Origin of the sequence: Paenibacillus sp. Pae15, assembly GCF_024519685.1 — a bacterium.
GTDB classification, from domain to species: Bacteria; Bacillota; Bacilli; order Paenibacillales; family NBRC-103111; genus Paenibacillus_G; species Paenibacillus_G naphthalenovorans.
Window position 1 is genome coordinate 57,672 of sequence record NZ_JALJRM010000009.1, and the last position, 115,343, is coordinate 173,014.

General features: G+C 49.1%; 113 protein-coding genes, 3 tRNA genes and 1 riboswitch (2 of these 117 cut by a window edge). Of the genes, 10 read left to right on the forward strand and 106 right to left on the reverse strand.

The genetic code is table 11. From position 1 onward, the window contains the following. The 3 genes from argB to argC all read right to left on the reverse strand — a co-directional run. Positions 1-447 carry the 5' portion of an acetylglutamate kinase gene (argB, locus tag NR121_RS09775; RefSeq protein ID WP_062410121.1) on the reverse strand. The gene continues 345 nt to the left of window position 1, outside the view, so the window shows 447 of its 792 coding nt (coding positions 1-447); the start codon lies at positions 445-447; its stop codon lies off the left edge, out of view. Positions 448-535: 88 nt separating this feature from the next. Continuing rightward, entirely contained in the window at positions 536-1,768 is a 1,233-nt protein-coding gene (gene argJ / locus NR121_RS09780; protein WP_054817656.1) for a bifunctional glutamate N-acetyltransferase/amino-acid acetyltransferase ArgJ, read from the reverse strand. Positions 1,769-1,794: 26 nt separating this feature from the next. Further along, positions 1,795-2,844: an N-acetyl-gamma-glutamyl-phosphate reductase gene (gene argC / locus NR121_RS09785; RefSeq protein ID WP_054817657.1), complete on the reverse strand. Its 1,050-nt coding sequence runs from the start codon at positions 2,842-2,844 to the stop codon at positions 1,795-1,797. A gap of 289 nt (positions 2,845-3,133) precedes the next feature. Here argC and NR121_RS09790 point away from each other — a divergent pair, with 289 nt between their 5' ends. The 3 genes from NR121_RS09790 (at position 3,134) to fdhD (ending at position 6,818) form a co-directional block, all read left to right on the forward strand. Next, positions 3,134-3,496, forward strand: a complete 363-nt coding sequence (locus NR121_RS09790; RefSeq protein WP_054817658.1) for a Na-translocating system protein MpsC family protein — start codon at positions 3,134-3,136, stop codon at positions 3,494-3,496. Between the two features lie 182 nt (positions 3,497-3,678). Further along, entirely contained in the window at positions 3,679-6,030 is a 2,352-nt protein-coding gene (locus NR121_RS09795) for an FdhF/YdeP family oxidoreductase (RefSeq protein ID WP_062410124.1), read from the forward strand. Continuing rightward, positions 6,027-6,818: a formate dehydrogenase accessory sulfurtransferase FdhD gene (fdhD, locus tag NR121_RS09800; protein WP_054817659.1), complete on the forward strand. Its 792-nt coding sequence runs from the start codon at positions 6,027-6,029 to the stop codon at positions 6,816-6,818. The genes NR121_RS09795 and fdhD overlap by 4 nt, the downstream gene beginning before the upstream one ends. A gap of 92 nt (positions 6,819-6,910) precedes the next feature. On the opposite strand, the gene NR121_RS09805 is transcribed toward fdhD, so the two are convergent. The 47 genes from NR121_RS09805 to mreB form a co-directional block, all read right to left on the reverse strand. Beyond that, positions 6,911-7,852, reverse strand: coding sequence for a YitT family protein (locus tag NR121_RS09805; protein WP_375162521.1), 942 nt, complete (start codon positions 7,850-7,852; stop codon positions 6,911-6,913). A 164-nt stretch (positions 7,853-8,016) separates the two neighbouring features. Further along, a protein-coding gene (gene prfB / locus NR121_RS09810) for a peptide chain release factor 2 (RefSeq protein WP_174351637.1) occupies positions 8,017-9,136 on the reverse strand; the annotation gives its coding sequence in 2 pieces (ribosomal slippage) (positions 8,017-9,063 and positions 9,065-9,136; 1,119 coding nt in all). Positions 9,137-9,226: 90 nt separating this feature from the next. Beyond that, the gene (secA, locus tag NR121_RS09815) at positions 9,227-11,740 is read right to left on the reverse strand and encodes a preprotein translocase subunit SecA (RefSeq protein ID WP_062410126.1); all 2,514 of its coding nucleotides are present in this window, start codon (positions 11,738-11,740) and stop codon (positions 9,227-9,229) included. A 188-nt stretch (positions 11,741-11,928) separates the two neighbouring features. Further along, a complete protein-coding gene (hpf, locus tag NR121_RS09820; RefSeq protein WP_074729023.1) occupies positions 11,929-12,483 on the reverse strand; it encodes a ribosome hibernation-promoting factor, HPF/YfiA family in 555 nt (184 codons plus the stop codon). A gap of 210 nt (positions 12,484-12,693) precedes the next feature. Further along, positions 12,694-12,891 carry a cold shock domain-containing protein gene (locus NR121_RS09825; RefSeq protein ID WP_062410128.1) on the reverse strand — a complete coding sequence of 66 codons (198 nt, stop codon included), beginning with the start codon at positions 12,889-12,891 and terminating at the stop codon, positions 12,694-12,696. 498 nt (positions 12,892-13,389) lie between these two features. Beyond that, positions 13,390-13,725, reverse strand: a complete 336-nt coding sequence (gene fliT / locus NR121_RS09830; RefSeq protein ID WP_054817661.1) for a flagellar protein FliT — start codon at positions 13,723-13,725, stop codon at positions 13,390-13,392. Continuing rightward, the gene (gene fliS, locus NR121_RS09835) at positions 13,718-14,119 is read right to left on the reverse strand and encodes a flagellar export chaperone FliS (RefSeq protein ID WP_054817662.1); all 402 of its coding nucleotides are present in this window, start codon (positions 14,117-14,119) and stop codon (positions 13,718-13,720) included. Before fliS ends, fliT begins: the two co-directional genes overlap by 8 nt. Positions 14,120-14,136: 17 nt before the next feature. Continuing rightward, entirely contained in the window at positions 14,137-15,705 is a 1,569-nt protein-coding gene (gene fliD, locus NR121_RS09840; protein ID WP_256831143.1) for a flagellar filament capping protein FliD, read from the reverse strand. 23 nt (positions 15,706-15,728) lie between these two features. Next, positions 15,729-16,112, reverse strand: a complete 384-nt coding sequence (locus tag NR121_RS09845; RefSeq protein ID WP_235594181.1) for a flagellar protein FlaG — start codon at positions 16,110-16,112, stop codon at positions 15,729-15,731. Between the two features lie 83 nt (positions 16,113-16,195). After that, positions 16,196-17,308, reverse strand: coding sequence for a DegT/DnrJ/EryC1/StrS family aminotransferase (locus NR121_RS09850; protein ID WP_054817712.1), 1,113 nt, complete (start codon positions 17,306-17,308; stop codon positions 16,196-16,198). Between the two features lie 17 nt (positions 17,309-17,325). Beyond that, positions 17,326-17,913 carry an acyltransferase gene (locus NR121_RS09855; protein WP_062410133.1) on the reverse strand — a complete coding sequence of 196 codons (588 nt, stop codon included), beginning with the start codon at positions 17,911-17,913 and terminating at the stop codon, positions 17,326-17,328. Then, positions 17,906-18,865, reverse strand: a complete 960-nt coding sequence (locus NR121_RS09860; protein WP_256831144.1) for a Gfo/Idh/MocA family protein — start codon at positions 18,863-18,865, stop codon at positions 17,906-17,908. The genes NR121_RS09855 and NR121_RS09860 overlap by 8 nt, the downstream gene beginning before the upstream one ends. Positions 18,866-18,905: 40 nt before the next feature. After that, on the reverse strand, positions 18,906-20,198 hold the full coding sequence (locus NR121_RS09865) for a nucleotide sugar dehydrogenase (RefSeq protein ID WP_054817713.1): 1,293 nt from the start codon (positions 20,196-20,198) through the stop codon (positions 18,906-18,908). A 142-nt stretch (positions 20,199-20,340) separates the two neighbouring features. After that, the gene (locus tag NR121_RS09870) at positions 20,341-22,671 is read right to left on the reverse strand and encodes a glycosyltransferase (protein ID WP_171005990.1); all 2,331 of its coding nucleotides are present in this window, start codon (positions 22,669-22,671) and stop codon (positions 20,341-20,343) included. 13 nt (positions 22,672-22,684) lie between these two features. Further along, the gene (locus NR121_RS09875) at positions 22,685-24,607 is read right to left on the reverse strand and encodes a tetratricopeptide repeat-containing glycosyltransferase family 2 protein (RefSeq protein WP_137670891.1); all 1,923 of its coding nucleotides are present in this window, start codon (positions 24,605-24,607) and stop codon (positions 22,685-22,687) included. Further along, on the reverse strand, positions 24,600-24,938 hold the full coding sequence (locus tag NR121_RS09880) for a hypothetical protein (protein ID WP_062410137.1): 339 nt from the start codon (positions 24,936-24,938) through the stop codon (positions 24,600-24,602). Before NR121_RS09880 ends, NR121_RS09875 begins: the two co-directional genes overlap by 8 nt. Positions 24,939-25,021: 83 nt before the next feature. Next, a complete protein-coding gene (locus NR121_RS09885) occupies positions 25,022-26,155 on the reverse strand; it encodes a flagellin N-terminal helical domain-containing protein (protein ID WP_054817671.1) in 1,134 nt (377 codons plus the stop codon). Between the two features lie 210 nt (positions 26,156-26,365). After that, complete coding sequence (gene csrA, locus NR121_RS09890) at positions 26,366-26,617, reverse strand: carbon storage regulator CsrA (RefSeq protein ID WP_074729011.1); 252 nt, start codon at positions 26,615-26,617, stop codon at positions 26,366-26,368. Further along, positions 26,611-27,081: a flagellar assembly protein FliW gene (gene fliW, locus NR121_RS09895; protein WP_062410140.1), complete on the reverse strand. Its 471-nt coding sequence runs from the start codon at positions 27,079-27,081 to the stop codon at positions 26,611-26,613. The genes csrA and fliW overlap by 7 nt, the downstream gene beginning before the upstream one ends. Positions 27,082-27,179: 98 nt before the next feature. After that, positions 27,180-27,749 (reverse strand): DUF6470 family protein, encoded by a 570-nt coding sequence (locus NR121_RS09900; protein WP_054817673.1) that lies wholly within the window; start codon positions 27,747-27,749, stop codon positions 27,180-27,182. Positions 27,750-27,765: 16 nt separating this feature from the next. Continuing rightward, positions 27,766-28,662 carry a flagellar hook-associated protein FlgL gene (flgL, locus tag NR121_RS09905; RefSeq protein WP_062410141.1) on the reverse strand — a complete coding sequence of 299 codons (897 nt, stop codon included), beginning with the start codon at positions 28,660-28,662 and terminating at the stop codon, positions 27,766-27,768. A 22-nt stretch (positions 28,663-28,684) separates the two neighbouring features. After that, positions 28,685-30,235 (reverse strand): flagellar hook-associated protein FlgK, encoded by a 1,551-nt coding sequence (flgK, locus tag NR121_RS09910; protein WP_054817674.1) that lies wholly within the window; start codon positions 30,233-30,235, stop codon positions 28,685-28,687. 17 nt (positions 30,236-30,252) lie between these two features. Beyond that, positions 30,253-30,756 carry a flagellar protein FlgN gene (locus tag NR121_RS09915; RefSeq protein WP_062410142.1) on the reverse strand — a complete coding sequence of 168 codons (504 nt, stop codon included), beginning with the start codon at positions 30,754-30,756 and terminating at the stop codon, positions 30,253-30,255. A gap of 15 nt (positions 30,757-30,771) precedes the next feature. After that, on the reverse strand, positions 30,772-31,041 hold the full coding sequence (gene flgM / locus NR121_RS09920; protein WP_074730204.1) for a flagellar biosynthesis anti-sigma factor FlgM: 270 nt from the start codon (positions 31,039-31,041) through the stop codon (positions 30,772-30,774). A gap of 92 nt (positions 31,042-31,133) precedes the next feature. Next, on the reverse strand, positions 31,134-31,565 hold the full coding sequence (locus tag NR121_RS09925) for a hypothetical protein (RefSeq protein ID WP_054817675.1): 432 nt from the start codon (positions 31,563-31,565) through the stop codon (positions 31,134-31,136). Between the two features lie 103 nt (positions 31,566-31,668). Next, positions 31,669-32,436, reverse strand: a complete 768-nt coding sequence (locus tag NR121_RS09930; protein ID WP_256831145.1) for a ComFC family protein — start codon at positions 32,434-32,436, stop codon at positions 31,669-31,671. A gap of 13 nt (positions 32,437-32,449) precedes the next feature. Beyond that, a complete protein-coding gene (locus NR121_RS09935) occupies positions 32,450-34,351 on the reverse strand; it encodes an ATP-dependent helicase ComFA (RefSeq protein WP_256831146.1) in 1,902 nt (633 codons plus the stop codon). 26 nt (positions 34,352-34,377) lie between these two features. Beyond that, on the reverse strand, positions 34,378-34,776 hold the full coding sequence (locus tag NR121_RS09940) for a hypothetical protein (RefSeq protein WP_054817677.1): 399 nt from the start codon (positions 34,774-34,776) through the stop codon (positions 34,378-34,380). A 92-nt stretch (positions 34,777-34,868) separates the two neighbouring features. Then, complete coding sequence (locus NR121_RS09945; protein WP_062410145.1) at positions 34,869-35,591, reverse strand: response regulator; 723 nt, start codon at positions 35,589-35,591, stop codon at positions 34,869-34,871. A gap of 4 nt (positions 35,592-35,595) precedes the next feature. Next, positions 35,596-36,750 carry a sensor histidine kinase gene (locus NR121_RS09950; protein ID WP_054817678.1) on the reverse strand — a complete coding sequence of 385 codons (1,155 nt, stop codon included), beginning with the start codon at positions 36,748-36,750 and terminating at the stop codon, positions 35,596-35,598. 88 nt (positions 36,751-36,838) lie between these two features. Next, positions 36,839-39,466: a stalk domain-containing protein gene (locus NR121_RS09955; RefSeq protein ID WP_256831147.1), complete on the reverse strand. Its 2,628-nt coding sequence runs from the start codon at positions 39,464-39,466 to the stop codon at positions 36,839-36,841. 157 nt (positions 39,467-39,623) lie between these two features. Then, a complete protein-coding gene (gene metK / locus NR121_RS09960; protein ID WP_137670886.1) occupies positions 39,624-40,829 on the reverse strand; it encodes a methionine adenosyltransferase in 1,206 nt (401 codons plus the stop codon). Positions 40,830-41,013: 184 nt separating this feature from the next. Further along, on the reverse strand, positions 41,014-41,286 hold the full coding sequence (locus NR121_RS09965) for an alpha/beta-type small acid-soluble spore protein (protein ID WP_074728956.1): 273 nt from the start codon (positions 41,284-41,286) through the stop codon (positions 41,014-41,016). Between the two features lie 88 nt (positions 41,287-41,374). Beyond that, the gene (locus NR121_RS09970) at positions 41,375-41,968 is read right to left on the reverse strand and encodes a hypothetical protein (RefSeq protein ID WP_235594183.1); all 594 of its coding nucleotides are present in this window, start codon (positions 41,966-41,968) and stop codon (positions 41,375-41,377) included. Between the two features lie 79 nt (positions 41,969-42,047). After that, positions 42,048-45,209, reverse strand: coding sequence for an S-layer homology domain-containing protein (locus NR121_RS09975; protein ID WP_083351319.1), 3,162 nt, complete (start codon positions 45,207-45,209; stop codon positions 42,048-42,050). 528 nt (positions 45,210-45,737) lie between these two features. Further along, positions 45,738-49,499: an S-layer homology domain-containing protein gene (locus NR121_RS09980; RefSeq protein ID WP_235594370.1), complete on the reverse strand. Its 3,762-nt coding sequence runs from the start codon at positions 49,497-49,499 to the stop codon at positions 45,738-45,740. Between the two features lie 248 nt (positions 49,500-49,747). Beyond that, the gene (locus tag NR121_RS09985; RefSeq protein ID WP_054817686.1) at positions 49,748-50,866 is read right to left on the reverse strand and encodes a glycosyltransferase family 4 protein; all 1,119 of its coding nucleotides are present in this window, start codon (positions 50,864-50,866) and stop codon (positions 49,748-49,750) included. Between the two features lie 128 nt (positions 50,867-50,994). Next, a complete protein-coding gene (locus tag NR121_RS09990; protein WP_082661030.1) occupies positions 50,995-51,693 on the reverse strand; it encodes a WecB/TagA/CpsF family glycosyltransferase in 699 nt (232 codons plus the stop codon). A gap of 41 nt (positions 51,694-51,734) precedes the next feature. Continuing rightward, positions 51,735-52,859, reverse strand: a complete 1,125-nt coding sequence (gene csaB, locus NR121_RS09995) for a polysaccharide pyruvyl transferase CsaB (protein ID WP_062410153.1) — start codon at positions 52,857-52,859, stop codon at positions 51,735-51,737. Then, on the reverse strand, positions 52,835-54,874 hold the full coding sequence (locus tag NR121_RS10000) for a DUF5693 family protein (protein WP_256831148.1): 2,040 nt from the start codon (positions 54,872-54,874) through the stop codon (positions 52,835-52,837). Before NR121_RS10000 ends, csaB begins: the two co-directional genes overlap by 25 nt. A 33-nt stretch (positions 54,875-54,907) precedes the next feature. Beyond that, positions 54,908-56,614, reverse strand: a complete 1,707-nt coding sequence (locus NR121_RS10005) for a phospho-sugar mutase (RefSeq protein WP_256831149.1) — start codon at positions 56,612-56,614, stop codon at positions 54,908-54,910. A 54-nt stretch (positions 56,615-56,668) separates the two neighbouring features. Continuing rightward, complete coding sequence (gene fabZ, locus NR121_RS10010; RefSeq protein ID WP_062410156.1) at positions 56,669-57,100, reverse strand: 3-hydroxyacyl-ACP dehydratase FabZ; 432 nt, start codon at positions 57,098-57,100, stop codon at positions 56,669-56,671. A 157-nt stretch (positions 57,101-57,257) separates the two neighbouring features. Then, positions 57,258-57,782 (reverse strand): CDP-alcohol phosphatidyltransferase family protein, encoded by a 525-nt coding sequence (locus NR121_RS10015; protein WP_062411089.1) that lies wholly within the window; start codon positions 57,780-57,782, stop codon positions 57,258-57,260. A 129-nt stretch (positions 57,783-57,911) separates the two neighbouring features. Further along, on the reverse strand, positions 57,912-58,067 hold the full coding sequence (locus tag NR121_RS25310) for a DNA-directed RNA polymerase subunit beta (protein ID WP_367888801.1): 156 nt from the start codon (positions 58,065-58,067) through the stop codon (positions 57,912-57,914). Between the two features lie 91 nt (positions 58,068-58,158). Further along, positions 58,159-59,034, reverse strand: coding sequence for a flagellar hook-basal body protein (locus NR121_RS10020; protein WP_074728965.1), 876 nt, complete (start codon positions 59,032-59,034; stop codon positions 58,159-58,161). A gap of 10 nt (positions 59,035-59,044) precedes the next feature. Further along, positions 59,045-59,944: a flagellar hook-basal body protein gene (locus NR121_RS10025; protein WP_062410158.1), complete on the reverse strand. Its 900-nt coding sequence runs from the start codon at positions 59,942-59,944 to the stop codon at positions 59,045-59,047. Positions 59,945-59,972: 28 nt separating this feature from the next. Next, positions 59,973-60,974 carry a rod shape-determining protein gene (gene mreB / locus NR121_RS10030; RefSeq protein ID WP_054817689.1) on the reverse strand — a complete coding sequence of 334 codons (1,002 nt, stop codon included), beginning with the start codon at positions 60,972-60,974 and terminating at the stop codon, positions 59,973-59,975. 81 nt (positions 60,975-61,055) lie between these two features. On the opposite strand from mreB, the gene NR121_RS10035 reads away from it, so the two are divergent. After that, positions 61,056-61,259 carry a hypothetical protein gene (locus NR121_RS10035; RefSeq protein WP_256831150.1) on the forward strand — a complete coding sequence of 68 codons (204 nt, stop codon included), beginning with the start codon at positions 61,056-61,058 and terminating at the stop codon, positions 61,257-61,259. Between the two features lie 21 nt (positions 61,260-61,280). Here the strand turns inward: NR121_RS10035 and spoIIID are convergent, their stop codons facing one another. The 41 genes from spoIIID to NR121_RS10240 form a co-directional block, all read right to left on the reverse strand. Continuing rightward, entirely contained in the window at positions 61,281-61,568 is a 288-nt protein-coding gene (gene spoIIID, locus NR121_RS10040) for a sporulation transcriptional regulator SpoIIID (protein ID WP_036682840.1), read from the reverse strand. A 207-nt stretch (positions 61,569-61,775) separates the two neighbouring features. Next, positions 61,776-62,507 carry a M23 family metallopeptidase gene (locus tag NR121_RS10045; protein ID WP_054817691.1) on the reverse strand — a complete coding sequence of 244 codons (732 nt, stop codon included), beginning with the start codon at positions 62,505-62,507 and terminating at the stop codon, positions 61,776-61,778. A gap of 67 nt (positions 62,508-62,574) precedes the next feature. Beyond that, positions 62,575-63,636 (reverse strand): stage II sporulation protein D, encoded by a 1,062-nt coding sequence (gene spoIID / locus NR121_RS10050; protein ID WP_137670880.1) that lies wholly within the window; start codon positions 63,634-63,636, stop codon positions 62,575-62,577. A 154-nt stretch (positions 63,637-63,790) separates the two neighbouring features. Further along, the gene (gene murA, locus NR121_RS10055; protein WP_062411090.1) at positions 63,791-65,116 is read right to left on the reverse strand and encodes a UDP-N-acetylglucosamine 1-carboxyvinyltransferase; all 1,326 of its coding nucleotides are present in this window, start codon (positions 65,114-65,116) and stop codon (positions 63,791-63,793) included. A 146-nt stretch (positions 65,117-65,262) separates the two neighbouring features. After that, positions 65,263-65,514 carry a DUF1146 family protein gene (locus NR121_RS10060; RefSeq protein WP_054817692.1) on the reverse strand — a complete coding sequence of 84 codons (252 nt, stop codon included), beginning with the start codon at positions 65,512-65,514 and terminating at the stop codon, positions 65,263-65,265. Between the two features lie 143 nt (positions 65,515-65,657). Continuing rightward, entirely contained in the window at positions 65,658-68,186 is a 2,529-nt protein-coding gene (locus tag NR121_RS10065) for a S8 family serine peptidase (protein ID WP_256831152.1), read from the reverse strand. Positions 68,187-68,366: 180 nt separating this feature from the next. Further along, complete coding sequence (locus tag NR121_RS10070; RefSeq protein WP_256831153.1) at positions 68,367-69,881, reverse strand: NADH-quinone oxidoreductase subunit N; 1,515 nt, start codon at positions 69,879-69,881, stop codon at positions 68,367-68,369. Positions 69,882-69,885: 4 nt separating this feature from the next. Continuing rightward, positions 69,886-71,514 carry a complex I subunit 4 family protein gene (locus NR121_RS10075; protein WP_137670878.1) on the reverse strand — a complete coding sequence of 543 codons (1,629 nt, stop codon included), beginning with the start codon at positions 71,512-71,514 and terminating at the stop codon, positions 69,886-69,888. Continuing rightward, positions 71,504-73,393 carry an NADH-quinone oxidoreductase subunit L gene (gene nuoL / locus NR121_RS10080; protein ID WP_074728974.1) on the reverse strand — a complete coding sequence of 630 codons (1,890 nt, stop codon included), beginning with the start codon at positions 73,391-73,393 and terminating at the stop codon, positions 71,504-71,506. The genes NR121_RS10075 and nuoL overlap by 11 nt, the downstream gene beginning before the upstream one ends. A gap of 80 nt (positions 73,394-73,473) precedes the next feature. Further along, positions 73,474-73,791, reverse strand: coding sequence for an NADH-quinone oxidoreductase subunit NuoK (nuoK, locus tag NR121_RS10085; protein ID WP_054817693.1), 318 nt, complete (start codon positions 73,789-73,791; stop codon positions 73,474-73,476). Between the two features lie 4 nt (positions 73,792-73,795). Further along, complete coding sequence (locus NR121_RS10090) at positions 73,796-74,320, reverse strand: NADH-quinone oxidoreductase subunit J (protein ID WP_062410164.1); 525 nt, start codon at positions 74,318-74,320, stop codon at positions 73,796-73,798. Between the two features lies 1 nt (position 74,321). Further along, a complete protein-coding gene (nuoI, locus tag NR121_RS10095; protein WP_074728976.1) occupies positions 74,322-74,765 on the reverse strand; it encodes an NADH-quinone oxidoreductase subunit NuoI in 444 nt (147 codons plus the stop codon). A gap of 44 nt (positions 74,766-74,809) precedes the next feature. Further along, positions 74,810-75,817 carry an NADH-quinone oxidoreductase subunit NuoH gene (nuoH, locus tag NR121_RS10100; RefSeq protein ID WP_074728978.1) on the reverse strand — a complete coding sequence of 336 codons (1,008 nt, stop codon included), beginning with the start codon at positions 75,815-75,817 and terminating at the stop codon, positions 74,810-74,812. After that, positions 75,817-76,920, reverse strand: a complete 1,104-nt coding sequence (locus NR121_RS10105) for an NADH-quinone oxidoreductase subunit D (RefSeq protein ID WP_054817695.1) — start codon at positions 76,918-76,920, stop codon at positions 75,817-75,819. The genes nuoH and NR121_RS10105 overlap by 1 nt, the downstream gene beginning before the upstream one ends. A gap of 6 nt (positions 76,921-76,926) precedes the next feature. Next, positions 76,927-77,799, reverse strand: coding sequence for an NADH-quinone oxidoreductase subunit C (locus NR121_RS10110; RefSeq protein ID WP_256831154.1), 873 nt, complete (start codon positions 77,797-77,799; stop codon positions 76,927-76,929). Beyond that, positions 77,796-78,314: a NuoB/complex I 20 kDa subunit family protein gene (locus tag NR121_RS10115; protein WP_062410168.1), complete on the reverse strand. Its 519-nt coding sequence runs from the start codon at positions 78,312-78,314 to the stop codon at positions 77,796-77,798. The genes NR121_RS10110 and NR121_RS10115 overlap by 4 nt, the downstream gene beginning before the upstream one ends. After that, entirely contained in the window at positions 78,299-78,664 is a 366-nt protein-coding gene (locus tag NR121_RS10120) for an NADH-quinone oxidoreductase subunit A (RefSeq protein WP_054817698.1), read from the reverse strand. The genes NR121_RS10115 and NR121_RS10120 overlap by 16 nt, the downstream gene beginning before the upstream one ends. A 281-nt stretch (positions 78,665-78,945) precedes the next feature. Then, positions 78,946-79,353 (reverse strand): F0F1 ATP synthase subunit epsilon, encoded by a 408-nt coding sequence (locus NR121_RS10125; protein WP_054817699.1) that lies wholly within the window; start codon positions 79,351-79,353, stop codon positions 78,946-78,948. Between the two features lie 101 nt (positions 79,354-79,454). Next, on the reverse strand, positions 79,455-80,861 hold the full coding sequence (atpD, locus tag NR121_RS10130; RefSeq protein WP_062410169.1) for a F0F1 ATP synthase subunit beta: 1,407 nt from the start codon (positions 80,859-80,861) through the stop codon (positions 79,455-79,457). Between the two features lie 57 nt (positions 80,862-80,918). Further along, on the reverse strand, positions 80,919-81,776 hold the full coding sequence (gene atpG, locus NR121_RS10135) for an ATP synthase F1 subunit gamma (RefSeq protein ID WP_054817700.1): 858 nt from the start codon (positions 81,774-81,776) through the stop codon (positions 80,919-80,921). 118 nt (positions 81,777-81,894) lie between these two features. Beyond that, entirely contained in the window at positions 81,895-83,409 is a 1,515-nt protein-coding gene (gene atpA / locus NR121_RS10140) for a F0F1 ATP synthase subunit alpha (protein WP_062410170.1), read from the reverse strand. A gap of 16 nt (positions 83,410-83,425) precedes the next feature. Then, entirely contained in the window at positions 83,426-83,977 is a 552-nt protein-coding gene (locus NR121_RS10145) for a F0F1 ATP synthase subunit delta (RefSeq protein ID WP_054817701.1), read from the reverse strand. Then, complete coding sequence (gene atpF / locus NR121_RS10150) at positions 83,974-84,459, reverse strand: F0F1 ATP synthase subunit B (RefSeq protein WP_054817702.1); 486 nt, start codon at positions 84,457-84,459, stop codon at positions 83,974-83,976. The genes NR121_RS10145 and atpF overlap by 4 nt, the downstream gene beginning before the upstream one ends. A 113-nt stretch (positions 84,460-84,572) precedes the next feature. Next, positions 84,573-84,794, reverse strand: a complete 222-nt coding sequence (gene atpE / locus NR121_RS10155; protein ID WP_054817703.1) for a F0F1 ATP synthase subunit C — start codon at positions 84,792-84,794, stop codon at positions 84,573-84,575. A 97-nt stretch (positions 84,795-84,891) separates the two neighbouring features. Further along, the gene (gene atpB, locus NR121_RS10160; RefSeq protein ID WP_054817704.1) at positions 84,892-85,653 is read right to left on the reverse strand and encodes a F0F1 ATP synthase subunit A; all 762 of its coding nucleotides are present in this window, start codon (positions 85,651-85,653) and stop codon (positions 84,892-84,894) included. Between the two features lie 39 nt (positions 85,654-85,692). After that, entirely contained in the window at positions 85,693-86,064 is a 372-nt protein-coding gene (locus NR121_RS10165) for an ATP synthase subunit I (protein ID WP_054817705.1), read from the reverse strand. Continuing rightward, positions 86,057-86,293 carry an AtpZ/AtpI family protein gene (locus NR121_RS10170; protein ID WP_054817706.1) on the reverse strand — a complete coding sequence of 79 codons (237 nt, stop codon included), beginning with the start codon at positions 86,291-86,293 and terminating at the stop codon, positions 86,057-86,059. Before NR121_RS10170 ends, NR121_RS10165 begins: the two co-directional genes overlap by 8 nt. Before the next feature lie 173 nt (positions 86,294-86,466). Beyond that, entirely contained in the window at positions 86,467-87,609 is a 1,143-nt protein-coding gene (gene wecB / locus NR121_RS10175; RefSeq protein WP_256831155.1) for a non-hydrolyzing UDP-N-acetylglucosamine 2-epimerase, read from the reverse strand. A 38-nt stretch (positions 87,610-87,647) separates the two neighbouring features. Next, positions 87,648-88,277: a uracil phosphoribosyltransferase gene (gene upp, locus NR121_RS10180; RefSeq protein WP_054817707.1), complete on the reverse strand. Its 630-nt coding sequence runs from the start codon at positions 88,275-88,277 to the stop codon at positions 87,648-87,650. 434 nt (positions 88,278-88,711) lie between these two features. Next, positions 88,712-89,959, reverse strand: coding sequence for a serine hydroxymethyltransferase (locus NR121_RS10185; RefSeq protein ID WP_062410172.1), 1,248 nt, complete (start codon positions 89,957-89,959; stop codon positions 88,712-88,714). A gap of 59 nt (positions 89,960-90,018) precedes the next feature. Further along, positions 90,019-90,600 (reverse strand): TIGR01440 family protein, encoded by a 582-nt coding sequence (locus tag NR121_RS10190; protein ID WP_054817708.1) that lies wholly within the window; start codon positions 90,598-90,600, stop codon positions 90,019-90,021. A 17-nt stretch (positions 90,601-90,617) separates the two neighbouring features. After that, on the reverse strand, positions 90,618-91,076 hold the full coding sequence (gene rpiB, locus NR121_RS10195) for a ribose 5-phosphate isomerase B (protein WP_054817709.1): 459 nt from the start codon (positions 91,074-91,076) through the stop codon (positions 90,618-90,620). A 97-nt stretch (positions 91,077-91,173) separates the two neighbouring features. Further along, a riboswitch (ZMP/ZTP riboswitch) is annotated at positions 91,174-91,254 on the reverse strand. An 86-nt stretch (positions 91,255-91,340) separates the two neighbouring features. Next, entirely contained in the window at positions 91,341-91,925 is a 585-nt protein-coding gene (locus NR121_RS10200) for a low molecular weight protein arginine phosphatase (protein ID WP_062411093.1), read from the reverse strand. Between the two features lie 88 nt (positions 91,926-92,013). Next, the gene (locus NR121_RS10205) at positions 92,014-92,577 is read right to left on the reverse strand and encodes a manganese efflux pump MntP (RefSeq protein ID WP_054817710.1); all 564 of its coding nucleotides are present in this window, start codon (positions 92,575-92,577) and stop codon (positions 92,014-92,016) included. A 104-nt stretch (positions 92,578-92,681) separates the two neighbouring features. Next, the gene (locus NR121_RS10210) at positions 92,682-93,755 is read right to left on the reverse strand and encodes an L-threonylcarbamoyladenylate synthase (RefSeq protein ID WP_256831156.1); all 1,074 of its coding nucleotides are present in this window, start codon (positions 93,753-93,755) and stop codon (positions 92,682-92,684) included. Between the two features lie 53 nt (positions 93,756-93,808). After that, the gene (spoIIR, locus tag NR121_RS10215; protein ID WP_062410176.1) at positions 93,809-94,594 is read right to left on the reverse strand and encodes a stage II sporulation protein R; all 786 of its coding nucleotides are present in this window, start codon (positions 94,592-94,594) and stop codon (positions 93,809-93,811) included. 84 nt (positions 94,595-94,678) lie between these two features. Next, positions 94,679-95,563 (reverse strand): peptide chain release factor N(5)-glutamine methyltransferase, encoded by an 885-nt coding sequence (gene prmC / locus NR121_RS10220; RefSeq protein ID WP_306274439.1) that lies wholly within the window; start codon positions 95,561-95,563, stop codon positions 94,679-94,681. A gap of 10 nt (positions 95,564-95,573) precedes the next feature. Next, positions 95,574-96,653 carry a peptide chain release factor 1 gene (gene prfA / locus NR121_RS10225; RefSeq protein ID WP_062410178.1) on the reverse strand — a complete coding sequence of 360 codons (1,080 nt, stop codon included), beginning with the start codon at positions 96,651-96,653 and terminating at the stop codon, positions 95,574-95,576. 49 nt (positions 96,654-96,702) lie between these two features. Next, complete coding sequence (gene ychF, locus NR121_RS10230) at positions 96,703-97,803, reverse strand: redox-regulated ATPase YchF (protein ID WP_062410179.1); 1,101 nt, start codon at positions 97,801-97,803, stop codon at positions 96,703-96,705. A gap of 159 nt (positions 97,804-97,962) precedes the next feature. After that, a complete protein-coding gene (locus tag NR121_RS10235) occupies positions 97,963-98,679 on the reverse strand; it encodes a peptidoglycan recognition protein family protein (protein WP_256831158.1) in 717 nt (238 codons plus the stop codon). Between the two features lie 80 nt (positions 98,680-98,759). Beyond that, the gene (locus NR121_RS10240; RefSeq protein ID WP_054819858.1) at positions 98,760-99,464 is read right to left on the reverse strand and encodes a flagellar brake protein; all 705 of its coding nucleotides are present in this window, start codon (positions 99,462-99,464) and stop codon (positions 98,760-98,762) included. 396 nt (positions 99,465-99,860) lie between these two features. Here NR121_RS10240 and tadA point away from each other — a divergent pair, with 396 nt between their 5' ends. Both tadA and NR121_RS10250 read left to right on the forward strand, forming a co-directional pair. Beyond that, positions 99,861-100,328, forward strand: coding sequence for a tRNA adenosine(34) deaminase TadA (gene tadA, locus NR121_RS10245; protein WP_256380571.1), 468 nt, complete (start codon positions 99,861-99,863; stop codon positions 100,326-100,328). Positions 100,329-100,491: 163 nt separating this feature from the next. Beyond that, a tRNA-Pro gene (locus NR121_RS10250) sits at positions 100,492-100,565 on the forward strand. 180 nt (positions 100,566-100,745) lie between these two features. On the opposite strand, the gene NR121_RS10255 is transcribed toward NR121_RS10250, so the two are convergent. Genes NR121_RS10255 through NR121_RS10270 form a run of 4 tightly spaced genes read right to left on the reverse strand, consistent with a single transcriptional unit; the run spans position 100,746 to position 103,606 of the window. After that, entirely contained in the window at positions 100,746-101,390 is a 645-nt protein-coding gene (locus NR121_RS10255) for a LiaF transmembrane domain-containing protein (RefSeq protein ID WP_054819857.1), read from the reverse strand. Continuing rightward, entirely contained in the window at positions 101,387-102,553 is a 1,167-nt protein-coding gene (locus NR121_RS10260) for a hypothetical protein (RefSeq protein ID WP_062410181.1), read from the reverse strand. The genes NR121_RS10255 and NR121_RS10260 overlap by 4 nt, the downstream gene beginning before the upstream one ends. Next, a complete protein-coding gene (locus NR121_RS10265; protein ID WP_054819856.1) occupies positions 102,540-103,058 on the reverse strand; it encodes an anti-sigma factor family protein in 519 nt (172 codons plus the stop codon). Before NR121_RS10265 ends, NR121_RS10260 begins: the two co-directional genes overlap by 14 nt. Continuing rightward, a complete protein-coding gene (locus NR121_RS10270) occupies positions 103,055-103,606 on the reverse strand; it encodes an RNA polymerase sigma factor (protein ID WP_375162522.1) in 552 nt (183 codons plus the stop codon). Before NR121_RS10270 ends, NR121_RS10265 begins: the two co-directional genes overlap by 4 nt. A 121-nt stretch (positions 103,607-103,727) precedes the next feature. Between NR121_RS10270 and NR121_RS10275 the strand changes: the two genes are divergently transcribed. After that, a tRNA-Arg gene (locus NR121_RS10275) sits at positions 103,728-103,803 on the forward strand. Between the two features lie 104 nt (positions 103,804-103,907). Further along, positions 103,908-104,066, forward strand: coding sequence for a hypothetical protein (locus NR121_RS10280; protein ID WP_160327400.1), 159 nt, complete (start codon positions 103,908-103,910; stop codon positions 104,064-104,066). 57 nt (positions 104,067-104,123) lie between these two features. Here the strand turns inward: NR121_RS10280 and map are convergent, their stop codons facing one another. Continuing rightward, positions 104,124-104,876, reverse strand: coding sequence for a type I methionyl aminopeptidase (map, locus tag NR121_RS10285; protein WP_062410183.1), 753 nt, complete (start codon positions 104,874-104,876; stop codon positions 104,124-104,126). A 128-nt stretch (positions 104,877-105,004) separates the two neighbouring features. On the opposite strand from map, the gene helD reads away from it, so the two are divergent. Further along, positions 105,005-107,374, forward strand: coding sequence for an RNA polymerase recycling motor HelD (gene helD, locus NR121_RS10290; RefSeq protein WP_256831161.1), 2,370 nt, complete (start codon positions 105,005-105,007; stop codon positions 107,372-107,374). Positions 107,375-107,445: 71 nt separating this feature from the next. After that, positions 107,446-107,634, forward strand: a complete 189-nt coding sequence (locus NR121_RS10295; protein ID WP_054819855.1) for a hypothetical protein — start codon at positions 107,446-107,448, stop codon at positions 107,632-107,634. Between the two features lie 139 nt (positions 107,635-107,773). Here NR121_RS10295 and NR121_RS10300 read toward each other — a convergent pair whose 3' ends face one another. From NR121_RS10300 to guaB, 10 genes are all read right to left on the reverse strand, one after another. Next, positions 107,774-108,511: a stalk domain-containing protein gene (locus tag NR121_RS10300; protein WP_256831162.1), complete on the reverse strand. Its 738-nt coding sequence runs from the start codon at positions 108,509-108,511 to the stop codon at positions 107,774-107,776. 465 nt (positions 108,512-108,976) lie between these two features. After that, positions 108,977-109,120 carry a small acid-soluble spore protein P gene (locus tag NR121_RS10305; protein WP_054819852.1) on the reverse strand — a complete coding sequence of 48 codons (144 nt, stop codon included), beginning with the start codon at positions 109,118-109,120 and terminating at the stop codon, positions 108,977-108,979. Between the two features lie 25 nt (positions 109,121-109,145). After that, positions 109,146-109,328: a hypothetical protein gene (locus tag NR121_RS10310; protein WP_054819851.1), complete on the reverse strand. Its 183-nt coding sequence runs from the start codon at positions 109,326-109,328 to the stop codon at positions 109,146-109,148. A gap of 18 nt (positions 109,329-109,346) precedes the next feature. Then, complete coding sequence (locus tag NR121_RS10315) at positions 109,347-109,694, reverse strand: hypothetical protein (protein WP_054819850.1); 348 nt, start codon at positions 109,692-109,694, stop codon at positions 109,347-109,349. Between the two features lie 256 nt (positions 109,695-109,950). Continuing rightward, positions 109,951-110,040: transfer RNA gene (locus NR121_RS10320), tRNA-Ser, on the reverse strand. Positions 110,041-110,087: 47 nt separating this feature from the next. Continuing rightward, complete coding sequence (gene serS, locus NR121_RS10325) at positions 110,088-111,371, reverse strand: serine--tRNA ligase (protein WP_054819849.1); 1,284 nt, start codon at positions 111,369-111,371, stop codon at positions 110,088-110,090. A gap of 11 nt (positions 111,372-111,382) precedes the next feature. Next, a complete protein-coding gene (gene pdxT / locus NR121_RS10330) occupies positions 111,383-111,955 on the reverse strand; it encodes a pyridoxal 5'-phosphate synthase glutaminase subunit PdxT (RefSeq protein WP_074729000.1) in 573 nt (190 codons plus the stop codon). Between the two features lie 35 nt (positions 111,956-111,990). Beyond that, a complete protein-coding gene (pdxS, locus tag NR121_RS10335; RefSeq protein ID WP_062410187.1) occupies positions 111,991-112,872 on the reverse strand; it encodes a pyridoxal 5'-phosphate synthase lyase subunit PdxS in 882 nt (293 codons plus the stop codon). A gap of 120 nt (positions 112,873-112,992) precedes the next feature. Further along, entirely contained in the window at positions 112,993-114,288 is a 1,296-nt protein-coding gene (locus NR121_RS10340; RefSeq protein WP_375162520.1) for a D-alanyl-D-alanine carboxypeptidase family protein, read from the reverse strand. 130 nt (positions 114,289-114,418) lie between these two features. After that, positions 114,419-115,343 carry the 3' portion of an IMP dehydrogenase gene (gene guaB / locus NR121_RS10345; protein ID WP_062410189.1) on the reverse strand. 533 nt of this gene lie beyond the right edge of the window, so 925 of the gene's 1,458 nt are visible here — the last part of the coding sequence; the start codon falls outside the window, past its right edge; it ends in the stop codon at positions 114,419-114,421.

Genomic DNA, 115,343 nt, shown 5'->3' on the forward strand with positions numbered 1-115,343 from the left:
AATACCTACAGGCGCGATGACCGGTATATAACCCATGTCCACGATACCCTGTACGAGCTCAGCGTTCACATGCGTTACATCGCCGACAAGCCCGACCTCATCAGCGTTGGCCACTGGCGCCGCTTGAATCAGGTGGCCGTCGACTCCGGAGAGGCCGAGCGCTTTGGCTCCGGAGCGCTGGATTTTGCGGACAATCTCTTTGTTAATTTGTCCCGCAAGCACCATTTCGACTACATCCAGCACGGCTTCGTTCGTCCGGCGCAGGCCGTTCACGAACTCGGTCTCAATGCCGAGCTTTCCCAGCGTGTCCGATATGGCCGGACCTCCGCCATGGACGATGACCGGAATCAGGCCTTCCTCCTGCAGCCTTTTCAAATCCTCAAAAAAAACATCCGGCAGCGCCGCCAGCGTACTGCCGCCGCATTTCATTACAAAACAATTGCTCATCCGAACCGTTTCCCCTTTTTGATCGGCCGTGCCCTTTCCCGTTCCAGTCCAGGCCGCAAAAATACTCTTTTATTTGTATATGTACGCACTATGTCCTATAAGCTGCGTTGATCCTTACATAATCATACGTCAAATCGCAGCCCCAGCCGGTGGCGGTATGGTTACCCATGTTCAGATTCACATGGATTTGCACGAACTCGCCCTTCAGATATTCGGCCGCCCGTTCCTCATCGAATTTCACCGGACGCGACTGCGTCAGCACGACAATGTCGCCAAGGCGGATGTCTACCGTCTCCGTTTGCACCGGATGCCCCGCACGGCCGACGGCCGCAATAATGCGTCCCCAGTTCGCATCGGCGCCGAAGCAGGCGGATTTCACCAAACTCGAGCCGATCACGGTTTTGACGATGGCGCGCGCCGCTTCCCGGGATGCCGCGCCGCTCACCGTTACCTCGATCAGCTTGGTCGCGCCTTCGCCGTCGCGAGCGATCGCTTTGGCCAAATATTCACCGACATAGTGGAAGGCTGCCGCAAACGCCGGCCAGTCTTTATGCTCCGGTGTCAGGCTCTCTCCGCCCGCAAGGCCGCTTGCCATGACAACGACCATATCGTTCGTGCTCGTATCGCCGTCCACTGTAATCATATTGAAAGTGGAATCCGTAACCTCGTTCAGCAGCTTTTGCAGGTGTGCGCTATCGATGTTCGCATCCGTCGTCATGAACCCGAGCATCGTTGCCATGTTCGGATGAATCATGCCCGAGCCCTTCGCCGCGCCGGCGATATGGACCGTACGGCCGTCCACGGTCAGGCTGACACAAATCTCCTTTTTCACCAGATCCGTCGTAAGAATCGCCTGGCAGAAATCGTCCCCGCCGTCAGCCTTCACCTCGCCCGGCAGCCTCTCGATCCCACTTAGCACCTTGGGCATCGGCAGCAGCTCGCCGATCACGCCTGTAGACGTGACGCCGACCAGATGCTCGGCGACGCCGAACGCCTTGGCGCCCGCCGTTCGCATGGCACGGGCATCGTCTTCTCCCTGCTGACCGGTGCATGCGTTCGCGTTCCCGCTGTTCACGAGCATCACCTGCAGGGTACCTCCTTGCGCAATGCTCTCTTGAGTCACGCGCAACGGCGCCGCCTGAAATTGGTTCAGCGTATACACGCCTGCAGCCTGCGCCGGCACCTCGCACACGATGGCGCCAAGATCGTGGCGCTCCGTCTTTTTCAGACCGCAGTGCAGTCCGCCTGCCCGAAATCCTTTCGGTGTCGTTACGGACCCTTCCGATAAGATCACGAACGAATCCTTGCCTAACATAGCCATCCTTCTCCTCACCGTTCCTTAGCGCGTTATGGATACACCGGGGTGAATGCAAGACCCGTCGCTTCATCCCAGCCCATCATCAAATTCAAGTTTTGGACCGCCTGCCCGGCCGCGCCCTTTACAACATTATCTATAACGGATATAATCGTCAAACGACCCGTCCGCGGATCAAGGGACAAGCCGATATCGCAATAATTGGAGCCCCATACTTCTTTCGTGGCCGGATACTTGCCTTTGTCACGAATACGGACGAATCTGCGTCCCTCGTAGTATTTGCGGTAAAGATCGAATATCTCGTCCTCGCTGCGGCGTTCTTTCAGGTTTACATAAATGGTCGACAGGATTCCCCTTGTCATCGGAACAAGGTGAGTCGTAAATGTCATGACGATCTCTTCACCGGCCAGACGGCTCAGCGTCTGCTCAATCTCCGGCGTATGCTGATGCTTATTTACTTTGTAGGCAAGAAAATTCTCATTAATTTCCGAATAATGAACCGTCAGACTGAGCCCGCGGCCCGCTCCCGACACGCCCGATTTCGCATCCGCAATGACGGATTTCGGATCCATCCAACCGCTCGCTGCAATCGGAGCCAGCCCCAGCAGCGTGGCGGTCGGGTAACAGCCGGGGTTCGAAATAAACTCAGCCCCCCGTATCTCATCGGCGAAGACCTCGGCCAATCCGTAAACCGCCTTTGCGATATAAGCGGGATCCGCAGCCTTGTGTTTGTACCAGGCTTCGTAATCCCTGCCGGATTTCAGACGAAAATCACCGGAGATATCGATCACTTTCAACCCCGCATCGATAAGCTTCGGCGACAGCTCCGTACTTACGCCATGCGGCGTCGCCAGAAAAACAACATCCGCCTTCTCCCGGATCAAATCGACATCCACGGCATCCAGCTTATCGGTCAGGATTTGATTCAAATGCGGATATCCGTCCGCGATCGACGCCCCGGCGTTGGAAGACGAGATCACCGAAGTGATGGCCACATGCGGATGCGCCAGCAAAAGCCGGATGAGCTCTACCCCCCCGTAGCCCGTCGAACCGACGATGGCCGCTCTTAATTTCGTAGACATGGTTCCGTTCCCTCCACATAAAAACTATGTATTATTATACATTCGAAAGTATAATAATTCAATGCGTTTCCTCTTATATATATGGCCTGTTCATGATGATTTCCGCACCAAATCCAGCCTTTCGGGCAACTGACGTTATTCCCCCTTCTCATCGTAACCCACCCAGGCGGCTCAATCAAGAGCAACGTCTCCGTTTGAGTCGAAATGGCCTTTTTTATCTTGAAACAGCTATCCGTGCATGCTAAAATAGATTTGGAGAAAACGTTGCCACAAAACGGAGCTGTTCGGAATGAATAAAACAGAAGCCGAATTCAGTAATTTGGTGAAGGCGTTTCGTAAACGCCATATAGGAAAGGGACCTCGTGAGATTCGCACCACTTTCTGCAAAAACTGGGCGATCTGCGAAATGGAAGGGCATCTGTCCCCCGTAGAGAAATTTATTGCTTCCGCAAGCGACGGCAAGCATGCGCTTCGTACAGCCCGGACCGAAATGATCAAGGAAATGTACCGGACCAACCGTCCTGTCGAAATGGAAGAGCTTCTTGGGGCACAGTTCCTCGATTTGTTTCTGGATATTGATTTGGATAAAGATGTAGGCATGAGCATTTTTGTATTCGATCAGGATATTCAAAAGAAATTTTGCTCCTCATAAGAATATACACACTAAAATACATGTGCCGTTGGCACTTGGCAGCGAACCTGCTCAAGACTAACCGCCGCAACAGATTCAATCCTTTATTCCGACTAACGGACTTGAGGAAACCGAATCTTTGCGGCTTTTTTCATTCCATCAAATTTCCCAAAAATAAAATTCATACAAGGTGGTCATTATTCATGGGTAAAACAAAACATTCAGGGCGCATCAGCCTCCCCAGTCGTCCGGACCCGAAGCTGTGGGTCAGCAAAATGCCGTTCGGTCTCAATCGGATCAAACCCCGGCATATTCGTGACACATTAAAAGTTGTTTGGGATAATCGCGACCAGCTTCCATACGCTTACCGTATTCTGACTCAGGGCGTTTGCGACGGCTGCGCGCTGGGAGTGTCCGGTTTGAGAGATCAGACGCTGGAAGGACCTCATTTGTGTACGACGCGTTTGAACGTGCTCCGGCTCAACACCATGCCGGCCATTCCCGAAAAAATTCTGCATTCGGATATCGAAGAGCTCCGTAAGCTGAACAGCACGGAACTTCGTAAATTGGGCCGTATTCCCTATCCTTTAATCCGCCGCTCCGGAGAGAGCCGTTTCAGCCGTTTGTCATGGGATGAAGCACTCGACACGATTGCCGGCAAAATCCGCAGCATCGATCCCAAGCAGCTGGCTTTTTACTTGACGGCCCGCGGAATTACCAATGAATCCTATTATGTCGCTGCGAAAGTGGCCCGGTTCTTAGGGACGAATCATATCGACAACGCCTCCCGGATCTGCCACTCGCCGTCCAAAACCGCTCTGAAGCGTTCGGTCGGTATCGGGGCGTCCAGCTGCAACTACAAAGATTGGATCGGTACGGATGTGCTGGTGTTCTGGGGCAGCGTAGCCGCAAACAACCAGCCGGTATCCACCAAGTATATGTATGCCGCCAAACGGAAAGGGACCAAGATCATTGCGATCAACCCTTACCATGAGCCTTCTATGGATCAATATTGGATTCCGTCTGTTGCAGAATCCGCGCTATTCGGTACGAAAATTACGGACGATTTCTATCAGGTGAACATCGGCGGGGACATTGCCTTCATGAACGGCGTAATGAAGCATTGGTTCGAAATGGAAGAAGCTGCTCCCGGATCGGCCGTAAACCTGGATTTCGTCCGTGAGCACACGAACGGCTATGAAGAGCTGCGTGCCCATGTCATGAAACAGGATTGGGCGCTGCTCGAACAATCGTCCGGACTCTCGCGCGAAAGAATGCGTGAATTCGCCGTATTGCTCGCTCAAGCGAAGTCGGCTGTCTTCGTCTGGAGCATGGGGCTGACTCAGCACCGCTTCGGTACGGACAACATCTCGCAAGTGGCTAATCTCGCGCTGCTTAGGGGGTTCCTCGGCCGCGAACACTGCGGACTCATGCCCATCCGCGGACACAGCGGCGTACAGGGCTCCGGCGAGATGGGAGCAGACCCGTTCAGCTTACCCGGCGGAGAGTTTAAAGGCGCCGACATTGCAAGAATCGAAAAGGTATGGGGCTTTAAGCTGCCCGAGTGGCAGGGGGACATCGTTGGAGTCACGCTCGAGAACGCGCTGCTCCCCGATGATCACGAACGGAAGCTGAAAACATTCTACACTTCCGGCGGCAACTTCCTGGAGACGATGCCTGACCCTGACTTCGTGGAACGCTGCTTGCAAAACGTAGAGCTGCGGGTACACCAAGATATTATGCTGAACACGTCTACACTGGTGGATGCCAAAGAAACGGTCATCGTCCTGCCTGCTATGACCCGCTATGAGCAGCCGGGCGGCGGAACGTCCACGTCAACTGAACGCATGGTGTACTTTTCGCCTGAAATTGACGGGCCCCGTATGCCGGAAGCCCGTTCGGAATGGGAGATTTATGTCGACTTGGCTTCGCGTGTAAAGCCTGAGCAGGCGCATTTGATCCAGTTTAAAGACGCTGCTGCCGTCCGTGCGGAAATTGCAAAGGCTGCGCCAAATTACGACGGCATTCAGCACCTGAGCAAACGTGGTGACGTGTTCCAATGGGGTGGAGCATGGCTTTGTGAAGACGGAATCTGCCCTACGCCGGACGGACGGGGGAATCTGATCCCTATTGAGCTTCCTGAGCTGCGCAAGCCGGAAGGCCATTATTTTGCTACGACCAGACGAGGCAAGCAGTTCAACTCTATGGTGTACAGTGAAACCGACCCGTTCAACGGGGCGGACCGTTACGACGTCCTGATGAATGCGGAGGACGGCAAAGCACAGCAGCTGCAAGAGGGCGACGCCATTGTCGTTTATAATAAATATGGCGTATTCCATGGCCGGGCCAAATGGGCTGAGGTCAAATCCGGCAATATCGAGGTTCATTGGCCGGAAGGAAATGTCATCATTCCCAAAGGAGTCTATGAACCGCACGCGGGGATTCCGGAATACAACACCACTGTTATCGTGGAAAAGGCTGAAACGTACCATGCCCATAAAGATACAAAATATGTGGAACGCAGAATCGACGAATTGGAGCTGGTAAGCGAATGACCGCCGTGGATGTCTCGGTTTCGACCCGAACGGTATGGCGTTATGACGGGCAGCAGCTTAGCGAGCAGGAAGATCCTATTGCCAAGGAAACGCCGTTAACCATCCGGTTGGATGGCGAAGAATTCGCCACCATCGTATGCACCCCTTCGGATATAGAGGACATGGTTTTCGGATTTTTAGCCTCCGAAGGAGTGATCCGGGAAGCGAACGAGGTTACCCGCCTGCAGCTCAATACGAGCCGGGGATTCGCCGATGTTACACTGCTCTATCCCGAGCGCGGGAAAGTGATGGATCATTCCAAGCGCGTGATCGGATCATGCTGCGGCAAAAGCCGCCAGTTCTACCTGCGCAGTGATGTGCGGACGGCCAAAACGGTGATGACCCGTTCGCGCATTACACCCGACGAATGCCTCAAGCTGATTCGCCAATTGCAAGAAGGCTCCGATGTTTTCCGCCAAACGGGCGGGGTGCACAATGCGGCGCTCTGCTCCAGAGAGAAGCTGCTCGTTACCCGGACCGATATCGGCCGCCACAATGCGCTTGACAAGGTGTACGGGCACTGCCTGAGGGAGCGTGTGTCCATGAAGGATACCGCCGTCGCCTTCAGCGGCCGGGTAAGCTCGGAAGTGCTGCTCAAGACAGCCAAGATGGGCGTTGGCATTCTGCTTTCCAAATCGGCGCCCACCGATCTGGCGCTGGAGCTTGCCGACGACCTGGGCATTACCGTTATAGGGTTTATAAGAGGAAATACATTTAATGTATATTCGCATCCGGAGCGTTTGGAATAAGAAAACCGCTAACGGCCTATTCGTGGATGAGCGAGGTATTCAGTTTTGAACATTTAGACTTCTTTATCAAAAAACAGGAGGAACCGGTCCTTTTATGGGCTGGTTCCTCCTGTTCCGTTTAGCTTAAACCCTTCTCCGAACACTTCGTTCGTATCGCTCAGAATAACGAAAGCGCCGGGGTCAATCCTGCGCACCAACTCTTTGAGCCGGCTCACTTCCGTCTGCCCTACGACAACCATCAATACCGTCTTTTCCTCTCCTGTATAGCCGCCGGTAGCTTGCAGCTTCGTAAGTCCCCTGTCGAGCTCATAGAGAATAGCCTTCTGCAGCGCTTGCTCCGACTTCGAGATAATAAAAGCCACTTTAGAGTAGCTTAAACCTACCTGCACCACATTGATGGTCTTGCTCGTCACAAAAAGTCCGATCAGCGCATACATGGCCTTCTCCGGTGAAATCAGCAGACCCGCTGTTCCAATCACCAGCCCATCCAGCAGCGCAATGCATAAGCCCAGACCAATACCTGTATACTTATGCAAGATTTGTGCCGCCAGATCCAAACCGCCGGTCGATCCCCTGCCCCGGAAAACCAGCCCGAGTCCAATCCCTATGAGTACCCCGCCATAAATACTGGCGAGCAGCATATTGTCGGTCAGCGGCGGCAGATTACGTGTAAGGAAAACGAGCAGCGGCAGCAAAACCGAACCGAGGGCCGTTTTCACGCCGAATTGCTTCCCCAGCAGCACTGTACCGGCCAGAAACAAAGGAATATTCAGCGCCCATTGTGTAATCGCCGGCTCGATCCCTAACATGCTGTTGACAATAATGCTGATGCCCGATACCCCGCCAGACGCCACCTGATTCGGATTCAAAAATACATTAAAGCTGACCGCTATGATCACCGATCCGAGCAAAAGCAGCGCATATTCCATTAAACGGTGGCTCCATGTGCTTTGTGAACGTCTGCTGCCCCCCCGCCGGCGGCGGGAGCCGTATTTACTCATTCTAGTCAATGCAGTCTCACTCTGATTTGTCATGGCATCCTGCACCCGTCATACCCCCTGCCCTATGCAAAAAAATCCTACACTTCACCCGCGGCCTCCCCTGATAGCTCACCGGCTCCATATAGAGGCCGAGGGAAACCAGGAGGATTTGTGCGTTTCTAGTGTAGGATGAGCTTGGACACTCCGCTTTATGTTTCTCAGCTTTCTTTTTCCGGCTTCGTAATCTGCTGGCGCAGGTAAGCATCTATAAACATATCGAGCTCACCATCCATCACGGCATTCACGTTCCCGGTTTCCGCCTGCGTCCTGTGGTCCTTCACCATGCTGTACGGATGGAATACGTACGAACGGATCTGGCTCCCCCAGGCGATATCGGATACCTCTCCGCGGATTTCCGCCAGCTGCTTCTGCTGCTCTTCAATTTTCTTCTCGTACAGCTTCGACCGGAGCATCTTCATCGCGCGCTCCCGGTTCTTGATTTGCGAGCGCTCCGTTTGACAGCTAACCACGACGCCGGTCGGAAGGTGCGTAATCCGCACAGCCGAGTCGGTCGTATTGATGTGCTGTCCGCCGGCGCCGCTGGAACGGTACGTGTCCACCTTAAGATCCTCGGTTCGGATCTCGACCTCCACGTCATCATCGATTTCGGGCATAACATCGCACGAAACAAACGACGTGTGCCTGCGTCCGGATGCATCGAACGGCGAGATGCGCACCAGCCGGTGAACGCCTTTTTCCGCCTTCAAATAACCGTAGGCATTATAACCCTTAATCAGCAGCGTTACACTCTTCACACCGGCCTCGTCGCCCGGCAAATAGTCGAGCACCTCGACTTTGAAGTCTCTCTTCTCCGCCCAGCGGCGGTACATGCGAAGCAGCATCTCGGCCCAATCCTGCGACTCCGTGCCGCCCGCACCCGGATGCAGCTCCAGAATGGCATTCAGCCGGTCATACGGCTGGCTTAGGAGCAGCTGCAGCTCAAAGTCCTCGAGCTTCTTAACGAGAGCGGCAATCCCCTTTTCAATGTCCTCGGCCATGCTCTCATCTTTCTCTTCCTGCATCAGCTCCACCAGCACTTCGAGATCCTCGTACTCCGAAGCCAACGCTTGAAACTGATCCACCACGCTTTTAACTCCGTTCGCTTCGGCAATCAACTTCTGCGCACGCTCGTTGTCGTCCCAGAAATCGGGCGCCGACATTTTTTCCTCGTAATCCGCCACTTGCTCCAGCTTGAGATCTAAGTCAAAGAGACCCCCTAAGCTCAGCCAATCGCTTGGCCGTTTCTTGTAAATCGCGCTTCACATCTGCTTCTAACATGTCAAAACACCTCTGTCCGTAGTTTTAGCAGAAAAAGAGACCGGAGCGATTCCCCCGACCTCCTTTTCCGACGTCTTGTTCTCTTTATTTTTAAACTCCGTGGCACTGCTTGTATTTTTTGCCGCTGCCGCATGGGCACAAATCATTACGGCCAATCTTGTCTTCGTTCACGACAGGCTTCTTCGGCGCGGGCGCTCCATCGCTGCTATTGGTGGCGATCTCATGTTCCTCGGCCACGGCTTCACGCACGAGATTGGTCTCTACATGGGCCTTCATAATGTAAGTAGCCACTTCCTCCTGGATGCTCTGGATCATCTCCTGGAACATCTCATAGCCCTCGAATTGATATTCGCGTAAAGGATCCGTACCGCCGTACGCACGAAGATGAATCCCTTGGCGAAGCTGGTCCATCGCATCAATATGATCCATCCACTTGCTGTCGACCGCACGAAGCACCACAACCTTCTCAAATTCACGAATGAATTCTTCGCCGATCTGCTTCTCGCGCTCTTCATACAGTCTTCTCAAGAGATCCTTCATGTACTCGATGATCTCTTCTTTTTCTTTACCCCACAGCTCTTCGGCCGTCAGCTGACCTTCATGCAGGAACGTTCCGTTGGCGTAATCGACAATCGCCTGCAGGTCCCAATCCTCCGGTACCTGATCATCGGAGCAGTGGGCTTCAACGATGCGGTCGATGACCGGCATCATCATCCCGAGCACGATATCACGGATATTTTCGGATTCGATCACTTCGCGGCGCTGCTTGTAAATGATTTCCCGCTGCTGGTTCATCACGTCGTCGTACTGAAGAACGATCTTCCGTACATCAAAGTTGTTGCCTTCCACACGCTTCTGTGCGGATTCGATGGCTTTGGTAATCAGCTTGCTTTCAATCGGTTGGTCTTCCTCAAAGCCCAGGCGATCCATCATGCCCATAATGTTCTCCGCACCGAAACGGCGCATCAGGTCATCTTCCAGCGACAAGTAAAACTGGGAAGACCCCGGATCCCCCTGGCGTCCGGCACGTCCGCGCAGCTGGTTATCGATCCGTCGGCTTTCGTGGCGCTCCGTACCTATAATATGCAGGCCTCCGATTTCGGCTACACCTTCTCCCAGCATAATGTCGGTTCCGCGTCCCGCCATGTTGGTGGCGATCGTTACCGCGCCAGGCTGGCCCGCACGGGAGACAATTTCCGCCTCCTCGGCATGGTATTTTGCATTCAGAACCTGATGCTTCACGCCTTTTTTCTTCAGCATTTCGGACAGCCGCTCGGAGTTCTCAATCGATACCGTACCGACCAGCACCGGCTGGTTCTTCTTATGGCGCTCTACGATCTCATTCACTACGGCACGAAACTTGCTGCCTATCGACTTATATACAACGTCCGGCAAATCTTGACGGATCATCGGTTTGTTGGTCGGAACGACAATAACGTCCAGCCCGTATATTTTCTTCAGCTCTTCTTCCTCTGTCTTGGCCGTACCCGTCATCCCCGACAGCTTGCGGTACATCCGGAAGTAGTTCTGCAGCGTAATGGTCGCCAGCGTCATCGACTCGTTCTGTACTTGCAGCTTCTCCTTCGCTTCAATCGCCTGGTGAAGCCCTTCGCTGTAGCGACGGCCCGTCATCAACCGTCCGGTAAATTCATCGACAATGACGATCTCGCCGTCATTCACGACGTAATCTACGTCGCGGCGCATAATTGCGTGTGCTTTCAATGCCTGTTGGATATGATGGTTGAGCGTCACATGCTCATGATCGAATAAGTTCTCAATGCCGAACGCTTTTTCCGCTTTCTCCACCCCGGCCTCCGTCAACGTAACCGAGCGCAGCTTCACATCAATCACATAGTCTTCTTCTTCCTTCAGACCCCTTACAAAATTATCCGCTGTCAAATACATGGCGGTCGATTTGGCAGCTTGTCCGGAAATAATCAGCGGTGTACGGGCCTCATCGACCAAAATAGAATCGACCTCGTCGATGACCGCATAATAAAGCGGTCTTTGCACCATCTGTTCTTTATATACGACCATGTTGTCGCGCAAATAGTCGAATCCGAACTCGTTGTTCGTACCGTACGTAATATCGCAAGCATAGGCTTGCTGTTTCTCCGCATGCCCCAGATTCGCCAGGTTTACGCCGACGGTCATGCCCAAAAATTCATATATTTTGCCCATCTCGGCGCTGTCGCGCTGAGCCAAATAATCATTGACCGTGACCACATGAACGCCTTTGCCCAAGAGCGCATTCAAATATACCGGAAGCGTACCGACCAGTGTCTTTCCTTCACCTGTCCGCATTTCTGCGATCCGGCCTTCATGCAGTACCATACCGCCGATAAGCTGTACGTCATAATGACGCTTGCCAAGCACACGTTTGGAGGCTTCCCTTACAACCGCAAAAGCTTCCGGCAGCAGATCGTCCAGATCCTCGCCATTCTCCAAACGGTTGCGGAATTCGTTCGTTCTATTACGCAAATCTTGATCGGTTAGCGTCTGAATGGATTCTTCCAACGAGTTGATATATTCAACCGTCTTCCACATCCTCTTCAGTTCGCGATCATTCGAATCGCCAAATATTTTTTTCACGAGTCCTAGCATGCAGCTAATCCCCTTTCTCCTCTTCGAACAATATCATATAATTTAAATTGTAGCAGTTTGCTCTTCTCGCCGCAACAAACCGCTGTATTTCCTTATATTACTGAAAAGAGCCTGCCATCATGCGCCGCAGGCATCTTACGATGTTCCATCGGCGTTTCAGGCAAGCTCAGATCTTTCAAATGATCAGATTACCGGGCCGGCTCAATTAAACCGTATCTCCCGTCGTCGCGTTTATACACTACGTTGACCTGTTCCGTATCGGAGTTAGCAAAAACAAAGAAATTGTGGCCTACCATATTCATTTGCAGAATGGCTTCTTCCACATCCATCGGCTTCAGCGTAAACCGCTTCGTCCGTACCAATTCGTATTCGTCGTCTTCTTCAAGAGCAGAGGAAGCGCCTGGTTCCGATTCTACCCGGAATAAATCTTTAAGACCGCCTTCTTGGCGGATTTTGCGGTTAGCCTTCGTCTTGGCCTTCCGAATCTGCCGCTCCAGCTTGTCTACCACCAGATCGACCGAGGCATACATATCGGTATGCTTTTCTTCCGCCCTCAACAACAAGCCTGTAAGCGGGATCGTCACCTCAATGGCATGCATGCCTTTCACGACACTCAATGTTACGTTAACTTCAGATGTAGGGGGAGCTTCAAAGTACCTTTCCAGCTTACTTAGCTTTTTTTCAACATGATCTCTCAACGCTTCTGTCACTTCGATGTTTTCACCACGTATGTTGAATTTCATGTAGTACTCCTCCTTTCATACCTACATTATACCATATTCTCCTGCCGCATTAAAAATCCTTTAACATTCCTTTCACAAGAAATACACATACCATTTTCCAGCCGATTGGAAGGTATGCGCATACAAAAAAACACCCTGGAATTGCTCCCAGGGTGTCAGCCATCTTCAAACATAACCATCTATAAATGCGGCCGAATCCCGACCGGATGATTACAACTTGATGACGTTAGCCGCTTGAGGACCGCGTGCGCCCTCTACGATATCAAACTCAACGGATTGACCTTCTTCCAGCGTCTTGAAGCCATCGGCTTGAATAGCGGAGAAATGTACGAATACGTCGCCCCCGTCTTCGCGTTCGATGAAACCGTAGCCTTTTTCTGCATTAAACCATTTAACTTTACCTTGCATGCAAAAACATTCCCTTCGTTATCAAATAACTGCAAGCTCTAGCCTACATTTCGAATATATCACTCCAAACTTACCCATGTCAATGCGACATCAGCGTGTTATAAAAATATTTTGAAAATTCTCGTATTAACATTCTCTTGATAATCTATTCACAGCCAAAAAGCCCGTTCTGTCGCGGTTTTTCGACATTTCCCGCAAAGTTATCAACAGAGTTATGCACATTGTCCACAGGCAAAATAATACTCACAGCATGTCTGTGAGTATTATTACTTACTTATTCATTGAAGTATAGTCCGCAGCGTTGGGTTAGCATGAGCCAACATCAACCTGGACGTTTGACTTACCTTATTCTTTTAACAAACTTCATCTCCCGGTTCCTTTCCATACGCCGAAAACCCGGGTAATCAAAAAAGACCGCAGCCACCTCGCTTTTGAAGCCAGGAGCAAAACGATCTTTCACTGAACCTCTGCGGGAATAATCATCCAGAGTCATCTCATCTATTTCTTCCGATCAAAGAACACACTATCCAGAACAAATTCTGTTTCATACGCCGTTTTTTGCAATCGACCCCGGTTGATTTTACTTGTCCCTTGCAAGCCCTCATCTCTAAGCTCATTCATTTTGGCAAGGATTAGCGCATCATGCTGAAGCAAGCGCTGTACCCGGGCCGTATACTTGTTTCGTTCCGTTGGGGATAAAGAGTGGCTCTTCATCCTTTCAATGATTTGTTCTCTACTGTCAACATATGCTGATATCTCCTCATAGGTCATGTTCGACAGAGACTGCATCCAATCTCCCATGAGTTGTTCCAATTCTTGAATGAGCTCATCCATGGGTTACTCCGGCAGCACTACCCTGATGAACTAGCTTTGAGGCTTGAAACCACGTTTCCTTCAACTCAATTAAATATCCCAGTACTTCTTCAGCGGGTTCAATATTTTTCTTTGTATTTGCTTGAATCAACCTGTAATTAAAATATTCATAAAGCTTCATCAGATTATCCGAAATAGGCGATTGGGGGTCTAAGGTAATCATAAATTCGCTGATAATATCTTGAGCCCTGCAAAGATTGGTATTCGCTTCATCATATTTATTTTGCTTAATAGCTTCAATCGCCGCTCTGCAAAAACGTATAGCCCCGTCACATAACAAGATCAACAACTGCGCTGGGGTTGCCGTATGAACGGAGGCCTCCAAATATTTGTTTCTTTGTACTGATTGTATCATTTTCCATCCTCCTGCTATTAAGCTCCGCCGAATGCGCTGGCTAAGTATAAGGATTGAGAATTGTATCTGCTAATAGCACTCTCCATGGCAGTAAATTGTCTGTAATATCGATTTTCAATTTCGTTTAACCGTACATTCCATTTATCAATCTCTTTATCCATTTCATATAATCTTTTCCCAAGAACGCTATTATCTGAAAGAGATACGGCTGTTCCCGCTCTGCTCGTCAGACCGTCTAATGTTATTTTCAATTGATCATAAATCCGTTCTGCAATTCCCACATCAGATTGGTCCGCATCGCCATTTCCATTAGCCGTAAACATCGCGATGACAGCATCAGGATTTTCCTCGATGGCTTTTCTCAGCTTGTTTTCGTCAGTAAGATAAAGCTTCCCGTTTTCAACATATTGACCGGTCTCTATACCGATGGAGCTTAACGTTTTATAATCCTTGCTCCCTGTTTCCACTTGAGCCATGATCGCCATTCTCATGCCGCTGACCGCTTGGCTAAGATAGGAGTCGTTCCTCAAAAGACCGCTTCGTGCCCTTTTGGTCCAAAGCTCAATGTCGCTATCCTTCATTTCTTTTTTCTGCTCGTCACTCAGCGGTGGATAGCCTTGAAATCGGCTTTCGTTGATTTTGTCCTGCATCGTTTTTAAGATTTCGTTGTAATCATTAATGAAGCCCTTTATGCTCTCAACCATCTTGTCCGTATCTGTTTTTACTGTGACTGTAGTTGAAGAACCTGCCGGGGTCAGTGGATTTAACGTAAGCTCCACCCCATTAATGGTAAAGGTATTGCTCTTCTTCGTTATCCCGGTTACCCCGTTGATGTCTACAGATGCATCCGTTGCTGCTGTACCTGCACCCGTTATCTTTAATATGTCCGTAGTAAAGTTCCCTTTTACGTTTTCGAAGGTGATGTTGGCTGAATCCTTATTGGCGCCATTCACTGTTCCCGTCTGCTTCGAAGTAAACGAGACCAATCCTCCCGTACTCCCCACTTCATAAAAAGACGTAACATTCGTATTTGCATTGATACGGGCAATCACATCATTAAGCGAATCTACATTCGGATCGATCGTAATCACATTACTGCCATTGATCTTAATTTCATAAGTCTCATATGTAGGAGGGTTCGTCGCCGGAGTAACCTGTGTTAGCGTGCCTGCCAAATTAGCCGCTTGACTCGCTAATGTTTTTGTCGGGTCAAATGACGAATTCGCTCGTATATCGCTTGCACTTCTATTTGTGGCGGCTGTAGCTACATTGTTTACTTTAATATTCAATTGGCCGATCTGCGCATCGCCTGTCGCTTTCGCTGTAATAATATCCGCGTTAGCGGAAGTGGCCGTTCTGGAACTTAAATTACCTTCCAACTTAAAGTTAAACAATTTGTTGTTGCGATAATCCCACAGCTTCGTATTCATATCGCGATAATCTTCACGCTGCCATTCTATTAACTGCTTTTTTTGTTTAAGGACGTCCAATGGTTTTCTATGGGCCATCATTAGGCCTTTAACAATGGAATCGATATCCATGCCGCTAGCCAATCCACTAAAGCGATTAATGGGCGTAACCATCATTTATCAACTCCTGCTTCAATAAATTATCTTTTTTCATCTATGATGATTCCAGCCATCTCCCATATCTTAGCAATTAAATCGAGGTTCTTCTCTGGCGGTATTTCTCTAATCAGCTCTCCGGTTTCCTTGTTCAGTACCTTGACAAGGATTTGCTTCGTTTCTTTATGTACAGAAAATTCCAAGAAGGTTGACGCCCCTTCAATGGACTTAATAGCCCGTTCGATTGCTTTGATGAACTGTTCCTCACTAACAGGAATGTTCTCTCCCCTAAGTTCCGCTTCTTTTAAGTCCTTTACTGAATGCAGGTTAGCCGCAGATGTAACACGCCATTCGCTACCCCCAGACTCGCTTCTTGTCGATGGGTATCTATTCTTCTCAGAAGCTCCGGTCGGTACATTTATATCCACCTCAAACACCTCCATGACTGGGTTCATATGATAGTAATATCGGACAATCATATGCATTGTGTTAGAGGAATTGCGGAAATCAACTATATTTTTAATAATGATTCCAGCGCTTTTACTACAGTCTTCTGGGTCTCGGTCTCCATCTGCGGCCAGATCGGCAAACTAATGACCTCCGACGAGGCCTGCTCGGCAATAGGCAATGAAATGGAGTCGTCTTGAAAAACCGGCAATCGATGGACCGGGATAGGATAGTAAATCATTGTATCTATACCTTGGTCTGCAAGGTTTTTTTGCAAACGATCTCTCTTCCCATCTAATATACGAATAGTGTATTGATGGAAAACGTGAGATGATCTGTGGAAGTCAGCTGACTCTGGAAGAACAATCCCAGGTATACCCGCAAGCCATTCATTGTAATTATTAGCAATCTGAATGCGTTGGTTATTCCATTGGTCAATATAAGGCAGCTTTACACGAAGAATGGCGGCCTGTAATTCATCCAGTCTTGAATTATAACCAAATGTTTCGTTATGGTATTTCTTTTTGGATCCATGAATTCTAAGCATCCTTGAATACTCAGCAATCTCTTCATCATCTGTCGCTATTAGTCCCCCGTCTCCGTATGCTCCTAAGTTTTTCGTAGGGAAAAATGAGAAGCATCCTGCAGCTCCCAGCGTCCCTGCCTTTTTACCTTTGTATTCAGCACCGAATGCTTGGGCTACATCTTCAATCACCTTGAGTCGATAGCTTCTGGCCATCGCCAAAATTTCATCCATCTCTGCCGTTCTCCCGAATATATGAACAGGTAAAATGGCTTTAGTTCGCGGTGTGATAGCTTGCTCAATCAAAGACGGATTCATATTAAACGTCCGAGGATCAATATCGACAAATACGGCCTTCGCTCCAACCTGATGAATAGCTTCCGCTGTCGCAAAGAAAGTAAACGGTGTCGTGATAACTTCATCACCCTCGCCAATTCCGACTGCCTTTAAAGCAATAATCAACGCATCCGTACCGGAATTTAGAGCTACAGCATGCTTTACACCCAAATAGGCGGAAACTTCCTCTTCGAATGCTCTTACGTTCTCTCCCATAATAAAATGGCCGGATAAAAGGACATTTTCAATGGAATCCATTAATTTGCTTTTCAGGCTTTCAATTTCACTTTGCAAACTGAATACCGGAATTTTGCCCATGGCATCATCCAACCTTCCTATAACTTCTTTAAACGCCGGTGACCTCCATCATCCTGAAGGAGATACTGTTGTCCACACGAGGTGCATGTTAGGGGTTGGCGTTCTTCGTTTAAAGTTGTTCCGCATTCGCAAACCCACCCGATTGGCCGCGCCGGAACCCCTGCAACTAAAGCATATTCCGGTACATCTTTTGTGACTACCGCCCCAGCCGCAACAAAGCCCCATTGACCGATAGTAACGCCGCATACAACTGTTGCATTCGCTCCGATCGAAGCCCCGCGGCATACCCTGGTCACCGCATAATCATCGCTTGTATTTCTCGGAAAAGCCGATCTGGGTGTCTTTACGTTGGTGAAAACCATGCTCGGCCCACAAAAAACATCATCTTCCAAAATAACGCCTTCGTATATGGATACATTATTTTGTATTTTTACATTATTTCCAATTTCCACTTTGTTTGCTATAAACACATTTTGTCCAATATTACATCTTTCACCGATCTTTGCACCGCCCATAACATGAGAGAAATGCCATAGCTTTGTCCCTTTACCGATCACCGCACCTTCATCTACATAGGAGGACTCATGTACAAAAAATTCACTCATGTGCTCTTAGCTCCTTTTGCAGCAGATTTGAGCATTGTTCCAATATTTTGATGACTTCCAGCCCATTCTTTCCATCCGATAACGGCTGCGCACGCTCATCCAGACATGCTAAAAAATGCCTGCATTCCAGGGTTAACGGTTGTACCTCGCCATGATAAACAATCTCGCTGCCTTCATCGCGGTTGGACAAATCCCCTTGAATACCTTTCTTATGAAGTGTTACGATTTGCTGTTCTTCATCGTAAACAAGCATGCCCTCGGAACCTATCGCAACCAATCTGCGCCGAATTTCCGGCCACGCCCAGGAAGTATGCAAATGGGCATGGACCCCGCTGGCAAAAGATAAATGCACATATACATCGTCTTCTATGGCAGGCTGAATCATCCTTTGTCCGTTCACAGAGATCCTGGCGGGCGACTCCTCAATAAGATAAATAAAAACGGCTAAGTCATGAACCCCAAAGCTCCACAATACATTTTCAACGGATCGAACCCGCCCCAGCTTTAATCTTTCCTGATGAACAGCCTGCAGGTTACCTATCATGCCCGCCTTTAGGCACGCTTTTATTTTTTGAATGGCCGGTTGATAAAGCAGCAAATGCCCAACCATGAGAATTAAATTGTTATTGTTCGCTATCTCAACAAGCTCTTCCGCATCCCGAACGGATAAAGTCATCGGTTTTTCTATAAAGACGTCTTTGCCCTTTTCAAGAGCTTGTTTAGCAAGAGCGAAATGGGTAGACGCAGGTGTCGCAATAACGATAGCCGTATTGATAGTCTCTAAAGCCTGCTCATAATTGGATAAAACAGGAATGTCAGGATATTGATCCAATAATGCTGCTCGCAAGCGGGGATCCGTCTCCACAATTGCAGATAGAGCATGCAGTTCATAAAAGGTGCGGACCAGATTTTTTCCCCACTGCCCCGCGCCTATTACAATTACTTTCGTCATAAAAACTACCTACTTTCGGAGAAAAAGCATATCATCCAATTTATAGGCGATACAGCTTTCCAACGGTTTTCACAGATTTTATTGCATTTCTTGTATCAAAAATAATCTTTGCCGTATTTCCAAGCAGCTCATAGTCAAAATCAGAATGATCCGTAGTGACAACCGTGATATCTGCTTTTTGGATATTTTCTTTACTTAATTCAACACCCTCGTAGTTCTTTCCTTTGTAGGTGAAGGCAGGAATTCTCGTATCACTATATACAACGTTAGCTCCACGTATTTCGAGTAATTCCATAATTTTAATTACAGGCGATTCTCTAAAATCATCAATATCCTTTTTATATGCAATACCAAGTAAATGGATTGTTGACCCATTAATAGGTTTTCTCTCTTCATTTAATATATGTCCTATTCTCTCTACAACAAATTCCGGCATACTGTTATTGATCTCGCCGGCTACCTCAATCAATCGTGTATGGTAGTTGTACTCACGAGCCTTCCAAGTCAAGTACCACGGATCAATCGGAATACAATGACCTCCAAGTCCGGGTCCTGGATAAAACGCCATAAATCCATAGGGCTTCGTCTTAGCTGCATCGATAACTTCCCATATATCTATCCCCATCCGGTTACAAAGGATAGCCATCTCGTTAGCTAAAGCAATGTTTATATTTCGAAATGTATTCTCATATATTTTCTCCATCTCGGCAACTGCAGGGCTGGATACGCGGTGAACCGTACTTTCAAGTACTTGCTCGTAAAGTGTAGCAGCGACCTCCGTACACCCTGCCGTGACACCGCCGACTACTTTCGGGGTATTCTTTGTATTATACAATTTATTTCCCGGATCAACTCTTTCCGGCGAGTAAGCCAAGAAGAAATCTTTTCCGCATATTAGACCTGTGCTTTCCAAAATAGGCTTAACTACTTCTTCTGTCGTTCCGGGATAGGTTGTACTTTCAAGCACAACCAATATCCCCGGACGCAAATATCGGGCTACCTCTCCCGCGGAAGCTCTGACATAGCTTAAATCAGGTTGTTGGTAACTATCCAATGGCGTCGGCACGCAAATGGCTACGACGTCCAATTTATTAATCTCAGAGTAATCCGTCGTTGCTTTGATCGAGCCTTGTTTGATTAATTCCTTCAATTCATCCTCGACAACATCGCCGATGTAGTTAATACCCTGATTAACCATATCGACCCGCTTTTGTTGAATATCAAAGCCGATTACCTTATACCCGGCCTTTGCTTTCTCAACTGCGAGCGGAAGCCCGACATAGCCAAGTCCTATGACGCCAAGTACAGCGGTTTTGTCCCGAATTCTATCCATTAATTGAGATACGTTATTAGTAAATGAAGTCAAGGCAGGCACTGTATCACCTTTTTAACAGAATTTTATTTTGATGTCCGCATATCCCCAAGTTTCCGGATGGTCATTCATATCATTACATCCATGATCAATACATATTTTATTAGCGTTGATCAAGTCTCAATTCAGATAGTTGACGAATAAAGTGATCAAATTTAGATATAACTCCATACTGATTTAATTGTTCATTTTTCGCTACCGCATTTCTTGCCAGTCGATTGTCTTCTTTAACCTGATCCATATTCCACACTTCATGAATAGAGGCTGTGATTATTCTAGGATTACTTTTTTTCTTTATTAATAGTGCTTTTTGCGACAACCCGAACCTTTTATCCGCCAACAGATTTTTTTCTACCGAAATTAACCAACTGGCGCACAAATTTTTCGTTTCATCGGATAAGTCCTTACTGGAAAAAACGGCTTGAATATAATCAAACATCTCTTTGACTATTTGGCCATTATCTTTTAGCATTTTCCTGTCAAAAGGATAATTCATAAAGAAGGATACGGGTAGAACACTCACTATTTCTAGCCCAGCACTATCCAATACGTTGTTAACATAAGATATATCTCTAATTACTACATGGGGAGATTCGCTTTGAGTCCCGATCATGGAGATGGGATCGAAAAGCACAGCGTAACCTGTATTTTTTAAGCTCGAGGAAATATTGCTAATAGCGCTTCTATACTTCTCTTCATCTGTTAAATGCAATAAAACATCGGCGGCAAATACCAAATCATACCGGTTCGTTTCATAATTGGCCGCAATGGATATATCTCCTTCGATAAATTCGAATTGATCGTATTTTTTTTCAAGTTCGATGATTGACTTTTTCGCGATATCGATGGCTTTATAATATCCAGGCTTTTGGGTTGCAAAAAATTGTGTAAACATGCCAATCCCCGGACCCAATTCCAAAACAGACGCATTCTTGAAGTTATCGAAAATTTGGTTAAAGAGATAATTCAATATATCCAGTCTGATCTGATACATATATCGATTGTAAATCTCCCCCAAACCCAGATAACCAACACCCTCTACGTTGAACCTTTGATTTAATCTATTGTTCCAATAAGCCGCATAATCAAATTTGCCGACTTTCGTATTCTTTTGAGTTTGGAGCAATGCGGCAATCGCGCTCATCTGTTGATCAAAAGTATAGCGGGACTTAATAAAATCGCGATATTGCTTGGAGTCATATTGTTCATTAACTACCATCTCCATTCCATCATCGATGGTGTTCCATATAAATTTGGAGTCATATATATTTCTTGCGCCGACAAAGTTATGTACAAGGGGCTTTATTCCTTTTGCCATGGCTTCCATGACGGATAAATTCTGGCTTTCCAACAAACTGGTAGAGACGATATAATGTTTATCTTCCAACCATTGATTGATATCTTTAACCCATCCATCGAATATAATATTATGCTGCAAACCGAGTTCGTTTATCATTTGCCGGAAATATAACGCATACCGCGGCTCCTGAAATTCTCCTGCGATAAACAGCTTGTACCGATTATCGGATGTATACAGCTTATGAAAAAAATGAAGCAGCAATACAGGACCCTTCTTATAATTGATAAATCCCGCATAAGCTATATTAAATCCGGCTTGTCTTTCTTTAAATTCAAATTTACTCAAATCTATCCCGCTTGGAATTACACAAGTCTGTTCCTGTTTCAGTTGACCAACTTGTTCCAAAACAAATTGTTTAATATGCTCAGCTACAAAGATCACGTGATCTACACTAGCCCAATTCACTTGCTTCGGGTAGTTCGTGAAAGCTTCATAACTGTGCAGCCTGCATATGATTTTCTTATCCTGGGCCATCTGAAGCTTGCTTCCGTAAATGATAAGCTCATCACACCATTCAAACCAGCATATATCGGCCCACTTCATGCCATCGTCAATTTGCGGATAATGCGTCACAACAATCTTCTTCGTCCGATACTCGGCGGATAATTGATGTATAATATCATTAATAAAATTATCCATCTTTTCCTTGACAAAAAAAACAAGCTTTTTCTTATCTCGTATGTTCGGGTCAAGCTCCTTCAATTGAGTCATTTTACTTCTAATCTCTTGTTCTTGACCGGCAGGAAGCAGCTGATTTAAATCGCAATAGATATCATATGCGGATTGATAATCCTGCTGCTGTTCATACCAATAGGCTTGATTATAAAGTAAATCCGTATGATAAGGATCTATATCCAGTCCTTTCATTAATACCGTTTTTGCGTCAGTCCATTTACCCTCCACCATCAGCACAATTGCTTTCATTGAAAGCAATTCGGCATCCTCCGGCACTAATTCCTCACATTTATCGATGGCTTGGCTGGCCGTTTCAAGCTCCCCAAGATGAATAAGCTCTTCTATTTTTGATTTCATCAACTTAACTTTTTCGAGTAACTCTTTGCTATTATCGCTCATTTATGTCCCCTCTTTACTCTATAACAGTCAAAATCCTTTGTTCCATAAATGGCTTTAGCATTTCTGCAACGTAAGGGTATGCCTCAGCAGCTTCTTTATAGTAATGTGACGCGTATTTTATACTGCCTTTTGCTTTAGCCTCTTCGGCAAGGTGCATCAAAATAAAAAACTTATCTTCAGCGCTGTCTATCGTTTTATATACTAAACGGATTGGCGTCAGTTGATATAAATAAGTAATATATTGAATCCCGCGTTCGGTATATAAGTTAAATATGTCGTGATATTCGCTGTCTATTACGGATTTTTCTTTCTTAGAGCGCTCGATTGCCGTTAATAAGATGACGTTGGCAACGGCGCAATACACCCGATTGCTTTGGTAATCATTAGGCCTGATTTTTTCACCTTTTAAATACTGCATAAAATAATCTTGGGCTTCGTCAAACTTATCCAGCAGCATCTTAACATACAACTTTATATATCCGTTCTCCAATGACTTAAAATAAGAAATCACAGGCAAGCCGCGCTTTATGGCATACCGATAAATTTCAAAGTACGGAAAAACAGGCAGTTTACTCATCATATTGCTGACAAGAAAATCTTTAATTAAACGGGGATCATCCGTTAGCCTAATTTGGTTTAGTTGGCCATAGGGCCCTTCCTCTTTAGAAAATACGCTTGCTATTAATAATTTCTCTTCGGCATCCTTTAAAGCCGCTGCCGCAATCTCCAACTGGTGGATAAAATACGCTGCCACTGAGTTATTCTCAATGGATTTATAGAACTGGTATAACTCCTCATATCTTTGAAGCTTTAACATGACATTAATAACAAGATCAACTTTATGGGTACTTTCTTCTATTAAATCTATATATTCAACTGCTTCCGCATCATTTTCGTTTTCCATTAAAGCTCTGGCTAATTTATAGGCAGCAACGGATTTCGACGTTTCATCTACCGTATACAGCTCGAGAATAGACAGTTTGGATAATCCTTTTTGGTTATATTCTTGATGAAGCTTCAAAAATGTTTTGAATGTCTCAATCGCTTGGTCTATTTCCTGCTGCGCGAGCAGCGCATCGGCCAAGTAGAAATATAAATCTATGTATTGAGGCGTTAGCGAAATACCTTCTTTCGCTATTCTTACCGTTTCATCAAATATTTTGCAAACATAACTCATTCGGGCATGTTCGCCGATAACATAATAATTGCGGGCCACGATCTCTTTACCGTGTTTCTTTAGCAGAGCATAGCTTTTCCTTATTTGCAATAATGCTTCCCTATAATCTTTATGCATAAAATAAGTTCTGGCTAATTGAAACCGGTAATAAATATGATCCGGATCTTTCTCCAATTCTTTCAGCAGTAAGGAGCTTGTTCTCTTGAATTTCTTTTCCATCAATTCCGGATCATCATTATTATAGCCGTAATGCCTAATATAAATATCGGCGTGCATGGCTGGATTCTCATACTTCGGTTGATTATGAATGGAGCCCTCGTACCGAAATTTCCCTGTATTTCTAAACAACCGTTCCGATATGTGCACAACGTATTTATCACGAGCTTCAGTCAGAAAGTTTTTTCCCAATACCCGTATCGTGTTATACTCGTTAACGGTCTCGGACTGCAGTAATGCCACAAGCTTCTCCGGGTCCTCTAATTCCTCATCAGCGTCCAGAATAAAAATCCATTCACCTGTAGCGTAGGCGATCGATTTATTTCTCATGTCGGAGAAATGATGATTCCATTCATGATAATATACTTTGCTGGTATATGCTTGGGCAATTTCAACCGTCTTATCGGTAGATCCCGTATCTACGATAATCAATTCAGCAGACAAGGCTTCGAGCAAAGGAACAACGCTGTCAAGACATCGTTTTAGATTGTTCTCTTCGTTTTTGACGATCATGCAGATGCTTAGAGTTGGCTTTTTAGTCATTAGTTAAGTTTTCACTCCAGTATTCGAATAATGGGTGCAGTTCAAATGTTAACAAATCGGCTGTCAACAGATAATCTTTTGCCTGGTACGCCTGAAACAGCATATTCAATTTTTCGTTGCACTCCTCTATATTCACTGCACTCACGTTTGTTTTGAGCAGATCCGCAGCTTCAACCAATACCGCGATATCCTCCATTAAATATACCATCTTTTCATTGGCCCGCTCGTCGTTCCCGCTTTGGTAACATTCCGCAACGGTTTGCATGCGGGCACAAATATTTTTTATCAGCTCGTTTGCTGTAGCCTTCAATTCGTTGATTTGCGCTATCACTCATTATCCCCTCTTAATTTAGGAAAAGCCGACTATACAGTCGGCTTTTCTCACATTTTTTATACCATTTGATTTACCGGTTATTATCTCAAAAGCTGCAATACGCCTTGAGGAGTTTGGTTAGCTTGCGCAAGCATTGCTTGAGCAGCTTGAGTCAAGATGTTGTTCTTCGTGAAGTCCATCATTTCCTTCGCCATATCTACGTCGCGGATACGGGATTCTGCAGCAGTAAGGTTCTCGGAAGATGCACCCAGGTTGTTGATGGAATGTTCCAGGCGGTTTTGGAACGCACCCAGCTTGGAACGTTGAGAAGATACATCGTCCAGCGCTTTTTGAATCGCAGAGATTGAAGCTTCGGCCGCACCCTTGGTATCGATTTTAATACCGTTAACGTTCAGTGCAGCTGCGCCCATGTCCTCGATAGAAACGTTCATCGTTTGCGAGGAGTTCGCACCGATTTGGAAGGTCAACGAGGTATCCGTGTTGTCAACAATAGCCGCTCTTTGTGTAAAGGTAGCTTCGTCTCCAATGTTGGCTGTTGTCAATCCGCCGATGGTTACGCTAGCTTGTCCGATCGTTACCGTACCGCCAGCAGCACCGATTTGCAAGCTGCTTGCATTACCTTGATGATCTGTAAAGGTAACAGTAAAGGTAGTAGCGGAAGTGTTTGCGGATCCGATTCTAATGTTGTAAGACAGGTCGTTTGTGATCGTACCAGCGTTCGTGATTCCTGTAAATACTGCAGAGTTCGAGACCTCATCGAATTTAGCAACTTGTGCTGCATTATTCGTACCGCTCAGGTTACCGTTCAACAGCTTCTGCGTATTGAACTCCGTCGTGTTAGCGATACGATCAAGCTCTTTAACCAGCTGATCCACTTCTTTTTGCAGTTCCTTACGGTCTGCATCCGTGTTCGTATCGTTGGACGATTGAACGGCAAGCTCACGCATACGCTGCAGGATGCTGTGAGTTTCATTCAAAGCACCTTCAGCCGTTTGAATCAAAGAAATACCATCTTGAGCGTTACGCTGTGCTTGGTCCAAACCGCGGATTTGTCCGCGCATTTTTTCGGAGATGGCCAAACCAGCCGCGTCGTCGCCGGCACGGTTGATGCGAAGACCGGAGGACAATTTTTCTAAAGATTTACCAACTGCACTGTTGTTTCCAGACAATTGACGGTGTGTATTTAATGCTGCAATGTTGTGATTAATTCTCATTTTTTTCTTCCTCCCTGAAGGTTCGTTTTCCCACATCCATGTGGTTTTCAACTATTCGTAGGTCGGCCGCCCTATGAATCGTTCTTATTATTATTATCGTAATTCATCGATACGTACTGTAGGTGTAATTTCGATCAATTAGATGGGTATTGGCCATTTTCAGGGATAAAACCGGCCTTTTTTCTCAAAATATCGCTATATTTCTTTAATTTACGACGAATTTCTATTTTTATTTCGCTTCTCCTTAATCAAAGCGTTTAAATCCTTGAGATTCACAGCTATATTGGACGCTTCACGGTTGGATTCCTGTATCGACAAATAAACCTCTTTTCTGTATACCTCGACATTTTGGGGAGCTTTAATGCCTATTTTAATCGTTTCCCCTTCTACTCCCAGTACAACCAACTCCACCTGATCCCCGATCATAATCGATTCGCCCTTCTTGCGGGTAAGTACTAGCATGACGGCTCACCATCCATTTGTGACGGAACGGTATTCGCCGCCGAGTCTACAAGCCTGTGCTTTGTTTTATAGGGGGTATTGTGAAGGATCACTTGTTTGCCGATTTTTGTCGCCATGTTAATAATGACAGGGGCAAGAAGATTTATCGTTATATTTTCAATATCGCTGGAGACGGTAATAATGGACCAAATCATCAGATCTTTGGCATCCTTGATTCCCAGCTCTTCTTCCACGCTTTCCGGCAGCTGAAATTCGTAGCTTGGATAGAACAAGAATGGATTCGTAATGACAAACGATAAATTATGATTGTCTACGGACTGCATAAATGAAAAAGGCTCATCCGCCTCGGATTGCAAAATCACATATTGCCGATATTCTTCAAAACCGGGCAAGCCTTGAGGAAAGGTGATGATATGATCTTCCTCCACGACAATTTGCCCGAATTGCAAAGTACTTACCATCATCTATTGATCACCCCTTTATGGAAATAAGAAAAGCTCCTGCCGGAGCTTTGCGAAAAATATATCAATAACTACAGACTTTTTAACCTGTAGTTTCTTGCCTATATTTTCAGATCAATTTGCGGAGGTGTAATTTCTACCTTTGGATATTGCAGCATGTAGATGTCCAGCTTTCCTCGAGAAACGTTCAGCTCCGGCCGGTTCACCTGTACATTAACTTCTACAAGGCCATCAGTCACTTCGATCCTCGGTTTGTTTGCAGTATAGTGAATATCCACATTATCATACGCCGCCGGCCCCACAAAATTAAACTCAAAACGTTCGAAAAAAAGCTGCTGCGCATTATCGGCTATAGGATTCCCACCTGCTGCGATGTTGCCGAGACGGTTGCCTTGCTCTACGATTCTCGCGATCCCTTGCAGCGCTACATTCTTGGCCTCCGAATAAATCCGGTTCATCGTCTCAAGATGGCCTCCTCTGTTCAGCGCATCCCATGCCTTGCTCTGGTCGATTTGCAGATCTCCGCGCGGAGATTCGATTTGCAGCTTCGGCGGTACCCGCTTCATCTCGTAGGTCGCCTTCGGCTGCTTTTGTTCGAGCGTTGCGTGGTCGGCATCAATACCCAGCTGCGCAAACTGTTGATGAATGGAGATGGAGGGGAAAGAGACCATCTTCTATACCGACCTCCTAGCGTAAAAAGTCGACTAAGCTAGGTTGAATAATTTTGGCTCCCGCCGAAAGAGCAGCCTGATATACATTCTCACCCATTTTTAAGTTTGTAATCACCTCAGCCATATCCGCATCCTCTGTTTTGGACTGCAGGCTTTGTAAATTGGTGCTCATATCGACCAATCTTCCTTGAATGAGTTCAATCCGGTTCATTCTGGCTCCGACCTCTGAACGCATCTCAAGAATCTTGTTCATTCTTGTATCAATTTTGTCAATAGCATTACTAACCCCGGCGTGATTATTATTGGCAAGATCGGTGATCATATCGTTCAAAATGAGGAACACATTATCGGGATCCGTAGGTAGACCAAAAGCATCAGCCCCGGTAATATTAACAGGCAGCTTAATGCCAGGTCCCATTTCAAATTGCAAAAGCCCGTAATCCGTCGTTTCTGTCGCTGCCCCTGCTTCGGTATAGGGCTTAATATCAGTGAGTTGACCATTAAACACATATTTCCCCTTAAACTTGCTGTTCCCGATATCGACCATCTGCTTATACATTTCTTCGATTTCGGTTTTCATGGCTTCCATAGCTGTATCCGGATTGGTAGCATTGGCGCCTTTAACAGCCAATTCCCTTACACGCTGCAGCACATCTCCGGCTTGTCCCAGCATCGTGTCCGTAAAATCCAGGGTCGAAGCGCCTGCGTCCACATTTCTTTGAAATTGATCGGTTGCCGAAAGCTCACTCCGATATCTTAATGAAAATGTGATTCCCACGGGGTCATCGGATGGAGCATTGATCTTGCGAGCGGTGGACAACTGATTCTCCAAATGACTCAATCGGCCCAGATTCGTAGAAACGTTCCTCAGCAATTGTGAACTGATCATGCCTTGCGTTACTCTTAACGGCATTATTCCCCCTCCTTTTCATCTATTATCTGCCAACGACACCCATGCCGTTAATTACTTTGTCTAACGTTTCATCAAAAGTGGTCATCGCTCTGGCCGCGGCGTTGTATGCATGCTGAAACTTAATCATGTTGGACATTTCTTCATCCAACGATACGCCGCTCACCGATTGTCTTCTGGATTCCACTTGATCTACAAGAATTTTCTGGTTGGTCGCTTGACGTTGGGCCTCTTTGGTTTGTACGCCAACCTGACCGACAACCGAACGAAAATAATCGTCTACTGTTGCCATAGATGCATTGGCTCCTGTTCCAAAACTAAACTTGGCATCCCTCACCTGAGACAACAAAAGAGCCGCCGTATTGTTTCCGATCACGACTTTTTCATTCGCTCCCGTGCCTATTGTACGCATAGAAGTGGCAATAAGATTGGGGTTATCGACGATCGCCGAATTCACCTTAAATGTCGCAGCCGTTACCGGTTGTCCGGAGTTTTCATCAAAGAAAGGCACCCCGAAAGATGGATTTCCCAGATTATATCCGAGCTTGTGCAAACCGTTAAAGCCGTTCACTTCGACGGTCAGATCGCTGGTCAATGTCCTGTTACTGCCTGAATAGGTGACCCCGTTCAACACGGTCCCCTCGGGCAAAACCGAGTCCTTAGGAATCGTTACGGTGATTTTCCCATTCACCAAAGTATTCGCAATCGTATCCAGCTCCGATATATAGCTTGCCACATATTGATCTCTCGAAACAATCATGCCATATACTTCACCGCCGTTAAGGTCACCGGAGGCAAACGCCTGATTTAAGATATCGCTTGTCATCACAGACGGGGTACCGCCTGCAACAATGGCTGTATTTCCCATCGTGATGGTGTAACCTTGATCCGTATCCACTACTTGGATATTCACAATTTTAGACAACTCATCGGTCAACAAATCCCTTTGGTCTCTAAGATCGTTAGCGTTATCACCTATTCCCTCTACGCGCTGAATTTCTTTATTCAGGTTAGATATAGTAGAAGCAATCGTGTTAATTTGGCTTACTTTTACATTAATGTTCTCTGTCAGATCAGCGCTCAAGTCGTTTAATTGCTTGCTTGTGGCATTAAAGGCATCCGCAAGAGCCAATGCATTCTCGCGGACAATCTTTCGTCCATCCGTGTTTTCCGGATCTTTGCTGAGATCGGACCACGCTTTCCAAAAGTTATCAATCACTGTTCGAATACCGGTATCCGAAGGTTCGTTAATGATTTTTTCAAGCTTCTCTAATGTATCTTGTCGGACGGACCAACTGCCAAAGGATTTATTTTCATTTCTGAATTGATTGTCCAAAAAATTTTCACGAATTCTCGTGATGGAGCCGAATTCAACCCCTGTGCCTAATTGACCGGGAACATTCGATCGTGTCATGCCTACGGCTTCAATTGGTCTTGATGCATTCATATTCACAACCTGCCTAGAGTAACCTGCAGTGTTGGCATTGGCTATGTTGTGTCCTGTCGTCTGTAAAGCAGCCTGCTGCGTAAACAATGAGCGTTTCGCAGTCTCCAGTCCATGGAAAGTTGATCTCATAGGAATACACTCCCGTTCTATGCCTTCGTATCAAACAACCGATTCGGCTTCATACTTGAACTCAATTGCTGGTGCGGGTTATGATAAATCACTTCATCATCAGATGAACCGGCAAGCAGGTCAAGAGAGTAATTAATATATTTTAAAGAATGCTCGGTAAGCTGTTGATTGAACTGATTCAGCTCCCGCAGCTTGCGGATGGTTGCCAAGAGCTGCTTTTGCTCATCCATCAGCTGCTTTTTTTCGTCCATATTAAAAATAATCTTCGTCAAGTCGCTGACGGTCACCCGGGGATTAGGCTTATACCCTTTCTCCATGAGAAAGGCTCCGGTTGCTTCCAGACGCTGCTGGTCCAATTCCCCGATCCGCTTCAACAGCTTGTTTTCTTTGTTCACAATTTGCATCAATTGTTCCACTTCGTTATGGATAATTACATGCTTCTTCCGCTCTGCAAGATCCAACAAGGTGTTATGAACATCATTCAGCTCCGCCATCGTTTGCAACAGGGCTTCCAAAGACATGGCTCTCCACTCCAACTAGAATTTCAAAAAAGGAAATATTTTTTCAGCCAGCGTATGGGCATCGACATGATACGAACCCGCTTTCACCGACTTTTTCAATTCGTCAAGTCTTTCCCGATCTGCCGGTTTCGCCCCGGAACTTTCAAGCAGCTCCTTGGCTTCGGTAGAAATTTCCACATGATCTTTCATCTTGCTCTTTTTCCCGGATGCCGCCGCTTGTATATGTTCCTGGTTCTTCTTGTATTGGTTCACCGGACTAACCTGATTCGTCCCATTAATTTTCATCTTGTTCACCTCGACTGACAGCAATAGTAAGCCCACCGATTCCTGTATTACTACTTTTATCGGTGGGCTGTTTTTAAAAGTTTAGATGGAATTCATTTATTTTGTCGATCTTCAAGCCTGTCCCTAATTTTAAATGCAGCATTCCTTTGCTGCTGCTCCTCCCGAATTTTCTTTCGTTCCTCATCTTCGTGAAGGTGATCAAAGTCCTTCACCAAGCGTGTTCGGCAGTTATCACATATATTGTTGCTGCGAATCGGCGCTCCGCAAATATCGCAGTCATAGGTCATATTGGGATTGTTTTTGATGGAAATACGGCCTTCACGGATAAACTTGACGATCTGTTTGATGTCTACGCCCGTTGCGTCACTAAGCTCTTGAATCGTGCATGTCCGGTTCTCCCGAAGGAATTGTAAACATTTTTCATATTCCGCTTCCAGACTCTTAATGCAGTTTGGACACATGCCGTAGTTATTCTTGACATAAACTTTACCACACCTACTGCAGTTTGCCACATTGAGACTCATGTTACCCCCCGCTCCTTTCGGCCCATATCTACGTTTAGTTTATCTCAAAGAATACGACAATGCACTCCTTTTTTTGACAAATGTGAGAATTTTCATGCCATTTTTACCTTGCCCAACTGACCCCATACACGTGAACCGGTAAAATAGTCCTGATCGTTCGGGCGCATTCGTTGAAGGTACTTCCGGTCGTATACACATCGTCCACAAGGTAAAGACGTACTCGCCCCTTCCGGCATGCCGAAGCAATAGGAGCGATTTGAGAAAGATCAGGTACAAACACCCCCGCCATATCGTCAAGCCGATCGGCTCTGGCTTTGAAGCTTTGCTTGTCGGTGTGGCGGGCTCTGGTCAGCAGAGAAATGACCGGTATACCGGTCAATCTCCCAAGCTCCCTGGCCATTTGCTCTGCTTGATTAAATCCCCGTTCGGCGTATCTTTGTGCGCTCAAAGGAACGTAAGTGATCCATTCGGCCGCATCGGACCGGGCTTTGCCCTTGTGATGCAAATGATAAGCGTGCAGCAGCATGGGGCCGAGTACCCTCGCAAGCGATTCTTTCCCCCGATACTTATAAAGGGCCAGCCATTCCTTCATATGTTCGTCATAACGAACAACACTGCGGTTTTGGGTAAAGTATGTAGATTTGCGCCGCGGACAGTCCGGGCATTCCACGTGCCGGCCGCACCGGTCACATCGTACGGCATGTATCCAGGGTATAAGTTCATAGCAGCGCCGGCAGACAGGTAGGCGTATTGTCCCGCTCCCTCTTCTTCCTCCACACACCAGGCAGGACGATAATCTGGGCGCAAGCAGCGTCTCCGTCTGGCTGATAATGCGGATGAGCCACTCGGTCACCTCACCGATCTTTAACAACCGCAGTCCCTCCTTAAGCATCAATATACCCTTTTTTGAGGGCAAGAACGTTCATATCCACGATTTGCTTCACAGCCTGGGATTGTGAGCGTGTCTTTTCTTTAGCGGCGAATACGACCAGCCCCTTGGGGTCTTGAGCGGACCTACCTGCCCTTCCGGCCATTTGGACGAGCGCAGCAGCATCAAAAACAGGCGAGTCCGCATCCAAAATAAACACATCCGACTTTGGTATCGTAACCCCCCGTTCCAAAATCGTCGTCGTTACCAGCATGCGAATCTTCGCGGCTCGAAAATCCGTTACTTTGCCTGCGCGGTCAGCATCCTTGGAGGACGTGCCCTGTATGTTCACATCAAGGAAAGCCCGGCGCAGCAGCTCCTTGAACGGCTCGACCATCGCAATGTTCGGCACGAATACGAAAATTTGAGCGCCACGATCGAGCGAAGCCTGCAGCTTTTGCTTTAGTTTTCCAGGCAGTATGCCCTGCCGAAGCGTTTGCCTCAAGCCCGGGCATCCCATTAGGAAAGGAACCGGAAGAGGATGCCGATGATACCTTGCGGCTACGCGGGCATGCGGCAGCGTGCCCTTCTTAACCGCCCGCTGCAGCTCTGCCGGCGGTGTCGCCGACAGCAGGATATACGCACCGCCCGGTGCGCAGACCTGCTCCGCGGCATACTGCAGCTGCGGGTTATTGTGGTAGGGGAATGCATCCAGTTCATCCACGATCACCAGCTCGAAGGCACGGTGAAACCGCATCAATTGGTGCGTCGTCGCCAACGTCAGCTCCCCCTGCTCCCACCGCTGCTCGCTCCCCCCGTAAAGCGTAACCACCTTGACCGACGGAAAAGCTTTCTCCAGCCGCGGCTTCAGCTCCAGTACCACGTCACGTCTTGGAGTTGCGACCACTACTTTTCCGCCGCATGCCAGCGTATATTGGATCATCGGAAAAATCATTTCCGTCTTCCCCGCTCCCGTAACCGCCCAAATTAAAAATTTTTTTGTCGGTCCTTCATTCTTATTTTTCCTTGAAAGGGGTTTATTTGCTTTCAAAAAATCCAACGCCAAGCCCGATGCTTCCTTCTGAACCTCGCTTAATCCCCAACGACTCAATATAGCCTGCCTATCCGGTTCCTGTGCCCACTCTTCCTTCTCTTGCGATTCATTCAAAGTCTCTGTGCGAATCAAAGGCGTACAGTATCGTACTCGCCCCATCGTCAAGCACGTTTCACAGTATGGGCAAGGGCCTTGGCAATACGGGCAATCCGTCCATACGATCGAAACCGGCACTTCTCCGTCGGCCCTTGGTCCGGGTCCCTTTCTCTTCGGATACCGCCGAGCCCCCTCGCTTCCGCATCGCCTGCACCGCCATTTTGATGAACTATCCAGCAAGAACTTCAGCACCCCGCCGGATTTTCGCTTCTCCACACCGGATTCGAGCACAATTCGTCCCTGAAGCCAAGCGCTCTGCAGCAAGTAACCGACTGCTTCTGCCCATTGCGGTTCGCCCTGGTTCTGCATCAATGCCTTGAACTCCTCCAAAAGCAAAAAACGTCCCTTCAGCAAAAACGACATCGTTGCGAGCACCCGCTCCATCTCGGTATTACCGTCAATAGAAGAACGCTCAAACATGGAAGGCTTCCATTCCCGCAGCCGCCACTCCCGCAGCTTTTCCCTTGCCATTCCGATCTCTCTGCCGCCGCTGCGCAATGTCTCCATCAGCTTTCCCTCTGCCGAACTCAGCGAAATATGATGTACCAGCTCCATAGCTTGTCCAAACGATAAGGCCGGCTCCAGCACACGAAGCTTGAATCGGCTGCCGTACAATCGGAACCAATGGTCTCGGTCGGCCCGAATATCCAAAGAAACGTGCCAAGAACAGCCTTTGGGAGAAAGCAAAACGTAGACCAAAGCCATCATGAATCGTCAATCCCCATTTCCATCCCTTATAAATACCTGTAAGCGTTTCCTAAATGATCATTGTGGTTAAGCCGGACAACAATCATCTGCTCATCCCGATGCTTCAGAACCCATTCATCCCAGTCCATTTCCGCTATCGTCCAGATGTTCAAATGATGCTCCAATCTTAACCGCTCGGCGATAGCCAATGTATCATCAGTCGATCCTTCATCAACAATGGTGACGGCGATGGTTCTGCCTTTGATCCAAGAGAAAAAGTGCAGCGAACGAAGATACCATTCCATCTGAAGCTGATTATTATATGTTCGCAGAACATAATGCGCAACCGGTTCAGTCCCCCGCCGTTTCCAGTGCCAATGCAGCAAATGGACGAGTAAGATCCCCCCAGCATAACAACCCATAATCCAAACCAAGCCTAACATCATAACGGCTTCCCTCCCTTAAGAGCATTATATGCTGCCCAAGAGAAGTTGGTTCCTTGCCCGAACCAAAGGCTATGATGAGCCTGGTGCGACGATTATAACGTAACCCAGCCGTTCTTTATGGCGACGATGACAGCCTGAGTACGATCGTCAACCTCCATTTTTTGCAAAATGCTGCTGACATGGTTTTTTACGGTCTTTTCACTGATGTAGAGGAACTCCCCAATCATCTTGTTGCTCTTGCCTTCAGCCATCAATCGCAGCACTTCGGCTTCCCTGCGCGTCAATGGGCTGTTATCCATATGTACATACTTCACATCGGCTTCTTTGGTTGAACCGGAAGCGGCAACCCCCTGCTCGTCCAGATATGTCATGCGGCGCAGTTGATTAATCAGCTTGCCGGTTACCTTCGGATGAATGTAAGCATGTCCCGCAACGACCGAACGAATGGCGTTAATTAACGATTCAGCCTCCATGTCCTTCAGCAAATAGCCGGATGCTCCTTTGCGCAGTGTTTCAAATACATAGCTCTCATCGTCATGAATGGATAAAATTATCACCTTGATGTCTGGAAAAATATCTTTAAGCTTCTCCGTGGCCATCACGCCGTTCTCGACCGGCATATTGATATCCATCAACACGATATCCGGATGGAGTGTGTTGCACAGTTCAAGCACCTGAATACCGTCACCGCATTCGCCGACGACCTCCAGATCGTTCTCCATGTTCAAAATGCGTTTTACGCCTTCGCGAAATAATTGATGGTCGTCCGCGAGAACGAGCTTTATGGGGCGTTTGCCGCTGGCCATAATGTCCATTTGGTTAATCCTCCTTGGAATCAGACTTGATCGGTATGACCATGGATATTTTCGTTCCCACTCCAACGGTAGAATGGATGTCCAATCTTCCTTCGAGCAGTTCCACGCGTTCCCGCATACCCATCAGTCCGTAATGACTTCCGTCTGTGATTTTCTTTTCGATATTATCTGTAATAAACCCGACCCCGTTATCGGTGATCGTGAGCTTGATCATTTGCTGCTGGAACGTCAGCTCCAGCGAGACGAATGAAGCTGCAGCGTGCTTATGCACATTGGAGAACGCTTCTTGAACCAAACGGTATACCGCAACCTCCATCCCTGAAGGCAGGCGGACTTCTTTGCCGATCAGTTCAAATTTCGTTCGGATTTTCGATTTTTCTTCATAATCTTGGACAAATTTCCTTAATGTCGGTACTAAACCAAGATCGTCGAGCGCCATGGGACGGAGATTGAAGATGATCTTACGGACCTCTTCGATCCCGCTCCTGACACTAACTTTCAAATCGTCTAATTCATTCTTAACGGCATTATAGGCCTGTTTGGCCAGCATTCGTTCGGTAATCTCCGTCCGAAGTACCATATTCGCCAAATTCTGTGCCAGACCGTCATGGATTTCCCGCGCAATACGCTTACGTTCCTCTTCCTGGGCCAAAATGATTTTAAGGCCCAGGAGCTGCCGATTTTTGGCAGACTCCAAGAGCCGCGTAACTTGATTCAAATCCCCGGTCAAATATTCCAGCACGACACCGAATTGGGAAACAAGCGCTTCCGCGCGTTCAAGCTGCTTATCCAAGTTCTTCAGACGTTTCTGCAGATCGTCCCTCCGCAGTTTCAAATGCAGCTCTTTTTCCCTATGGATGGCCAATTGCGCTTGAAGCTGTGTAGCCGCTTCATAAGCCATACGGATGTCTTCTTCATTGAAACGCTTGAAATCCCGGCTCACTTCAGTCAAACGCACACGAGAACGACGGTATTCCACTTCGAAGCGGTCTACCGTATCGATCGTTCTCGCGGTTTCTTCGAATACGATTTGCAGCTCTTTATTCAGCGCTTCGCGTTCTGCCCGGACGCTTTCACAGATCTCGTAAATTTGGTATTTGCTGTTCTCCATGACATCAATGGCATTCTTGATGACACGGTCAAAAACATCGACAGACATCCGGACAAAGCTCCTTCGCCATTTTTCTCAATAGCATTAGCAATATAGTACCATAATTTTGAAATATTGTGAGAGCTATTAGTACTAATTATTGCAGGGTCACTTGTCGGGTCTGCGGATCCCATGTCACTTTCCAGCCCAAATTCTCCGATAAGATGCGCAGCGGCACCATCGTCAAATTGTTCATGATGACCGGCGGCACTTCTGCCGTAACTCTTTGGCCATTCACGATCAGGTCTGGATTATCGATCCACAGATCAATCATTTTGCCGCCGCGAATGACGGTGACCTTGCGCTCCGTATCGTCCCACCGTACGGTTCCGCCAAGAGCGTCCGTCACAAAACGAATTGGGATCAAGGTATTGCCTTTTTCAATGACTGGGGCTTGCTCCAGCATCATTCTTTTCCCGTTAACGGTCACATCTTTTTTATTGATCGTCAGGCTAATCGAATTGAACGATGGTTTCGCCAAACCGCCTCTGTACGTAAACGTGATATCATCAATCCCGATGGCGCTTTTGGCAAGGCGCTCATCCTGACCGATCTCCTCATTGACGATATAAATGCTCTTCACCCGGATAGGATAGCTTATTGGGTATTCCGACAGATCGGCAGTCACCTGCTTCCATCCCTTCCAGTTGATGCTGCGTGCCAAATCGACCAAATGAACCTTACCTGCATTATCCAGTATCTCCGCACGCAACCAGTTCAGGCTTTCGTCACCGTTGACTTTTACCTTCATATATTGAGGCTGCCCCTCGATCACAATACCGGTATTCATGGCTGCATAAGCCCATTTATTGCCTGTGCCTTGCGTAAAGTCGTAATTCAACTCCAGATACTTGTTTCCCGTTTCACTCAGCTTGATGGATACTCCAGCCTTAACCTCCTGAGGCTTCACTTCAGACGTCGTCATGACTGCAAAATTATCCAGATCATACCAAACTTTATCAACCCCTGCAGGGATGACAGTCATAGTGCTGTAGCCATCATACTTCGCTATGAGCTGGGCACCGGTGCTTCCGGCCAGGCTGTTCACTTTTAATGTTCCGTTGGCCAGCTCCCCTTGTATACCGAGCACTTCCCATTGGATCAGCTGCGGCGGGATTTCTCTGCTTTTTCCAGTTAAGGTTGTCGCAATAACCGGAGGCAGTTTAACGGACTCTCCCTCGGTTAGCGTCATGTTATCGGCCTTAATGCTCATGCTCTTCAATTGGTTTCTTCCTACGACTTCAATATTAGCCGTCGATTGCCCTTTACCGCTTACGGCCGTCACTTTGGCCACTCCCGGTTTTGTTGCGGTGAATACATTTTCTTTGAATGTACCGCTATTGTCCGCGACACTCCATTGAGCCGGCAGTTTGGAGGTTTCTACAGGATTATAATAGATATCATAGGCCTTATAGCCTAACGCTGCCTGCTCGCCCACGAACATGAAGCTCGGGGCTTGAATGAAGATCTCTTTCACCTCACCTTGCGGAGCGGTAGAGTACACCCCTACGCCGTTGACAACGCGCCGCTGGGCGCCGGTTTCCGTTTTATTCACGAGGACAGGTTCAAATTCCCCTAGCGGGCGTGCAGCCATCTGTGTCGACCCGCCGCCGTCCAGATTTAGTCCTTTCCATACCCCCACCTTAATCATAAACTGCTGCAGCTCCTGCATGCTTAGCCCTTTGCTGTCGCCGTAATTATCGACGGTAATCAGATAGGCCGTTTTCATATCCTGCGAATACCCGATCGCCGTACGCGAACGATTGCAGCAAAGACTTGCGACTTCACGCGAGAAGGCCGCCGGCTTCCCCTCGTCCACCATAATCGTGTGGCCGCCAATCATCATTTTAAACGTACTCACATCATAATTTTTGTTCGGATCCTGTGCCAGCACTTGATAATCGGCTTTCAACGGATCTCCTTCTTTGAGGTGCGTAACGACAAAATCGGCCGCTTTGCCCGAGGCACGCAGAATATAACCATCCTCAGGAGCAATCATCCGGATAATGCCGTTAACGGCGATTTGTTTAATGATGCCATTCTGGACCAAGACCTCCGTCGGTACGGTTACTCCATCATTGGAGCGGTCTATCTGCCCCCATGCATTGGTATACATAAACATGCCGTCGATATGACTGTGTTCCTTGCTCGGCTCGAACCAATAGTATGTTTTATTGATGCCCCCGAGCGGATAGGAAGCTCCGTCTTTGGCAATAATCGATCCTTTAAAAGTAAATAAGTCCACAATCGGCTTGTTGTTCTTGTCCAAGGCAAAAGAATAAAATCCCGGCAGGTAAGGCGGAGTAGCCATCAGCTGCCCATTGGAAATCTGAGGGCCCATGGGCACGCCTTCAGCCTGTGTATTATAAAAGTCACCATTGATCCCGGCGACCGCCTTCGTTTCCTTCGTCATTCCCAGTACCGTTTGTTTCTTCGTAAACTGATTTCCCGTACCCGTCATCACATCTAATTTCACGTTCGGATTCGTCAAATCAACTTCTATCACATTTCCATTGACTTGAACTTCTTTATTGTTCCGCATAGATTTCCATACATATTTCTTCAACACAGCACCAGACGTCAAAATTTCCTGGCTCAGCATCGTCACGGTCGGTTCATTCGCCGCATAAGCCGCATTCCCGCCTGTTCCCGGCCAAGACGACAGCAGCAGCGACGCTGCAAGGACAACACACGACAACTTTCGCCATTTCTTTTGCAAACTCACTCTTTTGTTCTCCTCTCTCGTTTCCACTCTCCTTTATCTTAGACTCTATTACTACCTAAAAAGTTACGATATTCTTCTTGAAAAATAGTGATAAAAAATCAAAAAGACGACCCGGGATACGGATCGTCTTGCTTAGACAGATCATGGGTTAAAACATTTAGTTCAGAGCATCCGCCTTAAGCAGCTCCGCTTTGTCCGTACGCTCCCACGGCAAATCCACATCCGTACGTCCAAAATGACCGTAAGCTGCCGTTTGCTTGTAAATCGGGCGGCGCAGGTCAAGCATTTTAATGATGCCTGCCGGACGCAAGTCAAAGTTTTTGCGAACAATCTCTACCAGCTTCTGCTCGCTTACTTTGCCTGTACCGAATGTATCGACGGAAATCGATACCGGCTTGGCAACGCCAATAGCATAGGCCAGTTGAACTTCACACTTGTCTGCGAGGCCTGCGGCAACAATATTTTTCGCTACATAACGAGCGGCATATGCACCGGAACGGTCAACCTTAGTAGGATCCTTGCCGGAGAATGCACCGCCGCCGTGGCGTGCATAGCCGCCGTAGGTGTCAACGATGATTTTACGTCCTGTCAAACCGGCATCCCCTTGGGGCCCACCGATAACAAAACGGCCTGTCGGATTGATGAAATATTTGGTGTTTGCATCGATCAGATGATCCGGCACGATCGGTTTAATTACATGCTCTTTAATATCGGCCTGGATTTGCTCCAATGTCACATCTTCCCCGTGCTGCGTAGAAACAACAATGGTGTCTACACGAACTGGGGTAGGACCGTCATACTCAACAGTAACTTGTGTCTTTCCGTCAGGACGAAGGTAGGGAAGCTTACCGTTCTTACGAACTTCTGTCAAACGGCGGGCAAGCTGATGCGAAAGCGAGATCGGCAGCGGCATCAATTCCGGCGTCTCGTTAACCGCAAACCCGAACATCATTCCTTGGTCACCTGCGCCAATGGCTTCAATCTCATCATCGGACATTAGTCCCTCACGTGCTTCAAGCGCTTTATTCACGCCCTGTGCGATGTCTGGAGACTGCTCGTTCAAGGAAACCAATACCGCGCAAGTTTGGGAGTCAAATCCGAATTTGGCGCGCGTATAACCGATATCTTTGATGGTTTGACGCGCAATCGCCTGGATATCGACATACTCCGAGCGGCTGCTGATTTCGCCAATGACAAGCACAAGACCTGTAGCAACCGAAACCTCGCATGCTACGCGGGCATTCGGATCATTCGCCAAAAATGCATCCAATACGGAGTCTGAAATTTGATCACAAATTTTATCCGGATGACCTTCTGTAACAGACTCGGATGTAAATAAGCGGCGACCCACTGGATTAGACATAAGAATAACCTCCTAAGGCTAGTATTCATAAATACACGCATAAGTACACATACAAAAAATCAACCTTTTCCGCTTGGAAAAGGTTTCTTTGGCTGTTACCTTCTTTATAGTATGTTACTGGATTTGTCTAAGTGTGTCAATAAATTATGATAATTTCCAACAATAATTAACACAGGTGTCACGATTACAGGTTAAGCATCATTTCCTCGGCTTTTTTAATCAAACGTGCTGTAATCGTGCCTCCAACCGCACCGGCATCCCTCGATGCAATATGTCCCCAGTAATCTTCCTTTATGGAATGCGATGGAAGCGATCCTAATTCCGTAGCAAATTCCACGTTCATATTGGCCGCCTGCTTACCAACCGGGAGTCCAAGCTCCGCAGCGATCTCATATTTTAATACATCCAATGCCTTTCCGCTTTCCGGTACCACTTTTTTGTTGTTATTCTTAGCCACTACGAGTACCTCCTTTTTCGGAATGTAGTCATAGTGTTTCCTCTATGTAGACAAGCAAACGTATGAATGACTGGAGAAATGGGTAAAATTATGGAGTAACCTTGGAACCGTCGGCATTGGTTAACAAATAATTCCCGCGAACCATGACATAGATGTCTTGATTGGATTTCGGATCAGGCTTAATCCCGCGTCCCTCACGAGGAACAATGAGCAAATGGTTAAGTTCAACGCTTGTTCCTGCAGTAATATCTTTACCGGCCGTTACATCGGCAATTCCGTCTGCTGTAGAGCTAAAGGCAACTGCCTTTCCTGTTCGAACGATAATCTCGGCGCCTGCGCCGCCAAAAAGTAATTGGCCTTGCTCCAGCTTAATAACGGTAAGTCCAGAATTGGATACGGCAGGTTGGGTAGAATCACCTGTTCCGGAAGATGGAGCCGATCCGGTTTTGGCTAACTCCGAAGCGATGATCTGTCTGATTTTTTCTTCATTGAAGGTTTGTTTAGCGAGTTCATCAGCAATTTTATTTGCAATATTTTGGTCGAAATAGCTCTTCGTGATGACCGGGTCATCTACCGAGCCGGGAACAGTACCGCCTTGGGGTGCATCGGCGTGGGCAAGGAGGATACCATTGATTCCAAAAATCAATACTGAGGCCGCAATCAGCTTTTTAATATTCAACACAAACCAACCCTCTCTCTTTTAAAGTAAAAAAGAAGACCCGAAGGTCTTCTTTCTTAAAGCTGGGGTTCAATAATATTAATTATGAACCAGAACGATCGATTTGTACTTCAGTAGAAGCAGACTTACCGCTAGGTGCAGTCAATACCAAGTCAAATTGAGCAACGTTGCTACCAAATGTAACTGTACCATCTTCACTAATTTCTACCTTGTTGGCATTAGCATCAGTTATATTTGAATTTACAAGCGAAATGTTTTGAGCTGTAAAGATCACACCATAGATGTTTTTGTAATTGATCAAATTGAGACCATCAACTTTAACACCATAGTTATCGACGATTTCAAAGTCGCCCAAACCGCCTTTAGGGTTAGCAGTGAACTCATCAACCACTTTTACATTACCGCTGGCGCTAGCTGCAACTTTAACCTTTTTGTTGTTAGCCACTACACTTTCAATGCTAACAGGATCATTCTTAGTAGTTACAGTAGCAGATACAGTCTTAGACTCGCCTTTTAAGTTGGTATAGTTTACAGTAATTGTAGATGTACCTGTTTTGTAACCAAGCACATACCATTTACCTGCAGCGTTTTTACCAACTACAGCAGAGTTCGGATTGGAGGAAGTTACATTCTTAATGAAGTCATCAGGAATAGCAACTTTATCTCCAGCCGCATTCGTTACTGTAAGGTTAATGCGTTTTTTCAGCGGGCTCTTGGATGGGTCACCGACATTTGCTTTGTAAACATCATTAGTAACAGATTCAGCAAGCTTACTATCTTTGGTGTTGTAAATATCACCAAGAGAAACCAAGCTATAAGTCAGATCTTCATTGACTTTAGTACCTTGAATTTGTTTCGTTGTAGTTGTTAATACAACGTCTTTTCCATCTTCATTCTTAACAATTTGAATTTTCAGTGTTGCTTGTTTTCCTTCGGCACCTGGTTTAGCCCAAATTCTCAGACCCTCGTTAAGTTGTTTGAAGGAATTATTAGCCCACTCATCTTTGTTGCCGAAAGTAAAGGATTTAGTAGCATCAACCAATACATTTTCAGGTTTAGTTCCATCTTGATTGGATTGGCTGTCGTCATCCTTTGTTATATAGAAGAAGTTCTCACCTGCAGGTGCTTCAAGAGCTACATATACACTGTAATTTACAGTAGTCCCAACATTTTTGTTTTTATCTGTACCCAAGTTGTAATCCATTTGTTTTCCATACTGATCTTGGATCACGTATTTGAAGCTGCTATATGCATTTGGAATGATAGCTTTCGCAACTGGCGTAACTTCTCTGATTCTGTCAGGTGTACGAACATCAGAAATCGTGTAAGTTTTTGTAGCCGTGCTTTGTGCATTGGCTGTAGCAATATACGCCGTAACGGTAACCGAACCCTTCGAAGTACCATTGATGTTTTTCAGACGAATAGAGCCTTTGTGAGCACCAGTTTCCTCGATTTTTACATTGCCACTGTTTTCAACACCGGAAATATTGAATTTAATTCTCTCACGGTTGGTGTCATCAGTCAGGTCGTCTACGCTCAGTTGATTTCCTTGCTCATCATAAGCGATGATCGGGATATAAACATCATAGTCGCCAGCAGCAATTACATCATTGGAGTCGCCGATTTCTACTTTGGTTGCAACTTTAGCAGATTTAATGGAAACCTTGCCTGTTGCTGTAGCTGCCTGGCTAGTAACTGTGAACGTGTAATCGCCAGACTTATCGATGTTATCGTTCAAGGAAATCTTCAATCTCGGGACATTGCTGCCGTTATCTTCGATATCCTTGTCAACGATAGTGCCACCGCTCTTGTTTTGTCCAACATAATCATTCCAGATTACGTTAACTTCATTTTCCTTGAAGTCAGGGGAATCGTAAGCGATGTTGCTGCCATATTGATCATACAGGTTCAGATCAAATGTTGCATAATCACCTTTGCCAGTGATTGCTTTCGCTTCCTTATTGGAATATGTTGCTTCACCCAACTCTAATTTTTGAAGAATCGGTTGCGTACCCAGCTTAAAGTTTTTGGAAACTGTAATATGCTGATCGTTATTCACAACCGTTACAGGGATAACGGAAACCCCTTGTTGAGCATCACCATTAGACTTAGTATCCAAAGTCAAAGCAAGGATACCATCATCTTGACGGCTGATTTTCTTGTAAGTAGCAAGGGAAGTATATACAGTATAAGAGCCGCCGGAGAAGGAAGCATTCTCGCCGTATTGGTTTTTCGCAGCAAGCTTGATAACTACGCTGGAAGAATAAGCGATCGTATCGCTAGTTGTCAGGAAGTCGATGCTCTTCAGCTGCTCGTCTTCAGCAGTGAATTTGGCAACCGTTTTGTCAACTGCAGCTGCATCCAAGCCGCCCAATGTTACAGTGTACTCGCCAGCACGAACCTTGGAATCAGTCAAAGTCAGAACAGCAGATTGTTTGTCTTCAGCCCACTCAACAGTAACTGGAACGTCAGCAGACCCTCTAGAAAGCTTAAGTGTAGCCTTCTCAGTGTCAACATCTCTGTCCAATTTCACTTCAACTTTCTGAACGCCGATTGCTTTTGCGGAAGCAATAGATGCTTTTTCAGGTTTGTTGAGGTTTTTGAATTGTTCTTGAGCTGCATAAGATGCAAGCACCAACAGATCGCGAGTTGCAGCGGAAGTACCACCGAAAGTACCATCAGGACCGCTAGTCAGGATTTGTCTCTCGATTGCGAGCGCAACATATCCTTTAGCCCAGTCGGATACAGTATGGTCGCTTACGCCTGGAGTTGCTTTAGCTTGAGCGTCAAGGCCAAGACCGCGCAGCAAGAAAGCAGCAAGCTCTTGCTTTGTTACTTCGCCAGCAGGGTTATATTGACCAGGCGCATAGCCGTCAGTCAAACCTGCAGCTTTCAAAGCTTCGATGTAAGGAAGAGCGTAGCCGTTAGCCGGATCGTCAGCTTTCACATCGGAGAAACTGGAAGTTGTCAGGGAAGTGTCAACATCCAATTTGAAGATCAAAGCGGCGACTTTCGCAAATTGAGCGCGGTTCATTTTGTCGTTAAGACCAAATACGCCCTCGCTTACGCCATCAAAGATACCAGCAGAAATCAATGCATCAAATTTAGCTCTAGTAGCTTCATCCAGATCTTTCAGATCGCTGAAGCTGGAAGAATCTTTTGCAGCTTCTGCACCCAGCGCTACGGAAGAAAACATCGAGAATGCCATAGCCAGGGATAAAATAGCAGATAAACTTTTCTTCATAACCTTTTTTTCTCCTCCTCGAATATCTTTCGGTTGTTGAGAGTTCTGTGTAGATAAACTATAGCTCGATTCCCTCATTAGCCGATTCACCCCCTTCCCAGAGTTGAGCGAAATGATTTTTATTAGTTATGTCTGCAATGTATAAATTGCAGAAACTAGTAAACAATAATAGAGAGTCGCATGCCATTTAACATTATACACCGACACGCTACCAAGGTAAAGAGTTAATTTTGAGAAAATTATCCAAAGGGTTAACTCTTGGCTTGTTATTGTTTAGTTTCATTGTATTAAACGCACTGTTTTCGAAAAAGTTGCGCTTTCTGAAAAAACTTTTATAAGATTTTTCGCAGCTACACAGTATGTATTCTGAGTATATCAACTTATCTATCAACATGTTGTATCGTACGTTTAACAAGGATAGTATACAACTATATCATACACTTAGTCATTACGAATAATTTTCCATAATTGTCACTCAAAAGCCGCCAACTCATGTTTCTAGATCCATGCTGTTGGCGGCTTCATCACTTATTTAGGAAGCTTCTTCTGCTGTTTCAGCACGCGCTCCAATACAGCTGCCGCCTGCACCCGCGTAAAGTTTTGCCGCGGATCGAAACGGTAGGTTGCTTTCTTTTGTCCTGTAAGAAGCACGTTCTCAATTCCTTGGATCAAACCGGCCTTAGTGACGGCTTCCACCGATGGTGAGGCATAAAAATCAATTTCAGAGCCATCGGTAAATTGTTTTTGCAATGCTGCGATCGACTTTGCCGTATCGGAAGATAGTTTAAGTTCCGCTGCCCTTGCAATCATCACAGCCGCATCCTGACGCGTGATCGCACTTCCGGGGTTAAACAAGCCTCCGGCGTTTCCTCTAACGATTCCGGCTCTGGCTGCGGTCTCGATGTATTTATAATCATACAAAGGATTAGTACTGCCGGTAGCCGGAACATCTCTAAACGTTTGAGTACCGCTATAGTTCAAAGGCAGATCAAAAGCTTTGACCAGCACCGTTGCAAATTCCCCGCGAGTAATGGGCTCGTTAGGGACAAACAAAGCGGGTGATTTGTTATACATGTATCCTTTGGAGTACAGCGTATCTAAAGTATCTCTTCCCCACTCATGGCTGGTAATATCATTGAAGCTGTCGTACATGTACATGACCTGGAAATAGCCGAAGTGATCGATAGGCACCGTAATCGTGTTTTTCTTCGGATCGACGACACCGCCGATATTTTTCCACGCCAACGTGGTCATGCCCCGGTAATCTTCAAAGATATCTAATTGATACACCGTTACATACTTCCAGGAATCTTCGCGAATGCTGTTATCGTATTTCAGTGTCAACTCTCCGCGCTTGGTAGGCACAACCATATCCTTTAAATCGTTTACGGTTCTTTTTTGATAGAAGCGCACATTGCTGGAGCTGCCATCCACATTGTACGGATCTTGTCCGGTACCTGTCAACGCTTCCTTTAGCTTATCCGTATCCATATAATCGTTCTCTTTAATATAACCGGCATTGATCCAATACAGCTGGCTGATCGGTCTAAACTTCCGAGTCGGCTCCTCTAAGAAAAAGCTGGCGCTTGCATCGCTGAGATAGTCTTTGCTAACTCTTCCATCCTTCGTATTGGCTATCCCAAAGAAAATCTTGCGATCGCCCGTCAAATATTGCTGCTGCGCTGTAGGGTCATTGCGCATCAGCTTCGTATCTTTGGGGAACGTAAGCTCCAGATCGCCTTCAAACAGCTTATATTTGTTTTGAAGCGGCATCAGCATTTGGGCGCCCTCGATCGAGGTGTTAACGTTATTCACGACGAAGCTGCCTTTTGTCTGCTCCGTACCGCGAATTACGGTAAAATTGATTGTGTTGTTTCCGGACTTCAAATTTTGATAACGGTAATAAAAATAAGGCTTGTTATCGGCCGGATCAATCTTGCTCCGGACAACATCATTTTTACCGAATATAACGCTGTCCGCATTCTCGGCCTCTAATTTAATATCCACAAAATTCCCATTGACCTTTGCCTGCTGCTGGTTGCCGACTTGGATCAATTGAGGCAGAATGACCCGATACGGAACCGGTTCGCGGGATATCGTAATCGTTCGGATTTCGGTGATACCTGTATTATTCGAGATAAGGAATTCAAAAACCACATCCCCGTTAAACGGCAGCGAAACGGGATTGGTTGTGAACCCGCCAGTAGAGGTATTGATATTTAAATATTGGACCTGTCCGCTGGCGGGAGAAGCGGGATAGCCCCAGCCTGGACCGGAACGAGCATCAAAAGTCAGAACAGGGTTCCCCTGAGTATCCGTCTTGCGCACATTTAATCGGATCGTGTCCGCATTCGTGAACATTCCGGTAAAAGATACTTCAGATGCATTAGTAACATATTTGTCCGGAGTCTGCGCTTTAGTAAACTTCTCCAACGGAGTAGGCAATATATCCCCTGCAAAAGCAGGAGTAGGCAGTGTGAATTTGAAAATTTCATACTGTGCCGTTGTTACGACCGTTCCGTTCAGGCGCAAACTGAATTTGATCGTATTTCTTCCTTCTACAATTAAAGATTCACCTGCCGGCAAAGCCGGAGACCAGGTGCGAGCCGCCCCTAAATCAAGCATCATCGTAGAATCATTGTTAGGGAAATCACCGGCAGTCAAATTGGTCGTTCTGCCATTCACAGCTACCTCTATATTCGGGTATTCAGTAGATGGCAGATTCATAATGCGTGCTTGCAAACAAACGGCACCCGGCGTTCCCCCCACGGTACATGCCGGTGTGTCCAGCGCCACGTTCTTAATCATCATATTGTTATGGAAGTTGATTGGAATGACATAAGGCGTGCTGGTGATCGTGACAGGGAAATCCAACCGTCCGTTGCTATCTCCGTTTGGCACAACGGATAATGTTGTATTGCCATCCCGAATTCCGCTCAATTGAAATTTCCATTTTTCCTCAGTGCCGACCGTACCGACATGCGTTGCAGTGAAATTGGTAGGCGTACCAGCAACATTCGCTACCACCGTGCCTGTTGCGGGATTAACATTCGTCGTATAAACGAAGAATTCCGAAGGAAGCTCATTGATTTCATTTCCGCCGTTCTCATTCAGCGCTACTTCAATAGGCACTCCCAAAGCGTCATTACCTAGATTTTTAGTAACCTTGGTGACATAAGGGGCTGTCGGATCGTAATAATTGAAATGAAAAACTTGCTGCGGCACCTGACCGATCAAACCCGTACCGGTAAAGAATGTGATAATAATCGTTTGCTTCCGGTTTGTCGGCAGAGCAAGCGGAACGGATCCCAAATCAAATATTTTATAGTGTGATGTAGTCTGGAGAACAGGCAGCGCCGATGGTCCTGTAAAATCAACGCGAGTCGTGGGCCCGTTCACTACTTGAATATCAGCGTACACATATTTGGTCACCGTGGTTGATCCCGTTTCAAAATCAACCTTAAGCTTCCCTGTAAGAATGGCCGATGTTTGATCCAGTTGAGGCAATGGGTCGTTCACCAGCTTTTGAGGGGTCGACCCTGGAGCCGCGGATTGGATGGCTCCATCGTACAAAAACGGACCGCCGTCATTAAAAACAAATTTGCGTGTCAGCGTATACGAATTCGTACTGTTGCTCGCAACAATTTTAAAAATATTGTCCCCCGCCTGCATATTGAATTCACCATTGCGGCTTGGGATAAAGGTGAAGTCTCCATTGCTGCTGCGGTATGCGGTGATCGGATTGGATTGCCCTAACAAATACCCTTGTATAGTCGTCGCATTAGGCGATTTCCCCGTAATGGTATAGGCTGTTTGGGTAGGATCCTGCGGATACATAAGATTGTCGTCCAAAGGAACCTGGTTAAATCTTAAATCCGTAATGTTCGTCGTAGGCGTAAATGTAATATAAGCAGGTTGTGAAGCCAGCCGGGTCACATCTCCCGTGAAGAACGTAATTTTATTAGTACCTTCCGTTAATTGGACATTATTAAAAGTAATCTCATAAGCAGAGCTGCGATTCCCTTTGTTTGTTCTGTTTTCTACCGGTGCCCCGGGATTTGTGCTCAAATTCTCAATCTCATAATAAATGCCTGCAATCTCCGAATCGTCAATGTTGTCAACTTCGACGGTTATATCCACATATTCGCTGGTTACCGGCGTTGGGCTGCTTTCATTGATGCTGAAACCCTTAACCTTTAAGGTGGTTGCAGCAAAAGCTGTTGTCAGCGGAACCATCATCGAAACCAGCATAGCCATGATGACAAAGATACTGACGAATCGCTTCTTCATTTGTTTCAATGGTCTTTTCCTCCTTATGTATAAAAAATGCATTATCAGCGGGAATGAATGCTATGTTCTCTTGGATTACCTCCTTTTTTTGCAAGATCATGCATGAGTATTAACCATTTCCCAAAAAGCTGCGTGTACATTTGTTATCGGCTGGGAAGAACAAAAATGTTATAGATTGGGTACAAAAAAACGGAAGTCACAAAAAATCCCAGACCTTAAAGGTCTGGGATTCGGTATTGGTATTATTGTTATTTTGACACTCTTGAACGGTCGCTCAACTGCATCGTTTTCATACGGATTTTGTTTAAAAATTTGAGTACAGGCTTCCTCGTCTTGCTGATAATGCCGATCGCCTCTGCCCCGAGAACCAGAATGCACAACAGCACGACCACGAGAATGACCGCTCCCCAAAGCGTTTGCTGCTCCGACATATAGGACAGCAGGACGGCTGAGGAGCCGAACAGCAATGCAATGCCATAAATAATCAATACCGTTGTACGATGGCTGAAACCAAGCTGCAGCAGGCAATGATGCAGATGGCTTTTGTCCGCGACCGAGATCGGCAGATTGTTAACCCAACGTCGCAAGATGGCGAAGAAGGTGTCGGACAGCGGCACCCCGAGAATCATAACCGGCACAAGCAGAGATACCACCGTCGCTTGCTTAAAACCAAGCACAGATAAAGTAGCCAAGCAAAAACCAAGGAACAATGCACCGGAATCGCCCATGAAAATTTTTGCCGGATGGAAGTTGTAGAACAGAAAGCCTGCAATGCTGCCCAGCAAAACCACACATAGCAAAACAACCGTTGTATTGCCCATCATTAAAGCGAGCACAAGTATGGTGGTGGTCGCAATGCCCGAAACCCCGGCAGATAGACCGTCAAGACCATCGATCAGATTGATGGCATTGGTAACGCCCACGATCCAGAAGATCGTCAACGGTACGGAGAGCCATGATAACGAAATTGTTCCGTCTCCGAACGGCACATTGACAAGTTCAATGGTCACTCCTGAATAAACAACGACGCAGGCGGCCAATATTTGACCCAGCAGCTTGATTTTGGGCGATAAATCATAGCGGTCATCGAACGCGCCGATCAGAACAACGATCGCCCCCCCGACCAGAAGCCCGAATACTACATCGTTCTTTAGCGAATCGATAGCCGGGGAAATAACAAAATAAGCTCCAATAAATGCAATAAATATGGCAAGTCCGCCCAACCTCGGCATAATGCGGTTATGTACCTTGCGGTGATTCGGCGCGTCAACGGCCCCGACCCAAAAAGCAAAGCGTTTCACTAGCGGCGTCATAAGCAAAGCGATAAGTAATGCAGTGACAAAGCCGATTCCGTATAACAAATTCATGTGTATGTTCACAGCCCCTTTTTCTATGAAAACCCCAAACACTCCAAATTATACTCTGATGGTTTTGGAAATACCAATACCAATTTTGTGCGGTTTTAGCGGTTTTCAGGTTGTTTTCACAGTTTCAGTCAAGGTTTCTGCACATTTTCTTTTTCACGGATGACTTTCAAAGCGAATTTCGGCAGCACGAGCATTCTTTTATACCGCCAAGGCTCCTGCAACAACCGATAGAACCATTCGAGCCTCAACTTTTGGAACAACACTGGCGCGCGCTTTAACTTCCCCGACAATACGTCAAAGCTGCCCCCGACTCCCATCATTACAGGTACACCCAGCTGATTCTTGTACTTTGCAATCCACGGCTCTTGTTTGTCCGCCGACCGACCGACCAGCAGAATATCAGGTGCTGCGGCACGAATAGCTTCAATAACACCGGCTTCCTCTTTTTCACCAAAAAAACCATCCCTGAAACCGACAAGCTTGATTCCCGGATACAGCTCCTGCAGCCGGGTCGCCGCTGCCTCAATGACATCGGGGGCTGCGCCGACAAGGTATACTTTCCAGCCCTGCCGTTCACCTGCCTTCATTAATTCTTGAATCAGATCAAACCCCGTTACACGTTCCGCGACAGGATTGCCGACATAGCCGGAAGCCCACACGACACCTGCCCCATCGGGAACAACAAGCTCGGCTTCTTTCATCATTTGCATATAATCCGGATGTTCAAGCGCAGTCATGACCATAATCGGATTGGCCGTAATGACCTGATGCGGCTCACGCCGAGCAATCACTTGGCTCAAATAAGCAACCGTATCTTTCATGCTCATCTTCGAAATCGGTACACCAAAAATGGATACTTTGGGAAAACTCACTGCATCCCACGTCCTTTAGCAAAAAATGATGCGATACGCTCAGCCGGACGCCCTGCTTCAATCTTCAACTGTTCGATCGCCTGCCTCTTGTCCCGCTTCCATGAAGCACCGTCCGCCAGCATTCCCAATGTCTCTTGAGCCAGATCTTCCGATCGGGGCTGTTTGGTAGTGCCGGCCGATTTCATGCCTAGCCGGTTCAAAAACTGATCAATTTTCGGATCATAAGAGAGCCCGACCATGGGGACGTATTGGCTTGCCGCATAGATTAAGGAGTGTAGGCGCATGCCTAGAAGCACCTGACAGGCTGCCACCTCCGCCAGCATATCCTGAGGATGAGTTACCTCCCGCGCTAATGAAAGCCGCTCTTTGTAGATTTCCCCCATCTGTTCCATCACATACAAAGATGCCTTCTCGTCCGACGGCAGATGGAACGGGAGAAATCGAATAACCGCATCCGATTTTTCCAGAACGACCTGAAGAGATTCAGCCACCGCCCTGAGTTCAGAACGGTCCTCGTTCCAAAAACGGACGGAAACCCCAATTACAGGTTTCGTTTCACCGCTCGGAGTTTGTGTCGGTTGTCCGCGCATAGGCAATCCCATTACCGGGTCCGGCACCACTTCCACCTCTGATGGTGATATCCCCATCTTCCCTAGCAAGGCTTTGGATTCCTCATCCCTTACCGTTATAAATGAACTGCGTTGAAAAGCAGACCGAATCCATCCGAAAAATAACCTGCGATGTACCGGACCGATGCCCTGGGAGTAAATAAATACAGGCTTTCCCATCCACTGCGCCAAACGGATGACAGCAATATAATAAGGGATCGTCTTTGGACTCGTTTCATCCTGCAGCAAGCTTCCGCCGCCGCTGATCAGTCCGTCGGCATTCCGTAAAGCCTGCCATACCTCCATGGGCTTCATTCTGTGGACGGCTTCCACTCCATAAGTCCGTGCCGTTTCCGCCGGGTTCACGGACAGAACGACAGGGACGAATGTTACGCCCTGTCGTTCTCCTTGTTCCTGTAGAGCCAGCAGAATAGATTGAAGAACTGCCTCGTCACCGCTATTGTTGAAACCGTAATAACCTGATATCGCTATGCGTTTAACCGAGGTACCCATCGCCGCCAACTCCTTACTACAATTTCCCATACTGCAATGAAACCAATTCCGATCAAGGTTCCGAAAGCAAGCCCGTAGACGACGCGAATGGATGAAATCATCAGCGGCGTATGCAGGTGAGCGAACGTATCGACCACGGAAGCTTGACCGATTACCCCGGCAAGAATCAATAGCAGCGCACTCCGGTATTTATAGCTAAGGTAAGCCCCAAGTATGAAAATCGGGTGTGAAATCAGGAATTCCTTTGTCCGCGGGCGAACCCCGAGCGTATTTTCCAAGAAGGATCGGAAATATCTCTCCAGCGAGGAGGCCTGTCCTTCATTCCCCGTCCGGGACAAATAATAGAAGCCTGCTGCCGCGATAATCGCGGCAGCAATAACCCACAGCACGCTGATATTGGAAGTAAGGATCTGACGCCCGCGAAGGACACGCTCTTTGTAAGTCATTCTCTCGCTAAACAACAGCCAATATAGGCCTGCCAAAGCGATTGGAGCCAAATGCAGCACGCTGACACCACGGAATTGCTGCAGCACCAGCATATAGGTGATTTGATTCAGCAAGCTTACAATAAAGAGAATGCCGATGGCCGACACCAATGTGGTTCGGAGCAGCAGCAGCAGGGCGAATCCGATTCTGGACCCTTCCGCTCGGTCCCATTTTTCCCGGCAGGTACGAATGGCCATCATAATCGCCAGTGTCGGAGCGCAGGTACCCGCGCCCAGCGCCAAAGCTTGCGCGAACAGGCTGGTGTTGAGCACGAGCAATCCCGCAGAGCCCAACATACCGAGCAGAAACAACGCCAAGGCCAGCTCAGGCACGAAATAAGCGATCGTGAGCGCAATCAACGCAACAGCACCGGCCCATACCAGAACCTTTGCGATATTTTGCCAGCTGGAGTATACATACTGGAAGGCTTCCGCCTGTCCCATCGAGTAGCCTGAGGCTTGGATGCGCGGAATTGCGCCATCCGGACCATCCAAAGCGGCATAAATCGCATCAAGCGGATGCAGAATTTGCCCTTTATCGAGGTTTTTGACTGCTCGGGCATTCAGGAACACCATCCGAATGTTGCGGTCTTTCACCGCCAGAACAAAACGGTCCGATACGCCCTGTATACGTCCCTTCAGCTCCTCTTCAGACAAATTCTCCGTCAGCTTCTGGGCATCGGTCTCCGTAAAGGAATGGAGCCTTACCACATTATGATGGATTCGTTTGGCCAAGCCGGCAAAGCCCTTTTGCTCCGTCTTTTGCAGCTCGATAACCGCAAGGCCTATACGATGCTTGCGCATCAGCTCGCCCATTTTGTCCAGATTGGTCGTATCCTTCTCGCTAACGAATCCAGGCACGGTTTCCCCATCCACGATGAATCTCTTGACGCCGAGCTTTCTCAGCTGTGCAAGCAATGCGTCCATCTGGTTCGTATTAAACGGGCGGCGGTTCGACATGCGGACGACAATCGAGAAACCCTCATCCTTCAACATTTGAAGCGTGATAGGATCGGGATCCATCGTTTTGAGCATCGCCTCGTCCATCGCCATTTCAATGATCATGCCAGGCTGATGATTAAAGCTCCAAGATCTGGTTGTAACACCCAAATCATGGAATGTCTGCTCGATGAGCGGCTGAAGTTGAGGCTGCGAATCGGTCTCCGTGAACAAAACATACGTGAAGTTCTCGCCCGGGGAGAACGGAACTTGCATAAGCACAGACGCGTCGCGGGACGAAAACACCTCGATACGGCGGCTGAGCTTCAGCTCATTTAATGTCGCCTCGTATACAGCCACACTTCCCACGCCATGCTGCTTCAGCTTGACAAGCTGGTCACTCACGAATTTACGCGGATTCGTCTGCATATCCGAAATTTCGAGCAAATCGCGATAATCCATGACAAACTCGACCTTACGCCCGGACTGCTGCTCAGTTTGGTAACGTTGATACGCTATGGGAATGGAGGCCAGCACTCCGAGAATGACCAGCCACCACAATCCTTTGCGCGCTAATTGATTCCACTTCATGTACCTTGCCTTCAATGCTGTCAGCTCCCAATGTTAGTGATGGTCAACGCGGGACATGACAGTCTGAACAAGCTTGTCGATCGCATCCGATGCGGCCTGTGCAGAGCTGCCGCGAACAGCGAAGTAAACCTTGATCTTAGGCTCCGTGCCCGAAGGGCGCAAGCAGAACCACGAGTCGTCCTCCAAGGTGAATTTGAGTACATTCTCTACCGGAAGTCCATATAAACCCTGTAAGAAATCCTCCACCTTAGTCACTTGAAGCCCATTTAATTCAACAGGCGGCTGTCTACGCCAATCTTCCATGATCCCCTGAATCTTCTCGACGCCGTCCTTGCCCTTGAGCGTACGCGATTCCAGCCTTTCCAAAAAATAACCATGCCGCTCGTACAATTCCTGAAGCACATCGTAGAGCGTCTTGCCTTTGCTCTTGTAATATGCCGCAGCTTCACAGATCAGCATAGATGCGACAACGGCGTCCTTATCGCGAGCGTAGGTGCCTGCCAAATAGCCGTAGCTCTCCTCATAGCCAAACAAAAACTCGGCCTCTCCGCTTTGTTCGAACTGCGTTATTTTTTCCCCGATATATTTAAAGCCGGTCAGCGTATTAAGCACCTTCGCTCCGTAATGCTCCGCAATGACTGCGCCCATCTCGCTTGTAACAATGGTTTTGACAACCACGCCATTGGCCGGCAGCTCACCCCGCTCCTGCAAACGGCCCAACAAGTAATCAATCATAATCGCACCCGATTGGTTACCGCTAAGAACGAAATATTCTCCATTCGCATCCTTCACCACTGCACCCATCCGATCGCAGTCCGGGTCTGTCCCGATCAGAATGTCAGCGTCAATCTTCTTTCCTTCGGCGATCGCCAGTGCGAAGGCCTCCCGTTCCTCCGGGTTCGGCGACTTCACAGTAGAAAAATTCGCGTCCGGCTTTTCTTGCTCCGCCACCACATGGACTTGTTCGAATCCTATCGCACCAAGTGCGGCGCGTACAGCCAAATTCCCGGCACCATGCAGCGGTGTATAGACGATACGGAAATCATCGCTCATCTCACGCACCAGCTCGGAATTAAGACTCACAGCGGTAACGGCACGAATGTATTCTTCATCCACCGCTTCCCCAATCCATTCCAGCAGCCCGGCTTTCTCCGCATCCGCCCGCGAGCTTCTCTTGACATCGGCAAACGACTCTACACTGCGAATTTCGGCTATGACCTGTTTCGCCTGATCCGGAACAAGCTGCCCGCCATCGCTTCCATACACTTTATACCCGTTATATTCAGGCGGATTATGACTGGCCGTAATGACTACCCCCGCATCGGCATTCAAATAACGTACGGCAAACGAGAGCTCCGGCGTAGTACGAAGTGACTCGAACAGGTAGGCCTTGATTCCGTTCCCGGCAAGCACCTTAGCCGTTTCAAGCGCGAATTCGGGAGATTGATTCCGTGAATCGTAGGCAATGACGACGGATGGCGTTTTTTTACCGGATTTCAGCAGAAACCGGGCCAGCCCTTGTGTGGCCCTTGCCACCGTATAAACGTTCATACGGTTGGTTCCGGCTCCGATTACCCCCCGCAGTCCGCCGGTACCGAATTCCAGGTCACGGTAAAACCGGTCTTCCACTTCTTTAGGATCTCCCGAAATCGAACGAAGTTCTTCTTTCGTCGCTGCGTCGATAGCTTCATCATTTAACCAAAGTTCATATTGCTCTTGCACTCGCGTTTGAGAATTCATTATTCCGTCTCCTCCACCCTAATTTTTATGTATGAATGTGAAATATGATCGGTCTTATTCTCTATCCTTCAGAGCAAACATCAATTCCCCTTCGGCCACCACCTTATCCCCGACTTTGGCTGTTGCCTGTCCCTTGCCGATGCTTCCTTTCAAGCGGGTAATTTCCACTTCCAAGGTTAACGTATCGCCGGGAACCACCTGACCGCGGAACCGGAAATTATCAATTCCCGCAAAAAAGCCAAGCTTTCCGCGATTGGACTCCACCATTAGCATGGCGACGCAGCCAACCTGAGCCAAGGCCTCCACAATCAACACTCCCGGCATAACGGGATACCCTGGAAAATGTCCCTGAAAAAAGGGTTCGTTCATCGTTACGTTTTTGATACCCGTGGCTTTTACGCCGGCTTCCACTTCCAAAATTCGGTCCACCAGGAAGAACGGGTACCGGTGAGGAATGATTTCTTGAATTTGTACAGCATCTAACAAGGTTGTTGCTCCTTTCACATGGTATAAGTTCGATCTTATTAACTGAAACTAAGAATGTCCCTTCATGATCTGCAGTAATGAAGGTTGATATAAGGGAGCTTATGTACAGGATTGCCGCAGACGGCAGGCCTTGACATAAGCTCTTTTTTTAAAAAAGTTAATCCGCATTCAGACTTCGTTGATTCAGCACATAAAACTGTAGAATATAAATAACCGTTGTCACGAAAGAAACGATAATTACAAACCATAGGTAAGCATGGGCGTAGGGGAGCTGGAAAACGATAAATAAAATGGCTACGTAATATAACACAGTGGTCAGCTTGCCCAAAACATTGGCAGGGACCGTCTTTTTTCCCCGAAAATGGAAGAATGCCGAACCAATAATCATCCCCGCATCTCTTAAAAACATGGCCATCGCGGCCTGCCATGAAATCATTTGGGAAAACACCAATGACAAAAAGACGGTGATCATCATCAATTTATCCGCAAGCGGGTCCAACATGCTGCCCAACGGCGTAACAAGCTTGCGCTTACGCGCAATATAACCATCCAGCACGTCGGTCAGTCCGGCAAGCAAAAGTACAAAAAAGGCTAACTTTATGTAACCAGCCCCAAACACAATCAAGTAAACCGGAATCAGTACAAACCGGCATAGCGTTAGGATATTGGGCAAGTTCCACAACAACTGGTTTTCCCCCTCCAGATCGTCAGGCCAGGCCGGCACTGTTCGTTATCCATTCTTTCTACATCCGTTCCCATCCTTACATTATACCGTTATGAGAATAAAAATAAAACTCCCTCTTAGGGGAGTTCAGGAATCAGAATATATAAGATCGAATATGTGACGCCAAGTATGGACGTCGAACATTTCATAGAAGCTCTGCTTGCCGACATATACATATCCAATCGTAAGGCCTATAAAAAGCGCTGCCGCGCATGCAAGAGGGAACCACGTCCACCTGATCATCCGACGGAACGCTTTATTCCGCTGTTTCGATCCTTCAGACGCCTCTTTTCGGGGTTTGCTCAAGTTACCAACCTCACTTTACACATTGCCGCTAGCCACGCAAACTGTTAGCCAAATTCATCATTTGATCGGATGAGCTGATTGCCCGGGAATTCAATTGAAACGCTCTCTGTATCGAGATCAGTTCCGTCATCTCATCGGATAAATTGACGTTGGATTGTTCCAGGAAGCCTTGGCGAACCGTAATCGGATCAACCTCATTATTCGCAGCGGTAACGGTTTGAAGAATCTCCTCTTGCTGAGCCGGCGTTATATTCCCCGGCAGACTGTAAAGATTATCTCCCAGCTGCTGCAATAGTTGGGGACGAACGGCACGCACCAATTTGATCTGTCCAACCTCGATCGGAGCTGCTCCTGGTTCCGTCTCGTTATAAGCCATGATCACTCCGTCAGGACTGATTTGGATTCGATGGTTGATCGGTATGCGTATCGGATTATCATCGGTTCCCATCACATAATGGCCGTCTTTCGTAGTCAAGAGCATGTTATCCGGGTCCAGCGGATCCGCCGAAGGAGACAACTGAAAGGATCCATTGCGGGTCCACCTTGTGGCTTGCACCGGATTATTATCGGCATCCAAAACAACGGTGGATATCTCGAACAATCCGCTGCCTTCAATAGCCATATCCAATGGACTATCCGTAGCCTGGAGTGAGCCCTGAGCAAGGTTCAGTTGTGCCGCAACCAGCTTGGCGCCCCAGCCTTGATTGTATCCAAGCGGTGTAAGCCGCCCTTCCCTTTGGAAGCCTTGCGGCTGCTGCTTTACGCTGGTAAGCACGTCTTGAAAGGAGGCTTCACGCCGTTTGTATCCGGTCGTATTCACGTTAGCGATATTGTTGGCTGCCAAATCAAGCTTCTGCTGCAGCGCGTGCATCGATACCGACGATGTAATCATGGAGTTGTTCATGTCCTACCTCCTAAACTCGTCCAACTTCGTTGACGGCCTTTTCCATGCTTTTATCGTAAAACTGAATCATCTTCTGATTCGCTTCATAGGCCCGCAGAGCAGCCATCATATCGACCATGGATTGGCCTGCATCGACATTGGAGCGCTCGATGTAGCCTTGACGCACTTCCACCTGATCATCTGCATTAATCGGACGAAAAGCCCCCTGATCCAATGCATTCAAACGGTATAAACCGTTCCCTTCGCGAATCAGCTGATTCGGGTCCTCCACCCGGGTAATCATCAGAGCCATCGGCTCGCCGTTTGCGCCAAGCAATGGCTGACCCTCCGCATTGATAAACTGTCCGGTCCGCGTAATGCGGAAATTCGTAATCGGAGCTCCCGTTCCCGGTTCTACCAGAACGATAGGTTGTCCATCACGCCCCAGCACTTGATGGCCGTCGCCATCGATCAATTGGCCATTCGCATCCAAAGAAAACTTGCCGTTCAAAGTATAGCGTTCCTCGCCTGCAGCATTCAAAATAGTAAAAAACGCCTGCGGCTGAATGACACGCTGGCCGTTCGCGTCCACATATTTGCCTGAGCTGTCAAAAACGGCGCCGGGCACCTGAATGTTCGAAACTAAAGCAAAGTCAAAAGGATTGTTCGTTTCTTGAAGGTCGCCTTGTGCGTGAAGAGACACATTCTCCTCCGCGAGAACGCCGGTATTTAGCCGCCCCAAGGAAACCGAACCGGGCTCGTCCTTGCCATTTCGCACCCGTGAGATCAAAATTTCAGGAAATGAACGGTTAATCCCGTTGCCTCCCTTGAAGCCCGGCGTATTGATATTGGCGATGTTATTAGTAACAATATCGTGTTTACGCTGCTGGGCAATCATGCCGGATGCGGCGGTGTACAAGCCTCTTAACATGGATCCTTTGCCTCCTGTATGATCTGAATTACTTAAATTTTCTTTTAGATACCTTATCCAGGTTGTCCAACATAATGCCGGTACCCTTAACCACGCAATGCATCGGATCTTCAGCAATCAAGACAGGCACTTTAAGCTCCTCGGCCAGCAGTTGATCGATTCCGTGCAGCATCGCGCCGCCGCCCGTCAGAATGACGCCGCGATCGATAATATCCGCCGAAAGTTCCGGAGGCGTTCGTTCCAGCACGCTCTTGGCCGCCGCTACAATGGAAGATACCGGCTCCCAAAGCGCTTCTTGAATTTCTTGCGAGTTGATCGTAATCGTCTGCGGCAATCCGCTCACCATATCTCTGCCGCGGATATCCATCGTTTCTTTCTGTCCGTCGGGATGTACCGTTCCAATACGGATCTTGATGTCCTCGCTTGTCCGTTCACCGATTAAAAGCTTATATTTGCTCTTGATATACTTCATAATGGAGGAGTCAAACTTGTCCCCGGCAATTTTAATGGAAGAGGAGGTGACGACGTCACCCATCGACAAAACAGCTACGTCTGTCGTCCCTCCGCCGATATCCACCACCATGTTTCCGCTCGGCTGAAATATATCCATACCGGCACCGATCGCCGCTGCCTTGGGTTCCTCTTCCAAGAACACTTCCCGCGCTCCGCTTCTTTCGGCTGCTTCCCGAATTGCCTTTTGCTCCACGGAGGTAATGTTGGTCGGAGCACAAATCAGGATGCGGGGATGACTGTACCATTTCCTGCCTCCAACTTTATTAATGAAATATTTGAGCATCATTTCAGTAATTTCAAAGTCGGCGATAACGCCTTCTCTAAGCGGGCGAATGGCAATGATATTGCCGGGTGTCCTTCCTACCATGCGGCGTGCTTCCTCACCCACGGCCAGCACCCGCTTCGTTTCGCTTTCGATGGCAACGACGGACGGCTCATCCAGGACTACGCCCCGCCCTTTCACATGAATCAGGACGTTCGCAGTCCCTAGATCTATGCCGATATCCTTGCTTAACATCCAATAATCCTCCCTAGCCAACCGTCCATCTCATTGAAGAAGCGGCACTCCTATAATATACGTTACTTAGGTAATTTCGCCATGAATTTGAAAATTCCTCTTTTTGTCCGTGATTTTTCGACAATAATCGCTTCATTTTTATCGGTTCGGGAGCGGGATCGTACCGTCAGTGCACAGGGGCATCCGGATTGGGCAAAAAGTCAGCTCATCCGCCGCTCCGTGCCGCTCACGGTACGGCCGGGAAAGCGTCTGCATACGCCTGTGGCTTTGGCTAAAGTGCTTTGAGGCTGTAAGCCGTACATCGCTTCATTTTACGGTGACCAGCTTCTCTTGCGCCTTCGGGCTGCGGGTTTTGCGGTACTTGATCTTGGTCGCTTCCCCACCGCGCAGGTGACGAATCGATTTGTGGTACTCCAATATGTGCTTCACCTGGTTGGCCAGCTCTGGATTGATCTCCGGCAAGCGCTCCGTTAAGTCCTTGTGCACCGTACTCTTGGAAACGCCGAATTCTTTAGCAATGGTGCGAACCGTATGCTTGGTTTCTACAAGGCAGCGGCCAATCTTTATGGTTCGCTCTTTGATGTAATCGTGCACTCCCCTCGCCTCCCTACTCGAGTTAGTTTGGTACATTATATGAGGGGTGTGCACTTATATTCTTTGTTTCACAGGCCTGACAAGCCCGGAGAACACATTTATTTTCAAGGACAAGTCCTTGTTTTAAAATGGACAAGCGGCAGTTGAGCCGCAAAAAAAGGCAGGAGAGATCATTTCCCCCTGCCTTAGAGCGACTTAAGCGAACTCTTATTGCTCTGTAATATAGTTTTCCGGATTAACGGCCGGGCCTCCCTGGCCTTGGCGCAATTCAAAATGAAGGTGTACGCCTTGTTCTTTCTCCAGCTCATTGCGGCCCGCTTTAGCGATCACATCGCCCTTTTTCACTTCCGCGTCCTTGGCCACATTCACTTCGGACAAGCTTTGGTAGACGGAAACGAGACCGTTGCTGTGCGAGATTTCAATGAGATGGCCTACAATTGGATCCTTCTGTACGGTGGTAACCTTGCCGCTCATAACAGCCATAACGTCAAACGTTTGATTGTCCGGTCTGGCAAAATCCATTCCGATGTGCGGCGTGAACGTATCGCCATACTCTACCATGGCCGCTTGCCTTACATCGTTCGCAGCCTTGTTGTCAAAGAAATGGAGGACGACGTCCAACTCGTTCTTGTCTTTAAACGGCCATTGCATCGTTTCCTGATTGGCATTGGTGGCTACGGCGTCCTGGCCTGTAACGCTGTCTGTGACGGTACCGGACTGGGTAGTGTCGGGGCCGGTTTTGTCAGACGTCAACGTCCCCGCTCCTTGGTACACCCACATGACGGTTAGAATGATTGCCGCTGCTGCCATGTACATTGCCGGAAATACCCACTTTTTGGCGAGCAATCTTTTCCAGGATGAAGATGTGCTTTTTTGCGCTCCTTCGATAGATTTAGGAGCATCTTCTTGTTTTGGCAAATCTCTTTTATGTTCACTCATATGTATATCACCTCGCTAACCATTCTTGCCAGATTCGCGAGATTTATACGCAGGAAAACCTATTTTATTAGAAACTTTTTCCTTTCAGTAGATTCGAAGCTTTCCCAAGCTCTATGCCCGTATAATAATACTTAACGATTTCCTCCGCTTTCCGTGATTCCTTGGCCATGCCGTTGGCCCCCCACTGACTCATCCCGACTCCGTGCCCATAACCGAAAGTGGTAATCTCCCACTTGCCGTTCGTATATTTCCATTGGAATTGGCTGGAATTCAACCCGAGCTTCTCCCGGACCTCCCGGCCCGTAAACAGCTTTCCATTGATAGAGAGCTTCTTGATCCGGTTCCCGGCGCTTCGCTCGATCACCTTTATCGAGGATGTATTGCCCGACGTAACCGGTATAGCCGAAGAAAGTCCCAGCATGCGCTGAAGTTCTTTCCCCGTTAGGGTAATCGTCTCTTTATACCTGGGGGACAGCTTGGCATCCCACGGACTGGCTACGCTTCGCAAATAAGGAAGCGCTACGTTCCAATAGTCTTCCGAATTTTCCGTATATCCGTTGCTGGTAGAGAAAAAACTGGCTTCAATCGGTTGTCCCTGATAAGTTAAAATGATATCTTTCGTTTCCGTTACGGCACGATTCAGCTTTTCCATATAAGAGACATAGTTTTCCTCGCCCCATCGCTGCTTTAGTTCCTGATCCGTCACATAAACCTGGTGTGCGGTCGTATCCGTGACCATAGCTTCGGGAACCGGTACGCTGCTCTGATCGCCGTCCAAGAGTCGACGCAGGATATAGGTACGCGCCGCCATGGCCTGAGCCTTGAGCGCCTCGAGCTCAAACTCCATCGGCATTTCGGCGGCGACCACGCCCCGTACATATTGCTCCAGGCTCACCAGCTCTGTTCTTTTTTCCTTGGCTAAGTAAACGGGGATCCAGGGCGGTTCTCCCTGACGGGAGACCTCCATACTGTCTTTTATATTCACTGTATCCGGCACCGGCGCGCTTCCGGGAACGGTTCTAACGAGCAGCGCAGGCATCAGCACAACGACTGCCGTGAAGCTCGCCAACCATACGGCGAACCAGCGAATCCACGATTTCTGTGGCCGATTAGGCTGCTTGTACTTCATGCTGCTCCTCCATCTTTCTGTCCTCCGCATCCGAATCTCGCTAATTGCGGCTGCAGGTAACATCATCTTATGAAAACAAAAGATAGAATAGAACAAAAAGAAAGAGAACCGATTTTCCTTCACGATTCCGGAAGAGTCGGTTCTCTTACATTCCTTATGCCATGCTTGGTTGTACAGCGAAGAGTGGAATAGATTCCCCCACAGCTTCGGTTTCTACGACCTCGATGGGCACCCGCTTGATATCGGCCCCAAGACGGCTGAGCTTCTCGGCAATGTCCACATAGCCTCGATCGATATGGTGAAGACCGGTTATTTCGGTCTCTCCCTCTGCGACTAATGCAGTCAAGATCAGCGCGGCACCCGCACGGAGATCCGTTGCGCATACCTTCGCCCCTTTAAGGCGGGCGCCTCCGCTGATCACAGCGGTTCGTCCTTCTACCTTGATTTGCGCATTCATGCGCACCATTTCTTCTACATGCATGAACCGGTTCTCAAATATGGTTTCGGTCACCAAACTGGTTCCGTCCGCCGTCAGCAGCAGCGCCATCATTTGAGACTGCATGTCGGTAGGGAAGCCCGGGTACGGCAAGGTTTTGACGTCAACCGCACGGAGCGGACGGTCGGTATACACCCGGATGCCGTTCTCGTCCTCCATGATTTGTACACCCATCTCCTGCATTTTGGAAATGACCGGACGCAAATGGTCGCCGATCGCTCCCTCAATATACAGGTCACTATTGGTGATCGCTGCGGCAATCATATATGTACCTGCTTCAATGCGGTCCGGAATCACGGTATGAACGGCTCCCTTCAGCCGATCCACACCGTCGACGCGAATGATTCCAGTCCCTGCGCCGCGAATTTTCGCGCCCATCGCGTTCAAATAGTTGGCTAAATCCACAATCTCCGGTTCCTTGGCGGCATTCTCTATCAGCGTCGTGCCATCGGCAAGCGTGGCAGCCATCATAATATTCTCCGTAGCGCCTACGCTAGCTACGTCCAAATACACCTTCGCGCCCTTCAGCCTGCCGCTCACCCGAGCTTCAATGTAGCCTTGGCCCAGCTCGATTTCGGCTCCCATAGCTTCAAAGCCTTTTAAATGCTGATCGATCGGCCTTGTACCGATCGCGCAGCCGCCCGGAAGCGATATACGGGCCTGCCCCATCCGGGTCAGCAAAGGTCCCATGACGAGAAAAGATGCCCGCATTTTGCGGACCAGTTCGTAGGAGGCTTCACATGTATTAATGCGGCTGGCATTGACGCGAATCGTTTCATTTGTATACTCAACTTCAATTCCCAGACTTTCAAGAACTTTGTTGATGACATGGACGTCGTCCAAGGGAGGCGCGTCGTGAATAACGCTCTCTCCTTCCGAACCCAGTATAGAGGCTGCGATAATCGGCAGTACGGCATTTTTGGCGCCGTGTAGTTTAACTCTGCCAGATAGCCTCTTGCCGCCGCGGACGATAATTTTATTCATCATGATCCCCCTCCGCGTGTTTCTCTTTGTTCATTGTCTTTGATTCCGCCAATCAAAATAGTATTCGTGGCGTTGTTCGAATTTACAGCGGTTGTACTATCCATTGTTGACAAGATTCTCCTTGGTTATTCGGAAAAAAAGTGATTTCAGAACATCCCCGAAAACCAAGTCGACCATTCCAAGTAGTCGATAATGAACCGGGCAATTTGATATCCAAGAGCGACAGAGAGCAGGATTTGCAGCAGTTTGGCCTGCGGGGTTTTCGGCCGTTTAAAGATGCTCTCCAGCTTCAATTCCTGCAACGCCCACCAGGAAACCGCGATGAATACCAGGACTACCACGATATTCAGCAAGCCCTTCAACCCCATAGTAGTGTTCATTTGATTTAAATAGTCCATAACTGAAGCTGCTCCTTATTTCCGGCGAAGCTTTCATGTGCTTGAACCGTTAAAGATTCGGCACAGGAGGCCCGTCATGCATTTTTACCCACGTTTTTGCATCGTTAATCGATCTTTTTATCCAAAACTGACTTAGCTTGGTGTTATCTATTCAATACATCGTATAAAAGCTGAATAAACTCGGCTCGCGTCGCCTGCTGATCCGGCCTGAAAGTCCCGTCAGCATACCCGCTGATCAATCCTTCCGCTTTCATCTGTTTAAGAATCCCGTTGCCCCAATAGCGCTCATCCACATCAACAAACGGCGACAACCCCCTAAACTTCCCGATCATATTCATACTGCGGGCCAGCATAGCCGTCATTTCCATCCGGGTCACGGGCTGGTCAGGTGCAAAAGTTCGGTCCGGATACCCGTCGATCATCCCTGCCTCATACGCTTTTGCAATATACGAGTAGGCCCAGTGCGTCGCCGGCAAATCAGAGAACACACTCGTTCCCTCCCTGGCTAATTGGAAAGCGCGCGCCAGTACGGCCGTTACTTCCGCCCTGGTAATCGCACGATTGGGCTGGAACGTATAATCGCCATAACCGTCAACGACCTGCTTTGCAGTTAAGCCTGTGATCGCGTTTTGCGCCCAATGGCCCCGAATATCCACATAACCGCCGGTAAGCGGTTTGGCATTCACCTGAAGCTGGTACATCTGATTCGTAAACGTCTTGTTGGATTTGAGCTTCAGGTAATACGATCCGGGTACAAAGCGTCCTGAGAGCTCCTGTATTGGCGTTGAAGCGTTATTCATGGAGCCCGCCATCATTTTCATCGATCCGTCATACAATTCCATATATATGGTCACAGATGCAGGAATGTCACTAAGCCTGATCTGCACCAAGCTTTCTTCCGCAATGCGGAATTGGAACCAATCGATGTCATCGGGCTTGTCGAGCAGGCCGGTATATGGCGTTTCCAGCGATACCGTCGTCGCTTGGTAAGAACGATTGTTCGGCTCGTTAGGATCGTTCAGTTTCGCATCGTATTCGATGGAAAGAGTGTACTCCCCTACTACAGGGTTGACGTATTCTTTTACATTGGATATCCGGATGTAATAGCTGCCGGGAAACACTTCGGGCAGATAGTAAACTTCCGTCCCGCCGTCATCCGCCTTATCGATCGTGATCGATTTCTCTCCCTGCTTCTGAACTAACAGCACGGGGTCCATTCGGGCCGTATCTGTTGACAATTGGATGCGCAGCGAGCCGGAATGCGGAACAGGAAATTCAAACCAATCGACATCTTCGTTTTGATGAAACGTTCCTTTGATCGTTAAACTGCGCGAAGGCAGTACGTAAGCTTTATACTGAAGATCGTTGTCCTCATAAGGATCACGGTAAATATCAAACGAAGTCGTCAATTGATAAGGGATCTCCTCTGTAAGGTTACGATCGCTCAACTGCAGTCGGTAAAATCCCCGTCCTTTTGAAACCGGGAAGGAAACCGTCTGGCCTCCTCGCACCGATTTGCTGGCGAGCACCCCGGTAACGTCCGTATGCTGCACATTCACCCCGTACCTGCTGTCCATGTCAAAGGTCAGATTCACGGTTCCGTCATAAGGGGCCTCGATATAGAACCAGTCGGAATCCGTCCCGCCGGTGAAGGAAGCCGACACTTTCTTGCTGATCGATAATGCCGCCGCTTGGTCCTTCCGGTCATTGGGCTCGTACATATCGCTCCTATAAGGTTCGGTCAGTAGCCGGTCCACTCGAAGCAGTCCGTATCCCGCAGCCGGATCCCACCCCTTCGGCCCCAAATCCTGGGCGGTTTGCCGAATCCACTGGCGGATCTGATAAGGCTTCATCTCCGGATGCTGCGACCAGACCAGTGCCGCCGCCGCGGCCACCTGCGGCGCAGCCATGGAGGTGCCGTCTTTCGGTTCATATGTACCCCCAAGTCCCGTCGTAAACACGTCCCAAGGCGCTACTACATCGACCTCGGGGCCGGTGTTGGATTTCCGGTCAACTTCTCCATTAGGCGAAACGCCGCCTACAGCAAGAACCGTCGGGTAGGCAGCTGGATATTTAACCCGGTTTCCTTCGTTGCCTGTAGCTGCAACCAGCAGCACATTCCGCTCTTCGGCATAACGAACGATATCGCTCATGTAAGCCGAATATTTATTCAATCCAAGCGAAAGCACCACGATTTTGGCTCCGTGATCAACGGCATAACGTATCCCTTCGCCGAGCTTTGTCTCGCCGCCGGACCCGTCCGCTTCCAGCGCCTTGATGGGCATAATACGGGCATTCCAAAGCATCCCTGCAATCCCGCGGTCATTGTTGCCGACAGCAGCAATAATTCCGGCAACATTCGTACCGTGTCCGTTGTCATCCATCGGAGGCTCCTTCGGGTTGATCAGATTAATCCCGGGAACCAGATTCGGTTTTAAATCGGGATGCTCCAAGTCAACTCCCGTATCCACAATCGCTATGGTCAGGCTGCTGTTCCCCTTCGCCGCTTCCCACGCTTGATTCATTCCGATTTGCTGCAAGTACGTCTGCCGTACATAAAACGGATCATCCACTTGCGCAGCATATGTAGTCCCCGAGCATGCCAGAACAAAAGCAAGGCTGAGGCATGTTACAAAAAATATATGTTTATAAGTCATATGATTCATCCGCATTTAAAATCCTTCTTTTGATTTCGTAAGCCGTACTCCATTATTTCATTCTAAGCTTTAAGCGCATTCCCTGCAACTGAAATTCAAATCCTGTTTGGAACATTCACGAATCAGACATAACCACAAAAAGCTCGGTCCTCCCATAAAGGAAGAACCGAGCTTTGACGAAGAACAAAACTTCAATTAATAAAACATAAACAGATCCTGTGTTAGCGAGAAAATGCGTTCAATATAGCCTATAACCCATTGAGGGAACAGACCGATCAGAACGCTTACCCCGGCACACAGCCACATCGTGATGCCCAGCGGCAGCGACACATGAACTTCCCGGGCTTCATAATCGCTGCGCATGAACATCTGCCGGATGAATCCGAAATAGAAGTAATACGCTACGATGCTCGTTCCGATCATCACCGCAGCCAGCCAATAATGCTGCGTCCAAATGGTTGCAAGCAGAATATACAGCTTCCCGAAGAAACCCCCGGTCACGGGTAAGCCCGCCAAGGACAGTACCAGAAGCACCGCGGCAACCGCCGTACCCGGAGCCCTGTAGTATAATCCCGCGAGACCTTTCAGGGCTTCATCGCCCGTAGAGCGCTCGATGATCATCAGCACCGCGAAAATACCGATGTTCATGAACAAGTACGCAATCAAGTAATACGTAAACTGGGCAAAGTTCGAATACTGCATCATCGAGAACTGAATCGCAATGGGAACCAGCAAATAACCCGCATTGGCAATTCCGGAGTAAGCCATGAGCCGTTTCATATGCGTCTGCCTCAAAGCGACGAAGTTACCGACAACCATCGCCGTCGCAGCAACCGCCATCAAAGTTGTCATGATATCCTGATGAATCGGCAAACTCATCAAGTCCCCGACCATATAGATGTTGTACATCAAACGAAACAGGATGGCAAATGCCGCCGCTTTGGACACGACCGCAAGAAACGCGGTAACTGGTGTAGATGCGCCTTGATATACATCCGGCGACCACATATGAAACGGAGCCGCCGCTACCTTGAAGCCAAAGCCCGCCACAAGAAGGAAGAAGCTCAAGTAAATCAGGGGGAGCATTCCCTGTGTGCTCTGTCCCAGGGCAGCGTTGATTTCACTTACTGTCGTGGATCCCGACATCCCGTAAAGAAACGACATCCCGTACAGGATGACGGCCGAAGAGATGCTTCCGAGCACAAGGTACTTAAAAGCTCCTTCGTTGGACTGCACATTCTTTTTGTTCATGGCCACCAAAATGTAGGAGGTAATGCTAAGCAGCTCCAGACCGACGAATAGCGTGATCAGATCGCCGGAAGAGGCCATAATCATCCCGCCGAGCGTGGCAGGCAGCAGCAGGTAATAAAACTCCCCGATGTGAGGAATGTTTTCTTCCTTCACCGAGCCGATGCTCATGAAGATGATGAGCCCCGCGCCCGTTAGCAGCACCAGCTTGATGATATTTGCAAAATCGTCGATCCGGTAGCTGAACTGCAGCAGCTGCTTTGGCTCTGCCGGGTTCAGGTAAGAAACGACAAAGACAGCGGATATCACGATGCTGGCAAGCGACAGCCAACCGAGCCACGTGCGGCTCGCTTTGTTCGGAAGAAACAAATCGATAAGCGACAGTACGACAGCAGCGATGACTAGCGTGAGCTCCGGGGCCAGCAGGATCAAATCGCTGGCTTGAAGACGTATCTGTTCCACCGGTCTAACCCCCCATCTTCGCTACGCTGTGAATGAATTGATTGAAACTGCTGACGGTTTGATGCAGCGGATCGCTTAATATGCTTGGATAGATCCCGAGCACTACGATGAAGGCAACCAGCGTAATCATCGGTATCGCCTCAATCAGCCGCGCATCCCGCATCTGAGGCAGTTCGCTTCCAAACGGTCCGTAAGTGATGGCAAGCACCCCTCGCAGTACATAGACTGCCGTCAGAATAATGCCAAGAGCTCCAATCGCCGTCATGATTTTTTGCGTTTCGAACAGCCCCAAGAACGCCAGAAACTCGCTGATAAATCCGGACAAGCCTGGCAATCCCAAAGACGCCATCCCGGCTACAAGCAGTATGCCCGAAATGAATGGCACGGATTTGGCCAAGCCCCCAAGCTCATCAAGCCGGGTGGTGTGTGTCCGCTCGTAAATGCTGCCCACGATCAGGAACATCAGTGCGGAAATCAAACCGTGGGAGATGAGTTGGAAAACCGCGCCCTGCAGGCCGATCGTATTGAACGCCGCAATCCCCAAAAGTACAATTCCCATGTGGCTTATACTGGAATAGGCGAGAACCAATCTGAACTCCCGCTGTACAAAAGCAAGAACCGCCCCGTACAAAATGTTGATGACACCCAACATGGCAAGCACGGTGGCCCACTGCATCGCTTGCTGGGGAAACAGCAGAACGCCAAAGCGGATCAAGCCGTATGCGCCCATTTTCAACAGGATGCCGGAGTGGATCATAACCACGGCGGGCGGCGCTTCGGTGTGCACCTTAAGCATCCAAGTATGGAACGGGAATACAGGCAGCTTAATGCCGAAGGCAACAAGCAGCATGAGGAACAGCGACCATTTCATCGTTTCGCTCAAGAAGAACGGATTGCCTTCCAGATCCCCTTGGTTCACGTACGCATCCGCGTTCTGGAACAAGTTCTCCATAATGACGTTCAAACTGCCGGAGTAATGGATCGATACACCGTTATCGTGAACGGTCTGACTGAAGCCTGCCGTGCTGACCAGGATCAAGAAAGCAATCAGCATAATCGCCGAGCCGATTCCGTTATAAATCAGGAATTTGTTCGCCGCGCGCTCCCGATCCTTGAACCCCCAGATGCCCACCAGAAAGAACATCGGAATCAGCGTCAGCTCAAAGAATACAAAGAACAAAAACAGATCTTGGGACATAAACACGCCCAGCATACCGGTTTCCAGCAATAAGAACAAGATGAAATACGATTTCCACCGTTTCTTAATGTTGACCGAAGCGAGTGCAGCCATGGTGGCTACCAGCGCCGTTAGGAACACCAGTGGGAGCGAAATGCCATCCACCGCCATCGCATAGTTGAACTCGAAGAAGAACGAGGTCAATTGGCTGAGCCCCTGCGTTTCCTTATTCAAGGGCACATGAATCCAGGGGAGCTCTTCTTTAAACTGCATGCCCTCCAGACCCGGATTAAATTGAGAGTACAGCCAACCGGACAGCAGAAGCGGAATGAGTGTAACCACAATCGCTGTCGTCTTGATCCATCCGCCCTGCGTTTTGGGCAGGAACATCAGAATCAGCACACCGATAAGCGGTGAAAAAGCTATGAATGATAGGATCGGAAAGTTATCCGGCATCGAGGAACCTCCTTCCGGCTATGGCCAGCATGATGATGATCAACCCGATCAGCGTAACCAAACCGTAGGACTGTACCTGTCCGTTCTGCATACGGGAACCGAGACGTCCGAGCCCGTTCACTGCATGGCTGGACAAACGAACCGCACCGTCAACCACATAAATGTCGAACAAATGCAACAGTTGACCGAGGCCTTGCAAAGGACGAACGACAACGGCTTGATACAGCTCGTCGATGTAGAACTTCCGGTTCAAAAGAGCGTACAGCCAAGGAGCCCTGGATGAAACCGCATCTGCCGGGATGGTGCGTTTCATGTAAACCAGATATCCAAGACCGATGCCGAGCAGCCCAACCACATTCGACATGAGGATGACGAACACGGAAACATGCTCTTCCGGCCCATGTCCCGTCAACCAGCCGCCGAGCCATGGATTGAACGGTGTAAACACAAACCCGGCCGCCACAGCAAGCACTGCCAACACCCATAAGGGGAACGTCATGGATGCAGGTGATTCATGCACGCCGTGCTGGTCCTGACGAGGCTTGCCCATGAACACCAGGAAGAATAAACGCGACATATAAAATGCGGTGAAAAACGCCGCGATCAGCCCCACCGTAAGCAGACCGTAATGCCCGGTAAGATAGGCTTCCGTGAGAATGGCATCCTTCGACCAGAAGCCGGAGAGCGGGGCGATTCCGCTTAAGGCCAAGGCGCCGATAGCAAATGTCCACGCGGTGACTTTCATTTTGCGGCCGACGCCGCCCATTTCATGAATATTTTGCGTATGGACCGCATGGATGACGCTGCCGGCTCCAAGGAACAGCAAAGCCTTGAAGAACGCATGGGTAAACAAATGGAAAATCCCTGCCGTATAAGCCGCGGCCGTACCGATGCCGAGCGCCATCATCATATAACCGAGCTGGCTTACCGTCGAGTAGGCCAGAATACGCTTGATATCGTTTTGTGCCGTACCGATCGTGGCGGCAAAGATTGCCGTAAAGGCTCCAACGGCTGCAACCACGGTTAACGCCGTTGCCGAAGCCGTAAAAATATCAAATGTCCGCGCCACAAGATAAACACCGGCGGCTACCATCGTAGCGGCATGAATCAAAGCACTGATCGGCGTCGGGCCTTCCATGGCATCCGGAAGCCATGTGTGCAGCGGAAATTGACCGGATTTCCCAATCGCCCCGATGAAGATCAAAATCGCTACCCATGTTGCGATATGATCCGGAATTTGGCCGCTCTCAAAAGCGTTGCTAATGGAAGTGAAATCGAGCGCGTTGTTCGGCATGAACCAAAACAGCAGAAGGATCCCGATAAACAGTCCCACATCGCCGATCCGGGTAACGATAAACGCCTTCTTCGCGGCAGCTCTCGCTTCCGGTTTGAAGTACCAGAAACCGACAAGCAGGAATGAACAGACGCCGACCAGCTCCCAAAAGATGTAGAGCTGCACCAAATTCTCAGAAATGACCAGTCCGAGCATAGAGAAAGTAAACAGCGCTATGTATGCAAAAAACACATTGATCCGTTCGTCGTCATGCATATAGCCTTTGGAGTAAATGTTGACGAGCAGGCTCACCAATGTGACGATCACCAGCATCAGGGCATTCAGGTTGGTCACCTCAAAGCCCATCTTCAGCGACACGTCGCCGAGTTTGACCCACTCCCAATTGTTCCACGTGAAATTTTCTACCTGTCCGCCGATGCGCTCCCAAAAAACGAGAACCGCTAAAACAAACGATGCGAACCCGGCTACAATACTGATATAAGCGCCTGCATCCCGCAAGGAGCGTCCTGCCGCCGTTAAAATCAGAAACGACAGCAAGGGAAACAACGGGATCAGCCAGGCGTATTGCGAGTATGCCGATACCATGAGCTTAAGTCCTCCTCTAAGCGTTCGCTTCGGCCGCGAGGCTGCCGCAAGTACGGCAAACAACTGCGGCACAAGCCATCTTATCGCTTCATCGAATCCATCTCGCCGACATCCGTTGTCCCTTTGTTACGATACCACGCAATAAGAATCGCAATACCGACAGCCACTTCCGCTGCAGCAACCGTGATGTTGAACAGAGAGAATATTTGCCCCGTCAAGCCGGGCTTCACACCGAGCTTTGAAAAAGCAACAAGATTCAAATTGACCGCATTAAGCATCAGTTCCACGGAAAGCAGCACAATGACCGCATTCTTTTTCGACAGCGCGCCATATAGCCCGATACAGAACAAAATCGCCGCTAACGTCAAATAAGGCGTTGCCAAACCGCTTGCTCCCATGCCATCAATCCTCCTCTCTCTTAGCAATAATGATGGCGCCGATGAAAGCGACGGTGAGCAGCACCGACATCAGCTCGAACGGGATCACATGCGATGTAAACAATAGCTTCCCGATCTCCATCGTATTGTCTTGTACGGAAGAAAACTCGCCGATGGGAATCTGCGACTGCTGTATCGCATAAAATATGATGCCGAACAGCCCGGCCGCACCCACCAGAAGCAGCCCATTGTGCCACGGCCGCTTCGGTTCTTCCTCGTCTTCCCTATGCTTGGTCATCATGATGCCAAAGATCATCAGTATCGAAATGGCACCGGCATAAATCAAGATTTGCACCACACCGACAAACTCCGCTTCGAGTACGAAATAAAGTCCCGCGAGGCTGAGGAAGGTCAGCGCCATCGACAACACCATATGCACCACTTTAGTGAAGCTGAGCATGAAGATGGCGCCGCCGATGGCAAACAGTGCGCATATAAAGAACGCAATGTTCTCTCCGCTGGATAAAAAATTCGCTATGTTTCCGAACATTTTACTTCGCCCCGCCTTTCGGAAGCGCCGAATTGTTCTCTTTACGCACGTTAGTGTTATTTTCGTTCAGCCACTCCAAATTTTTGAACAAATCGTCCCGGCTGTAGGTACTCAGCTCGAAGTTGTTCGTCATCACGATCGCTTCTGTCGGGCATACCTCGGTACACAAATCGCACAAGATACAAATTTCAAAATTGATGTCGTACGTATCAATGACCTTTCCCTTTTTCTCAGGGTCCGGGTTCGGCTTGCCTACCAAATTAATACATTCGGTGGGACAAATGCGTGCGCATTGATTGCATACGATACACTTCTCAGGGTCAAAATGCTGGATTCCTCTAAACCGGTCCGGCATTTCCAGCGGAACGTCGGGGTAAGCATAAGTTACTTTTTTGGAGGTCAAACCTTTTAACGTCACGCCGAGCCCTTTTATGATGCCCTTCATCTCGATTCACCCTTTCGTATTCAGCATCCGGCAGCAGGCAGCAATTACATGGCGACGGCCATATAAATGGCCGTTACAAAAATGTTCACTAACGCGAGCGGCAGCAGCACCTTCCAGCCAAGGCCCATCAATTGATCTACACGAACCCGCGGCAGCGTAGCCCGGAGCCAAAACAGCACGAAAACGATAAACGAAAACTTAAGCAGGAACCAAACGATACCCGGGATAAAATCCAAAAACGGGAGCGGAGCTTGCCATCCTCCCAGAAAAAGCGCTGTCGTCAGCCCGGCAATGGCAAATACATATACATATTCGGCAAGCATGAAGAACGCAAACCGAAAGCCGCTGTATTCCACGTGATACCCTGCAACCAGCTCGGATTCCGCCTCAGGCAAGTCGAAAGGCGTCCGGTTGAGCTCGGAGATCGCCGCGACGACAAATACGGCAAACCCTATGATTTGGGGCAGGAAGTTCCACTGCCAGAACCCGCCTGCTTGGCCCTCGACGATCCGGTTCAGATTCATGCTGCCGGTCATCATGACGACGCCTACAATAGAGATGACCAGCGGAATTTCGTAGCTGATCATTTGCGCCGCAGAGCGCATGCCTCCAAGCAGCGCATATTTATTGTTCGATGCCCAGCCTCCCAGCACGATGCCGATGGTGGAAATTCCCGATAAAGCGACATAAAAAAGCACGCCTACATTTATATCCGTACTGATCCATCGTTCGGTAAACGGTATAACCGCAACAACCATAAACGCAGGAATAAACGTGATGACCGGAGCGAGAATAAAGAGTTCGCGCTCGGCTTTTTTAGGAATGGTATCCTCTTTCAGGAGCAGCTTCAGCACGTCGGCTACACTCTGCAGCAAGCCAAGAGGGCCTGTGCGGTTCGGGCCGATCCGCAGCTGCATCCAGCCGATAACCTTCCGTTCAAAATATATCGCATAAGTGACAAACCCCAGGACGACCATTAGGATGACGACGGCCCAAGCGAACATGATCGCTGCATTCGTCCAAGTCAACTGCTGCTGTAATAATTCGGGCATCAGCAGTCCACCTCCCCGACAACGATATCGATGCCTCCAAGAATCGTAATCAAGTTCGTCATGGTTTCGCCAACCAACAGCTTAGGCAAAATTTGCAGATTGACAAACGATGGCCTGCGGAATTTCAACCGGTAAGGCTTATCTTTGCCTTTGGATATAATATGGCACCCGATTTCGCCGCGCGGCGATTCGATAGCGGCATAAATCTCACCTTCTGGAGGACGTATGACCCGCGGCACCTTACCCATAATTTCTCCTTCGGCCGGAAACTGTTCTACGGCCTGCTCCAGAATACGCAAAGATTGACGAACTTCTTCCAACCGCAGCAAGTACCGGTCGTAGCAATCCCCGTTATGGCTCACCGGAACGTCAAATTCAAAACGGTTGTACAAGCTGTAAGGCTGAGCCTTCCTCAGATCCCAGTCAACCCCTGTACAACGCAGGTTTGCTCCGCTCAAACCGTAAGCGATAGCTGTTTCGGCATCATACTTTCCGATACCTTTGATCCTGGCCAGAAAGATTTCATTACCGCTGACCAGCTCATGATATTCATCAAGCTTTCCTCTCATATAGGGAACAAAATCGCGAACCTTCTCGATCCAGCCCTCGGGTGCGTCCCACTTCACACCGCCGACCCGCATGTAATTGTAGGTCAGGCGCGCTCCGCACAACTCGTTGAACAGATTGATAATGATTTCACGGTCGCGAAACGCATACAAAAACGGACTCATGGCTCCAATATCAAGTAAATACGTGCCCCACCACACCATATGGCTGGCAATCCTTTGAAGCTCCATGACGATCAAACGCAAAAATTCGGCGCGTTCCGGAATTTCCAGCTGCATCAGCTGCTCTACGGCATGGACAAGCACATAATTGTTCGTCATCGCCGATACATAGTCCATTCGATCCGTGTACGGAATGATCTGAGTATACGTCAGGTTCTCAGCCAGCTTCTCCGTACCCCGGTGAAGGTATCCCATGACCGGTATGGCCTCCGTAATGATTTCTCCGTCCAACTTGACGATAATCCGAAATACTCCATGTGTACTCGGGTGCTGCGGTCCTACATTCAATAGCAGCTCTTCCGTTCTAATGGCCAAGCTTCATCACACCTCCGGGTCGAGCGGTTCATAATCTTTGCGAAGCGGATGGCCTACCCAATCGTCAGCCATCATAATTCTGCGCAGGTCGGGATGTCCCGGAAAATCGATGCCGAATAAGTCGTATATTTCTCTTTCATTCCAGTTCGCCGTAGGCCATACCGATGTGACCGAAGGAATGGACGGAGCCTCCCGGTCGGTCTTGATTTTGACGCAATATTCCCGTTTGGTCTCAAGAGAGATCAGATGGTACGCCACTTCCAGGTGCGTTTCCATATCGATACCGGACACATTGCGCAAATAATTCAGCTTGAGCTCCGGATGAGTTTTCAACTGCTCTGCAACGGCCGGCCATTCGTCACCTTTGATGATAAGATAAGGGATGTGTCCGCCCTTTTCATTAATATACGCTTCCTGCACCAGATCTTCCCCGAACCCTTTCAGGATGGCGACGATCCGGTCCAACTGCGGCTGATTCGGCGACGGCTCCTTCGGTGCTTCGGTCCCCGCCTCTTCCTTCTTCGCGGCACGCGCATTAGCCCGGGCTGCTCTTGCCTCAGCGGCGGCCTTTGCCTCTTTCTCAGCATCGCTGGGAGCAGCTTTCTCCGCCGCCGGAGCGTCTCCCGGCTCCCCCTTAGCGGTCTGAGGCTCCACAGGCTCAGATGCAGCGGCGGATGCTTTCGGTTCCTTCGGCTTCGGCGCATCGGCGGAGGCATAACCGCCTGGGGGTTCTCCGGCGCCCCCCGTTTTTGTGACTTCGGCGCCGTCAACAGCGGCAGGCTCGCCGCTCATCGGTGCGGACGCTTCACCTTCTGCCTTAGGCTTTTGCATGTCAGCTTCAGGGCTGCCCGATTGATCTCGCTTTTGCTCCTCGCTCATCGATTGGTCACCTGCTTACCCGTTTTGGCTTCGTAGCGGATTTTTTCCTGCAGCTTGTTAATTCCGTATATCAAAGCGGCCGGATTCGGCGGACAGCCAGGGATATATACATCCACCGGCACGATCTGATCGACGCCCTTCACTACCGCATACGATTTTACATAAGGGCCGCCCGCCGTAGCACAGGAGCCCATGGCGATCACCCATTTGGGTTCCGGCATTTGGTCATACAAGCGCCGCAGCAGCGGAGCCATTTTCTTCGTTACCGTCCCGGCAACGATCATCACATCAGACTGCCTTGGAGAAGTTCGGAAAATCACCCCGAAACGGTCCAAGTCATAGTGCGATGCACCTGTTCCCATCATCTCTATAGCACAGCAAGCAAGTCCAAATGTCAGCGGCCACAAAGAATTGCTTCGTGCCCAAGCTTTAATCTGCTCCAATGTCGTCATGAATACATTACGTTCGAGTTCCTGCCGTTCCTCCGGTGTAATATTTGCTAAATTGAAGTCCATTGCAGCACCTTCTTCTTCCAGGCGTAAAGCAAGCCAATGATCAACAATCCAACAAAAATACACATTTCCACAAGCGCAAACAAGCCCAATTGCTTGTAGGCAACGGCCCATGGGTACAAGAACACGGTTTCAACATCAAAAATAACAAACATCAACGCAAATAGGTAGTACCGGATATTGAAGCGAATTTGCCCCTCGCCTATAGGTACGTTACCGCTTTCATAAGTCGTATACTTCGCTTCGACAGGCTTATTTGGCCGGAGCAAACGCCCGATACCAAGCGCAGCGATAGGGAGTAACACGCCCAACAAGAGAAAAAACGTTACGACCACATAGTTGTTCATATACATCGTGAACGAACCGCCTCCCTGTATATCTTTTCGTATCCGGCACGCAACTTGCTGCGAACCGTCTACTACTTTAGTCCTACAAACGATTTGAAAACACAACCTAACATAAGGGTACCTTACGCAGCCCCATTGTTCAAGTTTTCTTATCGCTTGTATAACTACTGTTAATATATGCCTTCCCAATTATAACAAATGCCTTTTGGGGTGTCTAACATTTTCAGACAATTCTAATGTAAAAAAGCGAAGGAAGCATATTCCCTCGCTTTTGTCAATCATTACTATTATTTTTTACCGTATACCTCGATTCTATTCATCGCCCGCTGTAAAGCAAGCTCGGCACGCTTGAAATCAATTTGGTCCTGCTTGGCTGCGGACAAACGCTGCTGCGCGCGTTCTTTGGCCGCCTGCGCCCGCTCGAGATTGATTTGATCCGGCAGCTCGGCGCTTTCCGCCAGAATAACCACTTTATCCTTTCGCACTTCCATAAAACCGCCGTTTACCGCGATGTATTCGTCCTTAGCGCCTTGCTTTTTCACGGTAACCGGCGCAACTTTTAAAGGAGTGACCAGCGGAATGTGATTAGGCAGAATTCCAAGCTCCCCTTCAACACCCTTCACAACGATCATGTTCGCCTCTTCGGCATACACTTTACGCTCCGGGGTTACAATTTCCAACAGGAATGTGCTCACTTGGATTCCCCTCCTAAGAGTTTGCTCTTGAGCAAACCGCATCGTAAGCATTGACTAAGTTTGTCCAAGGACAAACGGCTTCGTAAGCTTATGCTGCGTTTTTACAGCGTCTTCGCTTTTTCGATAGCGTCTTCGATCGTTCCCACGTTGTGGAACGCCGGTTCCGGAAGATCGTCATGTTTGCCTTCAAGAATTTCCTTGAAGCTGCGTACGGTTTCTTTAACCGGTACGTAAACGCCAGGAATACCGTTGAACGGTTCGGCAACGTGCAGCGGTTGGGACAGGAACAACTCAATACGGCGTGCACGGTGCACGACCAGCTTATCCTCATCGGACAACTCATCCATGCCCAAGATGGCGATAATATCGAGAAGCTCTTTGTAGCGCTGAAGAATTTTCTTCACGCCTTGAGCCACCTGGTAGTGCTCTTCACCGAGAATTTCCGGCGTCAGAATCCGGGAAGACGAAGCCAATGGGTCAACAGCCGGGAAAATACCTTTGGAGGCGATGCTGCGCTCCAAGTTCGTCGTTGCATCCAAGTGCGCGAACGCCGTTGCCGGAGCAGGGTCCGTATAGTCATCCGCAGGAACATAGATCGCCTGAATGGACGTAACGGAACCTTTCTTTGTCGAAGTAATCCGCTCTTGCAGCTGACCCATCTCCGTAGCCAGCGTCGGCTGATAACCAACCGCAGAAGGCATACGGCCGAGAAGCGCGGATACCTCGGAACCCGCTTGGGTAAAGCGGAAGATATTGTCGATAAATAACAGAACGTCGCGGCCCTCTTCGTCACGGAAATATTCCGCCATCGTCAGACCCGTCAAAGCGACACGAAGACGCGCGCCCGGCGGCTCATTCATCTGGCCGAACACCATTGCCGTTTTCGAAATAACGCCCGAATCTTTCATCTCATGGTACAAATCGTTACCTTCACGCGTTCTCTCGCCTACACCAGCGAATACGGAAATACCGCCGTGTTCTTGCGCGATGTTATGGATAAGCTCCTGCATGGTAACGGTTTTACCTACGCCCGCGCCTCCGAACAGACCAATCTTACCGCCTTTGGCGTATGGCGCCATCAAGTCGATAACTTTAATACCTGTTTCGAGAATTTCAGCTTGTGTAGACAAGTTCTCAAAAGCCGGTGCGGCTTTATGAATCGGGCTAGTCAGCGTGCGGTCCACGTTCGGATTGTTGTCAATCGGCTCCCCAAGAACGTTAAACACGCGGCCGAGTGTGGCTGCGCCTACCGGAACGGAAATCGCTGCGCCGGTATCGACGGCTTCCATACCGCGAACCAAACCGTCAGTGGTAGACATCGCAATACAACGTACCATGTTGTCGCCAAGATGAACAGCCGCTTCAACCGTCAGGCTGATATCGCGTTCGCTGTCATTTTGCGCTTTTCTTTCAATCTTGATCGCATTCAAAATCTCAGGGAGGTGTCCACGTTCGAACTCAATGTCAACGACCGGCCCTGTTATATTCACAACGCGCCCCTTGTTCATGTTTTCCCTCCTATGTGTTTCCGTATCTTAAACGAAATTGCCTTCGCCGTCCATTCCTTAACTTTGTGCGTTCGCTCCGGCGACGATCTCCGATATTTCCTGGGTAATCGAAGCCTGACGGGCACGGTTGTACTGAAGGGTCAGCGTAGCGATCATCTTCGTCGCATTCTTCGTAGCGTTGTTCATCGCCGTCATCCGGGCTCCGAACTCGCTCGCTTTACCGTCAAGAACCGCGCTGTAAATGAGCGTTTCCGCATATTTCGGCAGGAGTACTTCCAACACACCCTCGGCAGACGGCTCATATTCGTAGTTCGCCACCGAATCGCTGTTGACTTCCTCAAGCGGCAACAGACGCTTCACCTGCGGGATTTGGGTAATGGCATTCTTAAATTCATTGTATACCAGGTACAATTCATCGTAGGCGCCATTCTCAAAATTCGCCACAGCGGAAGCCGCAACCGACTTAATGTCCGAGAATTGGGGTGAATCCGGCAGCCCCGTCACTTCCTCGACAATTGGGATGTTGCGTCTCTGGAAGAAATCCCGGCCTTTTCGTCCAATGACGAAAATGGCATACTCGCTTGTAGATTTATGCTTTTCTTTAATGACAGCCATCACTTTACGAAGCACGTTGGCATTGTAACCGCCGGCCAGACCGCGGTCGGAGGTGATGACAAGATAACCGGTCCTCTTGATCTCGCGGGTTTGCAGCATCGGATGCGTCACACCCTTCGTACCTGCGGCAATACTCGCGATCACTTCCTTCATCTTATCAGCGTACGGACGTGCTGACTCGGCAGCCTCCTGAGCACGTCTCAGCTTTGCCGCCGCGACCATCTCCATCGCCCTCGTGATTTGCTTCGTACTTTGTTTTGACTTGATAGAGCGCTTAATTTCGCGCATACCTTTTGCCATGCCTGCTCACCTCTCTCTCGAAGCCCTCCGGAAGGAGCGCCATCTTTGGATAAGCCCATTATCGTTGCTTAAAAAGGAATACCGAGCTTCTCTTGCGAGAAGCTCAGTTACCGTTCATTTATGCGGAAGGAGCGAATCCTTTTTTGAATTGCCCAATGGCTTCCGTCAGAGCCTTCTCATTATCCGATGTCAAATCTTTCGTATCGCGGATATTTTGAAGAATTTCCGGACGGTTGGAGTCCAGGTACGCCAGGAACTCAGCTTCGAAGCGGCGTACATCCTGTACCGGCAGCTCATCGATATGGCCTTTCGTTACCACATAGATGGCAACGACTTGCTTCTCAACCGGCATCGGCTGGTTTACCCCTTGCTTCAGCAGCTCGAGGGTACGAATACCGCGATTCAAACGAGTCTGCGTAGCACGGTCAAGGTCGGAACCGAACTGTGCAAAAGCAGCCAATTCACGGTATTGCGCAAGATCCAGACGGAGGGTACCGGCAACCTTCTTCATCGCTTTGATTTGCGCGGAGCCCCCTACACGGGATACGGAAATACCGACGTTAACCGCCGGACGCTGGCCGGAGTAGAATAGGTCGGACTCAAGGAAGATCTGTCCGTCTGTGATCGAAATAACGTTTGTTGGAATATAAGCCGATACGTCACCTGCTTGGGTCTCAATGAACGGAAGAGCCGTTAACGACCCGCCGCCCAGCTCGTCGCTAAGCTTCGCAGCGCGTTCGAGCAAGCGGGAGTGCAGATAGAAAACGTCACCCGGATAAGCTTCACGGCCCGGTGGACGGCGAAGCAGCAGGGACAGCTCACGGTATGCGGCAGCTTGCTTGGACAAGTCATCATAGATAATGAGCACGTGCTCGCCTTTGTACATAAAGTACTCGCCCATTGCGCAGCCGGCGTAAGGAGCCAACCAAAGCATAGGGGCCGGCTCGGAAGCCGAAGCCGTGACAACGATCGTGTAATCCAGAGCGCCGTTACGGCGGAGCGTTTCCACCACATTAACGACGGTGGATTGCTTTTGACCGATGGCAACATAGATACATTTCACACCGTTGCCCTTTTGGTTAATGATGGTATCGATCGCAATGGATGTTTTACCGGTTTGACGGTCACCGATAATGAGCTCACGCTGTCCGCGGCCGATCGGGATCATTGCGTCAATGGCTTTAATCCCGGTTTGCATCGGCTCATGAACCGATTTACGGTCCATGACGCCAGGTGCCGGAGATTCAACCGGACGGAAGTGCGTTGTGTTGATCGGACCTTTGCCGTCAACCGGTTGACCGAGCGCATTAACGACGCGGCCGAGAAGCTCTTCGCCAACCGGAACCTCCATGATCCGGCCGGTGCGTTTCACCTGATCGCCCTCGCGGATGTCGGTGTAAGGTCCCAAAATAACGATACCTACGTTGCTTTCCTCAAGGTTGAACGCATAGCCCAAAACCCCGTTGGGAAACTCGAGCAGCTCGCCTGCCATAACGTTTTCCAAGCCGTGCACACGGGCAATACCGTCACCGACCTGAATGACCGTACCTACGTCAACGACTTGAATTTCCGAATTATATTTCTCAATCTGTTGTTTGATTAATGTGCTGATTTCTTCAGGTTTGATACTCAACGAACCTCACCCCTATCTACAGTGCTTGAGATTGATTCAATGTTCTTTCCAGACGCTTCAGCTTGCCGGACAGGCTGCCGTCGTACAAACGGTCGCCGATGCGGACTTGAATACCGCCGAGCAAGCTTTTATCTATAACCGATTCCACGCGGATTTGTTTACCGGTCAATTTGCCGAACGTGGCGGCAATATCGTTTAACTCTGCTTCGGACAGCTTCACTGGCGTATATACCGTAGCGTTCGCTTGTCCGAGCGCATCGTTTGCGATCTTTACATAAGCTTTTACAAAGGCTTCCAGCGCCTCTTCGCGTCTTCTCTCAATCAGCAGCTGCAGCGTATTCAATACAGCCTCGGATACGGAGGATTCGAAGATTTGCTTGATCAGCCCAATTTTTACAGCAGCCTCGATGCCCGGGTGTTTAATCAGCTTCGATAAATCCGCATTTTCTTTCAATACCGAAGCGACCGATACAAGCTCTTGCTCTATTTGAGCTACTTGACCTTTTTCCCGTGCGACTTCAAACAAGGCTTTTGCATATCTTTTGGCTGCGATCATGTCCTGGCTCATTGGTTGCCCCCTACTTCTTTCAGGTAGTGCTCAACCAGCTGTTCCTGAGACTTCTCATCGATTTGCTTCTCGATGATTTTGGAAGCGATCATTACGGACATCGCGCTGACTTGGCTGCGGAGAGCCGCAACGGCCAGATTTTTCTCGGTTTCGATATCGCGAAGCGCTTCTTCTTTAATTCTTGCCGCCTCTTCTTTCGCTTGGCGGATGATATCTTCAGCCTGTTTCCCGCTGGTTACACGGGCCTGCTCGATAATGGCTTTCGCTTCGCTGCGAACTTGCTCAAGAGCGGCCTTCTGTTCGGCGAGGAGCGCATCGGCTTGTTTGCGATCCTGCTCTGCGCTTTGCAATTGATCAAGAACGAGCTTTCTACGTTGTTCCATCACGCCCATTAACGGTCCGAAAGCATATTTGCTGATCAGCAGCATCAGGATCCCGAACGAAATGATGGCGATGATAAAAGAACTGAATGTGAAATGCATCTATACGTCACTCCCTTCAGAGGGGTAATGGCTGAATCATAATCCGAATGAGTACATTCGGACAAAAGGAAGGCGTGGAGGCTATAGGCTTCCCCGCCCAAGGTTCAAGCATCTTAACCTGCGAATACGAACGTGAAGAGCAATGCAAATACGACCGCGATGATCGGAATCGCCTCGACAAGACCTACACCGATAAACATGACCGTTTGAAGCGTACCTTTAAGCTCTGGTTGACGAGCGATACCGTCAACTGTTTTGCTGACGATCAAACCGTTACCGATACCTGCGCCAAGCGCACCCAAACCGATTGCAATAGCAGCTGCAAGAAATTCCATTGTAAAATATCCTCCTTAAAATTGTTCAATTTTGGTTTTGTTATGTTTAATAAAGCGGATAAGGATCTGAATGCCAGCATAAATACCCGTCCGCATATTACTCTTTGTGTTCAATGGCTTGAGACAAGTAAACCATGGTCAGCGTCGTAAAGACGAACGCCTGAATGGCGCCTACGAACACACTGAAGCCCTGCCAGATGATCAGCGGGAGTATCCCTCCGATACCAGCCATGAGAATAACGGCGATTAAGACTTCACCGGCGTAGATGTTACCAAATAGACGCATGCCGAGCGTCAAGAGTTTGGAGATCTCCTTGACGATATTCAACGGAAACATCACCGCGAACGGTTCGACATAGTGGTGCAAGTAGTGCTTGGTGTTACGTGTAAGTCCCAGATAATGAGTCATGACAATGACCATGAGGGCCAGTCCCATCGTAACAGACAAGTCAGCTGTCGGTGATTTCCACCAACCGATCCCGATGTGTTTGCCGGCTTGATGCGCCGCATCGATCTCCGCTTGCGTTATGCCGAGCCATGGAATCGGCTGCGTTACTTCGGTCACGATGACAAGCGGCAGGCCAAGCATATTGCCGACAAAGATGAACATGATCAGTGTAATCCCAAGCATAATGAAAGCTTTACCCTTCTTCATGTCCATAGTGCCTGCAATGATATTGTGAACAAACTCGACTAACCACTCCAAGAAATTTTGCATTTTGCCGGGATTGTGTACGGAAAGATTGCGGGTTCCGGCAATCGCAATGAGCAGTACGATCAAACATGTAACTGCTATGGTAATGATGGTGGAAAGGTCCCAATCGATTCCTAACCAATTCACTATCGGTAACTCATGCATTCTACTAGTTTCACCCCTTTCCAAGGCATGATGGAATAATTATTTTTTAATTGAAATAATACCCAATAGGAGTGTTGCCAACTGTACGAAAATTAATCCTATGATGGTAGTCCATACAGCAATATGTTCCGGTACTTCGTAAGCCCCCCACACGGCAAGCAAGGAAATCGCGGCTCTTGTGCCGAAGCCGATACCGCCTCTGCGCCTTCTTCCTTCAAGCACCGAATCCGTGAGCTGCCTGATTTTCCACGCCAGATAATGGGCATTGACAAGACTGACGATTGTTCCCAGAATCAATCCGGCAAAGTGCGGGCGATATCCAGGCAACAGCGCCCAAGCCATGAAACAGAAAGACAAAAAAAATATGATAATACGCTGAACCGTTTTCAGGCGGGTCGAAAGTTCATTCATTGCCGTCCCCCCGCATGTAGCTTCGGATGATCAGAAAAGCGCCGGCGGCTCCCGCAAAGAAACCCGCCAACATTCCACCCACAATCCAGAACGGTTCCCCGCCCTGACGTTCGCTCATCCAATTGCCCAGCCAATAACCGGCCAACATGCAAACGCCCAAATCAATGCCAATGCTGCCCAATAGAGCAACGGCTCGCCACGGATTATCATTGGAATTTTGTCGTTTCATAAGCCTTCCTTATCAATCCTAGTTTATTTTAGCGGAGTAAAGTCACATTTGTCAATTACGAAGTCTGGTAACCCTTCTGTGATAAAAACGCAAAAAACCTTGATATATCAACCTTTTTTTGCATTCCAAACCAAACAGTAGAGATGTATGGTGTAACGTTTGTCATCAGATTGTCACGGTTGGAACGGCTCGGGTCTATCCGACCTATGGTTGAAATGGAAAAGGATAGCTTGCACGATCCGTTCGGACGCCTTGCCGTCGCCGTAAGGATTGGCCGACCGGCTCATTCTTTCGTACATAGCCGTGTCGCTCAGCAGTGCTTTAGCCCGCTCATATACCCTCTGTTCGTCGGTGCCGACCAGCTCCAACGTTCCCGCGTCGATTCCTTCCGGCCGCTCGGTCGTCTCCCTCAGCACCAGCACCGGTACGCCGAATGACGGCGCTTCTTCCTGAAGCCCTCCGGAGTCGGTCAGAATGAGATGCGCATGGGGATAAAAATTGTGGAACTCAAACACATCGAGCGGTTCGATAAGTTTGATCCGGTCATGGCCGCTAAGCAGTTCATAAGCCGGTTCCTTTACAGCCGGGCTCGGATGCACCGGATATACGATCGCGATATCTTCGAATTCATCGGCCAGACGGCGTACCGCACGGAAAATTTGGCGGTGCGGCTCCCCCTGCGACTCCCGGCGATGTGCGGTCATCAATACCAGGCGTTTGCCTTGTGCCCATTCAAGCACCGGGTGGGAGAACGACGGGCGAACCGTGTATTGAAACACGTCGGTCACGGTATTCCCCGTAACGAAGATGGAATCTTCCCGCTTGTTTTCTTTGCGCAGGTTTCCTGCAGACCAGTTCGTCGGAGCAAAGTGGAGATCGGACAGAACTCCGGTCAACTGGCGGTTCATTTCCTCAGGATAAGGAGACAGCTTGTTCCACGTCCGAAGACCCGCTTCCACATGACCCACTTGGATTTGCTGCATAAACGCGGCGTAGCTCGCCAGAAATGTCGTTAACGTGTCCCCGTGAACAAGAATCAGATCCGGTTTTTCTTCTTTGAATACCGGATCCAGTCCTTGAAGTACACGGATCGATATTTCATTCAAGGTCTGACGTTCTTTCATGACGTCCAAATCGTAGTCCGGCTTGATGGAGAATATATCCAGTACCTGATCGAGCATTTGGCGATGCTGTGCCGTAACGCAAACAAGCGACTCGATTTGCTCGGGATACTTTTCCAGCTCCTTCACCAACGGAGCCATTTTGATGGCTTCCGGTCTGGTGCCGAAGATGGTGATTACTTTCGTTTTTTTCATCGCTCTCGGCTTCCCTTCCCTCTTCCGAATTCAGCAGCTTACTTTGTTCCGAACAGCCGATCGCCCGCATCGCCGAGCCCCGGCACTATGTATCCGTGGTCGTTCAAATGGTCGTCGATAGCCGCTACATAAAGATCAACGTCAGGATGCGCCTTTTGTACAGCCTGCACACCTTCCGGCGCAGCAATCAGGCACATCAGCTTAATCTGCGTGCAGCCCCTTTTCTTCAGCGCTTCGATCGCCGCATTAGCCGAACCGCCTGTGGCGAGCATCGGATCAATTACGATCAGCTCCCGTTCCTGCACATCCGTCGGAAGCTTGGCATAGTATTCCACCGGCTCCAGCGTATCCGGGTCCCGGTACAACCCGATATGCCCCACTTTGGCGGCAGGGACCAGCTTCAGAATCCCGTCTACCATACCGAGGCCGGCGCGCAGAATCGGAATAAGACCCAGCATACGGCCGGAGATCACTCTGCACTCGGCGGTCGTAACAGGTGTGCGCACCTGCACCTTTTCGAGCGGAATGTCTCTTGTTATTTCGTAAGCCATCAATGTGGCCACTTCATCCACCAACTCGCGGAAATCTTTCGTGGTGGTATTCTCATCCCGAATGTAGGTCAGCTTATGCTGAATCAACGGATGGTCGCAAACAAACACTTTACCCATGCAAGGTCCTCCTATAACGCTATAAAGCCCAAAATCTTGTCTATTATACCACAACTACCGATACTTATCCCAATCGGGAAAAAAACGCCAACCAACGCAAATGAATCCAAATCAACGTTACGCATTCTACAGACCGCGTTCCCTGGCTGAGGAGCGGTCTATTGCTATTTGGACACGCCAAGCCTGCCAAAAACGAACTCGCCTGCCGAGATCATAAAAGAAAGCGTCTGGAAAATTCCATGGACGCCAAAAAAATGATAGTTTATTTCACTTCACTGGCTATCAGCCGTTCATCCCTTGTCTTATAAACCGAATGTACTGCCCCATTTATTATAGCACAATGTCACCCGTTCTTCTTCTGCAATGATCCACGTGAAACATAAATATGCCGGCTCCTCATATAAAGAGCCGGCCTTTGTTGGTTTTAGCGATCATTAATACTGAAGTCCGGGATACAGCGGGAATTGTGCCGTCAAATCTTTCACCATACCGCGCACCTTCTCATGCACAGCCTGATCGGACGGATTCTTAAGCGTAAGCGAAATAATCTTGGCGATGGTTTTCATAGCTTCCTGATTCATACCTCGGGCTGTGGCCGCAGGAGTACCGATCCGGATACCGCTGGTCACGAACGGGCTGGTCGGATCGAACGGAATGGCGTTCTTGTTTACCGTCACGCCCACTTCATCGAGCAGATGCTCCGCTTCTTTACCCGTCAGGTTCAAGCTGCGAAGATCGATCAGCATCAGGTGGTTGTCCGTTCCCCCGGAAACGAGGTTGATTCCTTCCGCCATCAAACCATCTGCCAATGTTTTCGCATTGTTTACAACATTCTGAGCGTATGATTTGAACTCCGGCTGCAGCGCCTCTCCCAAGGCCACCGCTTTGGCCGCGATGATATGCATCAGCGGACCGCCTTGCGAGCCTGGGAACACCGCTTTGTCAATCGCGGCAGCCCATGGTTTGCGGCACAGGATCATACCGCCGCGAGGCCCGCGAAGCGTCTTATGCGTTGTCGTTGTTACAAAATGAGCGTGCGGCACAGGATTTGGATGCAGGCCTGCAGCCACAAGACCGGCAATATGAGCCATGTCCACCATAAACAGCGCGCCGACGTCATTTGCAATTTGCGCCAAGGCTTCGAAGTCGATGATGCGCGGGTATGCGCTGGCACCGGCTACAATCAAGCGCGGCTTGTGCTTGAACGCCGCTTTGCGGACTTCGTCATAATCGATGCGGGAATCTTTCTCACTTACGCCATAGGCTGCGAAGTTATACAAAATTCCGGATGCATTGACCGGACTGCCGTGCGTCAGATGACCGCCGTGCGCCAGGTTCATGCCCAGGATCGTCTCCCCCGGTTGTACCGCAGCAAGGTAAACGGCCATGTTCGCCTGGGCGCCGGAGTGCGGCTGAACGTTCGCATGCTCAGCGCCAAACAATTCTTTCGCGCGGTCGCGTGCGATATCCTCGACGATGTCGACGTATTCGCAGCCGCCATAGTAACGCTTATTCGGGTAACCTTCCGCATATTTGTTGGTCAATACGGTACCCATCGCCTCAAGCACCGCTTGGCTGACGAAATTTTCGGACGCGATCAGCTCGATTTTGTCGCGTTGACGACCGAGCTCAAGATTCATTGCTTCCACGATTTTCGGGTCTTGTTTGCGAAGAAATTCCATGTAAGTTATCCTCCTTGAATATTACGAGATCTATTTGAATACGAATAGGCGAGTCCATCTCAATCACAAGTTCTGTCGGACGCCTGTGTATCGATCGTATAGACTGCCCGAGCACCCCCGATCAGCTTCGGCCGGGTATAAGCCATCTGCACGTGCGCCCCGCCGATCTGCCGGATCGACGGCCGCAGCGGCACCGCTACACGCTTCAAATGCATACCGATGAGCGTTCCCCCGATATCCAGTCCCGCATGCGCCTGAACGGTCTCCACAACAACAGCCTCCTTCAGATGCCTGAAGGCATAGGAAGCCATTGAGCCCCCGGCTTTGGGCACCGGTATGACGCTCACTTGTTCCAGTCCATACCGCAGCATCGCTTCCTTCTCCACAACGAGCGCCCGGTTCAAATGTTCACAGCACTGGTAAACGGGAAAAAAGCCGATCTTCTCCCGCACCGCTTCTACTCCGGCATAAATTTCCCGGGCCGCCTCTTCGCTTCCCGCTGTGCCGATATGTTTACCGAGCACCTCACTGGTGCTTGTCCCTATGACCAGAAGCTGTCCCGCTTCTACCCCGCCTGCCTTGACCAGCTCACGGACGATGATTTCTACTTGAGAACGTATCGTAGCCAGGTTTATGTTCATGACTGCTTTACCTCGAATTAAGGATGCAGCGCATATTTGTCTTCCAACGCTTTCACTTTGGCAACGCGGTTTTTGTGCCGCTCCCCGTTTGAAAATTCGGTCTCCAGCCAAATTTTGACGATTTCCTGAGCTACACCGGGTCCGATGACGCGCTCGCCCATCGCCAGCACATTGGAATCGTTATGCTCGCGGGTCGCCTTGGCCGAGAACAAATCGTGTACCAGCGCACAGCGGATGCCCGGCACTTTATTGGCCGCAATCGTCATCCCGATCCCCGTTCCGCAAATCAGGATTCCCCTGTCCACTTCCCCGGCAACGATTTTCTCGCACACGGCGAGCGCATAGTCCGAGTAATCCACGGAATCGGAGCAGTCACAGCCGCAATTCAGCACTTGATGCCCCATCGACTCAAGAAACGGAATTAATTCATCCTTTAACCGATATCCTGCATGATCCGCACCCATTGCTATTTTCATCACGTTTGCCTCCTCACTTAGTCATTTCATTATAACCTAAACAAGCGGTAAACACGAAAAAAGAGCATGACACATGCGCTCTCCGCGCATCGTGTTGCTCTTTCGCCCAGGCGACCGGCCGTATGTCCCGATGCTCCACTGTGGTTTATTCCACTCGTCGCCAGTTACACCGGGCACTGATGATTGATAAGTTTATCATATCCCATTAAGCGTTTGCTGTAAAGCCCAACTTCCCGTATCGGGACCCTCCGTCGGCTCCTGATGTTAACGGTCTTTTTTCAGCTTCGCCGCCAGCTTGATCAAGCACTCCTCGATCTCCCAGGCGCATTTTTCATACTCCCTGTAGGATCCTCCGAACGGATCTGCGATGTCCGGCAGCGGCAATTCTTTTTGCAGGGTGAGTACACGCTCTCTCTCTTCCTCAGTAATTTGCCCGGACAGCGCTTGTTTCAGCTCCAGCTCGGTGATCAGACTTTCCATCTCCGATATTTTATCCGCTAACTGCGGGTCATCCTGCACATATTCCTTCAGTGTATACACCTTGTCCACAGCCTCGGGATACAGTTGAATCGTATGCCTCTTATGACTGGAAGTCATCGTCAGCACCAAATCCGCCCAATCGATCAGGATCTGTGACAGAAATGTTGAAGCCGACGGTCCGACACAGCCTTTATTCTTCAACACGGAAGCCGCGTGGTCAGATAACTGCGTTCCCTCGTACGCCGCTACGCCGGCCGAACGCACCTCAATGTCCGTTAGTCCTTCTTCAGAAAGAATTTTACGCATTATTCCTTCCGCCATCGGACTGCGGCAAGTATTGCCCGTACAAACGAACAAGATTCGGTTCATCGCGTTCTCCCCGCCTTTCCGTAGTTCATATTTTGGTTTCTCATAATCATATTGTACCCCAAAAGCAAGCAAATATGGAACTTCACCTTTAAAGCAAAAACTTGATGCCGAAAGCCAGCAGGATCACTCCCCCGAGCGCTTCGCCATATTCTCCGATCCATTGTCCGACTCGCCGTCCAAGCAGCAGACCGATGACCGACATCAAGCCTCCCGCCACGCCAAACATCAGCACCGTAAGCAGGACATCGCCTGCAAACATCCCCAGTGAAACGCCCACAGAGAAAGAATCGATGCTTACACTCAGAGAGAACAGCGTCAAGCCCAAAAAGGAACGATAATCGTAAGACTTGGACTCCTCTGTCCGCAGAGAGCTATATACCATATGCAATCCCAGCAGAAGTAGAAGAATACCGCCGCACATCGTAGCCACTTTACCGAGCAGCATGCTGATATATCCGCCCATCCGCATGCCGGCCAACGGCATAATCATATGAAATAAGGCGGTGGTTACGCTAATTTTTAAAATATCGAGCTTACGGATACCCTTCATTCCGATCCCCAGCCCCAGTGACAGCGCATCCAGACCGAGGGCAACCGCCATGAGTCCGATGGATATGATTTGGGCCCACACCAGCGGTGACGCCAAGTCCATTTCTACCCTACCCCCTGTCCTATTCTAAATCAACATATGCGGACAAGGGCAGAAAGATGACTTGAGGCGGATGTGCTGCTGCAGGGATGGACAGGGAAAGCTCGCTAGAGCGTCACGATTCGCCTGCCGGCGGCTTTGCGCAGGCGGTTCATGATCGCGGCCCCGATCCCCTCTTCGGGGCACGCTTGGGCTGTGATGAAGCCGACACCGGCTTCATCGAATTCGCGGAGCGCGGCGTAGAGTCCTTGGGCGACCGTTTCGAGGTCGTCCAGACGGCCGCACGCGACGACGCAGTCCGCGCGGAAAGCGCCGGCGTACTCGCCGTAGGTGAGGACGCCAGTGCGCTCGCCGCGCGCGCGGGCCTCATCGAGCTCGCGCTGCATGCGAGCGAGAATCTGTTCGGGCGCCGTGCCCTGGCGGCCTTGAACAAGCAGCAGCGCGCCGCGGGGCGCATAATGGGCATATTTCATGCCCGGGGCGCGCGGAGCGGACGGCTCCTGGTGCTCGGGGCTTGCCTCGAGCACTGGGATATGAGGCGGCAGCGCCTGGCGCAGCTGCTCAAGCGTAATCCCCCCGGGACGCAGGATGTGTAGCGCGCCTCCGGCGTACTCCACAACCGTCGACTCGACGCCGACGCCGGTCTCCCCGCCGTCAACGATGCCGCCAATGCGTCCCTCCAAATCTTCCAGCACGTGCGCTGCCTGCGTCGGGCTCGGGCGTCCCGATCGGTTCGCGCTGGGCGCCGCGACCGGGCATCCCGCCGCGGCAATCAGTTGCAGCGCAACAGGGTGGTCCGGCATGCGCAGCCCGACCGTGGACAACCCTGCGGTCACAAGCGGGGATAATACCCCGGGACGAACGGGCAACACAACGGTCAGCGGCCCCGGCCAAAACGCATCCAGCAAACGCGAAACGGCCTCATCCGGCGGAGCCGCCAGCTCCTCCAGTTGAGACCTGTCTGCAATATGCACAATCAGAGGGTTATCCGACGGCCGGCCTTTGGCCGAGAAGATGCCGGCCACCGCTTCTGAACTGCAGGCATCGGCCCCAAGACCATACACCGTCTCCGTCGGAAACGCCACTGTCCGTCCTTGCCGGAGAAGCTGCGCCGCCTCCTGCAGCTTCGCCGGATCGGGATGCTGCCCGTCTACCTCCCATACCATCGTCTCTATCGTCATCGGGATTACCTCTTCCTTTCCCTGCATCCAATGGCTTCATATGGCTAAAGCGCTCAAACGAACCAGGAACCGATTTTTTTGAGCATATCCCAAAGGAAAAACCGAACCTCCGGCTGGGCGGCCGCAGCAGCATTCTTTTCGGAATCGGTGTTTTCCTTGGATGTCTTTATTTCCTTAGCCTGTGTTTTGTCTTTCGGTACGTTGTCCCGGTCTTCCTTGGCCGCCCCGGTTTCTTTATCCTCTTTACTTGCCTCCCCGGCCGGCTCGGATTCCTTCGGCTCAGCAGCATACGCTGTGTTCCTTTTGACCACCATCTCCGAATCTACAAAACAGAGCGGCGGAAACAGCACGCACCACCAATTTTGTCCTTCCGCCGCCCCGATGGAAACACGCAGCGCCTCATAATCACCGGCAGGATACACTTGATTCCCGTACATTTTCGTCGGAAACGGAACGACGCCCAGTTCTACATTATAGCTATAGTCAAAACCGTTCTTCCGCAGCGTCTCACCCACCAGCTCGTTCAACTCCGGCAAATGCTCCCGGACCACTTCGCGGGCTTCTTGGATGCCTTGCGGAGCCGTAACCCAACCGTTCATTTGTTCCACAATGGCGTCGCGCACCTCGCGCTTGAGCCATTGATCAAGGGCCGCATCGGAATGAGCCAGGATGCGCAGACGAATCGATTCCTGCGGTATGACGGCGCTTTGCACTTCCCCGCTCCCGGCGGGCGATGCAAACAAGACGGCATTCGATCGCTGGGATTCCCAGCAAGCAAGCAGCACCATAAAAGCAAAAGCCAAATACGCATACCGTTTCCACGCAAACCGTTTGACCATTCCGGACAGCCCCTCTCCAATCTCGAACTCTAGCTCTTCTAGTTGCTAGTATGTCCGGATTAAGAGAGTTTAAACGCAGGCGGATCAAAACAACGAATGCTGCCTTCTCCGTAAAGCGATCACGTGCCGGTCAATGCCGGCCAAATCGGGAATGGTTCGAATCTCGTCCCAATCCGCCGAGCGTTCCAGCAGCTGCCTGACCTCTTGAGCTTGCCCCATCCCGACCTCAAAGCCGACCAAAGCCGGCATTGCAGGCAGCTCGGCAAGCTGCGCCGTCAACCGGCGGTACGGCACCAGCCCGTCCGCGCCGCCATACAGTGCCGTCCGCGGCTCGAACAGCCTCACCTCCGGCTGAAGCCCCTCCTCATCCGCCTCCGGAATGTACGGCGGATTCGATATGACCAGATCGAGCCGCTCGCCGCGCTCGATCCACGGAGCCAGCAGGTCTCCTTCGAAGAAGGCGATTCGCTCGGCTACCCCGTGGCGCACCGCATTGGCTTTGGCCACCTCCAACGCGTCCGGCGAGATGTCCGAGGCCATCACCCGCCACCGCGGGCACTGTACGGCAAGGCTCACCGCGATGGCCCCGCTGCCGGTGCCGATGTCCGCCACTGCCGGGCTCTCGCCATCTTTCCACAATTGCCGTCCGATTAGCACGGCCTGCTCAACCAGCAGCTCCGTCTCCGGCCGCGGGATGAGCACCGCCGGCGTTACCGTATAGGAAAGCCCGTAGAACTCCTGCTCTCCTATGATATACTGCACCGGTTCACCACTCGCCTTGCGGGCAAGCAGCCGCTTCCAGTCCGCCTCCCGCTCCGGCGGGAAGGGCTCGGGCCAGCGGAGGAACAGTCCGCTGCGGCTCTCGCCCAGCAGATACTCGAGCAGCCGTCCGGCATTCGCCTCCGGCTCCCGCACACCGCTGCGCCGCAAAAAAGAAGAAGCCTCTGCATAGGCTTCACGTATCGTCATCGGCCGATCTTCACGCACCGGCGTATTCTCCTTTTTCGATCTGCTCGGTTTGCGAAGCAATGGTCAGCGCGGAGATGATTTCATCCATCTCGCCATTGAGCACGGCGTCAAGGCGATGCAGCGTCAGGCCGATCCGGTGGTCCGTCACCCGGCTTTGCGGGAAGTTATAGGTACGGATCCGCTCCGAACGGTCTCCCGTCCCGATCTTGCTCTTGCGCTCGGCGCCATACTTCTCCATCTCTTCCTGCTGCATTTTATCGTAGATCCGGGCCCGCAGCACCTGCAGCGCCTTCTCTTTGTTCGAGTTTTGCGATTTGCCGTCCTGGCAGGTGGCTACGATTCCGGTCGGGATGTGTGTTACGCGTACCGCCGACTTTGTCGTATTGACCGATTGCCCGCCCGCTCCACTGGAACAGAACGTATCGACACGGATATCCGAATCCAGGATTTCGATATCGAATTCTTCCATCTCCGGCATCACGGATACCGTCGAAGTGGACGTATGAATACGTCCCCCCGATTCGGTCGCCGGGATACGCTGTACGCGATGTGCGCCGCTCTCAAACTTCAGCTTGCTGTAAGCCCCTTTGCCGCTCACCAAAAAAATAATCTCTTTAAATCCGCCGAGATCATTCATATTCACATCCAGCACTTCCGTCCGCCAGCCCTGTGAATCGGCATACTTCGTATACATCCGGTACAGGTCGGCGGCAAACAATGCCGCTTCGTCCCCGCCAGCGGCACCGCGGATTTCCACAATCACGTTCTTATCGTCATTCGGATCCTTCGGCATCATCAGCACCTTGATGCGCTCTTCCAGCTTGGCTTTACGCTCCGACAGTTCTTCGAGCTCCAGCTTCACCAATTCCTTCATTTCGTCATCCAGCTTTTCATTCTGCATGACCCGCGCCGCTTCGTACTGCTCCGACACGCTCTTGTATTCCATATACGCGTCGTAGGCCTCCTGAAGATCGGATTGCTCCTTGGAATATTCCCGCAGCTTTTTGGAATCACTCGTCACGTTCGGGTCACAGAGCAGTTCGCTTAATTTCTCATATCGGTCAGCCAATGCTTGCAACCGATCCAGCATCTGATTTCACCCTTTCTTTTTTTGAGTATATGCATCAAGCCAAAATTCCTTATACATTGAAACGGAAATGCATGACGTCTCCGTCTTTGACGACATATTCCTTGCCCTCGAGGCGCAGCAGCCCTTTTTCCTTGGCTCCGTTCATTGAACCCGATGCGATCAGATCGTCGTACCCAACGACCTCCGCCCGAATAAAGCCGCGCTCAAAATCGGTGTGGATGACTCCGGCCGCTTGAGGCGCCTTCGTACCCTTGCGGATCGTCCAAGCGCGGACCTCCTGCACTCCCGCCGTAAAATACGTATACAGCCCAAGCAAGCGGTACGCCGCTTGAATCAACCGGTTCAAGCCGGAATCCTGAAGCCCCAGCTCCTCGAGAAACATCTGCTTGTCCTCGCCTTCGAGCTCGGCGATTTCCGATTCCACCTTTGCGCTGATCGGCACCACTTCTGCGCCTTCCTTAGCAGCATACTCACGTACCTTTTGGACGTAAGGGTTATCTTCCGCGTTGGCCACCTCCGCCTCGCTGACATTTGCCGCATACAGCACCGGCTTCATCGTAAGCAAGTGCAAGTCGCGAATCAGCAGCTTTTCCTCGTCGCTAAGCTCCACACTGCGGGCCGGCTTATCGTTATACAGCGCTTCTTTCACCCGTTCGAGGCATTCGACCTCCTGCGCGTATTTTTTGTCCCCGCTCTTCATATTTTTACGCGACCGCTCAATTCGTTTATCTACCGAGTCCACATCCGCTAGAATCAGCTCGAGATTAATGGTCTCGATATCGCTGATCGGATCCACAACTCCTGATACATGGGTAATATTCTCGTCCTGGAAGCAGCGAACCACGTGTACGATCGCATCCACCTCGCGGATATGAGCCAGAAACTTATTGCCAAGCCCTTCGCCTTTGCTTGCGCCTTTCACAAGGCCCGCAATATCGACGAATTCAAATGCTGTCGGCACAATACGGTTCGGGTTCACGATCTCGGCCAGCCGGAGCAAACGCTCATCCGGAACCTCTACTACACCAACGTTAGGATCTATGGTACAAAAAGGGTAGTTCGCCGACTCCGCCCCGGCTTGCGTAATTGCATTAAACAACGTTGACTTGCCGACGTTCGGCAGTCCGACGATCCCTGCTTTCAATGCCATGTCAAGGACAACTCCTTAAAAGTTCAACTAGTAAATTCCTAACATAAGATTATACTACAAATACAGCCCCCATGTCATCTGACCGGTTGAGGAAAATCCTGCTCCGCCTGAAAACAAAAAACCGGCCCGCTTCCCGCCAGACCGGTTTGGATCCTTCCTTTATTGTGCCGGCTGCCCCGAAATCCTGCGCAGCTCATTGGCCAGACGATGAAACTCCGCTTGAGCCGATGCATCATTTACAGCAAAGTAGGATGCCGACAAAAAGCGGATCATCTTGTTTGCATCCTCCGCAGAGATGAGTATCTGCGGCTCCGGTATGACGCTTGCCCGGTACTCTTCTTCTACATCCCTCACGAAATCGGAAAACGTTTTGCCGAGCTGCCGAAGCGGCTGCTGCGGGTCGCTGCGGCGCGCCGGATCCAGCATATAATGGCCTGCAATATCGGTAGATGGATTTAGACCGTAACGGTAGCAGGCATAAGCCATCACCCATACATAACGCTTATACGATTCCGTCAGACGGATACGCCCTCCGTGGCACAGCTCCACCGCCCCCGCCGCATCGTTCGCATCGGCTCCATATCTGGCATTGTCCGTTGTAACATTATAAACGACATGATATGCTTTCTCCGCAGGCCCGGTCAAAAAGGGAATGCACTCCAGGATTTCGTTATCATCAACAAAAATATGAGCCGAGGATGACATATCGTTGCTCGTTCGTTGAAAATACGAGACGTTAGCTGCGGCCGTCGACCCCGGATTGCCCGTGTCATGCGCAACCATAAAACGGCACCGAGCAAGCGGCAGCATCGGCCGCCGCTTGCTTGGGCCAGGCAAATAGCGCGGAATAATCTCATACTTCATTTGAAACGGCACGTTTGCTCACCACCTTTAAGCATGATTGCTTGAATCAGCTTATGCTAAAAGGCGCGCTTGATCCGCGGCACTTGCCCGAGTTATTTGAAATTACGATTCTGCATCTCTTCTTTTTTCAGCGTATAGTGTGATTCTACTTGCATTTTTAATATAAATGCCCGCAGGGAATTCGCTTTGTCCGGCGTCAGATCCACGTATCTCGCCCCGTAATAATAGCCTTCAGGGGTCGTTTCCGATCTTATGATTTCCGCAGCACATTGCAAGGTAAAGCCTAAATCGAGAGCCACGTTAACCGTCGAATTCGTGTCCAGACCGATGTTTTCCAGCACCGTAAAGCCTAATCCGCTGATACTTAAATTATGAACCGTGAGTTCAACTTTATTTTGCAGCAGCCGCTCGATCCCCTTCGTTTCCTTGATGGAAACGATCACTCCGCTTTGATTTACCTTCACCCGGGGATGCTCGCGTTTTTCCGCGAAACGGCTCTGATTACTGGGAGGATTGATGACCATGAGCGCACCATGATCCTTGGCGACAACCGTAGACTCAAACACATATACACCACCCGGAGAATAAACCGTCAGCTTGACCTTATCCCCGAGTTCGAATGCCTTATATTCCGAGATTTCGATCTCGATAATATCTCCTTCCGCATAAGTAAGGATACCCGTGGAGACAAAATCCTTTTTCTCTACCATAATCCGGCTTTGCAGCAAAATACCGTTTTGGCTTCTATTCTTGATCCTTTCTACCTCGAACGATTTGCCTTGCGAAGGCGAACTCATTGAAAGCAAACCACCTTTCACACCAAATGAAACCCGCTTATTTTTTAGCGGATCGTGACTACCACGCCGAAAACTAAGACCTTATAACTATATTCCAACTCGAATATTAGGTAAATTTACCCATTTCATATGTTACTTCATTATATCGCTTGCTTGAAAGCCGTTCAACTGATTTTTCATCTTTATCTCTTCTCACTGCTCGCTCAATATCGATTATTCACATATTCGATATCCTGTGAATAACTGGATTGCCGGGAAATGAACTTGCTCTGAAGGCACGATTTTTCTACAATGGAATAGACAAACCAAATGACTTATCCACAATGTTATCCACAGTGTGTTAACAACGAATGTTTGTTCGAACTTGTGGTCACAAAGCTAAATGAGGTGTACGTATTGTCTTTATGGGAGGAACATCTGCCTTATATGAGAGCCGCCATCGATGAAGCCCGCAAAGCGGAGTCGATTTTAGAGGTCCCCATCGGCGCAGTCATCGTACGCGGTAATGAAATTATCGGCCGCGGCCACAATGTCCGCGAAACGACACGGGATCCGCTCGCCCATGCCGAATTGATCGCGATCAAACAGGCCAGCCGGCATTTGGATGCCTGGCGTCTATTGGATTGCAGACTTTATGTTACGCTCGAGCCATGTCCTATGTGTGCCGGTGCCATCGTACAATCCCGCATCCCTCAGGTTATTTATGGCACTCCCGATCCGAAAGCCGGATGTGCCGGAACACTGATGAACCTGCTTCAAGAGGATCGGTTTAATCATCGTGTGGACGTTATCAGCGGTGTGCTTCAAGAAGAGTGCGCGGTCATGCTGACCCAATTCTTCCGCAAATTACGGGGAAAGGCGTAGTGGGAAAACCGCTTGAATATGAAATCGCTTATGCCGGACGCGGCCGAATACGATTCACGCAGAACATTCTCAGCGCTGCGTACCGGCAGAGCATACGACTCTCTTTACTTTTTTTCTTGCCCATGATAAAATAATAGAGCCTTTAAGTGCTTTGCAAAAACATCGAGACGTGGCTCAGCTTGGTAGAGCGCTTGGTTCGGGACCAAGAGGTCGCAGGTTCAAATCCTGTCGTCTCGATTTTCTCTTTTAAGAAGAAAAAGCCTTGATTTTCAAGGCTTTTTTTGATGATAAGCAAAACAGGCTGATGCAGGTTAACCCAACCGGCATCAGCTTGTTCCAGGTATATTTGACTTCATAACCCTGCAGGAAGATCCTGCAGGGATTTTTTGCTGTTGTCACATCTTCACCGGCTGGTGGTTATCCCTGTTCCCGCAGTTCTGCCGGTATATCCTGAGGCAGCACCACTGTTACATTCATGTAAGGATAGTAAGAGTCAAAGCCTTGACGAATCGGCGGCTGCTTAACCTGAACATACATCGTATCCCCGATGGTACGAACGGTATACACGTTCTTTTCGGAAACCTCCGGGAATTGGTCCTCCTGTGTTCGTTCCCTGTAACTGCCGAACAAATGGACAGCCCGCTCCGCGGTTTGATCGACTTTGACCTGTGGACCGTTTGTCTGCACAATAATCCGCTTCACCCTCTCATCTACCGCTTCCCGCATCTCCGGAAGGTCTACGGTCCGTTCAACTGTACCCACCATCCGCCTGACCTCCCCGAGAACGCCGATGCTGGTCAAAAAGGTTAGTCCAAAAGAGCTGATAAACAGCAGACCCACGAAAAACACACTCATCAAATCATATCGAACCATGCTGTTTTCCTTCCGCATCCATATCAGATAGACAAGGATTTCAAGCCCCAGCAGCACGAACAGGATCGGCCACCAGGCAAAGAACGTATCGAAAGCGTTCAAGCCCTGCAGTTGAGATAAAAACAAGGTCACACCCAGGAAAATAAGCGACAAGCCCATGGATAAGGTTCCTACACGCCACGTTCTCACGAGGTCTTTTCCCCCTTTTCCCGCTTGCTGCCGAACAAGAGCCGAAGCCCGCCGCCGATCAGCAGTACGCATACAATGAACGTATGGAAGTATTGGTGGTACCAATACATAATTTCTCTGCTCAATTGCTCGTCGACCCATCGTTCCAATCCGTTCATCATGACGTTATCGACCAAATAATACAAGCCCAAAGCGAGCAATCCGATGCCGACCCACCTCTGATGGTTGATCAGCCAATCCACGACAGGCACATCTCTGATCTCCTCTCGCCCGTACCTTGAAATATACTGCAGTGCATCGAAGAAGCTGAAAAACCATAGAATCGGAATCAGAAACAGAAACAGCGACAGCCGAAGCACGTCTATGATGTAGATGCTGAACAGGAAAGCCGCCATGAGCTGCAAACCGCGCTTTTGCAGACCGAGATACATATGTCCCGCTCCAGGGAAGATGGAAAGCAGCATGCCAAGCGTTTTGTTCTTTTTTCCGGCTTCCCTCATTTCCTGATAATCTTCGAATATGGAACGGTCGATCAGTTCCTCTCCCCGCTGTTTGCGGTTTAGGTGCTGTACACAGTCAAACATGCAGTAGAGCCAGATGATCGGCAGCACGCCCAGAAAGACCATAAACTCCCCTCTATTCGTCAGCGCCGTTACGAAGATAATCATGATCGTAAGCCCGAAGAACGTCAGCAGGAACGCCAACCCCCGCTGCATCAACCCAAGCTGAAAGTGGCCGAGTCCGGGAACGAACGACAGCAGCATGGTAACAAAACGGTCGTCTGCCTGCGAAGCTGATGCCGGTGACGGTCCCCACACGGAGGAGGTATTCCCTGTCTGCGTACTGCCATGCGGGTCTGATCCTCCCCCTCCCCAGCTTTCCGGCAGCGGCGGCTGCGGCCTGCCCAGCAGCGTACGAATCATATCAATCATATTGACCGCCCAAATGACAAACGCCACAAACAGCATAAAAAAGTACGGAATTTCATTGTACCCGAACAGACGGTGAATACGTACCGCAACCATCACGACCAACAGCAGCAGCGAGCCGAAAAATCCGCCGCCATACAGCAGCGCTTTAATCAGCCGGCCCAAGTACAAGTGGCCGAGTCCAGGAATGAACGATAGTATAAAAGCAACCATCGGGTTTTTATTTGGATTCATGGGTATCCCCTCTTTCATATCTCGGTTGAATGGAATCGAGCATGCCGATTGTTTTGTTCATGAGCTTCTCGGAAACGGAAACGTGCAGAATCCGTGTTTCCGCTGTTCTTTTCTCTGAGGCTGTGTCAAACCGGGAAATGTGCTGCGTAAGGGTCTGGAAGACACCGGTGCTCATAAGAATCATCGTAATGGCTGCAGCTACCGTATAATGAAAGAATGGATGTTGAATCCACGGTATGCGTAATTTACGTTTGGTTTGCTCCGGCACCATCTCTACCGGCCTCGTGTAAGGCATTTCTTGTTCCAGACGCATCATCACCGCAGCGGAGAAAGCTTCCTGGTCCTCAAGCTGCGGCAGAACATCGCCAGCCTGTTCCAAACACTGCATATACAGCTCAAAACATGCATCGCAGCTGTCCAGATGCGATTCACAGATTGCCCTCTCTTCATTCGTCAGCTCATCTTTCACATATTGAAGCCAGGTTTCCATTCTCCTATGATTCATTCCCATTCCTCCTCCTTCCATACCTTTCGCATGTACTGTTTGGCCCGGTACAGCTTTGATTCCACTGTTTTCAGCGCCATCTGCTGCTCTTCGGCGATTTGTTGATAGCTCTTCTCTTCAATGTAGAATGCAACTACGACGTCACGGTAACTTTCGGGAAGCTGGTCGAGATAATGGCGAATCTGATCGCTGCGTTCCCGGTTGATTACCGTATCCTCCACCGGACGTTCCCTCAGCATGGGCCGCGCGCCCAGTCCCTCCCACTCATCCGTCAGCTCTTCTTTCTTTCGGTCTTTAGCCCGTTTGAAATCAATCGCTTTGTTGACGGCTATACGTGTCATCCAGGTTTTCAAACCTTGAAACCGGTATTGGGGGAGAGACGCGTATATCTTCAGCAGCGCTTCCTGAGTCACATCCTCGGCGTCCTTTGTCGACCGGAGCACAGAATATACCGCCTTGAACAAATGGTTCCCGTACTGATCCACCAGCTCACGAAACGCTTCCCGGTCGCCATCTATGATTCGTGCAATCCATGCTTCTTCCGTAATCGTCTCCCCCTCCTCTCTGGATAATAGACGCCGATGGCCGACGACATCACTGCATCTTTTTTAAATATTTTTACGGACTTTCTTCCCGGCCCTTCGTATGATATAATAACTATGGTTTTATGTCCCCGTAGCTCAACAGGATAGAGCAGTCCTCTCCTAAAGGACAGATAGTGGTTCGAGTCCTCTCGGGGACGCCATACATACCCTTTGAAAGCACACAAGGCCTGATTCACAGGTCTTTCATTATTTTCGCGCATAAAATATCACCCCTGCCGCCACAATAGCGAAGAGGTGATTTTTTATGGAAAAACATATTGATCCAACCGAAGAAATATATATTTATAACAACGAAGACATCAATGACGTGAAGGAAGACGCCACCGGCGAGGAAGGCTTGTCCGCCGGGAAGGCCGGGGAGCCCATACCGAGTCCCTCTGCCAGGAACGGCGACCGACCTTAAATAAGGCAACCGTCCGTAGTCGTACGGACGGTGCTTTTTCTTTTTGAAGACCGCTGATCAAAATATGCCATCGGTGATCACCAGCGGTCCGTCTTTGGTGATGGCAACGGTATGCTCAAACTGAGCCGACAGGCTGCCGTCGTAAGTTCGGGCGGTCCAGCCGTCCAATTCGATAAACATTTCGTGCTTGCCCGCATTGATCATCGGCTCAATGGTAAAAACCATACCTTCCTGAAGACGAACGCCGCGGCCCGGCTTGCCTACATGAGGAAATGTCGGCTCCTCGTGCATGCTTCGCCCGATTCCGTGCCCGACCAGATCGCGTACCACGGAGAAGCCGGCTCCTTCTGCATGTTTCTGCACGACATGCATGACATCGCCCATCCGGTTTCCCGCTACGGCCTTCTCGATGCCCAGCAACAGGCACTCCTTGGTCACTTGGATCAGACGCTCCGCCTCTGGAGAGATCGTTCCGACAGGATATGTACGGCAGGAATCCGCACACCACCCATTGTACCGGCATACAATGTCTACTTTGACGATATCTCCATTTTGCAGCGGTTCTTCGTTCGGAAATCCATGGGCGATCACGTCGTTAACAGAAGTACAAGTAGCAAACGGGTAACCTTTAAACCCTTTGACTACTTGTTCAGCCCCCTGCTCTTGAATAAACCGTTCAGCAAAATCATTGATAACCATTGTGGTAAGCCCCGGCTTGATCATCTTGGCAATTTCCTGATGACACTTGGCGAGAATCTCACCGGCTTTGCGCATCAGTTGAATTTCTTCCGGTGTTTTGATGATAATCATAACGAACCTCCTGAATTTCCAAATATCATATCACTTAGATCTATTGTACGCAATTGCTCGTAAAAGTTCCCCTGTGGTAAGATGTCCGAACAAGATTTCATATTATAGAAGAAGGAGGCTGACCTTCCTTGACACAGGATGCCGCTTGGTGGGAAGAGCAGCATAGGCTGAAGCTTGTGCTGAATGAAGTGCGAAAGCTGATCGAGCGCTCGGAGGAATTATCCGAACAGCGACAATCGACGGTAACCGAAGCACGCAAAGATTTCTGGGACGACATTACGGTCAATCTAGCGAATCCCGACGACATCATGGAAACTTACACCAGCATTACGCAGCAGTCCATGATGCTCGCCGGTCAAGAACGAAGCCTGCAGCATGCCGAAAATACGCGATACCGATTGCTGAGAATGTACAACTCACCGTATTTTGGCAGGATCGATTTTACGGAAAAAGGCTCTTACGGTACTGAGAAAATATACATCGGAATCGCTTCAGTTCTGGATGAGCAGACACAGACATACTGGGTTTACGATTGGCGTGCGCCCGTTTCGAGCTTGTTTTACGATTATTCGCCGGGCCCGGCCAATTACGAGACGCCTATGGGGACGATTTCCGGCACCTTGGATTTAAAACGCCAATTCATGATTCGCGGCGGCGAAATCAAAGCGATGTTCAATACAGGAATAACCATCGGCGACGAAGTGCTTCAGCACATTCTCGGGCAGCGTACCGATGACCATATGAAATCCATTGTGGCCACGATACAGAAAGAGCAGAATCAGATCATCCGGGATGACCGCCACAGGGTACTGATCGTTCAAGGAGCGGCAGGCAGCGGGAAAACATCCGTCGCTTTGCAACGGGTCGCCTATCTCCTCTACAAGCATCGCCAAACGCTTAACAGCGATAATATGGTGCTGTTCAGTCCTAACGCCCTGTTTAACAGCTATATCTCAAGCGTCCTTCCTGAGCTTGGCGAAGCCAATATGCAGCAAACGACCTATCAGGACTATCTGCAGCTGCGCCTTGGCTCGCAATTTCAAGTGGAAGATGCGTACGAGCAAATGGAAGCGATGCTTCATACCTATGGTGATCCTGGAGATGAAATACGCAGGAGCAGCATCCGCTTTAAATCATCCAAAGCCTTTGTCGACATCATAGAGAAATATGCCCGGGGGTTGGAGTCCCAAGGCATGCGGTTTAATGACCTGGTCTTTCGAGGAAGGGTACTGATCGGCAAGCAGCAAATGGCAAACTATTTTTATAGCCTGGACGGGTCTATAAAGCTGAGCATCAAAATACACTTAGTGAAGGAATGGCTTCTGAAAGAGCTTAAACGGCTGGCCAAAGAGGAAAGAATGAAGCCGTGGGTGAAAGAGGAAATCGAGCTGCTGGATAAGGAAGTCTATCAGCGAGCTTACAACGCGCTTCGGAAGCAAAAAGGCGACCGGGAGACAGCATTTGATGACGCGAAGCAGGAAGCGCTGCTGCTCAGTAAATACGTTGTACACGAAAAATTTAAGCCGCTCCGGGAGAAGATCAAACAGCTGCGATTTATTTCGGCTGCGGCACTATACAGACAGCTGATATCCGATGTCTCCCGGTTTGCCCTAACCGCCGGGGACAAAGAACTTGAGCTCCCTCCGGAATGGGAGGAAATCGGTCGGCTGACCCTTGAGCAAATGGACCGCGGCCGGCTGACTTACGAAGATGCGACTCCGTTTCTGTACTTGACCGGATTAATCGAGGGTTTTCCATCGTATAATACGGTCCGTCATGTCATTATCGATGAGGCACAGGACTACTCGCCCTTTCAACTGGTATTCCTGAACCGCTTGTTCCCCTGGGCCAAAATGACGCTGCTGGGTGATTTCAATCAGGCCATTTCTGCGCATCATACTGCAGAAGCCGATCATGGCATGGCCGGCTACGAAGTAATCTACGATATATATGGTCCTGAACAAGTGGAATTCATACGACTGGTTCGAAGCTACCGGTCAACCAAAGAAATCGCCGAATTCACCAAGGCGATTTTGCCCTGCGGGGAGCCTGTAGAGCCGTTCAGCCGCAGCGGGGAGCCTCCCAAACTGATAGCCGTGTCTGATCATGCCATGCTGACGGACGTCTTGCTTGGGGAAGTGAAGAGGCTCCAAACGTCTGGAATCGGCACGATCGCCATCATATGCAAAACAGCCCGGGAAACCCGCGATGCGTACGATAAGCTCTCAAGCCAATTGCCTCAGCTTCAATGGATTACTAAAGAGACCCGATTGTTTCACGCCGGCGTAGTACTCATTCCCGTTTATTTGGCCAAAGGACTCGAATTTGACGCTGTGCTTATTTATAACGCCTCAGCCGAACATTACTATCGGGAAGTTGAGCGAAAGCTGCTGTATACCGCCTGCACCCGGGCTATGCACAAGCTTACGATTTTCCATACGGGGCAGCCTAGTCCCTTTCTGTCTCACCATCATGAAAAATCAAAGAGAACCCCCTAAACTCGGTTCTCATTTCGATGGGATCATGGTAAAATGAGGAATCAATTTCATAATCGAGGTGGAAAAGAATCATGTCCGCAGATCACTTGTTTTACATCATTTATGACGAGTTTTCCATTTCCATCTGTACTCAATTTGATGAAGTGATTGATGCGGTAACCGGCGGTGCTTTCATATACGGATATACCGATGATGAAGCCATGGCTTACGAAATGATGAAAGATTGCTTCAACAAAGTAGAGCTGGAGAATAATAATTAGGGTTTCGATTGTGAACAAAGGGATCCCTTGATTTTTAATCTGGACCGATAAACAAACCGGATTTGCTTTCCGACGCAAAACAGGGACTGCTGATCGTGCCGGCAGCCCCATGCTAATCGGGATTCCTTGATATTTCAGCTTATTTCAAGGTAAGCGTCGGGTTAAATAACCCAAACCCATTACCTACGTCCCGTAGATGTTCTTTCTTTGTTAGTTTTAACGTGAGTTTATTCACACCTTTTACGCTAACGGACACGTCCTGCGGGAATTCCCCAGGGCCAAAATCATGGGAATAAAGCTCTTTTCCGTCACCTTCTATAACGAAAGTGACAATGTTCGGCGAGTCTTGATTCTCCTTCAATATACCCGCTTTGGCTTTGAAAGAAGTATACTGGCCATTTAACGGATATTCTTGATACATGGACTCCCCTGTATCCAATGTCCAATCGGCATAAAAAGCAACGTAGTTCTCATACTCATTCGATAAATTATCCTGAATCTTTTTGCCGTGATTAATTAACGAGATACCATTCCAGTTACTAATTTTTTGCGTATTCATTGGTTGGACTCGTTCTCCAAGAAATTCTTCATTCGGTTCGTTTGTTTCTCCAATGAACACCGTCCCGGTTTCACCATCCCACCCTACTTTTTGTCCGAGATTTTCGGCAACAAATCGAAGCGGGACATAGGTGGATCCATTATAAATAAACGGCTTATCCTCGGCAGGCATTTTAGAAACATTATTAATTTTAATATCTTTCACCTCGTAAAAAACTTCAAGCATGGTGCTCCCGCTTGCTGCATATGCAGCTGTTCCCGCAAATAGCGCACTTACAATGATTCCCGCGGTAAAACCCTTTAATTTGTCCTTTAACATATACCGATACCTCCACGGTATTATTTGATTATGTAGTTCAGTAGTAAATTTCAACGAAAAATTTACATCGTTTTGATTCCTCCCCCATTCGCTAACGTTCGTACTCCGTTTTGATAATTGTACTAAAATTGCTCCTGTAAATAATTTATCGGAGGTTTGCATTCCATCTATTAGACTATATTTTAAAATACCCGGCCGCTTTCCAAGATCATCTATAACTTAATTATTGCAACGAATTAGTAAAATCAGCTTACTCAACTATTAAACTTCGATATTCACACAGAGGAGATTACTGGGGCGACGTCTCCATGGAATTGTTCTTCGATCACATGAAACAGTGGACATTAAAAAAGATGACCCCCGACGAATTCAGAGGTCATTACTGGCTAGCTAAATCGATGGCTATTTGATATAAACTGTCCACAAACCGGGTCTTAGTTCAAGGTAAGAGGCTGTTGATTATTGTTAACCCTCGCCGTTATTATGGCGGCTGTGATTTTGATTTTTCACTTTCTTCGAGCCGGATAACGGTTCATTCGGGTGGCGGTGCTCGTCTTGGTTTTGACGGCCGCTCGGCGGGTTTACCGGTTGAGGAATATTTTTAGGCATGTGATTCCCGTCTCCCTTCGCTGGGTTACTCTTTATCCATCAGCATCGATGTATGAGGTGTTTCATCATGATTTAACGCATCCTGATGCCGGTGATCGTTGGTTTGCTGCTGCACCTGCTGTGCCTGATGGCCGGTAACCACCGTTTTGTCCAAATCTTTAACGACATTTTGCAGATTTTTATCTACGCTGCTTTTATTTTTTGTCATGTTGGCCGTTGCCTCCGTTTAGCTGTGCGTAAAAGAATGAAGCTGTTGTGCACACTCATGGATATGCCTTACATAATCATCAACTAACGTCTGAATGACGTCCGTTCGCTCATCGACATTGTCCCCGTCTCGTTCCACATCAACAAGGTCGACCTTCACTTCTCTGGAATCGACATAAGTACATTTGAAATCAAAGCCGTAGTTATTCCGACCCGCCGTAGCAATATGAACGCGCAGCACATTCGCTTCCGCCTCATCAGCCTGGACTTCTGCTCTGTCCGAGGTATTCAGCACGGTAGGCAGCGTTCTCGCCCATGCCTCGGCCAGTTGCTGTTGGTCCACTTGCAGGCTATCCTTTTTGCTCATGAGTAACACCTCCACATTACTAACATGCGGAGATGCCATCCTCCTTATACCAAGCGCACCTAAGTAAAAAAAGCCATAGGTTCCGTTACACAATAAGAAAAACCTCGCCTCCGGCGAGGTCCTTTATCGTGCAAACCCATGTTGGATAAGGAAGGAAGGGGTGTGGGGTTCCACCCGCTGCTTTCTTATCTGTCAAAAAAAACGACCCTTATCAGGTCGCTGTTTTTTTGTTTTATGGACCATTTATTATTATAAATGGCGGAGAGGGTGGGATTCGAACCCACGGTGGCCTCACGACCACGGCGGTTTTCAAGACCGCTGCCTTAAACCACTCGACCACCTCTCCGGGTGACAACAAGCATTGTATCACAAAAACTAAAGCATGATCAAGCTCTAATTTTTACTGATTTTCGTTACATTCCCCATATACGGCTGAAGCACTTCCGGAATCAAAACGCTGCCGTCTTCCTGCTGGTAGTTCTCCAGAATGGCGGCGACGGTTCGGCCAATAGCCAACCCTGATCCGTTGAGCGTATGCACGAATTCGGGTTTCGCCTTGGTATCGCGGCGGAAACGAATGTTAGCTCGGCGTGCTTGGAAATCCTCAAAGTTACTGCAAGACGAAATCTCGCGGTACGTATTGCTGCTTGGAAGCCATACCTCAAGATCGTACGTTTTCGCCGACGAGAAGCCCAAATCGCCCGTACAAAGCGACAGCACACGGTAAGGCAGCTTGAGCAGCTGCAGCACCTTCTCCGCATCCATCGTCAGTTTCTCGAGCTCCTCATTGGATTGCTCCGGTGCGGTCAGTTTCACCAGTTCAATTTTGTTAAATTGATGCTGTCTGATCAGACCCCGGGTATCACGTCCGGCAGAACCGGCTTCCGAACGGAAGCAAGCGCTGAACGCCACAAAATACTTAGGCAAATCCTCCAAGGATAAAATGTCATCCCGATGATAGTTGGTCACCGGAACCTCAGCCGTAGGAATCAAGAAATAATCTGTTTCATCGATTTTAAAAACATCTTCTGCAAATTTCGGCAGCTGTCCCGTTCCCGTCAAACTATCCCGGTTTACGATATACGGCGGAAGTATCTCCTGATACCCGTGCTGGTCCGCATGCAAATCCATCATAAAATTCATTAAAGCCCGCTCCAGGCGAGCACCAAGCCCTTTATAAAACACAAAGCGCGAGCCAGTCACCTTCGCCGCAGACTCAAAATCCAATATATTCAGCTGCTGCGCCACTTCCCAATGCGGCTTCGGCTCGAACGAAAAGCTCGGTACTTCGCCCACACGGCGAATTTCCACATTGTCTTCCTCGGATGCACCTACCGGCACCCCGTCTTGAGGAATATTGGGAATAGCCAGCACGATAGCATCGAGGTCAGACTCCAGAACACGAATTTCTTCATCCAATGTTTTAATGCGGTCTCCGACAACCTTCATTTCTTCAATCAGATGATTCGCATCTTCCTTAGCCTTCTTCAGCCGAGCCACTTCCTGTGAAACCACGTTACGGCGGTTTTTCAGCTGCTCCACTTCTTGTAAAAGCTCTCTGCGTTTAAGATCCAGGCTAGTAAAACGATCCAGCTCCTCGAGGTTATTTCCTCCCCGATTTTTCATGGCCTGTTTTACTTTATCCATATCGCTGCGCAGTAATTTTACATCCAACAAGGAGATCCCTCCTACCTCGTCTCACGTACCATGTCTATAAAATAAGCGTGCATCCGCTCATCATCGGTCAATTCCGGATGAAACGAGGCTGCCAACAAATGCCCTTGTCTAGCGGCCACGATCTGGTCACGATAGGTAGACAGCACGTTCACATTGTCGCCCACCTTGACAATCAAAGGAGCGCGAATAAACACAGCTCGAACATTGTTATCGATGCCTTTGATATCCAAGTCGGTTTCAAAGCTTTCACGCTGCCGCCCAAAAGCGTTTCGCTCCACTTCGATATCCATCAGCTCCAGATGCGCCTCTTCCTGCCCGACAATGCTTTTTGCAAGAACAATTAAGCCTGCACAGGTGCCGAAAATCGGCTTGCCCTGCCGTGAAAATTCACGTAGGGCATCCACAAAATGATAAGTCCTCATCAGTTTCCCGATCGTTGTGCTTTCGCCTCCGGGAATAATGATTCCGTCGATTTCTTGCAGCTGCTCCACTTTTTTTACGACAACGCCCTGCGCCCCGGCCTTTTCTATCATTTTAATATGTTCAGCCACGGCACCCTGCAGCGCTAAAACTCCGATTTTCATCTCACACTACCTTCTTCCCGAACGAAAAAAATGGATTACCAACCGCGCTCTTGCATCCGCTCGGAAACATGCAGTTTGGAAATTTCAATTCCCTTCATTGGCGTACCGAGGTTTTTCGAAATATTTGCAATCAGCTCGTAATCTGTATAGTGGGTAGTCGCCTCAACAATCGCTTTAGCAAATTTTTCAGGGTTGTCCGATTTGAAAATACCGGACCCGACAAATACGCCGTCCGAACCCAAATGCATCATCAGCGCTGCATCTGCCGGTGTAGCCACACCGCCTGCAGCAAAGTTTACAACAGGAAGACGTCCTGTTTCATGTACTTGAAGCAGCAGCTCATAAGGAGCCCCCAAATTTTTCGCTTCAGCCATCAGCTCGTCCTTGGACAAGGACTGGATCTTCCGGATTTGTCCGGTAATCATCCGCATATGACGAACCGCTTCAACGATATTTCCCGTTCCCGGCTCACCCTTTGTACGAATCATCGATGCGCCTTCCCCGATTCTGCGGAGCGCTTCGCCAAGATCTCTTGCACCGCAAACGAACGGTACGGTGAATTCATGTTTATTAATATGGAACACTTCATCCGCCGGAGTGAGCACTTCGCTTTCATCGATATAGTCTACGCCCATCGATTCCAGCACTTTCGCCTCAACATAATGGCCGATCCGTGCTTTAGCCATAACAGGAATGGATACAGCTTTCATAACCTCTTCTACAATCGTAGGGTCGGCCATACGAGCTACTCCTCCGGCCGCACGAATATCGGAAGGCACTCTTTCAAGCGCCATAACGGCGGAGGCGCCTGCCGCTTCAGCGATGCGGGCCTGCTCTGCACTCATGACGTCCATAATGACGCCGCCTTTTTGCATTTCTGCCATACCTTTTTTAACGCGCGATGTACCAGTTTCCATTTCCGATTCCTCCCACAACATATCGATATATTTCGACGATCGGCCTTAATAGGACAAACTAACTAAACAAATATTTTACATCAATAGGAGCAAATAAACAACCCGTTTTATCGGATTTCATCAGCTTGTGACACCTTTGACCGTATCTACAAAAAAGTCCTTGATCGCTCTGAAGAACAGCCGGATCCAGCTTCCTTGCTCTACATCCTCGGCTGCCACCAAATTAGCTGTTTGTTCATTTCCGTTATAGGAAACCTTGACCGTCCCAAGCACCTGACCCTGTGTAATCGGGGCGATAAGCTTACTTTCATCTGCCGGTGCCGCTGTAATCGTAAATTGATCGGCCGCGGCGCCTTTTTTGGCAACGATGGAAACTGCAGTTTCCGTGACGACCGGCACTTGTGTTTTCACACCTTTTTTAATATTCACTGTTTTCATGGAATCTATTTCAGCTTTCGCACCCAGGACCTGTTTCAGTTCAAAGTTCGTGAAACCGTAGTCAAGCACTTTGCGGGTCTCTTCAAACCGGCTTGGCTCCGTCTCCGTTCCCATCACGACACTGATCAGCCTCATTCCATTACGTTCCGCTGTTCCGGTAAAGCAATAGCCGGCTTCATTCGTGCTTCCTGTTTTTAAACCGTCGAGGCCTTCATAAGCATATCGCTTAAAATTGGTCGTGTTCCTGTTGTCCCAAAGCATCCAGTTCCAGTTAATCATTGGTGTCGTGTCTCTCTCACGGAATTTCTTGGCCGGGATTTTCGTATATTCCAGTACTTCCTTATGATCCTTTAAGATATTATAGGCGATGATAGCTGCATCTCTTGCAGAAAGGAGCGTTTCCCCCTGCAAATTCTGGGGAGCATACTTACCAAGGTCGGCCCGTCCCAATCCCGTCGCATTAATAAAATGAGCTTGTTCCGACAATCCGAATTCTTTTGCTTTTTCATTCATCATTTTGGCGAAATTTTCTTCTGTCCCGCCTATATGTTCAGCTAGCGCTACTGCAGCATCGTTTGCCGAGTAAATCGACAATGCGGAGAACATATCATCTACCGTAGCTTGCTCTCCCTCAGCTAACAGAATTTGCGAACCTATCACTTCCGACGCGTATTTACTGGTGGTAACCATCGTTGTTTTATCGATTTTGCCAGACTTAATTGCCTCCATTACTAAATATTCCGTCATCATCTTAGCCATACTTGCGGGAGGTAGTGCCTTATCTGCGTTATATTCATATAAAATCTGGCCTGTGCTCGCTTCCATCAATATAGCGGAATTGGCATTCAGTTTTAAATCCACAGGGGTATCCGCAGCTTGAACCGGTGTTGGCTGAACCAGGGTAAGTGACGCGTTTAATAAGAGGGTGACAGCTACGACAGAACAAATTTTTTTAGCATAACGAAACAACCATCTCACTCCCAGTATTAGAATTTCATCTTATGGCATAGACAAGCCTGTTTTATTGTACCACATGCCTGGGAAGCTGTACAAAAACAAGGAACGGAAGCCATAGCTTCCGTTCTGCATTTTAGGTTTTGATTTCTTTTTATAAGGAGTAATTCGGCGCTTCTTTTGTAATCTGAATGTCGTGCGGATGACTTTCCCGTAGACCTGCACCGGTGATCCGAATGAATGTTGTTTCATTGATCAGCGCATCAATGTTTTTCGCTCCGCAGTAACCCATACCCGAACGAAGTCCGCCGACCAACTGATAAAGCGTGTCCGCCAGAGGTCCTTTGTACGGTACCCGTCCTTCAATGCCCTCCGGAACCAGCTTGCTTTCGTTCTCCTGGAAATAGCGATCCTTACTGCCATCCTTCATCGCTCCAAGAGAGCCCATACCACGATACACTTTAAAACGGCGGCCTTGGAAAATTTCCGATTCGCCGGGGCTTTCCTCGGTGCCTGCAAAAAGACTGCCGATCATTACCGCGCTGGCCCCTGCCGCTATAGCTTTGACAACGTCTCCTGAGTATTTAATACCGCCGTCTGCAATAATCGGCACTTGATATTGTCTCGCAACTGAAGCGCAATCGTAAATGGCTGTAATCTGCGGTACACCGATTCCTGCGATGACCCTCGTTGTACAAATGGATCCAGGTCCGATCCCCACTTTAACAATGCTCGCCCCGGCTTCAATCAAGTCTCTTGTGCCTTCTCCTGTAGCGACGTTACCTGCGCAAATCGGCAAATCCGGATATTGTTCACGAATTTTTTTCACGGTATTGAGAATATTGATGTGATGCCCATGAGCGGAATCTACAACAATCAAATCGATACCGGCTTCGACCAAAGCGGCCGTACGTTCCATTACATCTTTGGATACGCCGACAGCTGCACCTACAAGCAGCCTGCCTTGCTTATCTTTAGCCGAATTCGGGAATTGAATCGCTTTTTCAATATCCTTAATGGTGATAAGGCCTTTTAAAATCATGTTTTCATCCACTAAAGGCAGCTTCTCGATTTTGTGT

What these genes read in the sequence shown, in the direction of transcription:
- argJ (WP_054817656.1), bottom strand. Translation starts at nt 1,768, where the DNA reads ATGGCTATGTTAGGCAAGGATTCGTTCGTGATCTTATCGGAAGGGTCC.
- argC (WP_054817657.1), bottom strand. Translation starts at nt 2,844, where the DNA reads ATGTCTACGAAATTAAGAGCGGCCATCGTCGGTTCGACGGGCTACGGG.
- NR121_RS09790 (WP_054817658.1), top strand. Translation starts at nt 3,134, where the DNA reads ATGAATAAAACAGAAGCCGAATTCAGTAATTTGGTGAAGGCGTTTCGT.
- NR121_RS09795 (WP_062410124.1), top strand. Translation starts at nt 3,679, where the DNA reads ATGGGTAAAACAAAACATTCAGGGCGCATCAGCCTCCCCAGTCGTCCG.
- fdhD (WP_054817659.1), top strand. Translation starts at nt 6,027, where the DNA reads ATGACCGCCGTGGATGTCTCGGTTTCGACCCGAACGGTATGGCGTTAT.
- NR121_RS09805 (WP_375162521.1), bottom strand. Translation starts at nt 7,852, where the DNA reads ATGACAAATCAGAGTGAGACTGCATTGACTAGAATGAGTAAATACGGC.
- secA (WP_062410126.1), bottom strand. Translation starts at nt 11,740, where the DNA reads ATGCTAGGACTCGTGAAAAAAATATTTGGCGATTCGAATGATCGCGAA.
- hpf (WP_074729023.1), bottom strand. Translation starts at nt 12,483, where the DNA reads ATGAAATTCAACATACGTGGTGAAAACATCGAAGTGACAGAAGCGTTG.
- NR121_RS09825 (WP_062410128.1), bottom strand. Translation starts at nt 12,891, where the DNA reads ATGCAAGGTAAAGTTAAATGGTTTAATGCAGAAAAAGGCTACGGTTTC.
- fliT (WP_054817661.1), bottom strand. Translation starts at nt 13,725, where the DNA reads ATGGATGAGCTCATTCAAGAATTGGAACAACTCATGGGAGATTGGATG.
- fliS (WP_054817662.1), bottom strand. Translation starts at nt 14,119, where the DNA reads ATGATACAATCAGTACAAAGAAACAAATATTTGGAGGCCTCCGTTCAT.
- fliD (WP_256831143.1), bottom strand. Translation starts at nt 15,705, where the DNA reads ATGATGGTTACGCCCATTAATCGCTTTAGTGGATTGGCTAGCGGCATG.
- NR121_RS09850 (WP_054817712.1), bottom strand. Translation starts at nt 17,308, where the DNA reads ATGGGCAAAATTCCGGTATTCAGTTTGCAAAGTGAAATTGAAAGCCTG.
- NR121_RS09855 (WP_062410133.1), bottom strand. Translation starts at nt 17,913, where the DNA reads ATGAGTGAATTTTTTGTACATGAGTCCTCCTATGTAGATGAAGGTGCG.
- NR121_RS09860 (WP_256831144.1), bottom strand. Translation starts at nt 18,865, where the DNA reads ATGACGAAAGTAATTGTAATAGGCGCGGGGCAGTGGGGAAAAAATCTG.
- NR121_RS09865 (WP_054817713.1), bottom strand. Translation starts at nt 20,198, where the DNA reads ATGGATAGAATTCGGGACAAAACCGCTGTACTTGGCGTCATAGGACTT.
- NR121_RS09870 (WP_171005990.1), bottom strand. Translation starts at nt 22,671, where the DNA reads ATGAGCGATAATAGCAAAGAGTTACTCGAAAAAGTTAAGTTGATGAAA.
- NR121_RS09875 (WP_137670891.1), bottom strand. Translation starts at nt 24,607, where the DNA reads ATGACTAAAAAGCCAACTCTAAGCATCTGCATGATCGTCAAAAACGAA.
- NR121_RS09885 (WP_054817671.1), bottom strand. Translation starts at nt 26,155, where the DNA reads ATGAGAATTAATCACAACATTGCAGCATTAAATACACACCGTCAATTG.
- csrA (WP_074729011.1), bottom strand. Translation starts at nt 26,617, where the DNA reads ATGCTAGTACTTACCCGCAAGAAGGGCGAATCGATTATGATCGGGGAT.
- fliW (WP_062410140.1), bottom strand. Translation starts at nt 27,081, where the DNA reads ATGATGGTAAGTACTTTGCAATTCGGGCAAATTGTCGTGGAGGAAGAT.
- NR121_RS09900 (WP_054817673.1), bottom strand. Translation starts at nt 27,749, where the DNA reads ATGGTCTCTTTCCCCTCCATCTCCATTCATCAACAGTTTGCGCAGCTG.
- flgL (WP_062410141.1), bottom strand. Translation starts at nt 28,662, where the DNA reads ATGCCGTTAAGAGTAACGCAAGGCATGATCAGTTCACAATTGCTGAGG.
- flgK (WP_054817674.1), bottom strand. Translation starts at nt 30,235, where the DNA reads ATGAGATCAACTTTCCATGGACTGGAGACTGCGAAACGCTCATTGTTT.
- NR121_RS09915 (WP_062410142.1), bottom strand. Translation starts at nt 30,756, where the DNA reads ATGTCTTTGGAAGCCCTGTTGCAAACGATGGCGGAGCTGAATGATGTT.
- flgM (WP_074730204.1), bottom strand. Translation starts at nt 31,041, where the DNA reads ATGAAAATTAATGGGACGAATCAGGTTAGTCCGGTGAACCAATACAAG.
- NR121_RS09925 (WP_054817675.1), bottom strand. Translation starts at nt 31,565, where the DNA reads ATGAGTCTCAATGTGGCAAACTGCAGTAGGTGTGGTAAAGTTTATGTC.
- NR121_RS09935 (WP_256831146.1), bottom strand. Translation starts at nt 34,351, where the DNA reads ATGATGGCTTTGGTCTACGTTTTGCTTTCTCCCAAAGGCTGTTCTTGG.
- NR121_RS09940 (WP_054817677.1), bottom strand. Translation starts at nt 34,776, where the DNA reads ATGATGTTAGGCTTGGTTTGGATTATGGGTTGTTATGCTGGGGGGATC.
- NR121_RS09945 (WP_062410145.1), bottom strand. Translation starts at nt 35,591, where the DNA reads ATGGACATTATGGCCAGCGGCAAACGCCCCATAAAGCTCGTTCTCGCG.
- NR121_RS09950 (WP_054817678.1), bottom strand. Translation starts at nt 36,750, where the DNA reads ATGTCTGTCGATGTTTTTGACCGTGTCATCAAGAATGCCATTGATGTC.
- metK (WP_137670886.1), bottom strand. Translation starts at nt 40,829, where the DNA reads ATGTCTAATCCAGTGGGTCGCCGCTTATTTACATCCGAGTCTGTTACA.
- NR121_RS09975 (WP_083351319.1), bottom strand. Translation starts at nt 45,209, where the DNA reads ATGAAGAAAAGTTTATCTGCTATTTTATCCCTGGCTATGGCATTCTCG.
- NR121_RS09980 (WP_235594370.1), bottom strand. Translation starts at nt 49,499, where the DNA reads ATGAAGAAGCGATTCGTCAGTATCTTTGTCATCATGGCTATGCTGGTT.
- NR121_RS09985 (WP_054817686.1), bottom strand. Translation starts at nt 50,866, where the DNA reads ATGAATTTGTTATACGGAATCGGCTTTGTCACTGCATTACTTATCGCT.
- NR121_RS09990 (WP_082661030.1), bottom strand. Translation starts at nt 51,693, where the DNA reads ATGAGCATGAAAGATACGGTTGCTTATTTGAGCCAAGTGATTGCTCGG.
- csaB (WP_062410153.1), bottom strand. Translation starts at nt 52,859, where the DNA reads ATGGGTACCTCGGTTAAACGCATAGCGATATCAGGTTATTACGGTTTC.
- NR121_RS10000 (WP_256831148.1), bottom strand. Translation starts at nt 54,874, where the DNA reads ATGAAGTGGAATCAATTAGCGCGCAAAGGATTGTGGTGGCTGGTCATT.
- NR121_RS10005 (WP_256831149.1), bottom strand. Translation starts at nt 56,614, where the DNA reads ATGAATTCTCAAACGCGAGTGCAAGAGCAATATGAACTTTGGTTAAAT.
- NR121_RS25310 (WP_367888801.1), bottom strand. Translation starts at nt 58,067, where the DNA reads ATGATCAGGTGGACGTGGTTCCCTCTTGCATGCGCGGCAGCGCTTTTT.
- NR121_RS10020 (WP_074728965.1), bottom strand. Translation starts at nt 59,034, where the DNA reads ATGAACAACTCCATGATTACATCGTCGGTATCGATGCACGCGCTGCAG.
- NR121_RS10025 (WP_062410158.1), bottom strand. Translation starts at nt 59,944, where the DNA reads ATGTTAAGAGGCTTGTACACCGCCGCATCCGGCATGATTGCCCAGCAG.
- mreB (WP_054817689.1), bottom strand. Translation starts at nt 60,974, where the DNA reads ATGTTAAGCAAGGATATCGGCATAGATCTAGGGACTGCGAACGTCCTG.
- NR121_RS10035 (WP_256831150.1), top strand. Translation starts at nt 61,056, where the DNA reads ATGAATTTGAAAATTCCTCTTTTTGTCCGTGATTTTTCGACAATAATC.
- NR121_RS10045 (WP_054817691.1), bottom strand. Translation starts at nt 62,507, where the DNA reads ATGAGTGAACATAAAAGAGATTTGCCAAAACAAGAAGATGCTCCTAAA.
- spoIID (WP_137670880.1), bottom strand. Translation starts at nt 63,636, where the DNA reads ATGAAGTACAAGCAGCCTAATCGGCCACAGAAATCGTGGATTCGCTGG.
- murA (WP_062411090.1), bottom strand. Translation starts at nt 65,116, where the DNA reads ATGAATAAAATTATCGTCCGCGGCGGCAAGAGGCTATCTGGCAGAGTT.
- NR121_RS10060 (WP_054817692.1), bottom strand. Translation starts at nt 65,514, where the DNA reads ATGGACTATTTAAATCAAATGAACACTACTATGGGGTTGAAGGGCTTG.
- NR121_RS10065 (WP_256831152.1), bottom strand. Translation starts at nt 68,186, where the DNA reads ATGCGGATGAATCATATGACTTATAAACATATATTTTTTGTAACATGC.
- NR121_RS10075 (WP_137670878.1), bottom strand. Translation starts at nt 71,514, where the DNA reads ATGCCGGATAACTTTCCGATCCTATCATTCATAGCTTTTTCACCGCTT.
- nuoL (WP_074728974.1), bottom strand. Translation starts at nt 73,393, where the DNA reads ATGGTATCGGCATACTCGCAATACGCCTGGCTGATCCCGTTGTTTCCC.
- nuoK (WP_054817693.1), bottom strand. Translation starts at nt 73,791, where the DNA reads ATGGGAGCAAGCGGTTTGGCAACGCCTTATTTGACGTTAGCGGCGATT.
- NR121_RS10090 (WP_062410164.1), bottom strand. Translation starts at nt 74,320, where the DNA reads ATGTTCGGAAACATAGCGAATTTTTTATCCAGCGGAGAGAACATTGCG.
- nuoI (WP_074728976.1), bottom strand. Translation starts at nt 74,765, where the DNA reads ATGAAGGGCATCATAAAAGGGCTCGGCGTGACGTTAAAAGGTTTGACC.
- nuoH (WP_074728978.1), bottom strand. Translation starts at nt 75,817, where the DNA reads ATGCCCGAATTATTACAGCAGCAGTTGACTTGGACGAATGCAGCGATC.
- NR121_RS10110 (WP_256831154.1), bottom strand. Translation starts at nt 77,799, where the DNA reads ATGAGCGAGGAGCAAAAGCGAGATCAATCGGGCAGCCCTGAAGCTGAC.
- NR121_RS10115 (WP_062410168.1), bottom strand. Translation starts at nt 78,314, where the DNA reads ATGGACTTCAATTTAGCAAATATTACACCGGAGGAACGGCAGGAACTC.
- NR121_RS10120 (WP_054817698.1), bottom strand. Translation starts at nt 78,664, where the DNA reads ATGTATATGAACAACTATGTGGTCGTAACGTTTTTTCTCTTGTTGGGC.
- atpD (WP_062410169.1), bottom strand. Translation starts at nt 80,861, where the DNA reads ATGAACAAGGGGCGCGTTGTGAATATAACAGGGCCGGTCGTTGACATT.
- atpG (WP_054817700.1), bottom strand. Translation starts at nt 81,776, where the DNA reads ATGGCAAAAGGTATGCGCGAAATTAAGCGCTCTATCAAGTCAAAACAA.
- NR121_RS10145 (WP_054817701.1), bottom strand. Translation starts at nt 83,977, where the DNA reads ATGAGCCAGGACATGATCGCAGCCAAAAGATATGCAAAAGCCTTGTTT.
- atpF (WP_054817702.1), bottom strand. Translation starts at nt 84,459, where the DNA reads ATGCATTTCACATTCAGTTCTTTTATCATCGCCATCATTTCGTTCGGG.
- atpE (WP_054817703.1), bottom strand. Translation starts at nt 84,794, where the DNA reads ATGGAATTTCTTGCAGCTGCTATTGCAATCGGTTTGGGTGCGCTTGGC.
- atpB (WP_054817704.1), bottom strand. Translation starts at nt 85,653, where the DNA reads ATGCATGAGTTACCGATAGTGAATTGGTTAGGAATCGATTGGGACCTT.
- NR121_RS10165 (WP_054817705.1), bottom strand. Translation starts at nt 86,064, where the DNA reads ATGAATGAACTTTCGACCCGCCTGAAAACGGTTCAGCGTATTATCATA.
- NR121_RS10170 (WP_054817706.1), bottom strand. Translation starts at nt 86,293, where the DNA reads ATGAAACGACAAAATTCCAATGATAATCCGTGGCGAGCCGTTGCTCTA.
- wecB (WP_256831155.1), bottom strand. Translation starts at nt 87,609, where the DNA reads ATGAAAAAAACGAAAGTAATCACCATCTTCGGCACCAGACCGGAAGCC.
- upp (WP_054817707.1), bottom strand. Translation starts at nt 88,277, where the DNA reads ATGGGTAAAGTGTTTGTTTGCGACCATCCGTTGATTCAGCATAAGCTG.
- NR121_RS10185 (WP_062410172.1), bottom strand. Translation starts at nt 89,959, where the DNA reads ATGGAATTTCTTCGCAAACAAGACCCGAAAATCGTGGAAGCAATGAAT.
- NR121_RS10190 (WP_054817708.1), bottom strand. Translation starts at nt 90,600, where the DNA reads ATGAACATAAACCTGGCTACGATACGTTCTCAAGTAGAAATCATCGTC.
- rpiB (WP_054817709.1), bottom strand. Translation starts at nt 91,076, where the DNA reads ATGAAAATAGCAATGGGTGCGGATCATGCAGGATATCGGTTAAAGGAT.
- NR121_RS10200 (WP_062411093.1), bottom strand. Translation starts at nt 91,925, where the DNA reads ATGAACCGAATCTTGTTCGTTTGTACGGGCAATACTTGCCGCAGTCCG.
- NR121_RS10205 (WP_054817710.1), bottom strand. Translation starts at nt 92,577, where the DNA reads ATGGACTTGGCGTCACCGCTGGTGTGGGCCCAAATCATATCCATCGGA.
- NR121_RS10210 (WP_256831156.1), bottom strand. Translation starts at nt 93,755, where the DNA reads ATGACGATAGAGACGATGGTATGGGAGGTAGACGGGCAGCATCCCGAT.
- spoIIR (WP_062410176.1), bottom strand. Translation starts at nt 94,594, where the DNA reads ATGGTCAAACGGTTTGCGTGGAAACGGTATGCGTATTTGGCTTTTGCT.
- prmC (WP_306274439.1), bottom strand. Translation starts at nt 95,563, where the DNA reads ATGACGATACGTGAAGCCTATGCAGAGGCTTCTTCTTTTTTGCGGCGC.
- prfA (WP_062410178.1), bottom strand. Translation starts at nt 96,653, where the DNA reads ATGCTGGATCGGTTGCAAGCATTGGCTGACCGATATGAGAAATTAAGC.
- ychF (WP_062410179.1), bottom strand. Translation starts at nt 97,803, where the DNA reads ATGGCATTGAAAGCAGGGATCGTCGGACTGCCGAACGTCGGCAAGTCA.
- NR121_RS10240 (WP_054819858.1), bottom strand. Translation starts at nt 99,464, where the DNA reads ATGAGTTCGCCTTCGCAAGGCAAATCGTTCGAGGTAGAAAGGATCAAG.
- NR121_RS10260 (WP_062410181.1), bottom strand. Translation starts at nt 102,553, where the DNA reads ATGAATCCAAATAAAAACCCGATGGTTGCTTTTATACTATCGTTCATT.
- NR121_RS10265 (WP_054819856.1), bottom strand. Translation starts at nt 103,058, where the DNA reads ATGAATCATAGGAGAATGGAAACCTGGCTTCAATATGTGAAAGATGAG.
- NR121_RS10280 (WP_160327400.1), top strand. Translation starts at nt 103,908, where the DNA reads ATGGAAAAACATATTGATCCAACCGAAGAAATATATATTTATAACAAC.
- map (WP_062410183.1), bottom strand. Translation starts at nt 104,876, where the DNA reads ATGATTATCATCAAAACACCGGAAGAAATTCAACTGATGCGCAAAGCC.
- NR121_RS10295 (WP_054819855.1), top strand. Translation starts at nt 107,446, where the DNA reads ATGTCCGCAGATCACTTGTTTTACATCATTTATGACGAGTTTTCCATT.
- NR121_RS10300 (WP_256831162.1), bottom strand. Translation starts at nt 108,511, where the DNA reads ATGTTAAAGGACAAATTAAAGGGTTTTACCGCGGGAATCATTGTAAGT.
- NR121_RS10305 (WP_054819852.1), bottom strand. Translation starts at nt 109,120, where the DNA reads ATGCCTAAAAATATTCCTCAACCGGTAAACCCGCCGAGCGGCCGTCAA.
- NR121_RS10310 (WP_054819851.1), bottom strand. Translation starts at nt 109,328, where the DNA reads ATGACAAAAAATAAAAGCAGCGTAGATAAAAATCTGCAAAATGTCGTT.
- NR121_RS10315 (WP_054819850.1), bottom strand. Translation starts at nt 109,694, where the DNA reads ATGAGCAAAAAGGATAGCCTGCAAGTGGACCAACAGCAACTGGCCGAG.
- pdxT (WP_074729000.1), bottom strand. Translation starts at nt 111,955, where the DNA reads ATGAAAATCGGAGTTTTAGCGCTGCAGGGTGCCGTGGCTGAACATATT.
- pdxS (WP_062410187.1), bottom strand. Translation starts at nt 112,872, where the DNA reads ATGGAAACTGGTACATCGCGCGTTAAAAAAGGTATGGCAGAAATGCAA.